Origin of the sequence: Dyella sp. AtDHG13, assembly GCF_003201105.1 — a bacterium.
GTDB classification, from domain to species: Bacteria; Pseudomonadota; Gammaproteobacteria; order Xanthomonadales; family Rhodanobacteraceae; genus Dyella; species Dyella jiangningensis_B.
The window spans coordinates 57,041-159,023 of the sequence record NZ_QICJ01000013.1 but is presented as its reverse complement, the minus strand read 5'-3'; the positions used below and the strand labels follow the sequence as shown (position 1 = coordinate 159,023).

124 protein-coding genes and 2 tRNA genes (1 of these 126 only partly in view) are annotated in these 101,983 nt (G+C 65.1%); 70 read left to right on the top strand and 56 right to left on the bottom strand.

The window, feature by feature from the left end; genetic code table 11:
- Positions 1-157 precede the first annotated feature (157 nt).
- The 19 genes from BDW41_RS23430 to BDW41_RS19545 all read right to left on the bottom strand — a co-directional run bounded on the left by BDW41_RS23430 (position 158) and on the right by BDW41_RS19545 (position 7,096).
- Positions 158-448, bottom strand: coding sequence for a hypothetical protein (locus tag BDW41_RS23430; RefSeq protein ID WP_074551107.1), 291 nt, complete (start codon positions 446-448; stop codon positions 158-160).
- A gap of 12 nt (positions 449-460) precedes the next feature.
- A tRNA-Gly gene (locus BDW41_RS19615) sits at positions 461-535 on the bottom strand.
- A gap of 49 nt (positions 536-584) precedes the next feature.
- Positions 585-1,052 (bottom strand): GIY-YIG nuclease family protein, encoded by a 468-nt coding sequence (locus BDW41_RS23230; protein WP_146217388.1) that lies wholly within the window; start codon positions 1,050-1,052, stop codon positions 585-587.
- Between the two features lie 30 nt (positions 1,053-1,082).
- A complete protein-coding gene (locus BDW41_RS19610; protein WP_146217387.1) occupies positions 1,083-1,733 on the bottom strand; it encodes a hypothetical protein in 651 nt (216 codons plus the stop codon).
- Positions 1,734-1,752: 19 nt separating this feature from the next.
- Positions 1,753-1,947 (bottom strand): hypothetical protein, encoded by a 195-nt coding sequence (locus BDW41_RS19605; protein ID WP_074551111.1) that lies wholly within the window; start codon positions 1,945-1,947, stop codon positions 1,753-1,755.
- Positions 1,944-2,258: a hypothetical protein gene (locus BDW41_RS19600; protein ID WP_074551112.1), complete on the bottom strand. Its 315-nt coding sequence runs from the start codon at positions 2,256-2,258 to the stop codon at positions 1,944-1,946. Before BDW41_RS19600 ends, BDW41_RS19605 begins: the two co-directional genes overlap by 4 nt.
- Positions 2,255-2,527: a Ref family recombination enhancement nuclease gene (locus tag BDW41_RS19595; protein WP_255412984.1), complete on the bottom strand. Its 273-nt coding sequence runs from the start codon at positions 2,525-2,527 to the stop codon at positions 2,255-2,257. The genes BDW41_RS19600 and BDW41_RS19595 overlap by 4 nt, the downstream gene beginning before the upstream one ends.
- A complete protein-coding gene (locus tag BDW41_RS19590; protein ID WP_074551116.1) occupies positions 2,524-2,778 on the bottom strand; it encodes a DUF6378 domain-containing protein in 255 nt (84 codons plus the stop codon). The genes BDW41_RS19595 and BDW41_RS19590 overlap by 4 nt, the downstream gene beginning before the upstream one ends.
- Entirely contained in the window at positions 2,775-3,221 is a 447-nt protein-coding gene (locus BDW41_RS19585; RefSeq protein ID WP_074551117.1) for a hypothetical protein, read from the bottom strand. The genes BDW41_RS19590 and BDW41_RS19585 overlap by 4 nt, the downstream gene beginning before the upstream one ends.
- Positions 3,218-3,580 (bottom strand): hypothetical protein, encoded by a 363-nt coding sequence (locus BDW41_RS19580; protein ID WP_074551120.1) that lies wholly within the window; start codon positions 3,578-3,580, stop codon positions 3,218-3,220. The genes BDW41_RS19585 and BDW41_RS19580 overlap by 4 nt, the downstream gene beginning before the upstream one ends.
- Positions 3,577-3,774 (bottom strand): hypothetical protein, encoded by a 198-nt coding sequence (locus BDW41_RS19575; RefSeq protein WP_074551121.1) that lies wholly within the window; start codon positions 3,772-3,774, stop codon positions 3,577-3,579. The genes BDW41_RS19580 and BDW41_RS19575 overlap by 4 nt, the downstream gene beginning before the upstream one ends.
- Entirely contained in the window at positions 3,771-3,992 is a 222-nt protein-coding gene (locus BDW41_RS19570) for a hypothetical protein (protein WP_074551123.1), read from the bottom strand. The genes BDW41_RS19575 and BDW41_RS19570 overlap by 4 nt, the downstream gene beginning before the upstream one ends.
- Positions 3,989-4,189 (bottom strand): hypothetical protein, encoded by a 201-nt coding sequence (locus BDW41_RS23225; protein ID WP_146217386.1) that lies wholly within the window; start codon positions 4,187-4,189, stop codon positions 3,989-3,991. The genes BDW41_RS19570 and BDW41_RS23225 overlap by 4 nt, the downstream gene beginning before the upstream one ends.
- Positions 4,186-4,707, bottom strand: a complete 522-nt coding sequence (locus BDW41_RS19565) for a hypothetical protein (protein WP_074551125.1) — start codon at positions 4,705-4,707, stop codon at positions 4,186-4,188. Before BDW41_RS19565 ends, BDW41_RS23225 begins: the two co-directional genes overlap by 4 nt.
- Positions 4,628-5,470, bottom strand: coding sequence for a hypothetical protein (locus tag BDW41_RS23220; RefSeq protein WP_146217385.1), 843 nt, complete (start codon positions 5,468-5,470; stop codon positions 4,628-4,630). The genes BDW41_RS19565 and BDW41_RS23220 overlap by 80 nt, the downstream gene beginning before the upstream one ends.
- Positions 5,467-5,973, bottom strand: a complete 507-nt coding sequence (locus tag BDW41_RS19560; RefSeq protein ID WP_146217384.1) for an HNH endonuclease signature motif containing protein — start codon at positions 5,971-5,973, stop codon at positions 5,467-5,469. Before BDW41_RS19560 ends, BDW41_RS23220 begins: the two co-directional genes overlap by 4 nt.
- 101 nt (positions 5,974-6,074) lie before the next feature.
- A complete protein-coding gene (locus tag BDW41_RS19555) occupies positions 6,075-6,437 on the bottom strand; it encodes a hypothetical protein (protein WP_074551127.1) in 363 nt (120 codons plus the stop codon).
- Positions 6,434-6,595, bottom strand: coding sequence for a hypothetical protein (locus tag BDW41_RS23425; RefSeq protein WP_158537015.1), 162 nt, complete (start codon positions 6,593-6,595; stop codon positions 6,434-6,436). Before BDW41_RS23425 ends, BDW41_RS19555 begins: the two co-directional genes overlap by 4 nt.
- A gap of 315 nt (positions 6,596-6,910) precedes the next feature.
- Positions 6,911-7,096: a hypothetical protein gene (locus tag BDW41_RS19545; protein WP_074551130.1), complete on the bottom strand. Its 186-nt coding sequence runs from the start codon at positions 7,094-7,096 to the stop codon at positions 6,911-6,913.
- A gap of 122 nt (positions 7,097-7,218) precedes the next feature.
- On the opposite strand from BDW41_RS19545, the gene BDW41_RS19540 reads away from it, so the two are divergent.
- Together BDW41_RS19540 and BDW41_RS19530 are read left to right on the top strand one after the other, a co-directional pair.
- Complete coding sequence (locus BDW41_RS19540) at positions 7,219-7,740, top strand: hypothetical protein (protein ID WP_074551132.1); 522 nt, start codon at positions 7,219-7,221, stop codon at positions 7,738-7,740.
- Positions 7,741-8,062: 322 nt separating this feature from the next.
- The gene (locus BDW41_RS19530; protein ID WP_074551135.1) at positions 8,063-8,794 is read left to right on the top strand and encodes a S24 family peptidase; all 732 of its coding nucleotides are present in this window, start codon (positions 8,063-8,065) and stop codon (positions 8,792-8,794) included.
- Positions 8,795-8,823: 29 nt separating this feature from the next.
- Here the strand turns inward: BDW41_RS19530 and BDW41_RS19525 are convergent, their stop codons facing one another.
- Positions 8,824-9,618 carry a hypothetical protein gene (locus BDW41_RS19525; protein WP_074551137.1) on the bottom strand — a complete coding sequence of 265 codons (795 nt, stop codon included), beginning with the start codon at positions 9,616-9,618 and terminating at the stop codon, positions 8,824-8,826.
- Positions 9,581-9,799: a hypothetical protein gene (locus BDW41_RS23215; protein WP_146217383.1), complete on the bottom strand. Its 219-nt coding sequence runs from the start codon at positions 9,797-9,799 to the stop codon at positions 9,581-9,583. Before BDW41_RS23215 ends, BDW41_RS19525 begins: the two co-directional genes overlap by 38 nt.
- 227 nt (positions 9,800-10,026) lie before the next feature.
- Between BDW41_RS23215 and BDW41_RS19520 the strand changes: the two genes are divergently transcribed.
- The 21 genes from BDW41_RS19520 (at position 10,027) to BDW41_RS19430 (ending at position 19,842) form a co-directional block, all read left to right on the top strand.
- Positions 10,027-10,368 (top strand): hypothetical protein, encoded by a 342-nt coding sequence (locus BDW41_RS19520; RefSeq protein ID WP_074551139.1) that lies wholly within the window; start codon positions 10,027-10,029, stop codon positions 10,366-10,368.
- Entirely contained in the window at positions 10,365-10,613 is a 249-nt protein-coding gene (locus BDW41_RS19515; RefSeq protein WP_074551141.1) for a hypothetical protein, read from the top strand. Before BDW41_RS19520 ends, BDW41_RS19515 begins: the two co-directional genes overlap by 4 nt.
- Positions 10,610-10,801, top strand: coding sequence for a hypothetical protein (locus tag BDW41_RS19510; protein ID WP_074551143.1), 192 nt, complete (start codon positions 10,610-10,612; stop codon positions 10,799-10,801). The genes BDW41_RS19515 and BDW41_RS19510 overlap by 4 nt, the downstream gene beginning before the upstream one ends.
- Positions 10,798-11,007 (top strand): hypothetical protein, encoded by a 210-nt coding sequence (locus tag BDW41_RS19505; RefSeq protein WP_074551144.1) that lies wholly within the window; start codon positions 10,798-10,800, stop codon positions 11,005-11,007. The genes BDW41_RS19510 and BDW41_RS19505 overlap by 4 nt, the downstream gene beginning before the upstream one ends.
- Positions 11,004-11,231, top strand: coding sequence for a hypothetical protein (locus BDW41_RS19500; RefSeq protein ID WP_074551145.1), 228 nt, complete (start codon positions 11,004-11,006; stop codon positions 11,229-11,231). The genes BDW41_RS19505 and BDW41_RS19500 overlap by 4 nt, the downstream gene beginning before the upstream one ends.
- Entirely contained in the window at positions 11,228-11,425 is a 198-nt protein-coding gene (locus tag BDW41_RS19495) for a hypothetical protein (protein WP_074551146.1), read from the top strand. The genes BDW41_RS19500 and BDW41_RS19495 overlap by 4 nt, the downstream gene beginning before the upstream one ends.
- The gene (locus BDW41_RS19490; protein ID WP_233496938.1) at positions 11,422-12,354 is read left to right on the top strand and encodes a hypothetical protein; all 933 of its coding nucleotides are present in this window, start codon (positions 11,422-11,424) and stop codon (positions 12,352-12,354) included. The genes BDW41_RS19495 and BDW41_RS19490 overlap by 4 nt, the downstream gene beginning before the upstream one ends.
- On the top strand, positions 12,351-12,623 hold the full coding sequence (locus tag BDW41_RS19485) for a hypothetical protein (RefSeq protein ID WP_074551150.1): 273 nt from the start codon (positions 12,351-12,353) through the stop codon (positions 12,621-12,623). The genes BDW41_RS19490 and BDW41_RS19485 overlap by 4 nt, the downstream gene beginning before the upstream one ends.
- A gap of 396 nt (positions 12,624-13,019) precedes the next feature.
- Entirely contained in the window at positions 13,020-13,766 is a 747-nt protein-coding gene (locus BDW41_RS19480; RefSeq protein WP_074551151.1) for an ERF family protein, read from the top strand.
- Positions 13,763-14,533 (top strand): lambda exonuclease family protein, encoded by a 771-nt coding sequence (locus BDW41_RS19475; protein ID WP_074551153.1) that lies wholly within the window; start codon positions 13,763-13,765, stop codon positions 14,531-14,533. The genes BDW41_RS19480 and BDW41_RS19475 overlap by 4 nt, the downstream gene beginning before the upstream one ends.
- On the top strand, positions 14,530-14,727 hold the full coding sequence (locus tag BDW41_RS23210; RefSeq protein ID WP_074551154.1) for a hypothetical protein: 198 nt from the start codon (positions 14,530-14,532) through the stop codon (positions 14,725-14,727). The genes BDW41_RS19475 and BDW41_RS23210 overlap by 4 nt, the downstream gene beginning before the upstream one ends.
- A gap of 9 nt (positions 14,728-14,736) precedes the next feature.
- Positions 14,737-15,324 carry a hypothetical protein gene (locus tag BDW41_RS19470; RefSeq protein ID WP_074551156.1) on the top strand — a complete coding sequence of 196 codons (588 nt, stop codon included), beginning with the start codon at positions 14,737-14,739 and terminating at the stop codon, positions 15,322-15,324.
- A 241-nt stretch (positions 15,325-15,565) separates the two neighbouring features.
- Complete coding sequence (locus BDW41_RS23205; RefSeq protein ID WP_146217382.1) at positions 15,566-15,955, top strand: hypothetical protein; 390 nt, start codon at positions 15,566-15,568, stop codon at positions 15,953-15,955.
- Positions 15,952-16,233, top strand: a complete 282-nt coding sequence (locus BDW41_RS23200) for a hypothetical protein (protein ID WP_146217381.1) — start codon at positions 15,952-15,954, stop codon at positions 16,231-16,233. The genes BDW41_RS23205 and BDW41_RS23200 overlap by 4 nt, the downstream gene beginning before the upstream one ends.
- Before the next feature lie 86 nt (positions 16,234-16,319).
- Positions 16,320-16,820, top strand: a complete 501-nt coding sequence (locus BDW41_RS19460) for a DUF1643 domain-containing protein (RefSeq protein WP_074551157.1) — start codon at positions 16,320-16,322, stop codon at positions 16,818-16,820.
- A gap of 30 nt (positions 16,821-16,850) precedes the next feature.
- Complete coding sequence (locus tag BDW41_RS19455) at positions 16,851-17,219, top strand: HNH endonuclease signature motif containing protein (protein ID WP_074551159.1); 369 nt, start codon at positions 16,851-16,853, stop codon at positions 17,217-17,219.
- A gap of 65 nt (positions 17,220-17,284) precedes the next feature.
- Entirely contained in the window at positions 17,285-17,518 is a 234-nt protein-coding gene (locus BDW41_RS19450) for a hypothetical protein (protein WP_074551161.1), read from the top strand.
- The gene (locus BDW41_RS19445; protein ID WP_074551162.1) at positions 17,511-18,701 is read left to right on the top strand and encodes a site-specific DNA-methyltransferase; all 1,191 of its coding nucleotides are present in this window, start codon (positions 17,511-17,513) and stop codon (positions 18,699-18,701) included. Before BDW41_RS19450 ends, BDW41_RS19445 begins: the two co-directional genes overlap by 8 nt.
- 39 nt (positions 18,702-18,740) lie before the next feature.
- The gene (locus BDW41_RS19440) at positions 18,741-19,148 is read left to right on the top strand and encodes a hypothetical protein (protein WP_074551163.1); all 408 of its coding nucleotides are present in this window, start codon (positions 18,741-18,743) and stop codon (positions 19,146-19,148) included.
- A complete protein-coding gene (locus tag BDW41_RS19435; protein ID WP_074551165.1) occupies positions 19,145-19,594 on the top strand; it encodes a hypothetical protein in 450 nt (149 codons plus the stop codon). The genes BDW41_RS19440 and BDW41_RS19435 overlap by 4 nt, the downstream gene beginning before the upstream one ends.
- On the top strand, positions 19,591-19,842 hold the full coding sequence (locus BDW41_RS19430; protein ID WP_074551166.1) for a hypothetical protein: 252 nt from the start codon (positions 19,591-19,593) through the stop codon (positions 19,840-19,842). The genes BDW41_RS19435 and BDW41_RS19430 overlap by 4 nt, the downstream gene beginning before the upstream one ends.
- Here the strand turns inward: BDW41_RS19430 and BDW41_RS19425 are convergent.
- Positions 19,834-20,805, bottom strand: coding sequence for a site-specific integrase (locus tag BDW41_RS19425; RefSeq protein WP_074551168.1), 972 nt, complete (start codon positions 20,803-20,805; stop codon positions 19,834-19,836). The two genes, BDW41_RS19430 and BDW41_RS19425, sit on opposite strands and share 9 nt — an antisense overlap.
- Before the next feature lie 154 nt (positions 20,806-20,959).
- A tRNA-Arg gene (locus BDW41_RS19420) sits at positions 20,960-21,036 on the bottom strand.
- A 116-nt stretch (positions 21,037-21,152) separates the two neighbouring features.
- Here BDW41_RS19420 and BDW41_RS19415 point away from each other — a divergent pair.
- The 7 genes from BDW41_RS19415 to BDW41_RS19385 all read left to right on the top strand — a co-directional run bounded on the left by BDW41_RS19415 (position 21,153) and on the right by BDW41_RS19385 (position 27,837).
- Positions 21,153-22,688, top strand: a complete 1,536-nt coding sequence (locus BDW41_RS19415) for an aldehyde dehydrogenase family protein (RefSeq protein WP_074551170.1) — start codon at positions 21,153-21,155, stop codon at positions 22,686-22,688.
- 82 nt (positions 22,689-22,770) lie between these two features.
- Positions 22,771-23,136, top strand: coding sequence for a hypothetical protein (locus BDW41_RS19410; protein WP_074551171.1), 366 nt, complete (start codon positions 22,771-22,773; stop codon positions 23,134-23,136).
- Positions 23,133-23,906: an SDR family oxidoreductase gene (locus BDW41_RS19405; RefSeq protein WP_074551173.1), complete on the top strand. Its 774-nt coding sequence runs from the start codon at positions 23,133-23,135 to the stop codon at positions 23,904-23,906. The genes BDW41_RS19410 and BDW41_RS19405 overlap by 4 nt, the downstream gene beginning before the upstream one ends.
- A gap of 4 nt (positions 23,907-23,910) precedes the next feature.
- Entirely contained in the window at positions 23,911-24,678 is a 768-nt protein-coding gene (locus tag BDW41_RS19400; RefSeq protein WP_074551175.1) for a class I SAM-dependent methyltransferase, read from the top strand.
- A 2-nt stretch (positions 24,679-24,680) separates the two neighbouring features.
- Entirely contained in the window at positions 24,681-25,718 is a 1,038-nt protein-coding gene (locus BDW41_RS19395) for a quinone-dependent dihydroorotate dehydrogenase (RefSeq protein WP_074551177.1), read from the top strand.
- Between the two features lie 10 nt (positions 25,719-25,728).
- Positions 25,729-26,748 (top strand): UDP-N-acetylmuramate dehydrogenase, encoded by a 1,020-nt coding sequence (murB, locus tag BDW41_RS19390; RefSeq protein WP_074551369.1) that lies wholly within the window; start codon positions 25,729-25,731, stop codon positions 26,746-26,748.
- A 117-nt stretch (positions 26,749-26,865) separates the two neighbouring features.
- Positions 26,866-27,837: a glycoside hydrolase family 43 protein gene (locus BDW41_RS19385; RefSeq protein ID WP_074551179.1), complete on the top strand. Its 972-nt coding sequence runs from the start codon at positions 26,866-26,868 to the stop codon at positions 27,835-27,837.
- Positions 27,838-27,844: 7 nt separating this feature from the next.
- Here the strand turns inward: BDW41_RS19385 and BDW41_RS19380 are convergent, their stop codons facing one another.
- Positions 27,845-29,095, bottom strand: coding sequence for an MFS transporter (locus tag BDW41_RS19380; protein WP_074551180.1), 1,251 nt, complete (start codon positions 29,093-29,095; stop codon positions 27,845-27,847).
- 127 nt (positions 29,096-29,222) lie between these two features.
- Here BDW41_RS19380 and BDW41_RS19375 point away from each other — a divergent pair, with 127 nt between their 5' ends.
- Both BDW41_RS19375 and ppk1 read left to right on the top strand, forming a co-directional pair.
- A complete protein-coding gene (locus BDW41_RS19375; RefSeq protein WP_074551182.1) occupies positions 29,223-30,011 on the top strand; it encodes a helix-turn-helix transcriptional regulator in 789 nt (262 codons plus the stop codon).
- A 197-nt stretch (positions 30,012-30,208) separates the two neighbouring features.
- Complete coding sequence (gene ppk1, locus BDW41_RS19370; RefSeq protein ID WP_074551183.1) at positions 30,209-32,386, top strand: polyphosphate kinase 1; 2,178 nt, start codon at positions 30,209-30,211, stop codon at positions 32,384-32,386.
- A gap of 49 nt (positions 32,387-32,435) precedes the next feature.
- Here ppk1 and BDW41_RS19365 read toward each other — a convergent pair whose 3' ends face one another.
- On the bottom strand, positions 32,436-32,993 hold the full coding sequence (locus BDW41_RS19365) for an NAD(P)H-dependent oxidoreductase (protein ID WP_074551185.1): 558 nt from the start codon (positions 32,991-32,993) through the stop codon (positions 32,436-32,438).
- Between the two features lie 395 nt (positions 32,994-33,388).
- Between BDW41_RS19365 and BDW41_RS19360 the strand changes: the two genes are divergently transcribed.
- A complete protein-coding gene (locus BDW41_RS19360; protein ID WP_074551187.1) occupies positions 33,389-33,823 on the top strand; it encodes a VOC family protein in 435 nt (144 codons plus the stop codon).
- Positions 33,824-33,835: 12 nt separating this feature from the next.
- Here the strand turns inward: BDW41_RS19360 and BDW41_RS19355 are convergent, their stop codons facing one another.
- A complete protein-coding gene (locus tag BDW41_RS19355; RefSeq protein ID WP_233496937.1) occupies positions 33,836-34,786 on the bottom strand; it encodes an AraC family transcriptional regulator in 951 nt (316 codons plus the stop codon).
- Positions 34,787-35,207: 421 nt separating this feature from the next.
- On the opposite strand from BDW41_RS19355, the gene BDW41_RS19350 reads away from it, so the two are divergent.
- From BDW41_RS19350 to BDW41_RS19335, 4 genes are all read left to right on the top strand, one after another.
- Positions 35,208-37,130, top strand: coding sequence for a CocE/NonD family hydrolase (locus tag BDW41_RS19350; RefSeq protein WP_074551189.1), 1,923 nt, complete (start codon positions 35,208-35,210; stop codon positions 37,128-37,130).
- 115 nt (positions 37,131-37,245) lie between these two features.
- On the top strand, positions 37,246-38,127 hold the full coding sequence (gene rlmJ / locus BDW41_RS19345) for a 23S rRNA (adenine(2030)-N(6))-methyltransferase RlmJ (protein WP_074551191.1): 882 nt from the start codon (positions 37,246-37,248) through the stop codon (positions 38,125-38,127).
- A gap of 83 nt (positions 38,128-38,210) precedes the next feature.
- Positions 38,211-38,729 carry a Slp family lipoprotein gene (locus BDW41_RS19340; protein WP_074551192.1) on the top strand — a complete coding sequence of 173 codons (519 nt, stop codon included), beginning with the start codon at positions 38,211-38,213 and terminating at the stop codon, positions 38,727-38,729.
- Positions 38,730-38,790: 61 nt separating this feature from the next.
- Entirely contained in the window at positions 38,791-39,699 is a 909-nt protein-coding gene (locus BDW41_RS19335) for a cation diffusion facilitator family transporter (RefSeq protein WP_074551194.1), read from the top strand.
- Positions 39,700-39,717: 18 nt separating this feature from the next.
- On the opposite strand, the gene BDW41_RS19330 is transcribed toward BDW41_RS19335, so the two are convergent.
- Together BDW41_RS19330 and BDW41_RS19325 are read right to left on the bottom strand one after the other, a co-directional pair.
- Positions 39,718-40,113, bottom strand: coding sequence for a VOC family protein (locus BDW41_RS19330; RefSeq protein WP_074551196.1), 396 nt, complete (start codon positions 40,111-40,113; stop codon positions 39,718-39,720).
- Positions 40,110-40,502 (bottom strand): MmcQ/YjbR family DNA-binding protein, encoded by a 393-nt coding sequence (locus BDW41_RS19325; protein WP_074551198.1) that lies wholly within the window; start codon positions 40,500-40,502, stop codon positions 40,110-40,112. Before BDW41_RS19325 ends, BDW41_RS19330 begins: the two co-directional genes overlap by 4 nt.
- Positions 40,503-40,683: 181 nt before the next feature.
- Between BDW41_RS19325 and BDW41_RS19320 the strand changes: the two genes are divergently transcribed.
- The 4 genes from BDW41_RS19320 to BDW41_RS19305 all read left to right on the top strand — a co-directional run bounded on the left by BDW41_RS19320 (position 40,684) and on the right by BDW41_RS19305 (position 46,859).
- Positions 40,684-41,295, top strand: a complete 612-nt coding sequence (locus BDW41_RS19320; RefSeq protein WP_074551200.1) for a GNAT family N-acetyltransferase — start codon at positions 40,684-40,686, stop codon at positions 41,293-41,295.
- 116 nt (positions 41,296-41,411) lie between these two features.
- Positions 41,412-44,867, top strand: coding sequence for a transcription-repair coupling factor (mfd, locus tag BDW41_RS19315; RefSeq protein WP_074551201.1), 3,456 nt, complete (start codon positions 41,412-41,414; stop codon positions 44,865-44,867).
- A 390-nt stretch (positions 44,868-45,257) separates the two neighbouring features.
- Positions 45,258-45,692 carry a VOC family protein gene (locus BDW41_RS19310; protein WP_233496936.1) on the top strand — a complete coding sequence of 145 codons (435 nt, stop codon included), beginning with the start codon at positions 45,258-45,260 and terminating at the stop codon, positions 45,690-45,692.
- 12 nt (positions 45,693-45,704) lie between these two features.
- Positions 45,705-46,859: a calcium:proton antiporter gene (locus BDW41_RS19305; protein ID WP_083337751.1), complete on the top strand. Its 1,155-nt coding sequence runs from the start codon at positions 45,705-45,707 to the stop codon at positions 46,857-46,859.
- Positions 46,860-46,906: 47 nt separating this feature from the next.
- Here BDW41_RS19305 and egtD read toward each other — a convergent pair whose 3' ends face one another.
- From egtD to BDW41_RS19280, 5 genes are all read right to left on the bottom strand, one after another.
- Positions 46,907-47,896, bottom strand: a complete 990-nt coding sequence (gene egtD, locus BDW41_RS19300) for an L-histidine N(alpha)-methyltransferase (protein WP_074551203.1) — start codon at positions 47,894-47,896, stop codon at positions 46,907-46,909.
- Positions 47,893-49,143, bottom strand: a complete 1,251-nt coding sequence (gene egtB / locus BDW41_RS19295; RefSeq protein ID WP_074551205.1) for an ergothioneine biosynthesis protein EgtB — start codon at positions 49,141-49,143, stop codon at positions 47,893-47,895. The genes egtD and egtB overlap by 4 nt, the downstream gene beginning before the upstream one ends.
- Positions 49,144-49,389: 246 nt before the next feature.
- Positions 49,390-49,719, bottom strand: a complete 330-nt coding sequence (locus BDW41_RS19290; protein ID WP_074551207.1) for a hypothetical protein — start codon at positions 49,717-49,719, stop codon at positions 49,390-49,392.
- A gap of 127 nt (positions 49,720-49,846) precedes the next feature.
- Positions 49,847-52,054, bottom strand: a complete 2,208-nt coding sequence (gene rlmKL, locus BDW41_RS19285; protein ID WP_074551209.1) for a bifunctional 23S rRNA (guanine(2069)-N(7))-methyltransferase RlmK/23S rRNA (guanine(2445)-N(2))-methyltransferase RlmL — start codon at positions 52,052-52,054, stop codon at positions 49,847-49,849.
- Complete coding sequence (locus BDW41_RS19280) at positions 52,051-52,572, bottom strand: alpha/beta hydrolase (RefSeq protein WP_074551211.1); 522 nt, start codon at positions 52,570-52,572, stop codon at positions 52,051-52,053. The genes rlmKL and BDW41_RS19280 overlap by 4 nt, the downstream gene beginning before the upstream one ends.
- A gap of 81 nt (positions 52,573-52,653) precedes the next feature.
- Between BDW41_RS19280 and BDW41_RS19275 the strand changes: the two genes are divergently transcribed.
- The 4 genes from BDW41_RS19275 (at position 52,654) to BDW41_RS19260 (ending at position 55,614) form a co-directional block, all read left to right on the top strand.
- Complete coding sequence (locus tag BDW41_RS19275; protein ID WP_074551212.1) at positions 52,654-53,220, top strand: N-acetylmuramoyl-L-alanine amidase; 567 nt, start codon at positions 52,654-52,656, stop codon at positions 53,218-53,220.
- A 58-nt stretch (positions 53,221-53,278) separates the two neighbouring features.
- Positions 53,279-54,142, top strand: coding sequence for an acyl-CoA thioesterase II (gene tesB / locus BDW41_RS19270; RefSeq protein ID WP_074551214.1), 864 nt, complete (start codon positions 53,279-53,281; stop codon positions 54,140-54,142).
- A 90-nt stretch (positions 54,143-54,232) separates the two neighbouring features.
- Positions 54,233-54,625: a DUF2007 domain-containing protein gene (locus tag BDW41_RS19265; RefSeq protein WP_074551216.1), complete on the top strand. Its 393-nt coding sequence runs from the start codon at positions 54,233-54,235 to the stop codon at positions 54,623-54,625.
- Between the two features lie 278 nt (positions 54,626-54,903).
- Positions 54,904-55,614 carry an arginyltransferase gene (locus tag BDW41_RS19260; RefSeq protein WP_074551218.1) on the top strand — a complete coding sequence of 237 codons (711 nt, stop codon included), beginning with the start codon at positions 54,904-54,906 and terminating at the stop codon, positions 55,612-55,614.
- Between the two features lie 73 nt (positions 55,615-55,687).
- Here the strand turns inward: BDW41_RS19260 and BDW41_RS19255 are convergent, their stop codons facing one another.
- Positions 55,688-57,211, bottom strand: coding sequence for an FMN-binding glutamate synthase family protein (locus BDW41_RS19255; RefSeq protein WP_074551220.1), 1,524 nt, complete (start codon positions 57,209-57,211; stop codon positions 55,688-55,690).
- Between the two features lie 108 nt (positions 57,212-57,319).
- Positions 57,320-58,501, bottom strand: a complete 1,182-nt coding sequence (purT, locus tag BDW41_RS19250) for a formate-dependent phosphoribosylglycinamide formyltransferase (protein ID WP_074551222.1) — start codon at positions 58,499-58,501, stop codon at positions 57,320-57,322.
- Between the two features lie 142 nt (positions 58,502-58,643).
- Between purT and BDW41_RS19245 the strand changes: the two genes are divergently transcribed.
- The 5 genes from BDW41_RS19245 (at position 58,644) to BDW41_RS19225 (ending at position 62,096) form a co-directional block, all read left to right on the top strand.
- Entirely contained in the window at positions 58,644-60,140 is a 1,497-nt protein-coding gene (locus BDW41_RS19245) for a transglutaminase-like domain-containing protein (protein WP_074551224.1), read from the top strand.
- Between the two features lie 58 nt (positions 60,141-60,198).
- Positions 60,199-61,068, top strand: a complete 870-nt coding sequence (locus BDW41_RS19240) for an SPFH domain-containing protein (protein ID WP_074551226.1) — start codon at positions 60,199-60,201, stop codon at positions 61,066-61,068.
- Positions 61,058-61,249 (top strand): Arc family DNA-binding protein, encoded by a 192-nt coding sequence (locus BDW41_RS19235; RefSeq protein ID WP_074551228.1) that lies wholly within the window; start codon positions 61,058-61,060, stop codon positions 61,247-61,249. Before BDW41_RS19240 ends, BDW41_RS19235 begins: the two co-directional genes overlap by 11 nt.
- Positions 61,250-61,350: 101 nt before the next feature.
- Positions 61,351-61,554 (top strand): hypothetical protein, encoded by a 204-nt coding sequence (locus BDW41_RS19230; RefSeq protein ID WP_074551230.1) that lies wholly within the window; start codon positions 61,351-61,353, stop codon positions 61,552-61,554.
- Between the two features lie 77 nt (positions 61,555-61,631).
- Positions 61,632-62,096 carry a DUF1203 domain-containing protein gene (locus BDW41_RS19225; RefSeq protein ID WP_074551232.1) on the top strand — a complete coding sequence of 155 codons (465 nt, stop codon included), beginning with the start codon at positions 61,632-61,634 and terminating at the stop codon, positions 62,094-62,096.
- 6 nt (positions 62,097-62,102) lie between these two features.
- Here BDW41_RS19225 and BDW41_RS19220 read toward each other — a convergent pair whose 3' ends face one another.
- Positions 62,103-62,489, bottom strand: a complete 387-nt coding sequence (locus BDW41_RS19220; protein WP_074551234.1) for a DUF423 domain-containing protein — start codon at positions 62,487-62,489, stop codon at positions 62,103-62,105.
- A gap of 81 nt (positions 62,490-62,570) precedes the next feature.
- Between BDW41_RS19220 and BDW41_RS19215 the strand changes: the two genes are divergently transcribed.
- Both BDW41_RS19215 and BDW41_RS19210 read left to right on the top strand, forming a co-directional pair.
- Positions 62,571-63,188, top strand: coding sequence for an SCO family protein (locus BDW41_RS19215; protein ID WP_074551236.1), 618 nt, complete (start codon positions 62,571-62,573; stop codon positions 63,186-63,188).
- Positions 63,185-63,646, top strand: coding sequence for a copper chaperone PCu(A)C (locus tag BDW41_RS19210; RefSeq protein WP_074551238.1), 462 nt, complete (start codon positions 63,185-63,187; stop codon positions 63,644-63,646). Before BDW41_RS19215 ends, BDW41_RS19210 begins: the two co-directional genes overlap by 4 nt.
- A gap of 18 nt (positions 63,647-63,664) precedes the next feature.
- Here the strand turns inward: BDW41_RS19210 and BDW41_RS19205 are convergent, their stop codons facing one another.
- The 7 genes from BDW41_RS19205 to BDW41_RS19175 all read right to left on the bottom strand — a co-directional run bounded on the left by BDW41_RS19205 (position 63,665) and on the right by BDW41_RS19175 (position 71,927).
- Positions 63,665-64,528, bottom strand: coding sequence for a cytochrome c oxidase assembly protein (locus BDW41_RS19205; RefSeq protein ID WP_074551240.1), 864 nt, complete (start codon positions 64,526-64,528; stop codon positions 63,665-63,667).
- Between the two features lie 99 nt (positions 64,529-64,627).
- Entirely contained in the window at positions 64,628-66,526 is a 1,899-nt protein-coding gene (locus BDW41_RS19200) for a Gldg family protein (RefSeq protein WP_074551242.1), read from the bottom strand.
- Positions 66,523-67,257 carry an ABC transporter permease subunit gene (locus BDW41_RS19195; protein WP_074551244.1) on the bottom strand — a complete coding sequence of 245 codons (735 nt, stop codon included), beginning with the start codon at positions 67,255-67,257 and terminating at the stop codon, positions 66,523-66,525. The genes BDW41_RS19200 and BDW41_RS19195 overlap by 4 nt, the downstream gene beginning before the upstream one ends.
- Complete coding sequence (locus BDW41_RS19190; protein ID WP_074551245.1) at positions 67,254-68,186, bottom strand: ABC transporter ATP-binding protein; 933 nt, start codon at positions 68,184-68,186, stop codon at positions 67,254-67,256. Before BDW41_RS19190 ends, BDW41_RS19195 begins: the two co-directional genes overlap by 4 nt.
- Before the next feature lie 170 nt (positions 68,187-68,356).
- Positions 68,357-69,712, bottom strand: a complete 1,356-nt coding sequence (locus BDW41_RS19185; protein WP_074551247.1) for a polyketide cyclase — start codon at positions 69,710-69,712, stop codon at positions 68,357-68,359.
- Positions 69,713-69,949: 237 nt separating this feature from the next.
- Positions 69,950-70,591: a response regulator transcription factor gene (locus tag BDW41_RS19180; protein ID WP_019464490.1), complete on the bottom strand. Its 642-nt coding sequence runs from the start codon at positions 70,589-70,591 to the stop codon at positions 69,950-69,952.
- A gap of 106 nt (positions 70,592-70,697) precedes the next feature.
- Complete coding sequence (locus BDW41_RS19175; protein WP_074551249.1) at positions 70,698-71,927, bottom strand: sensor histidine kinase; 1,230 nt, start codon at positions 71,925-71,927, stop codon at positions 70,698-70,700.
- A gap of 210 nt (positions 71,928-72,137) precedes the next feature.
- Between BDW41_RS19175 and BDW41_RS19170 the strand changes: the two genes are divergently transcribed.
- From BDW41_RS19170 to BDW41_RS19130, 9 genes are all read left to right on the top strand, one after another.
- A complete protein-coding gene (locus BDW41_RS19170; RefSeq protein WP_074551251.1) occupies positions 72,138-72,758 on the top strand; it encodes a GNAT family N-acetyltransferase in 621 nt (206 codons plus the stop codon).
- Entirely contained in the window at positions 72,755-73,540 is a 786-nt protein-coding gene (minC, locus tag BDW41_RS19165; RefSeq protein WP_074551253.1) for a septum site-determining protein MinC, read from the top strand. Before BDW41_RS19170 ends, minC begins: the two co-directional genes overlap by 4 nt.
- A gap of 42 nt (positions 73,541-73,582) precedes the next feature.
- Entirely contained in the window at positions 73,583-74,398 is an 816-nt protein-coding gene (gene minD / locus BDW41_RS19160) for a septum site-determining protein MinD (RefSeq protein WP_074551255.1), read from the top strand.
- Positions 74,399-74,403: 5 nt separating this feature from the next.
- Complete coding sequence (gene minE, locus BDW41_RS19155; RefSeq protein WP_074551257.1) at positions 74,404-74,673, top strand: cell division topological specificity factor MinE; 270 nt, start codon at positions 74,404-74,406, stop codon at positions 74,671-74,673.
- A gap of 72 nt (positions 74,674-74,745) precedes the next feature.
- Complete coding sequence (locus BDW41_RS19150) at positions 74,746-75,252, top strand: hypothetical protein (protein ID WP_074551258.1); 507 nt, start codon at positions 74,746-74,748, stop codon at positions 75,250-75,252.
- 170 nt (positions 75,253-75,422) lie between these two features.
- Positions 75,423-76,790, top strand: a complete 1,368-nt coding sequence (locus BDW41_RS19145; protein WP_343125771.1) for a nodulation protein NfeD — start codon at positions 75,423-75,425, stop codon at positions 76,788-76,790.
- A gap of 24 nt (positions 76,791-76,814) precedes the next feature.
- Positions 76,815-77,567, top strand: a complete 753-nt coding sequence (locus BDW41_RS19140; RefSeq protein ID WP_074551261.1) for a slipin family protein — start codon at positions 76,815-76,817, stop codon at positions 77,565-77,567.
- A 97-nt stretch (positions 77,568-77,664) separates the two neighbouring features.
- Positions 77,665-78,924 (top strand): TIGR03862 family flavoprotein, encoded by a 1,260-nt coding sequence (locus BDW41_RS19135; RefSeq protein ID WP_074551263.1) that lies wholly within the window; start codon positions 77,665-77,667, stop codon positions 78,922-78,924.
- A 96-nt stretch (positions 78,925-79,020) separates the two neighbouring features.
- Positions 79,021-80,052 (top strand): HDOD domain-containing protein, encoded by a 1,032-nt coding sequence (locus BDW41_RS19130; protein WP_233496935.1) that lies wholly within the window; start codon positions 79,021-79,023, stop codon positions 80,050-80,052.
- A 9-nt stretch (positions 80,053-80,061) separates the two neighbouring features.
- On the opposite strand, the gene BDW41_RS19125 is transcribed toward BDW41_RS19130, so the two are convergent.
- From BDW41_RS19125 to BDW41_RS19115, 3 genes are all read right to left on the bottom strand, one after another.
- Entirely contained in the window at positions 80,062-81,060 is a 999-nt protein-coding gene (locus tag BDW41_RS19125; RefSeq protein WP_074551265.1) for an LLM class flavin-dependent oxidoreductase, read from the bottom strand.
- 138 nt (positions 81,061-81,198) lie between these two features.
- Positions 81,199-82,374: a YncE family protein gene (locus BDW41_RS19120; protein WP_074551267.1), complete on the bottom strand. Its 1,176-nt coding sequence runs from the start codon at positions 82,372-82,374 to the stop codon at positions 81,199-81,201.
- A gap of 39 nt (positions 82,375-82,413) precedes the next feature.
- Positions 82,414-83,226, bottom strand: a complete 813-nt coding sequence (locus BDW41_RS19115) for a creatininase family protein (protein WP_074551269.1) — start codon at positions 83,224-83,226, stop codon at positions 82,414-82,416.
- Positions 83,227-83,438: 212 nt separating this feature from the next.
- On the opposite strand from BDW41_RS19115, the gene BDW41_RS19110 reads away from it, so the two are divergent.
- Positions 83,439-84,521, top strand: a complete 1,083-nt coding sequence (locus tag BDW41_RS19110; RefSeq protein WP_074551271.1) for a linear amide C-N hydrolase — start codon at positions 83,439-83,441, stop codon at positions 84,519-84,521.
- A gap of 24 nt (positions 84,522-84,545) precedes the next feature.
- On the opposite strand, the gene BDW41_RS19105 is transcribed toward BDW41_RS19110, so the two are convergent.
- The 3 genes from BDW41_RS19105 to BDW41_RS19095 form a co-directional block, all read right to left on the bottom strand.
- Positions 84,546-84,755: an oxidoreductase-like domain-containing protein gene (locus BDW41_RS19105; protein WP_074551273.1), complete on the bottom strand. Its 210-nt coding sequence runs from the start codon at positions 84,753-84,755 to the stop codon at positions 84,546-84,548.
- A gap of 21 nt (positions 84,756-84,776) precedes the next feature.
- A complete protein-coding gene (locus BDW41_RS19100) occupies positions 84,777-85,544 on the bottom strand; it encodes a class I SAM-dependent methyltransferase (RefSeq protein ID WP_074551275.1) in 768 nt (255 codons plus the stop codon).
- 88 nt (positions 85,545-85,632) lie between these two features.
- The gene (locus tag BDW41_RS19095) at positions 85,633-87,030 is read right to left on the bottom strand and encodes a M20/M25/M40 family metallo-hydrolase (protein WP_074551375.1); all 1,398 of its coding nucleotides are present in this window, start codon (positions 87,028-87,030) and stop codon (positions 85,633-85,635) included.
- 292 nt (positions 87,031-87,322) lie between these two features.
- Here BDW41_RS19095 and BDW41_RS19090 point away from each other — a divergent pair, with 292 nt between their 5' ends.
- Both BDW41_RS19090 and BDW41_RS19085 read left to right on the top strand, forming a co-directional pair.
- Entirely contained in the window at positions 87,323-87,676 is a 354-nt protein-coding gene (locus tag BDW41_RS19090; protein WP_074551277.1) for a hypothetical protein, read from the top strand.
- 37 nt (positions 87,677-87,713) lie between these two features.
- A complete protein-coding gene (locus BDW41_RS19085) occupies positions 87,714-88,277 on the top strand; it encodes a Spy/CpxP family protein refolding chaperone (protein WP_083337752.1) in 564 nt (187 codons plus the stop codon).
- Between the two features lie 52 nt (positions 88,278-88,329).
- Here the strand turns inward: BDW41_RS19085 and BDW41_RS19080 are convergent, their stop codons facing one another.
- Positions 88,330-88,983 (bottom strand): 2'-5' RNA ligase family protein, encoded by a 654-nt coding sequence (locus tag BDW41_RS19080; protein ID WP_074551280.1) that lies wholly within the window; start codon positions 88,981-88,983, stop codon positions 88,330-88,332.
- A 112-nt stretch (positions 88,984-89,095) separates the two neighbouring features.
- Between BDW41_RS19080 and BDW41_RS19075 the strand changes: the two genes are divergently transcribed.
- Together BDW41_RS19075 and BDW41_RS19070 are read left to right on the top strand one after the other, a co-directional pair.
- Positions 89,096-89,551: a hypothetical protein gene (locus BDW41_RS19075; protein ID WP_074551282.1), complete on the top strand. Its 456-nt coding sequence runs from the start codon at positions 89,096-89,098 to the stop codon at positions 89,549-89,551.
- A gap of 67 nt (positions 89,552-89,618) precedes the next feature.
- Positions 89,619-89,939 carry a GIY-YIG nuclease family protein gene (locus tag BDW41_RS19070; RefSeq protein ID WP_074551378.1) on the top strand — a complete coding sequence of 107 codons (321 nt, stop codon included), beginning with the start codon at positions 89,619-89,621 and terminating at the stop codon, positions 89,937-89,939.
- A 16-nt stretch (positions 89,940-89,955) separates the two neighbouring features.
- On the opposite strand, the gene BDW41_RS19065 is transcribed toward BDW41_RS19070, so the two are convergent.
- Both BDW41_RS19065 and BDW41_RS19060 read right to left on the bottom strand, forming a co-directional pair.
- Positions 89,956-92,265 carry a transferrin receptor-like dimerization domain-containing protein gene (locus tag BDW41_RS19065; RefSeq protein ID WP_074551284.1) on the bottom strand — a complete coding sequence of 770 codons (2,310 nt, stop codon included), beginning with the start codon at positions 92,263-92,265 and terminating at the stop codon, positions 89,956-89,958.
- Between the two features lie 156 nt (positions 92,266-92,421).
- The gene (locus BDW41_RS19060; protein WP_074551286.1) at positions 92,422-93,864 is read right to left on the bottom strand and encodes an alkaline phosphatase family protein; all 1,443 of its coding nucleotides are present in this window, start codon (positions 93,862-93,864) and stop codon (positions 92,422-92,424) included.
- 204 nt (positions 93,865-94,068) lie between these two features.
- Between BDW41_RS19060 and BDW41_RS19055 the strand changes: the two genes are divergently transcribed.
- Positions 94,069-94,689 (top strand): hypothetical protein, encoded by a 621-nt coding sequence (locus tag BDW41_RS19055; RefSeq protein ID WP_074551288.1) that lies wholly within the window; start codon positions 94,069-94,071, stop codon positions 94,687-94,689.
- 205 nt (positions 94,690-94,894) lie between these two features.
- Here the strand turns inward: BDW41_RS19055 and BDW41_RS19050 are convergent, their stop codons facing one another.
- Entirely contained in the window at positions 94,895-95,347 is a 453-nt protein-coding gene (locus BDW41_RS19050; RefSeq protein ID WP_074551289.1) for a GyrI-like domain-containing protein, read from the bottom strand.
- Between the two features lie 220 nt (positions 95,348-95,567).
- On the opposite strand from BDW41_RS19050, the gene BDW41_RS19045 reads away from it, so the two are divergent.
- Positions 95,568-96,278 (top strand): DUF899 family protein, encoded by a 711-nt coding sequence (locus BDW41_RS19045; protein WP_074551291.1) that lies wholly within the window; start codon positions 95,568-95,570, stop codon positions 96,276-96,278.
- Between the two features lie 246 nt (positions 96,279-96,524).
- Here BDW41_RS19045 and BDW41_RS19040 read toward each other — a convergent pair whose 3' ends face one another.
- The 3 genes from BDW41_RS19040 to BDW41_RS19030 all read right to left on the bottom strand — a co-directional run bounded on the left by BDW41_RS19040 (position 96,525) and on the right by BDW41_RS19030 (position 99,621).
- Entirely contained in the window at positions 96,525-98,300 is a 1,776-nt protein-coding gene (locus BDW41_RS19040; protein ID WP_074551293.1) for a GGDEF domain-containing protein, read from the bottom strand.
- A 9-nt stretch (positions 98,301-98,309) separates the two neighbouring features.
- Positions 98,310-98,612 carry a hypothetical protein gene (locus BDW41_RS19035; protein ID WP_074551295.1) on the bottom strand — a complete coding sequence of 101 codons (303 nt, stop codon included), beginning with the start codon at positions 98,610-98,612 and terminating at the stop codon, positions 98,310-98,312.
- Between the two features lie 172 nt (positions 98,613-98,784).
- Positions 98,785-99,621 carry an SAM-dependent methyltransferase gene (locus tag BDW41_RS19030; RefSeq protein WP_074551297.1) on the bottom strand — a complete coding sequence of 279 codons (837 nt, stop codon included), beginning with the start codon at positions 99,619-99,621 and terminating at the stop codon, positions 98,785-98,787.
- Between the two features lie 376 nt (positions 99,622-99,997).
- Here BDW41_RS19030 and BDW41_RS19025 point away from each other — a divergent pair, with 376 nt between their 5' ends.
- Positions 99,998-100,612: a peroxiredoxin gene (locus tag BDW41_RS19025; RefSeq protein WP_074551298.1), complete on the top strand. Its 615-nt coding sequence runs from the start codon at positions 99,998-100,000 to the stop codon at positions 100,610-100,612.
- 416 nt (positions 100,613-101,028) lie between these two features.
- On the top strand, positions 101,029-101,983 hold the 5' portion of the coding sequence (locus BDW41_RS19020) for a DUF1254 domain-containing protein (protein ID WP_074551300.1). 539 nt of this gene lie beyond the right edge of the window; 955 of the gene's 1,494 nt are visible here — the first part of the coding sequence; the start codon lies at positions 101,029-101,031; its stop codon lies beyond the right edge, outside the window.

Genomic DNA, 101,983 nt, shown 5'->3' with positions numbered 1-101,983 from the left:
CGCGCGCTCGCGGACCTCAGGGGAAAACTTCGTAGACTTGTTCATGGCTCCATTCTCTCAAGAGTTGGAGCCTCCTCAGAACCCGGGGCGATTCAGGAAGCAGATGCGCCATCGTTGCTTCGATGACGCTGCAGCCCGTCTGTATTGCTGTCATGGGTTACTGAGCCGGCTGCTCGGCGGCCGGTGCCGGCGCAGGTTCCAGGGAGGCAGTCTCGGCATTCAGCTGCTCGATCAGTGCCTGGATATCGGCGTTCGCCTGGACCACGTTCGGGTCATCGCCCTGGGCGGCGGCCAGCTTGGCAGAAATGGCCTGCAGTTCGTTGGCGACAGCGGTCTTCAGCGCCGCGACGTTGGCGACGAGATCTTCGGATGCGGACATGGTGACTTGCTCCAGATGGGCGAGTTGGTCCAGCACCGGCCTGTGAAACCAGCGGAGGAACCAGTTCATGGAAATTCCAGATGGAGCGCCCCGCCAGATTCGAACTGGCATCTTCGACCTTGGAAGGGTCGTGCCTTGCCGTTAGACCAGGGGCGCGGAAACGAAAAAGCCCAGCCTCTTGGCCGGGCTTTCTTCAGTGGTGGCTCTACCAGCCAGGATGTTGCCGAACCTTCTTTCGTAGGCCACGGCTAGCCTCAGCGGCAGCAAAAATATGCGCTGGATTAACTTCCATGATCTTAGGCGACCTGACATGCAGGCGGATCGTGGCAGCAATCTCCTTGAAAAACTTTGAGCGCTGCTCTTTGTCACCCCAGAAAATGCGTATCCACTCCCCCTGCGACTGCATTCCAGCATATTGCTGCAAAAGTGCCTGCTCTAAAGAGCGTGCCGACTTCTGATTGGGGGCCTGAACAAGAGTCAAGCGAACCAATGGAATAGGACATCCAGTTTTTATGGTTGCTGCGCGCTCTAGCGGATTCTTGCTCTGACCAAATTTGACATACCCAACTTGGCCGGATGCTTCAGGGTCATGAACAATAAAGAGATAGACATAGGATTTGCATGCCAGCATGCCTGTGTTATCAAACATGCCAGCGCTAGTCACGATGCCCATAGTAGGAATTTAATCGCTTTCTTGATGGGTCTAACACCCACCAATTGCGGCGATGAACTGGCGGTGCGCGCGAAGTAGGCTCTGACTGCACAGCTCTGCGGTCCATTCGTATACGCGTTGCCAGTCGTCGTGGAAGCTCTTCCACTCGATGCCGCATGCTTCCGCCCTCGCACGGCTGCTAACCGCCTGGTGGCCGCTGCCCAAGCAGGACGGGCAGACCTTCACCGGAGCATCGGAGGCGAAAACGATCGTGCGCCCATGGCAGTTCTGGCAGATGCCGGCACCCTTCATTTCCCTGAGCACGGCACGAGTGACCTTTTGGTAGCCAGGCGCGGCAAAGGGAATCTCAGTCTTGACGTGCACCATCCGCGGCCACCGGTTGGCATGGGCTGAGGCATAGATGCCGCGAGCCTTGTCGCCCCGCTCGGCTACCGCCAAGACCGCGGTCAGCATGGCATCCTCACGACGCTGCCATTCCTGCCGCTGGGCGTCGGCCATCACTTCGAAGAGATGATCCTCCGTGAGTTTGGCGCCATCCGGCCACCACACCTGGCAGAGCATCTCGCGTCCAATGCCATCCTCGACCATGCCAAGGGCGGCAGCAATGTCCTGGGGGGTGAGCTCGGGAATGCCGCCCGAGTCCACGTCGAAGCGGACATTCTTCGGGTTCAGTCGAGCCATCAACTTGCCTACGTGCATCTCACTTCTCCCCGTTGTTCTGTGCCAAAGCCATGCGTAGCTTCTTTTTGCGGCGACGCAGCTCGCTTTCGATCCGATCGGCCATGCCTTGGGCGAAGGAGGCCAGCTTCCACATCTTCTTGGACTCGTGGCGCAGCTCGTCGTCGGACATGGTCCGGATGACGATGCGGGCGGCCTGTTTCTCTTGCGGGGTCATGCCGCGCTCCGCCAGTTCTGCACCAGCGCGGTGGCCTCATCGACGCCGGTGACGGTCCAGATCTTCCCGCCGCGCCAGTCGCGAGCGAATGCGGTCTGGTTGGCGTTGAGGCCGCGCCGGCCGTAGGCGGTTTCGGGGTTTTTGACCTCCACGAGCTGGGTGATTCGACCGTTCGGGCATGACAACCCGATGGCCAAGTCCGGCATTCCCGGAATCCCCGTCGCATGCATCTCGATCACGCTGCATCCGAGCGCCTGAAAGCGGGCCACGATGGCGTCATGGTTGGCGTCCTTCTTGGAGTGGCGGGTCATGCCGCACCTATCGCCAACAGGCGCATCGTGTCGGCAAGCAACGACAACTCATCGGCCTTGATGATCTTGAGCATGGAGCGATCACCGTGGATGCCTTTGGGTCCTGTGTGACATGACGGGCAAAGCGGAATCACTAGCCAGTTGCTGGCCCTCTGCCCCATGCCCATGGTTTCGCGGATGTGGTGCACCTGGACGCCATAGCAGCCACAGCATGCGCATGGCAGCCTGGCAACGCGGTCCATGTGGCGTTTCTCGGCTGCAGTGCTCAAAGCCTTTCCTCGACGAGCCGTGCATATCCCTGTATGTCATGCCAGTTATCCGCATAGTTTGGGTCACCGTTCAGGATGCGAGCGATCTTGTCTGCAATGACAGTAAGCGCCTGCTTCTGGTGAGGAGACAACCGATTCCATCCTTCGGGAGGGCGCATTACATCCTGAAGGTCCTGCGCAATCAGTGCGTGGTCGCGGAAGTCTCCATAGCGATTGCCACGCTCATTCAAGGTCTCATTCAAATTGCTCACGCTGCCATCCTCCCCTCGCGCCAGAACGGATCCGGGTCCGGAACATCAATCCCTGCCTCGGCGCCGACCATCTGCACAATGGTGTAGAACTCGGCGAATGCGGCGGTGGATATGACGTCCCGCTCGCCTCGCTCGTTCGTCGTCGTGGTCCGGTACGGACGGGTGACCACCTGCCCCATGACCTCGCGTTCGACGGTCCCGAAGTACCGTTTGCAGAACGCCTCGTGTAGTTCGTCCTTCGTGAACCCCGTGGCCCGATTCAGGGCCTCATAGGCCACGCCGAAAAGTGCGTGGTTCTGCGGGTCGCTCCGCTGCTTGCGGGCCTCCTTGATCTCCACGCTCCAGGACTTTCCCGGCGGCAGGCGATCGACAAAGGCGTGAATGTTGGCAAGCACCTGCGGGCGCTCGCGCCCATTGGCGTTCAGGACGTAGGTCTGACTCACTCGGCCTCCTCCGCTTCCTCGCGCAGCGTGTCGATGGCGTGCTGCGGCACGACGTAACCCAAGCCGCGCAGGTATTCGAGCCGGTCCGCGCATTCGCCTGGACTCGACTCGTTGAACGATTCGCCGGCGTGGGGAAGATCGATGTCTACCCTGTCGGCGACATCCACCATCGCGCTGACTTTACGCATACGCGCCACGCAAGCCTCGGCGTTCTCCGCGCTCCACGGGAGTGGGTCGGGCAGTGGCTCCTTGAATACGACGCGGTTGGCGGCGACATGGATCTCCCAGCCACCAAGGCACGACTCGTACACGTACACATCGCACAAGAAGTCGTTACTGCTGAATCGGCAATAGCTCACGCCAACCTCCAAACCGGAACCTTGTTGCGTGGAATGGACTTGCGCAGCATCCCTTGGGCGGCCATGGACCGCAGCGCGGGCAGCACCGAGTGATGCTCCGTGTTGATCTTCAGGGCAAGCGCAGCCGAAGTACTCGGGCCTTCACCAAGCGCATCGACGATCTTGCGGCGCAAGTAGGTGTTGGGGATGGTCATCGCCAGCCTCCCACCGACCGCCACATGCAGTACATGAAGGCGACGAAGATGCCAGCGCCGATGAGGCAGAAGAGGATGTTGCCGGCACGGTACGGGCCGACGAAGTACCGGTTGTCGTATCGGCGCACTACTTTGTCCTCGCAACGTGCGCAGCGAAATTCGTAGTACATCACCTCGTCCTCAGTAAGGCGGCAATGGCAGTGGTGGCAGCGGGTCATGCGGCTTTCCTCGTTAGCTCCACGGACTTCACGTTCCGATAGGAATCGAGGTAGCGATAGGCAGATGCCTTCGATACACCAAAGGCCGACATCACCTCTCGGAAGTTCGGCCAATGTCCTAATCCATCAGCCCAAAGAAGGAAGCGCATGCCGAACTCGAGGTTCGTCCCATATCCAGGTTTGAGTCCACGCTTCATGCCGCATCTCCCTTCGACTTATCGAATGGAATCACTGGACCATGTAGATCACGCATCTCCTGACGGCAGTCATCGCACACCGGCTGTTCACGCGTTCCTTTCTCACAACACCGCGGGAAGTCCACAGATGCCAACGGAGGAGTCTTCTTGGGCTTCGTAGCGGTGAAGTCGACATGAAACAGCTTGCCAATCTTCTCGAGTTCACCCTTGGCGACCTTCTCGGCCTCGTCGCTGGTGAGACGCCGGCTGACGTCAACCACTTCGGGTAACCTTGCAGGTGGCAAGGCATCGATCAGGTCACGTGGGACGGGCCACGTACGCTGCCGGCCAGCAAGCGTGATGAACGCCGCACGGAAGCGCCACGCGTCACGCTGCTTGTCGAACTGGCGACCATGCGTGATGGTCTCCAGCCAGGTCGCCACTGTGCCCGGGATGACTTCAGCCGCCGGCTGACGCTCCAAGCCGAGCGTGAGGAGCTTCTGAAAGCCGGTCAGCAGTTCGTGTTTGATCCAGTCCATCTTTCATGCCCTGTAGTGCGAGGATTGCGCCCATGGTCTTGCTCTGCGTTTGGCCAGGGCCGGCGCGGGCCGATGGGATGACAACCGGAGCCGCTTCCTTGGCGTGATTCGTCCGTGCTGCCTTCACGGCGTACTTGAACAGGCCAGCGCCTGAGACTTCGTCCTTGTGGGCGTTCACCGCGTCGGCGAACTCCTTGGGCGTCACGCCCTCATCCAGCGCAGCCAGGAAATCCGGATTGCTTTGGTTGATCGAGACGCAGCCGGCTTCACGCATCGCCTTGGCACATTCGCCAGCGCGGGTCGCGTGCGTTTCTCTCTCTCCCTGGATGGGGGATGAGGGATGGGGGAAAGAGGAATCAGCCGGGCTCGTTCCATGCTCAGCATCGCCTTGGCACTGCCTTGGTTGTGCCCGTGCACTGCCTAGGTTGTGCTCCGTACCGTTTGGGGCAGGAATGACGCTCTCCGCCTCTCGGACATGAGGGTTCTGGTGCTTCGCAAAGTTGACTATGGCGATATAGCGCTCGGCACCAACGTAATAGCGCTCGATGAAGCCGCGATCACTCAGCTGGCCCAGTAGACGCTCGATGTCGCAGTCGTCATAGGGGAGAATTTCCGCCTTGAGACGGCGCGGGCGATCTTCTAGGCGCCCTTCCCTGTCGGCCTCGCACCACAGCCCTTCGAACAGCAGGCGCGCGAGCGGGTCGCACTCGGCCAGCGTCTCGTTCTTGAAGAAGCCAGGCTTGAGGTTGCGGGATCGGCTCACGTCGCGTCGCCCCGCTTTGACTTCACATATGCCAGTGCCGCATGGAAGATGCCGTATGCATCGGCCCTACTCACAACCTCCATATCGAGAAGGTCATAGATGTTGCTTGAATAGTTTGCGAACATACGCTCGGCCAGAATTCCTGCGTAGTAAGCAAAGTGATCCGGATCCGCGCTCGGCAGTTCTTGGCCCGCGTATCCAGCAATTAGGGACGCGACGGTTGACCGTGACCGTGGGCTGTCCATGGGAAGAAACGAGCAGACGACACTGAGCTCATCATCCGATGCATGATGTTCCGCGTGACATGCCTCACAAAGAACTGCCAACTGCTCGACCTCGTACTCCCACGGCTCACGGCCCTTGAAGTACTGCTTGTGATGGACGTGCAGCGTGGATTCGCTGTCATAGCAGACCTGGCACGCAAACTCCGCGCTCTGTAGCGCCTCCAGTCTCTTCTTCTGCCAGCGCGGATCCTTCAATTTTTCCCAGTAAGTCTTAGCCATGTGCATCCCCGTAATGCCCGATGAGGACACAACGGCAGAGCGGCTCGGGAGACCGCCTTTTCGCCCCGTCGGACTAGCCGTGTGTTGTTCAAACTGTAGTGTCACGCAGCCACCTTCATCCCCGGATCAACAGGCCACCACGTCAGTGCCAGCTTGCCGGTGACCGAACAGGGCCTCTGTTGTCCCTTGGCGATGGCGCCGGCCGTGACTGCCTCAGGCAAGCGGCGTGCGAGCACAAACCTGCAGATGCCGGTCTTGTCCGACAGCTCTTGGCTGGTCTTTCCAGGGAAAGCGCGCACCGCGGCAATGGTCTGCGCGATCTGCTGACCGCGGCGACCACTAGCAGTCAGCTCGGCGGCAGCGCGATGGCTCGACTCCGGATCGGAGCTGCGTGCGATGGGCGTATCGACCAAGCGCAGCGATTGATCGCGATCCCAGAACGTTTCCTGGCGGATGGTGGTCATGCTGCCTCCGACTGTTCCGGCTCCAGGCCATTGCGCTGACGCCATGTCCGCGTATTGACCCGAATGAGGGCCGCCATGTCTTCGTCCACGATGAATTCCAGCGCGTCGTTGCGCTGCTGGTGTTCGTCCTGGATACGGAAGTCGATGACGGTGTGCATTGGTGTTCTCGTGCTCGTGGTGAGCAGATCGTCGAATGTGGGAAGTGCGTTGCGTGTTCGAAACGAGTGCGTTTGAGGGCCCCGTTTTGCGGCCCGGTTACTTGGGCCTCTTGAGTCCCTTCATGGGAACCACTACCCCGGCCGTGCTCGGAAGCACGTACCGGGTCTCTACTGCTTGCGACACGGCCATAGCCGCGTATTCATCTACCGTCACCCCTGCTTCTCGTGCTGCCGCTTCCAGCTCTCTTCGCTGGTCATCGGTCAACGCCACGGTGATGTCAGGCATAGCCCCTCCTCAGGGTCGGAAGGGCCACTTCAGGCGGCGTCGGCAATCTCGTTACGCTGTTCCAGCAATGCGATGCCCTGCATGAGCAGTTCACGCGCAAACACGGCAGGCTGACGCTTGTTCAGTCGTGCCATCGCTTCGATCACGGCGTACTCGTCGTCATTCAGACGGACCTTGATCGGGTTATCACGGATGTGTCGCGGGTCGGCGTACATCGTTCATTCCTTGGAGAGTCACTTGGCAGTGGGTATGAGTGGAGCGGTGTTACTGGATGGCGGATTCCTCCCGCTGGTAGGCTGGCTGTGCGAGCAGACCAACCACCAACAGGAGGGAATCCATGAACGTGTCGTTATTCGGGTCCATAGGCGCAACGCTCAAGACCGCGCAAGATGCGATCAATGTCGCTCTCGAGAGTCGAGATCTCATCAAGAACGCCGCAGTCGTCCAGCAATTGAGTGCGGCACAACATGGCGTCCTCTCGCTTACTGCGCAGCTCTTCGAGCTTCAAAACAAGTACCTCGAAACCGCACAGGAGTTGGCCGATCTCAAAAAGTCGCTTGTTCAGCGCAACAGCTATGCGCTTTTCGAGATATCCAAGGGCATCTTCGTGTACAGACTGAAGGTCGCGGGAGACACTGCAGGGACCGAAGATCCAGGCTCGGCGGAGCCGGAGCACTACATCTGTCAGCCCTGCATGGACACCAAGGGCGTTCGAGCGGTCTTGTTGCGCTCTGCGAATGCCTTTGGCTTCTACAGCCTCAACTGCCCCATCTGCGATCGGAAGTTCGCCACCGACGAGAAGACCCCGCGGATCAATCTCCCGCCCGCACCCCACGATCCCTTTGGTCGACTGAGGTGACATCACGCCGCCCTTTTCTTGCTGGGCTCGCCGAAGACGTCGGGGCGGAGGTCGTAGCGGGTCACCTGACCGGCCGTGGCCTTCTCGATCAGAAGGCAATGCCTGGCAGATACAGGGCGACGTCCGGCGCACCATTGCCATATCAGAGGCTGCGTCTTACTAACGGCCCTAGCCAAGGCAGCCTTGCTGCCAAGAATTTTGACTGCGCGCTGGATCTGTTCGACCTGGTGGCTCTGTTTTGTGTCCATGGCAAAAGACTAGCTGCGCTAGCGCTAGCAGTCAATAGCCATGCTTGCCAAGGCTATTGTTAGCATTGCTTTATATGGACAAGTACGCTCAACACTTCGCTGAAAGGCTTCTGGCGTCGAGAGTAAAGGCCGCCGAGATCGGCCGTGCGCTCGAAATCAACGCGGCCAATGTCTATCACTGGAAGACTGGCCTGCGCCCGATCCCAGCGGACAAGGCCGCAGTGGTCGCTGAACTCGTAGGAACATCCCCTGAGTTAATCAGTGAAGACTTCGCCAATATTGCTGCCTCATCCACCAGTCCTACTGGTCAACGACGCGTCGTGATCCCTGCCTATGAGATTGAGGCCGTGGAGGATGACGAGGGCTTTGACCCAGAAACGGAGGTTTGGGTGGATGGGTTCGACGTTGAGGTCAGCGGGGGTAATGGACACCCTATTCCTGAATACGTGCCGACGAAGTACCGACAGCGCTATACCCTTAAATGGCTGCAGAAGACTGGTGCCAAGGCCAAAGACCTGATGATCATGCGCGTCCGCGGCGAAAGCATGGAGCGGACGGTATTCGATGGCGACAAGGTCGTGGTCGATCGCAGCAACACCAAGATCGTATCCAATCATGTCTACGTCATCATTTCTGGTGGTGAGGCCCGCGTGAAGCGCCTATTCCGCGCTGCTGATGGACGTATTCGCATCGTGTCGGACAACCAGGACAAGGTCACCTATCCCGATGAGTTTATCGACCACAACTCATCAGACTTCCTGGTCATCGGACGCGTGATTGATAAGAGCGGGCCTGGAGGGCTCTAAGAAAAAGCCCCGCATAAGCGGGGCTTTTCTTAGGGCTGTCCACAAGGCCTAAAAATGGCGAGCGGCGTTATTCCGTAGGAGTCGAACGGCCTACCCAAGAGCGTGCGCATGCCATTGATAACTGAACTCATGTCGGAAAGAAGATTTCCAGTGGTCTCTTCGCTGGCAGGCTCACTGTCTGGTAGCGCATCGAGAATTCCGATGACTTGCCATGTGCCCTGAATACGCGTGCCGTGCTTGAGGCCAATAAAGTGAGAGTTGAATGTCGGGTCAGCACCGTTGAGCATTCCCCAGTAACCTGCATCTGCCGTGCGAACAAAGATTTGCGTTGTCGGTGGAAGTTCCTTAAGAACGTTTCCCGCAACGCTTACTTCGTGCTTGACCGTGCCCTTCTTATGGGAGGGCGCCTTATCCACTAGGTTCTTTGTGAAGGTGTCCCACAATCGCTTGATAAGGTCGATATCCCGTATCTCAACGATACCTTCGAGTTGGACGATATGACCAAGCGTCAGGTCTGCCGCTTCCTTTTTGATTCGCCCAGCCGACTGAAGAATGCTTAGCGCGTTTAGCGGCAGTGAGTAGCTGGCGTCGAACTGGCGCTCAGCACTTTCCGTTGCTGCATCAGAGATAGTTCCGCCAACCGTGGCCACGGAGGGTATACCTCCCTTGAGCTCGCCCTGGTTAGACATGCTAGAGCCGACGATGCGCTTGGATTGAACGATGACTCCATCGTCATCCAATTGCGCTACAAACAACGCCAATCGTTGTCGATCGACGTACAAGAAATCAAAGATGGAATCGTCCTGTTCCTTGGCGTGAGCCACGTTTCATCTCCCCTCGGATGCGCTCAATTTCTTCGTTCTGCTTTTTCTCGTGCTGAACGAGGCTGTCCGCAAAACGGCCAACTGCTCGAAGCAACGAAGCTTCGGCCGCAGGAAGCGACTTCGAGACGACCTCGGTGATCTCCTCGATCTCTCCGCGCATCTTTTTTAGCCTCTCGTTCATGGCACTAGGATCGCACAAGGTGAGAAGAAAATAATCAATGCACCTTACATTTCACTCATCTGGCGTTATCGGCAGGTCCAAGAATAGCTTTAGGAACTGCGACGGCCCTGTGAAATATAAACGCAAACTGAATGTATCGCTAGCCACGCTACCACTGCTATTGTACTGGATAGCTAGCGTTGCTAGTCTTTCTCCATCGGGCCACTTCAGGCCCTGTGGAGTGAGCGATGAACGCCCTTCCCTGCTACGCCGAACGAGCCGCCCGCGAGTACCAGCGGGTGCAGGACCAGGCAGAAAACCGCGCCGCCGCCGAGCTTGATGCTCTGGAGGAGATGCGTGGAAACCGCACCGAGGTCTCGGAATATATCCAGGCTCCGCGCACCGCGGAGAACCTTGATGCACTGGTCGCCCTGTTTCTCGGTCATGGTCTTCCGCTGCGTGACAAGACCCGTAGCGATGACGCCCTGCGTGATCGCTACGAACACCTTCATGAGTCGATGACGGCTGAGTTCGACGCTTGGGCTCGCAAGTCTGGCCGCTTGGCTCGCTGGATGGAGGTGGTCTTGTGAATACACAGACTGCCCTGTTTACCTACGACGCGGCCAAGCTTGGCGCCGTAACTGCTGGCATCAACGCTCTGTATGGCGGCCTTGGCGCTTCCATCGCACTGATCTTCCGCTCGGAAGAACCATGTGGCTTGAGCGCTTCCTTCCATGGATCGACGGATGAGATCCGTCACTTCGCAGCGGAATTGATCCGTCATGCGGACGCCGCAGACGCCGCCATCACCAAAGCCACCGGAGAACGGGCATGAGCGCTCTTCAAGATTACGCCAAGGCCATGGTGCGAAGCGACATCAACCGGTGCATCGACATCGAGATTGAGCATCAACTCTACGGATATCCGCCGGAGTTGGTCTCCGTTGGCCTAGAGGCCATCCAGAATGGTCTGGATGCGGAAGAAGCGATTGCTACGTACACGAATCGTGGGGCCGAATCATGAGCTACATCTACCCTTCTGATCTATTTGACGTCCGCGTAAAGGTCCGCAAGTACGGACGTGACGCCAATGCCTCCCGCGAGCTGATCGCCAGCGCCGAGCGAATCGCCGTGCAGACGATGTGCAAGGGGATTTCGCAGAACCAGGCGCTGACCAATGCGCGGGCGCATCTGTGGAGCCATACGTCGCATGGTGGGAGGGCGGCATGAGCAATCCGTACACCAACGAGAATGGCGGTCCAGCATTCCCCATCAGCATCCCCGGTTGCGGTGATAACGGTGCCGGTGGAATGACCCTTCGGGATTACTTTGCGGCGAAGGCGCTGCAGGGAATCTGCGCCCACAACGATACGTGGGGCATCGCCAAGGACGAGCAAATCGCAGCCGTTGCCTATGCGCTTGCCGACGCCTTGCTCAAGGCGCGCGAATCATGAGCTGCCACCACCTCTCCGAACTCTCCGAATCGCAGATCGACGCGATGCGAAGCGAGTTGCTGAAGCGTCAGCGCTTGTTCCTCACCGAATTCGATCTGAACCAGTTGCCTGCCACCACGCCGGACCTGCACCCGGTTAACGCAACCCCTGGCGCCGTGGTGGCAGGCGCCTCTTACATGGAGAAGAACAAGTGACTACGAAGAAGGCCAAGAAGACCGAAGTAAAAGCGAAGGATCAGCCTGTGGTCACGACCTACAAGGGGTTCGACTCGAACCTTGCCTGCCGCGGTTTCCAGTATGAGGTGGGAAAGGAATACAAGCATGATGGCCCGGTCAAGGCTTGCAACAGCGGGTTTCACGCCTGTGAGTATCCGCTGCATGTTCTGCGCTATTACCGAGGCAATTCTCGGTTCGCCATCGTTGAACAGAGCGGCGAGCTTTCACGTCACGACGATGATTCGAAGATCGCCAGTTCCAAGATTAAGGTCAAGGCAGAGATCAATCTCGCCGGACTTATCAAGGCGGCCATCGAGTACACGACGAGTCGGGCCAAGGTGGTTCCTGGATGCACCACCGACGAGAAGAATGGATCGGTTGCGGCATCGGGCAACTACGGCGCTGCCACGGCATCGGGCGACTCCGGCGCTGCCACGGCATCGGGCGACTACGGCGCTGCCACGGCATCGGGCAACTACGGCGCTGCCACGGCATCGGGCGACTCCGGCGCTGCCATGGCATCGGGCTACTCCGGCGCTGCCACGGCATCGGGCAACTCCGGCGCTGCCACGGCATCGGGCTACTCCGGCGCTGCCATGGCATCGGGCTACTCCGGCGCTGCCACGGCATCGGGCGACTACGGCGCTGCCACGGCATCGGGCGACTCCGGCGCTGCCATGGCATCGGGCTACTCCGGCGCTGCCATGGCATCGGGCTACTACGGCGCTGCCACGGCATCGGGCCGAAACGGAAAGGCTCGCGGCAAGGAAGGTTGTGCTCTGTTCCTGGTCGAACGTGATTACGAGTACGCCATCGTTGCAGTGTGGGCTGGCATCGCTGGGCGTGATGGCATCAAACCTGACACCTGGTACACGCTGAAGAACGGTGTGCCGAAGGAGGTTGCATGAATGCCCCACTCGTCACCCCGGCAACGATCCGTGGCCGAGCTGCGCTGGACGAAGTGCGTGCCCTGTTCGATCAGCTGTATCTGATCGACTCGGATATTGCGCATCTGGACGACAACCTTGTGCCGGATGACGGTGTGACCGAGTACCGACTCACTGAGTCGGAGGTCCGTCACATCCTCCAGAACCGCCGCGACGCCGTGCTGAACAAGCTCGAAAACAAGGGCATCCGCATCGCGCCCGATCCGCAGCCCATCGAACAGGCTGCCTGATTTCACCGGCGGCAGGCGCTTGCTGGGCAGCAAGGGCGAATTGAACAGGCCGGCCTGCCGCCACCTAACACCCCAGAGCGTCGTCGTTGGCAATTTGGGTTATCGCGGTACGAAGCAACTGAAAGGCAGTTCGGACGCCGGTTCGATTCCGGCCAGCTCCACCACCTACGGGGCTGAATTGGTTTCGACGGACTGAAGATCGGAAGTGGACCGCGCGAGAGGCGACCGACGTAATCGGCGCAAAACCTATAGACGCGAATGACAACGTCTACGACCAGGCCATCGCAGCCTGATCCGAAGTTCCGGAGCCCTTCGTCACCGAATGCTCCTGACAGCCGGGAAAGACCGGCACCTCATTCCAACACCCAGCGCACGGGTTAGTGCGCGGAGATTCTGATGAACGCAGTAGTCAAGGTTGACCAGTTGCCCCAGGCGCAGCCGGATACAACGACGCTTCTCGCCGTTATCTCGCGCGCCGCCGCTGATCCGAACACGGACGTGGACAAGATGGAACGCCTGATGGCGATGTATGAGCGCATTGAAGCGAAGAAGGCTGAGGCCGAGTTCTCTGCCGACATGGCGCAGATGCAGGCGGAACTTCCCAGTGTTACCGAGCGTGGAGATGCCAATGGGCGCTACCGCTTTGCGTTGTGGGAGGACATCAATGCCGCGATCAAGCCGATCCTGACGAAATACGGGTTCGCCCTGTCATTTCGCACTGACTTCTCCAATGGGATCGGCGTCACTGGCGTGCTGTCTCATCGCAGCGGCCACAAGGTGGACACGCAGATCATTCTTCCGGCGGACAAGTCGGGCAACAAGCCGGATGTCCAGGCTGTCGCCTCCAGCGTAAGCTATGGCAAGCGATACACCGCAAGTGCCCTTCTCAATCTGACCAGCCACGGCGAGGACGATGACGCGTTTCGAGCTAGCGCGCCTTTCGACAATAGCCAGGAATGGATCGAAAAGGCCAACAACTGCCAGTCGGCCGAAGAGCTTCAAGATCTCTGGAAGTCAGGCGGACAAGCTTTGCGTGAAGCTGGCAACAATGCCGGGTATGCGCGACTGAAGTCGGCTGTTACTGCGCGTCTTGACTACATCCGCAGCGCTCCCACTCAGGTAGATGAGGAGCAACAGGCATGAGGATCATTCAGTGCGTGCAGGGTTCAGCTGAGTGGAAACAGGCCCGTAGCGGATGTATCACGGCCAGCATGTTCGCCACGGCGCGCAGCCGCGTAGGTTGTCTCACGGATCAACAGCAAGCGTTCGTCGATGCGGTGAACGGCGGAGTCCATGAAAAGGACGCAGCCAAGCAGGCTGGCTATAAGTCTGTGCCGCGTTCGTCGATCATCACGCGTGCCCTTGCCGGCCTGCCCTGTGGTGAATGGTCTGAGGCCTCCAAGGACTACGCCTTCCGTCTGGCAGTCGAACGCATCAGCGGCGAGCCTCTGGATGAAGGCTTCGAGACATGGGCCATGCGCCGCGGCCACGAGCTGGAAGCCGACGCTCGCATGGAACACGAGATGCAGACGGGGCACATCGTCCAGGAGGCCGGCTTCATCACGACTGATGACGGCTTCTTCGGTGCCAGTGCTGACGGCCTGATCGGTGAGGACGGTGGAGCTGAATACAAATGCTTTGTCGATCCCTCGCGCCTGCGCCAGTTCCACATCGACAACGACGCCAGTGACATCTTCGACCAGGCGCAAGGCTGCATGTGGCTCACCGGTCGCAAGTGGTGGCATATCGGCCTGTACTGCCCTGCCCTGAAGCCTGCCGGAAAACAGCTCTGGCTTCGCGAGTTCGCCCGCGATGACAACTACATCAACGCGCTGGAGCAGGATCTTTGGGAGTTCAAGCTCCTGGTGGACGAGTACGAGGGCGCGCTGATGACGAGGAAAGCCGCATGAAGCGCACACCAGACATGTTCGACGCCACCGTCTACGACAACACCTCGACCGATCAGCGCGAGGTGTGGATCAACGGGAAGTGCACCAGATACTGCCGCCGCAATGCCATCTCTCCCCATGCTGTTTGGGCTGAGATGCGGCCGTCATGGGGCTCGTTCCCTGATCTTCCTACAAACACGCGCGAAGCTGCCTAAGGACTAGCCATGACCACCGAACACGTCAGCGTGCCGCGCGAGTTGATCGATGAACTTGTAAAGAAGTGGAAGCGGGAGTGCATGGGCTTCCTCGATCTGCCCGCTGGCATTCCAGTACCCAAGCGGCTTTACCTGTGGAACCGCGTGGCCGATCTTGAAGCCATCCTCTCCCGCGCCACGCCGAGCGATGAATGCAAATCGTGCGAAAAGGACGGTGTGTACGACACAGCGGGTAACGGACCATATGACTGCTACGCCTGCGGAAAGAAAGCCGAGCCGAGCACGCCTCGCGTGGTAACGGATGCGGATGTGGAGCGTGCTTGCTCCGTTTATTTCGGTAAAGACTTTTGGCCGGATGATGTAGAAGAAACAGACTTAGTTCGCGCAAGTGTCCGAGAAATGTTGGAAGACTTCGCCACCTCCCTGCCGCACGCGGCGATGCCGGATGGGTGGCGTCAAGCCATGGAGCGAGCGTTGCCTTTTCTTGATGATGAGGCAAGCAAGTACGAGGACGATGGAAATAATGAGCCGCTAGACGTGGCAGACACCATCCGGGAATTGCTCGCCGCAGCGCCGCAAGCGGGGGCAAGGGGATGAGACTTACCGAACTTGATCCGCATTGGGTTGCCGACAGCAAAGGCGTTCGCGTTGGCCTGTCTTTCGATTGCCCGCATTGCAGAACACAACGCCTTGCTGTTCCTTTCCATGAATGCTTTGGATGGATTCAGAAGCCGTGGAATATGTCCGGCGACAGCTTCGATAACCTCTCACTGTCCCCGTCAATCGATGCAAGCGCATCAGGCCATTGGCACGGCTTCATCACGAACGGAGAAGTGACATGACCACGCGCGAACAGAGGCTGCGGGATGACGAGGGATTCCCAGCGTTCCCCGTTGATCCCAAAGCACACGAATGCAGTGATGCCGAATACATGGCGCTTCGTGGCATGTCGCTGCGCGATTACTTCGCGGCACATGCCCCCGATCCACAAGCTTGGTTCTCCCCTGACATGCCACCAAAACCAACGTCTGACTGGGTCAGTGACGACGGACTTACCCATTACTTCACTTGGCAAGATGCACAGCGCGAATGCGGAGATTGTTACTACGACGCCAACAGAGATGCCATTGCTCAATGGGAGGCGGAGTATTCAAAGCAATGGTGCGTGCAGTGGCCCTATGCATGGGCTGACGCCATGCTCAAAGCACGCAAGGAGCCTGGACAATGACGACGATTAGCAAACTGATCGATGCCTATTGGGATTGCGCCTATCGTGAAGGTGTGGAAGGTCGAACGCATGACACGCCAAACGGCGATGCTCAGCGCATACGCTCACAGATAGACGCCCATCTCTCCTGGGAGGCGAGGGTGCCGGATGCCCTGCCGGTTCCGTGCTGTGATCCGCCAATGATGGATGACGATGACTGGCGTCGTGATGGATATGTAGAGGGCTGGAACGCCTGCCGCCAAGCCATGCTCAGCCAGCGCGGGAAGGCTGAGTCGTGAAACTAGCGCCTCAAAACCAGGGCAGTTTTTCCCTCGAAAGCAATTCTAAGGAAAGCAACCGCCCGGTTGCGCCACGGACAATTGCCATGAACTCCCCCGCCATCCGTACGGACGCCATCATTTCCGACTGTGGTCGCTACCGTTACATCCTGTACCGCCAATGGGACGCCAGCTGTGATTCCCTAGTCTTCTGCATGCTCAACCCGAGCACTGCTGATGCCAGCCAGGATGATCCCACCATCCGCCGCTGTATCGGCTTCGCTAAGGCCAATGGATACGGCGGCATTGTCGTCGTGAACCTGTTCGCCTTCCGCGCTACCGATCCGAAGAAGATCCCATTGGAACTCGTTGTTGCCATGGGACCGAACAACGTGATGCATATGAGGGAAGCCGCAAAGGGGCGCGATGTAGTGGCTGCCTGGGGCGCCAACCCACTAGCCAGCGTGACTCGGCCAGCGCTGCAGTTATTGCACGCGTATGCCAACCGCGTGCTGTGCCTTGGATGCACGAAGGCCGGCGCGCCGCGCCACCCGCTATACGTCGCCGGCGAACAACCGCTGATTCCTTACGAGGCGCCCAATGCCTAACCCCGCACAGCGTCAGGGAGGCGGCATAGCATGATCGAACGCATGACCGACTATGTAGCGCAGAACTACATCCCGGTGCCCGAATGCGGATGCTGGCTTTGGCTAGGTGCTCGCGACCCTGATGGCTATGGGAAGTTGGGCATCCATGGTCGAAACATGATTCGTGCCCATCGGCTCTTCTATGCCTTCCACAAAGGACCGATCCCTGTGGGCATGCAGGTCTGCCACAAGTGCGATACGCCTCTCTGCGTGAATCCGGATCACCTATTCCTCGGGTCCAACACTGACAACGCAGTGGACCGCGAGCGCAAGAATCGTGGCAGGTTCAAGAACCATCCACCAAAAAATGGGCGCCGTGGAAGGCACAAGCGATACATAGACGAGGCCCAGAATGCGTGAACTCCCCATCCTGATGAATGGCCCCATGTTCGAACGGCATGCGGCGTCGCGCAAGGAGGACGGCAATGCGTAGCCCGAAGCCCTGGGAAATCGGTGAGGGCGGCGTCGGCGCCGACTGCCCGCACAAGAAGTTCCGGACCCTCAAGAATCGCCAGAAGTCATGGAGCTGCACCTGCGGTACGTGCGCCATCTGCGGCTTTACCCTGCACTCGGCGGTCCATATGCACGCCGCTGGCGGTAAACCCGGCGATGCACCCTACGACCACCGTTTCGAACCAAAGGAGCGGCGCAATGGGTGATGCCGTGACCATCCACGTCGGCGACTGCCGCGAGGTGCTGCGGGCCTTTCAGGCCGACAGCATCGACGCGATCGTGACCGATCCGCCCTACGGCCTTGGCTTCATGGGCAAGGACTGGGACCACGGCGTGCCAGGTGTCGAGTTCTGGAAGGAGTTCCTCCGGGTCGCCAAGCCCGGAGCGCACCTAGTCGCTTTCGGCGGTAGCCGCACCTATCACCGCATGGCCTGCGCTATCGAGGACGCTGGCTGGGAGGTGCGCGACTGCATCATGTGGATCTACGGAAGTGGCTTTCCCAAGTCCCACAATGGCCCTTGGGGCGGAACAGCACTCAAGCCAGCGCATGAACCCATCGTCGTCGCCCGGAAGCCGTTGATCGGTACTGTCGAGGCCAACCATGCCCGCTTCGGCACGGGCGCGCTGAACATCGATGATTGCCGTGTTGGATGGCCAGACGGCATCGCCCCTGAAGTTGGCACTCCCGGCTGGGGTGGGCCCGCGAAGAAATCAACGGCGGTGCCTGGACAGGATGGCGACACCGTCGAGCGCCTGCCGCCCAACCCGGATGGCCGATGGCCTGCCAATGTCATCCACGATGGCAGCGTTGAGGTCGTGGGGGCGTTCCCGCTGGCGCCAGGACAACTCGCCAATGCCAGCACAAATGCGGCCCAGCGCAAGACTCAGAACGCCTATGGAGCGATGCGGCGCGGACGCGTTGGAGAAGCGAGTGCCGATAGCGAGAATTCTGGCCCTGTCGGTTTCAAGATGAAGCCGGGCAAGCGGCGCCTGGACAGTGGTAGCGCCGCCCGCTTCTTCTACTGCGCCAAGGCCACCCGGAAGGACCGCAATGATGGGTATGACGGGCTGCCCAAGCGCCAATCCGGCATGGTGTCGAATACCAGCGGCCAGCACATCACCCGCCGGGATGGCGGCGCGCCAGCGCCAGCGGCAAACAACCACCCCACGGTGAAGCCCACCGAACTGATGCGCTACCTGTGCCGTCTTGTCGGGCCGGCCAAGGGCATCGTGCTTGACCCATTCATGGGCAGCGGCAGCACCGGCCGCGGTGCCCTTCTCGAGGGCTTCGACTTCATTGGCATCGAGCAGGACGCGGACTATGCCGCGATCGCCCGTACCCGTATCGGCGCCGTGCAGCTGCGCCTGCCGCTAGGAGCATGCGCATGACCATCGAGTTCCGACGCATTGAGCAGGAGGTATCACCCCATGGCTAAGCTCGAACCTTGCCCCAAGTGCGGCGTCGACTTCGTTCACATCAATAGCTCCCGCGATCTTGGCGTAAGCGAGGTCAGGTGCGGCGACTGCGGCTATGCGGTCCAACGGCCGATACCCGAGGAGGAGATCGAGGAACTGTGGAACGCCCTTGATCGGTCGGCAATGCCAGTCATTGAGGAGGAAGAGGAAAGCAAAGGGCCATTCCCTTCGCTCGAATCACATCCTTACGAGTACAGGCTCCGCTACTCCCCTACAGACACTGACATCTGGGCGCCATTCAAGGCAGCCGAGCTGGATCGCTTGCTCGCGGATCCACATTTTCAGGTGCGCCGCCGATCTCACGAGTTCGACATGAAGGACCTTGCAAAACGCATTGAGCAGGAGAGGAAGGCAGCATGAGCCTCCCGTACGAGAACGCCACCAGCGGCAACAACGCCATCAACGACATCCAGAAGATGCTGCGCGGGTTCGGCTGCACGAAGTTCGCCACAGGTGAGGACTACGAGACTGGCGAGCTGTTCGTCCAGTTCGAGCACCGCGGCCGGCAGGTCCAGCTGAAGGCCAGCGCCAAGGGCTATGCCGCGGCGTGGCTGCGGGAGCATCCGTATGGCCCCAGGACGAGTGGCAGTCGCGTCGAGCACGAGGCGCGCGCCCTGAAGATCGGCAGCGTCGCCGTCTACTCGATCCTGCGCGACTGGGTGAAGGGACAGGTCACGGCGATCGAGATCGGCATGCTCACCTTCGAGGCTGCCTTCCTTGCCCACCTGGTGCTGCCCAGCGGCATGTCCGTCATTGAACACATCACCCGGCAGAACCTTCTGCCGGCACCGGAGCGCGCGCCATGAGCGAGAAAGAGAAACCGGACACCACCTACGCGCTCATCGCGGCTTTGGTCTATGGCGACCGCTGGCTCTGCGCAGATGCGTGCGCGCTGTACCTGGGAATGGTCACGCCGAAGGGCGAACCGAACCGCCGTGGCTTCCTCGAGCGCGTGGCCTGCCGACCGGACTTTCCGAAGCCCAACCCGATCACGCGGTCGTGGAAGAAGTCCGAGGTGGACGAGTGGGCCATGAATCAGCGGCGCTCAGCCTAGCTTGAGTGCCAATTCGGATGCCGTGGACCGGTAGTAGATGAGCAGGCTGTTGATGTCCCGGTGACCAATGACGCGCGCGAGCTCGAGCACGTCGAACTTCTTGGACAGCCGGAATATGGCCTCGGCGCGCGTGTCGTGGAAATGCACCTCTCGATGAGGGGTGCTGTCGCGGGCCTTGCGGAACAGGACATCGCGTACCTGGTCCGATAGGCCGAACACTGGTCCTTCGCCCTTGGGTAGGGCCTCCAGGATCTCCTTCGCGCGGGGCGACAGCGGCACGTCTCGCGCCTCCCCGTTCTTCGTCTTCGGCAGCGTCACGTAGCGCGACGACAGGAAGACGCAATCCCAGGTCAGTGCGCAGATCTCGCCTGATCGCATAGCGGTCTCCAGGGCGAACAGAAAGGCCAAGCCCACTCGATGGGTCGGCGTGTCCGCCTGAAGCTTCCCGCGCTGCCCCAGTGCCATCGTGAGGGCCCGCTCTTCGGTAGGCGTGATGCGTCGCGCCCTGCCCTTGGGCTTCTTCGGCGGGGTCACCTCGGCCATGGGGTTGTCCCGCATCCAGCGCAGCTCCCGACGGGCATGCTTCAAGATGGCCTGCAGCAGGTTCATTTCGCGCGCCGTGGTCGCCGGCTTGACCTGGCGGTTGCGCTCGTCGCGCCACTCGATGAAGTCATTGGGTCCAAGGCTGGCCAGCTTGCGGCGCGCGAGCGGCGACTCCAGAAAGACCTTCAGGCGTGTCAGCTCCCAGCGGGCGCCCCCGCGGTGCGTCGCAACATTGCGCTCGTAGTCCTTCATGGCGTCGGCGAAGGTCTTGTCGGGGAGTTTCTTGCCGCCCAGCTCGGCTTCGCGGGTCAACGCCCAGGCCGACGCCTCCTGCTTGGTCCGGAAAGAGGCGGAGTCACGCTGCCCTTTCACGTAGACCTGCACGCGCCACTTGGTGCCCGATTTCTGGATGCTCGCCATGGGGAGAGCATATGGGGAAATTTTGGGGAGTTCATCCGGGCGGATGGGGGAATTGACGGGCAGAGGCGTAGATACGAAAACGCCCGCAGACCTTGGGGCGCGGGCGTTTCGGGGTGTTTACGGGCAGATGGCCGAATCGCCCGGAATACTGGATTGGTGCCCCCGATACGATTCGAACGTACGACCTTCCCCTTAGGAGGGGGACGCTCTATCCAACTGAGCTACGGGGGCAACGGGGGTGAATTCTGGCATGGAACGATGACCGGCGCGAACCCGGGTTCGGGCCCCCTGCTAGAATGGCCGTTTTCATCCCGGCGCAATCCCCGCGCCACGGTCTGGAGCGAAGCATGTCCCACGAAATCCTCACCGCCCTCGGTCTTGGCAGCACGCAATCGGGCACCTATCTGGGCAATGGCGAGTGGTCGAAGACCACGGATGCCGGCACGCTGAACCCGGTCAACCCGGCGACCGGCGACGTGATTGCCTCGGTGCACGCATCGAGCGCGGCGGACTACGAAGTGATCGTCAAGCGCGCGCAGGAAGCGTTCAAGGTGTGGCGCACCACGCCGGCCCCGCGCCGCGGCGAGGCGATCCGCCTGTGCGGCGAAGCGCTGCGCAAGCACAAGGATGCGCTGGGTTCGCTGGTCGCCCTGGAAATGGGCAAGATCAAGCCCGAAGGCGATGGCGAAGTGCAGGAGATGATCGACATCGCCGACTTCGCGGTGGGCCAGAGCCGCATGCTCTACGGCTACACCATGCATTCGGAGCGCCCCGGCCACCGCATGTACGAGCAGTACCAGCCGCTGGGCCTGGTGGGCATCATCAGCGCGTTCAACTTCCCCGTGGCGGTGTGGGCGTGGAATGCGTTCCTCGCTGGCATCTGCGGCGACATCTGCATCTGGAAGCCCTCGCCCAAGACCCCGCTGTCGGCCATCGCCACGATGAAGATCTGCAACGAGGCACTTAAAGAAGGCGGCTTCCCGGACATCTTCTTCCTGTTCAACGATGCGGGCGTGGAGCTGTCGCAGCATTTCGTGGACGACCACCGCATCCCGCTGATCAGTTTCACCGGTTCCACCAAGGTGGGCCGCCACGTGGGCGAGCGCGTCGCCAAGCGCATGGGCCGTTCGCTGCTGGAACTGGGCGGCAACAACGCCATCATCCTGGACGAAAGCGCGGACCTTAAGCTCGCCATCCCGGCCATCGTGTTCGGCGCCGTCGGCACCGCCGGCCAGCGCTGCACCACCACGCGCCGCCTGTTCGTGCATGAGTCCATCATTGCCGACGTGACCGACAAGCTGGTCACCGCGTACAAGCAGGTGGAAGGCAAGATCGGCGACCCGACGCTGGCCACCACGCTGATGGGTCCGCTCAACAGCAAGGAAGCCGTACAGGCTTACCTGGCCGCCGTCGAGAAGGCCAAGGCCACCGGCGGCAAGGTGCTCACCGGCGGCGCCGCGCTCACCGACCGCAAGGGCAACTTCGTGCTGCCGACCATCGTCACCGGCGTGAAGAACAGCGACGAAGTGGTGCAGACGGAAACCTTCGCGCCTATCCTCTACGTCATGCCGTTCAAGACGCTGGACGAAGCCATCGAACTGCAAAACGCCGTGCCGCAGGGCCTGTCCTCGGCCATCTTCACGCAGAACCTGAAGTCGGCCGAGCAGTATCTGTCGGCGGCCGGTTCCGATTGCGGCATCGCCAACGTCAACATCGGCACGTCCGGTGCGGAAATCGGCGGCGCGTTCGGCGGCGAGAAGGAAACCGGCGGTGGCCGCGAGTCGGGCTCGGATGCATGGAAGGTCTACATGCGCCGCCAGACCAACACCATCAACTACTCGAACGCGTTGCCGCTGGCGCAGGGCATCAAGTTCGATCTGTAATTGGCAAGAACCGCGCACCCCGTCCGCCCGGGGTGCGCGTGCCAGCCGGCAGCAAGCGATTCCATCGACGACAGGAGTTGTGATGATGACCAGTTCTGGAACGGTTCGCGCAGTGCCTCCGTACAACACAGCGGCGATCTGCAGCCTGCTCTTTGCCGTTCTCGCCTGGACGGTGCTGCCGATGGCGGGCATGTGGCTCGCCCGGATAAGCCTGATGAGCCTGTTCGTGCTGCCACTGATCGGCGTTTCCATGACGTTGAGGTGTGCGCGAAGCGCGCTCAGGACCATTCACGAATCCGGTGGCGCCTGGCGCGGCGAAGGATTGGCAAAAACCGCACAGAAGCTGGCTTACGCGCAAATCATTCTTTTTGCGCTACTGCTGCTGTTCTCCCCGCTCATCACCAGACCCGTGCTGGTGCATCACGTTTCCGTTTCGGTACCTCAATGACCTCACCGCCCCTGCCCGCTTTCGATTTTCACGGCTACCGGATCGTCGTGGCGGGTGGCAGCAAGGGGATTGGTCGAAGCATCGCCCTGGCCTTTGCCGAAGCCGGCGCGTCGGTGTCCGTGTGCGCACGCGGCCAGACCGCACTGGATGAAGTACGCCACGCCATGGCTGCGTTCGACGGCACGGTGCACACGCGCAGCTGCGATCTCGCCGACGGCGCGTCCATCGAGAGCTACATCCACGAAGCCGCCGACGTGCTCGGCGGTATCGACGTGCTGGTGAACAACGCCAGCGGCTATGGTTTCAGCGACGACGACGAGGGCTGGACCGCAGGCTTCAACATCGACCTGATGGCCGCCGTGCGCGCCTCGCGCCATGCCTTGCCCTGGCTGCGGAAGTCCTCGCATGGCTGCATCCTGCATACCTCGTCCATCGCCGCCTTTCATCCCGGCGTGCGTGGCCCCGCCTATGCGGCGGTGAAGGCCGCATTGAACCAGTACACCACTTCGCAGGCGCTGGCCTTGGCGGAACATCGCATCCGCGTGAATGCGATTGCGCCCGGCTCCATCGAGTTTCCGGACGGCCTGTGGGATCGCCGCAAGACGGAAGCACCCGAGCTCTACCAGCGCACGCTGGCGAAGATTCCCTTCGGCCGCTTCGGCAAGCCTGAGGAAATAGCGCACGCCGCCCTGTTCCTCGCCTCGCCGTTCGCCCGCTGGATCACCGGCCAGACGCTGTGCGTCGACGGCGGCCAATTGCTCACGGGGTAATGCCATGACCGATCTCAGGTCCACCGAGCGTTTCAGCGACCGCGTTGCCGAGTACGTGCGTTATCGGCCCGACTACCCCGTCGCCATGCTCACCTGGCTGCAGGACAACTTCGGCATCACGCCGGCATGGCAGGTGGCGGACATCGGCGCGGGCACCGGCATCTCCAGCAAGCTGTTGCTCGATGGCGGCTACCGGGTGATCGCCGTGGAACCCAATGCGCCCATGCGCGAAGCCGCCGAAAACTGGCTGGGCGATGAGCCGCGCTTCACCGCAGTCGACGGCCGCGCCACGGCCACTGGCCTGGACGATGCGAGCGTGGACCTGATCACCGTGGCGCAGGCTTTCCATTGGTTTGACAAGGACGCAGCGCGCGAGGAATTCCGGCGCATCCTGAGTGCCAGGGGCCTTGCCGCGATCATCTGGAATTCCCGCCGCCTGGTGAGCACGCCTTTTCTCGAAGGCTATGAAGCGCTGCTCAAGCAGTACGGCACGGATTACACCAGCGTGGCCGAGCGCTACGACGACGAGCCCGCCATGCGTGCCTGGTTCGGCAATGGCTACCTCGCCATGGGCCGCTTCGACCACGGCCAGCTGCTGGACTACGACGGGCTGGCGGGGCGGCTGCTGTCCTCCTCGTACGCGCCGCGCGAAGGCCACCCGCAACATCAACCCATGATGCGCGCGCTGCGCGAGCTGTTCGACCGCTGCGCGGTGAGCGGGCGCATCAGCTTCGACTACGACACCGTCATCTACGTGGGCAAGATCAACTGACTATGTACAACCTCATCCGCCCACTGCTGTTCGCGCTCGACGCGGAAGCCGCGCACCGCGCCACGCTTTATGGCCTGGACGTCGCCTATCGCAGCAACTTCATCCACATGGTGGCCAAGCCGCCAGTGGAGCTGCCGACTACGGCGTTCGGCATCCGTTTTCCCAATCCGGTCGGCCTGGCCGCCGGCCTGGACAAGAACGCCGACCACCTGGACGCGCTCGGCGCGCTCGGCTTCGGCTTCGTGGAGGTGGGCACCACCACGCCGCGCCCGCAGCCGGGCAACGACAAGCCGCGCATGTTCCGCCTGCCGAAGCATGAGGCGGTGATCAACCGCCTGGGTTTCAACAATGACGGCGTGGATGCGCTGGTGCGCAACGTGAGCAAATCCAGCTATCGCGGCGTGCTCGGCATCAACATCGGCAAGAACAAGGACACGCCCAACGAGAAGGCGGTGGACGACTACCTGTTCTGCCTGGAACGCGTCTACGCGCTCGCCAGCTACATCACGGTGAACATCTCCTCGCCCAACACGCAGGGCCTGCGCGACCTGCAGGAAGAAGCCACGCTGCGCCGCTTCATCGAGACGCTGCGCGAAGCGCAGGAGCGCCTGGGTTCGCAGAGCGGCACGCGCAAGCCGATGCTGCTGAAGATCGCGCCGGACCTGGGCGAAGCCGAACTCGACGCCATTGCCGAAGTGCTGCTGGCCGCCAAGGTGGATGGCGTGATCTGCACCAACACGACCATTGATCATTCTGCGGTGGCGGACGATCCGCTCGGCAACGAAACCGGCGGACTCTCCGGCAAGCCGCTGTTCGCGCGCTCCACCGCCGTGCTGCGCGGCATGCGCAAGCGCGTGGGCAATCAGCTGGACATCATCGGCGTGGGCGGCATCCTGGACGGCAGCGATGCCGCGGAGAAGATCGATGCCGGCGCCTCGCTGGTGCAGATCTACTCGGGCATGGTGTATCGCGGTCCGGCGCTGATCGCCGAGTGCGTGGACGAAATCCGCCGCCAGCGGGAGGATACCCATGCCGGCTGAGCGCATCGACATGGGTGGCTACACGCTGATCGAAAACGCACCGCTCGCCACGCGCAACACGCTGCGCGTCGATGCGCGCGCACGCCTGCTCGCCGAGATCACCGACGCCTCGAAACTCACCGAACTGCTCGACTTCCCCGCCGTGCGCAGCGGCAAGCTGCTGGTGCTGGGCGAAGGCAGCAACATGCTGTTCACCGGCAACTTCGACGGCACCGTGCTGGCCATGGCTACGCGCGGCGTGCAGGTGGAACAGGACGGCGAAGTCGCACGCATTGCCGTGGCGGCCGGTGAGCGCTGGGACGATTTCGTACGCTGGACGCTGGGCCAGGGCTTCGCGGGACTGGAGAACCTGATCCTGATCCCCGGCACCGTGGGCGCCGCACCCATCCAGAACATCGGCGCGTACGGCACGGAAGTGGCCGAGTTCATCGAAAGCGTGGAAGCGTGGGATACGCAGGAACGCCGCGTTGCCGTGCTCGATCGCGCGGCCTGCCGGTTCGCCTATCGCGACTCCGTGTTCAAGCACGAGTCGGGGCGTTACATCGTCACCGCCGTGCGCTTCGCCCTGCCCCGCTCGCGCGAGCTGCGCCTGGATTACGCCGGCATTCGCGAAGAGCTTGCTCGCATGGGCATCGCCAAGCCGGCGCCGTTCCACGTGGCGGAAGCCGTGGTGCACCTGCGCACCAAGAAACTGCCGGACCCGGCCGTGATCGGCAACGCCGGCAGCTTCTTCAAGAATCCCATCGTCGATGCCGCGCTGGGCGAAGCGCTCAAGCGCGAGCACCCGGAACTGGTCTCGTGGGTGAGCAGCGACGGACGCTGGAAGCTCTCCGCGGCATGGCTGATCGAAACCAGCGGCTTCAAGGGCATGCGCGAGGGCGACGCCGGCATTTCCAACCGCCATTCGCTGGTGCTGGTGAACCACGGCCGCGCCACCGGCGGCGAGCTGTGGGCGTTCGCGCAGAAGGTGATCGACGGCGTGCATGCGAAGTTCGGCGTGCGCCTGGAGCCGGAGCCGGTGGTCGTCTGACGCTGGCGTGAAGGCGGTCGCTTTTTGGATCGCCGTCGTTTGGCGCTTATCTCCCCCGGCAAATGTCGGGATGCGCTAGCCTCGCGGGCCGACGCCACAGACTCGGGAGCCCATCGCATGCGCCAGTGCAGGATGCTGATCCACGCCGCCTTCGCCGCCGGTCTTTTGCTGACCGGAGTCGCACACGCATCCAACCCGGTATTTCCCGGCTGGTATGCCGACCCGGAAGCGGCCATCTTCCAGCACCAGTACTGGATCTATCCCACCACGTCGCTGCGCTACAGCGAGCAGACGAGCTTCGATGCATTCTCGTCCGATGATCTGGTGCATTGGACCAAGCACGCGGGCGTGCTGCGCATGGCCGACGTGCCGTGGGCGAAGAAGGCCATGTGGGCGCCCGCGATGACGGAGAAGGACGGCAAGTACTACTTCTTCTTCGCCGCCAACGACATCCAGAACGACAAGCAACTCGGCGGCATCGGCGTGGCGGTGGCCGACCATCCGGAAGGACCGTACAAGGATCTGCTCGGCCATCCGTTGGTCGATGCGTTCCACAACGGCGCGCAGCCGATCGATCCGTTCGTGTTCCATGATGGCGACGGCAGCTGGTATCTGATCTACGGCGGCTGGAAACACGCCAACGTGGTGAAGCTCAAGCCGGATTTCAGCGGCGTGGAGCCCACGGCGGACGGCAAGACCTGGCACGAGATCACGCCATCGCCGGAATACGTGGAAGGCCCGCTGATGTTCAAGCGCAACGGCAAGTACTACTTCATGTGGTCCGAGGGCGGCTGGACGGGCCCGGATTATTCCGTGGCCTACGCCATCGGCGACTCGCCACTGGGGCCGTTCAAGCGCATCGGGAAGATCCTGCAGCAGGACCCGACCATCGGCACCGGCGCCGGGCACCACTCGGTCTTCCACGTGGCGCGCGATGACAGCTGGTTCATCGTCTACCACCGCCACCCACTGGGCGACACCGATGGCAACCATCGCGAGGTGTGCATCGATCGCATGGAGTTCGATGCCGACGGCAAGATCCTGCCGGTGAAGATGACCCGCGAGGGCGTGCCACCGCACGCCCTCTGAGATCAGGTCAGGCGTTCTTGCGTTCCAGGTTGGGCAGGAACGCCGTGATGATGCCGATCAGCGGCAGGTAGGCGCACAGGCCGTACACGTATTCGATGCCGCGCGCATCGGCGATGTGGCCCAGCACGGCCGCTCCGATGCCGCCCATCCCGAAGGCGAAGCCGAAGAACAGGCCCGACACGGTGCCCACGCGCCCCGGAATCAGCTCCTGCGCGTAGACCAGGATGGCCGAGAACGCCGAGGCAAGGATCAGGCCGATGATCACCGTGAGCACGCCCGTCCAGAACAGGCTCGCATGCGGCAGGATCAGCGTGAACGGCGCCACGCCCAGGATCGACGCCCAGATCACCCACTTGCGGCCGATGCGATCGCCCACCGGGCCGCCAATCAGCGAACCGGCCGCCACCGCGAACAGGAACACGAACAGGTGCGCCTGCGCGTTCTGCACGGACACGCCGAACTTGTGCATCAGGAAGAACGTGTAATAGCTGCTGATGCTCGCGAGATAGAAATACTTGGAGAAGATCAGCAGGCCCAGGATCAGCAGCGACCACACCACCTGTCCCTGCGTGAGCACGACGTGCGACGCGCCGCGCGCCTTGGGCTTGCCGCGCACGGCGTGGTGGTCGCGATACCAGCGGCTCACCTGCAGCAGCACCACGATGGCCAGCAGGGCCGCCAGCGCGAACCACGCCACGCTGCGCTGGCCGTGCGGCACGATGATCCACGCGGCCAGCAACGGACCGAGCGAGGCGCCCGCATTGCCGCCCACCTGGAACAGCGATTGCGCCAGGCCATGGCGCCCGCCCGAAGCCATGCGCGCCACGCGGGAGGATTCCGGATGGAACACCGACGAGCCTGTACCCACCAGCGCCGCCGCCACCAGCAGCACGGCGAAGTTCGGCGCCGTGGCGAGCAGCAGCAGGCCGCACAGCGTGAAACCCATGCCGATGGGCAGGGAATACGGCATCGGCTTCCTGTCGGTGATCAGCCCCACCGCCGGCTGCAGCAGCGAGGCAGTGATCTGATAGGTCAGCGTGATCGTGCCGATCTGCGCGAAGCTGAGATCGAAACCGCTCTTGAGGATCGGATAGATCGCCAGGATCAACGACTGGATCATGTCGTTGAGCAGGTGCGAGAAGCTGATCGCGCCCAGGATGCGGAACTCGGTGGCGTGATCCGCCGGCTTGGCGGCCGTGGCGGCAGGTACGACGGGAGGCGCGGAGGCCGACGGCATGTCTTCGACGCGGGTTTGCATGATGACTCGACAGGGGTGGTCTGCGGCAAGACGACGCGGTTGCGCCGCCGGGGAGCCCACCTTAAAGTGGCTGGCGCCGGCCCGCATGCATCGCCGGGTCAATTTCTGTCGAAAATGGGCCAAAGCCGTGCGCAACGTCCGCGCCGAAGCGTATGACCAGACACCTCGCGACGTGATCGCGACGGGCAACGAATACGTCACGCACCAGGTGCTGCCGCCGCATTCGCACCGGCGCGGCCAGTTGCTCTATGCCTCCACCGGCGTGCTCACCACCATCACCAGCGAAGGCAGCTGGGTGGTGCCGCCGCGGCGTGCGCTGTGGATTCCCCCGGGCGTGATGCACGAAGTGCACATGACCGGCCCCGTCGCCACGCGCAGCGCCTACGTGACGCCCGAGGCCACGCTCGCGGCAGGATTGGCCACGCATTGCCAGGTCATCGCCGTCTCTCCCCTGCTGCACGAGCTGCTGATGGAAGCGGTGGACTTGCCCGCCGAATACGCGCTGGACGGGCGCGACGGACGCCTCATGGCCCTGCTGGTGGACGAAATCCGCCGCATGCCGGTCCTGCCGCTCAGCGCACCGCTGCCGCACGAAAAGCGCCTTGCCATGCTGTGCCGCCAGCTGCTGGAGCAGCCTTCGCAGGAAGTGAAGATCGACGACATGGCGCGCCAGGCCGGCATGAGCCGCCGCCATTTCACGCGCACGTTCCGCGAGGAAACCGGCATGAGCTTCACCGCGTGGCGGCAGCAGGCCTGCCTGCTGTCGGCGCTGACGCGGCTGGCCAACGGCGAGGCCATCACGCAGGTGGCGGTGGACCTGGGCTATGGCAACCCCAGCGCCTTCACCGCCGCATTCCGGCGCGTGCTCGGCATGGCGCCCAGCCGTTATCTGGCGTCGCCCGCGGCCGGGAAATAAACCGCGCACCGCCTCACGACCCGGTGACATGCGTGCATGCATTGTCATGGTTGCGTCAGCTGCCATGTGCACCATGTCCGACGTGCGACAGTGCGATATTCGTACTGCGCTGCCATGGCCCGGTCGTTATCGGAGCCGTACTATGTTTCTTTGCGGACTGCGCGCCCTGTCGCGCCCGCCTGCCCAACGGTGAACCGATGAGTACCGATGTCGTCCGTAACAGCGCCGAGCGTGACGCCGTCGCCGCCGACCCCGCGCGTTCCGCGCCCGCCGATGCCCCCGCCCCCGCGCCGGACCTCAACGACCCCGCGCTCTACATCAACCGCGAGCTGTCGCAGCTGCAGTTCAACATCCGCGTGCTCGAACAGGCGCTGGACGAAAGCAAGCCCATCCTGGAACGCCTCAAGTTCCTGCTGATCTTTTCCAGCAACCTGGACGAGTTCTTCGAGATCCGCGTGGCGGGCCTCAAGAGCCAGATCGCGTTCGACCATGAAATCGTGGGCTCCGACGGCGTGGCGCCGCGCAAGGCGCTCGCCGAGATCAGCGAGATCACGCACAAGCAGATCGAACGCCAGTACGCCATCCTCAACGACAAGATCCTGCCGGAGCTGGCGCGTCACGGCATTCGCATCGTGCGGCGCAACGAGTGGTCGAACAAGCAGAAGATGTGGGTGCGGCGCTACTTCCGCCATGAGGTAGCGCCCCTGGTGACGCCGATCGGCCTGGACCCGACGCATCCATTCCCGCTGCTGGTCAACAAGAGCCTCAACTTCATCGTGCAGCTGGAAGGCACGGATGCGTTCGGCCGCGACTCCGGCCTGGCCGTGGTGCCCGCGCCGCGCGTGCTGCCGCGCCTGATCCGCCTGCCGGACGACGTGTGCGAGGGCGGCGAGAACTTCGTGCTGCTCTCCTCCATCATCCATGCGCACACCGAGGAACTCTTCCCCGGCATGTCCGTGCGCGGCTGCTATCAGTTCCGCCTGACGCGCAACGCCGACCTCACCATCGACCCGGAAGACGTCGAAGACCTGGCGCGCGCGCTGCGCGGCGAGCTGTATTCGCGTCGCTTCGGCGACGCCGTGCGCCTGGAGGTGGCCGACAACTGTCCGCAGGAACTCACCGACTACCTGCTGCGCCAGTTTGGCCTGACCGCCGCCGAGATGTACGAAGTGAACGGGCCTGTGAATCTCGCCCGCCTGTTCGGCCTGATCAGCAAGACCAGCCGCCCGGAACTGCAGTACCCGCCGTTCACGCCGTCCATTCCCAAGGCGCTCAAGAAGGCCGAGGACCTGTTCCAGGTCATCGGACGGCAGGACGTGCTGCTGCTGCATCCGTACGAATCGTTCGCGCCGGTGGTGGACCTGCTGCACCAGGCCGCGAAAGACCCGAACGTGCTGGCGATCAAGCAGACGCTCTACCGCAGCGGCGCCAATTCCGAGATCGTCGACGCGCTGGTGGATGCGGCACGCGCCGGCAAGGAAGTCACCGTCGTCATCGAGCTGCGCGCGCGTTTCGACGAGGAATCCAACCTCTCGCTGGCCTCGCGCCTGCAGCAGGCCGGCGCCATGGTGATCTACGGCGTGGTGGGCGTGAAGACGCACGCCAAGCTCATGCTCATCCAGCGCCGCGAAGGCGAGGAACTGGTGCGCTACGCGCACCTGGGCACCGGCAACTACCACACCGGCAACGCGCGCCTGTACACCGACTACAGCCTGCTCACCTCCGACCAGGCGCTGTGTGAGGACGTGCACAAGCTGTTCAGCCAGCTCACCGGCATGGGCAAGCTGCTGCAGATGAAGAAGCTGCTGCATGCGCCGTTCACCCTGAAGAAGACCCTGCTGGAACTGATCGCACGCGAGACCGCGCACGCGGCGGCCGGCAAGCCCGCGCAGATCATCATCAAGGTCAATGCCGTCACCGACGCCAAGATGATCCGCGCGCTGTACAAGGCCAGCATGGCGGGCGTGAAGGTGGACCTGATCGTGCGCGGCATGTGCTGCCTGCGTCCCGGCGTGCCGGGCGTGTCGCACAACATCCGCGTGCGCTCCATCGTCGGGCGCTTCCTGGAACACAGCCGCGTGTACTGGTTCCACAACAACGGCGACGAACAGTTCTATCTCGCCAGCGCCGACCTGATGGAACGCAACCTGGACCGCCGCGTGGAAACCGGCTTCCCGGTGGAAGGCAAGAAGCTGCAGGGCCGCTTGAAGAAGGAACTGGAGCTGTACCTTTCCGACAACTCCAGCGCGTGGCTGCTGCACGCCGACGGCCGTTATACCCGCACCAAGCCCAACGCCGCGCAAGCGCCGCGCAACGTGCAGGTGCAATTGCTTGAGAAGCTCTGCGGTTCCGGCGCGACGGCCGCCGAAGCCTGAGCCCTGCATCCCCGAGGGGCGCATCGCGCGCTCCCCGGGAAGGCGCCGCTCAGCGTTGTAGGTGCAGTTTCACCCAGGCCACGTAGCGATCCACGAAGCCCTGCAGGAACTTCTGCGTGCCTTCGTTGCCGATCTGGCCATCAGCGCTGAACAGGCCTTCCTTGTTCTGGATGAACACCTCCGGCTGCGGCAGCACGGCCACGTCCAGATAGGACAGCACATTGCGCAAGTGCTGCTGGGCGAGCGCGGTGCCGGTGGCGCCCACGGACACGCCGACCACGCCGCCCGGCTTGCCCGCGAAGGAGTTGGTGCCCCACGGGCGCGAGGCGATGTCGATGGCGTTCTTCAGCACGCCGGGGATGGAGCGATTGTATTCCGGCGTGACGAACAGCAGCGCGTCCGCGGCGGCGACCTCATCCTTGAGCCGTTGGCATTCGGCCGGGTAAGCGCCATCGAAATCCTGGTCATACAGCGGCAGGTTGTCGATGCGCACGTGGTCGAAACTGAAATCCGCCGGGGCCAACCGCTCCACCGCACGGGCCAGGTGGCGGTTGAAGGAATCCTTGCGCAGGCTGCCCACCAGAACGGCTACGCGAATCTTGCTCATGCTTTTGCTCCCCAGACGGATGAATGAAATGGAATGGCAAAGCATGGCACCTCGGACGGTGAACCTCTCGTGATCCCTTGGAGCCTGTTGACGATCTCCCTCAAGGCGGCCTGTTTTTTCCTCACCGTCATTTCCGCGAAAGCGGGAGGTGCTTTTCAACAGCCAAAGGGCTGGTCATCCAGTGCCTTTATGCTTCAGTCGCAACGGGAAAAGACGCTGGATTCCCGCTTTCGCGGGAATGACGGTGAGGGGAGCGTGGAGCGGACGCACGTTGGTGGACTTTGCATCGATCATCGGCGAGCCCCGCCTGAGCCCCGCCGCCCACTCGGAAAATCCACAAGACAACCTCGCGCGATTGGCTAGGCTGGACCCATCCAACCGAAGGAGCACAGCCCATGAACGCCCCACGCAGTTCCGGAAGCACTGTCATCCCCTGCATGCGCTACCGCGACGCGCACGCCGCCATCGCGTGGCTGTGCAAGGCTTTCGGCTTCAGCAAGCAGGCGGTGTATGACGACGACGGGGGCGGGGTCGCGCATGCGCAGCTCGTCCATGGCAGCGGCATGGTGATGCTGGGCTCGGTCAGGGACAACGAGTTCGGCAAGCGCATCCTCCAGCCCGACCAGACCGACCTGCACGAGACGCAGTGCCCCTATGTCGTCGTCCAAGACTGCAAGGCGCACTACGAGCGGGCCAAGGCCGCCGGCGCGGTGATCGTGGACGACTACGCCGAGAAGGATTACGGCGGCGCGGGCTACAGCTGCCGCGATCCGGAAGGCCATCTGTGGTCGTTCGGCAGCTACGACCCGTGGGCCGAACATGGCGGTTGAATGCGCGATGCGTCAGCCCGGCGCGATGGGCAGGTAGACATCCGCACGCAATGCCGCCTCCGGCACGTCCTCGGGATCATCGAGGAAGTGCCGGAACGGCGCCTCGTCCCGCAGCACGTAGCCACTGTCGGGAAGCCAGGCGGCGACCAGGCGATCCGTCTGCGCACCGAGATGATCGTAAGAGCCGACGTGACGCCAGCGAGCCCACAGTCCGCCGCCCAGCTGGAGCGGAAAGGTGTAACCGTCGGTCGCCACGTCGCCGCCATGGAAGGCGATCGCGCAATCGAACGCGCCACGATCGTAGCTGGCATCCGGGCCGCCATCGTGCGCTACACCGTAGATGCCCGCCATGCGTTCCAGCAGCGCGTGGCCGGCCGCCCATTCGAATAGACGTCCATACGCCTTGTCCAGGTCGCGATAGTCGCCGTCGTAACGGGTGGCGACCACGCGAAACGGCTCCACCGAAACCACTTCCACCCGCATGGCCACGGCACCGGCGTCGCCGGCAACGGCAGGCGAACGCAGCCGCTGCATGGCCTCCTGCAGGCGCTCGTGTTGTCCGCGCCACTCGCTGGGCGACGCGTCGAAAGCCTGGCGGAACGCCCTGGCGAAGGCCTGCGGCGTCTCGTAGCCCACGGCCAGGGCCGTCTCGGTGACCCGTTCCGAAGGCTCCGCCAGCAATTGCAGCGCGCGCAGCAGGCGCAGGCGCGCCACCGTCTGGCCCACGGTTTCGCCGGACAGCGCCCGGTAGATGCGATGGAAATGAAACGGCGACAGATGGGCCACGGCAGCGAGCCGTGCCAGTTCCGGCAGCTCTCCGCCCTGCTCCACCGCGCCCTGCAGCGCGGCGACCACGCGGTCGATGCGTTGCAGGTAGTCCTGTCGCGTATTGGCTTTCATGGCGATGCTTCCCGGCAAGGTGAAGGCCAGTGTGGCGAGCGCGATCCACGGCAGCGTTCCCATTCTTGCGCAATCGCGATGGCGTGGCGCCTTCGTATAGGCAGGAAGTCATGGTGGGAGGACGATGACAGCTCGCTTACAGTCCTTAGAGCCTGTTTACGATCTCCGCGTGGCCCGCGCCGGGAGCTGTTTGCACGCAGGACAAGGAAGAGCGAGGTCGTGTACGTCCGTACACGACCGAGTGATGACGCCGGCCTGCGGGCAAACAGACCCGGCCCGGAGGGTTGTTCTTGAGTGGCCGCCCAACGGCACCGCGCGGCTTGACCTGCCCACCAGGCAGGCGCTGCGCCACGCAGCGCCGCCGGGCAGCCACTCAAGAACAACGCGGGCTACGCGGAGATCGTAAACAGGCTCTTACGGGACCACCCTTTCGCATCGCTCACCGGACCGCCTGACGCACGGCGACCGTCCGCCTGGAGGAATCATGCCTATCCGCCGTACCCTGCTTGCCGTCGCCACGCTTGTCGCCTTCACCGGCGCCTTCGCCCAGACCGCGCCGCTCACGCCCGATATTTCACCGAAGGCCTTCGTGGCCGACACGGCCGGCTACGACTACGTGAAGCGCGAGGTGATGATCCCGATGCGCGACGGCGTGAAGCTGCACACAGTGATCGTCATCCCCAAGAACGCGCACAACGCGCCCATCCTGCTCACCCGCACGCCCTACGACGCCAGCGGCCGTGCCGAACGGTTCACCTCGCCGCACATGGACGCCACGCTGCCGCAGGGCGACGAGGTGTTCGTGCACGGCGGCTACATCCGCGTGTTCCAGGACGTGCGTGGCAAGTACGGCTCCGAGGGCGAGTACGTGATGACGCGGCCGCTGCGCGGACCGCTCAACTCCAGCGAGGTGGACCACTCCACCGATGCCTACGACACCATCGACTGGCTGGTGAAGAATCTCCCCGAATCGAACGGCCGCGTGGGCATGCTCGGTTCCTCGTACGAAGGCTTCACCGTGGTGATGGCGCTGGTGCATCCGCATCCCGCGCTGAAGGTGGCTGCGCCGGAAAGCCCGATGATCGACGGCTGGATGGGCGACGACTGGTTTCACTACGGCGCCTTCCGCCAGACCAACTTCGACTACATCTACGGCCAGACGGCCGAAAAGAGCGGCCGCAAGGGCGGCGTTCCGCGCGTGGGCTACGACGACTACAGCAACTTCCTCCAGGCCGGTTCCGCCGGCGACTATGCCCGCGCGCACGGCTTCGAGCAGCTGGCGTTCTGGCGCAAGATCGACGAACACCCGTCCTACGATGCGTTCTGGCAGAACCAGGCGCTGGACAAGGTGATGGCGCAGCAGCCGCTGACCGTGCCTACCATGTGGCTGCAGGGCCTGTGGGACCAGGAGGACATGTGGGGCGCCATCCACAGCTACGAGGCGACGGAGCCCAAGGACAAGGGCAACGACAAGAACTTCCTCGTGATGGGGCCGTGGCGGCATAGTCAGGTGAACTACGACGGGCATTCGCTGGGGCCGCTGCAGTGGGACGGCGATACCGCGCTGCAATTCCGCCGCGATGTGCTCAAGCCCTTCTTCGACCAATACCTGGTGGCCGGCGCGCCCAAGGCGAACACGCCGCCGGTGCTGATCTACAACACCGGCGAAAACCACTGGGACCGCTACAAGTCGTGGCCGCTCAGTTGCGACAAGGGCTGCGCCAGCAAGCCCAAGGCGCTGTACCTGGGCGCCAACGGTTCGCTGTCGTTCAACGCGCCGGCCGCCGATGCCGCCAAGTACGACGAGTACGTGTCCGATCCGGCCAAACCGGTGCCGTACCAGCCGCGCCCGGTGCACTTCGCCGACCACGACGCGTGGACGCGCTGGCTGGTCAACGACCAGCGTTTCGTGGATGGACGTCCGGACGTGCTCACCTACGTGAGCGAGCCGCTCACCGCGCCCGTGCATATCGGCGGCGCGCCGCAGGTGAACCTGTACGCCTCCACCAGCGGCACCGACAGCGACTGGGTGGTGAAGCTGATCGACGTGTATCCGGACACGGTGCCTTCCAACCCGGAGATGGGCGGCTACGAACTGGCGGTGTCGCTGGACATCTTCCGCGGCCGCTACCGCACCAGCTTCGAACACGCGCAGGCGCTCACGCCGGACCAGCCGCTGCTCTACAGCTTCGGCCTGCCCACCGCCAACCACGTGTTCCAGCCGGGCCACCGCATCATGGTGCAGGTGCAGTCCAGCCTGTTCCCGCTGTACGACCGCAACCCGCAGACCTTCGTGCCGAATATCTTCGAGGCGAAGCCTTCGGATTATCAGAAGGCCACGCAGCGGGTCTGGCATACGCCGGGCACGGCCAGTTCGATCAGCTTGCCGGTGGTGCCGAACGGCTGAGGGTCGGCCGCCCCACCCTTTCCTTGAGGGTGGGGCATGGCCGGTGTCCGGGGGAAACGGAGAGGCCGCGCGCATCCCTCGCCTATAATGGCCCACCGCCCGGCGCCTTCATCCCATGAACTACCGTCACGCCTATCACGCCGGCAACTTCGCCGATGTCCTCAAGCACACCGTGCTGCTCGCCCTGGTCGAAGCCCTGCAGGCGAAGCCCACGCCGTTCGCCTACGTCGATACGCATGCCGGCAGCGGCTGCTATGCGCTGGACAGCGCCGAGGCGGGCAAGACGGGCGAATACAAGGACGGCATCGCACGCCTGCTGTTCCCCGACCTGCATGCGGGCAACGGCAAGGCGCCGCCGCTGCCGCCGCTGCTGCGGCGTTGGCTCGACGGCATCCTGCGGCTGCCCGGCAACGAGCATGGCCTGAAGCTCTATCCTGGCTCGCCGCTGCAGGTGGCCCATGCCATGCGCGAAAGCGACAGCGCCCAGCTGTGCGAACTGCATCCGGAGGAAGCCACGCGCCTGCGCGAGCTGTTCCACCACGACCATCGCGTGCACGTGCACCAGCGGGACGGCTACGAAGCGCTGAAGGCCCTGCTGCCGCCGAAGGAGAAGCGCGGCCTCGTGCTGATCGACCCGCCCTACGAAGCGCAGGACGCCGAATACCGGGTGATGGAGAAGGCGCTGAAGATGGCCCTGCAGCGCTGGCCCACGGGCGTCTACGCCGTGTGGTATCCGATCAAGCTGCGCAGCCAGGTGCAGCCCTTCCATCGCTGGCTGCAGCACTGCGGCGTGCGCCGGGTGCTGCGCGCCGAGCTGCTGGTGCATCCGGACGACTCGCCGCTGCGCCTCAACGGTTCGGGCATGGTGATCCTCAACGCGCCGTGGAAACTCGATGAGGCACTGCGCGACGCCCTGCGCGCCATGGCGCCCCTCCTGTCGCAGGAACACCCCGCGCACTGGCGGCTCGACTGGCTGGTGGAAGAAAGCGCGGGCTGAACACGCGGGCTGGTTTCCACACGCTATATACCTTCCGCCGCGCGAGCCCGTTAAGCTCGGACCATCGCCCGGGAAAACCTGCCATGAACCAGCACGTCACACGCACCTTCCTGCGCAGCGCCATCGCCACCAGTCTGCTGGCACTGGCGGCCTGCGCGCCCGCGCCGATCTACAAGGCCTCGCCCACCACCGTGGTGACCGCGCCGAACATCGTGGCGCAGTCGCCAGGGCAATTCACCAATGCGGACGTGATCTGGGGAGGCCAGGTGGTGGAGGTGCGCAACCTCTCCGACCACAGCGAAATGGAAATCGTGGCCTACCCGCTCGACAGCTCGCAGCGCCCCAAGCTGGCCAACAACGGCGGCTGGGGACGTTTCATCGCGGTGATGCCGGGCTATGTGGAGTCGTTCGACTATCCCGCCGGTTCACTGATCACCCTGGCCGGCCGCATCACCGGCACGCGCGACGGCAAGGTGGGCGAAGCCGGCTACGTGTTCCCGATGGTCAGCGTGGCCCAGTCGCACCGCTGGACGCCCGACGAGATGAACGCGGGCAAGTCCAACGTGAGCTTTGGCGTGGGTGTGGGCGGCGTCATACGCTGAGTCGGGGATGGCCGGCTAGACTTCCCGCCGGAGCCTGTCTACGTCATCCAAGGGAAGGTACATGTCGGGTCACGCCAATTCACTGAGGGCCATCCTGCTGGCCCTCGGCGCCAATTTCGCCATTTTCCTGAGCAAGCTCGTCGCCGCGCTGATCACCGGCTCGGGCGCCATGCTGGCCGAGGCCGTGCATTCGCTGGCCGATTGCGGCAACCAATGCCTGCTGCTGCTCGGCATGCGACAGGCCGATCGCCCGCCTTCCGACGAATACCCGCTGGGCTGGGGCCGCGCGCTGTATTTCTGGTCGTTCCTTGTCGCCATGCTGCTCTTCAGCGTGGGCGGCATGTTTTCCATCTACGAAGGCATCCACAAGCTCAGCCATCCGGAGCCGCTGAAGTGGCCATGGCTGGCCATCGGCGTGCTCGGCTTCGGCGTGGTGGCCGAGTCGATCTCCATGCACGGCTGCCTGAAGGAAGTGGACAAGGCACGCGAGGGCCGCAGCCTGTGGCGCTGGTTCCACGAAACGCGTTCCAGCGAGCTGCTGGTGATCTTCGGTGAAGACCTGGCCGCCCTGTTCGGCCTTGCCGTGGCCCTGGTCGCCGTGCTCGCCACCATGATCACCGGCAACCTGCTCTACGACGCCGTGGGCACCATCATCATCGGCGCGCTGCTGGTAGTGGTCGCGGTAGCCGTGGCCAGCGAGGTGAAGGATCTCTTAATCGGCCAGGGCGTGGAGCCCAGGCGCCGGGAGGAATTGATCGCCTTCATCAACGCCCGCCCGGAAGTGGACGTGGTGCTGAACGTGATCACCCTGCAGATGGGCCCCGACGTGATGGTGGCGGTGAAGGCGCGCATGTCGCCCGCACCCGACCAGACGGCGCTGGTGCAGGCGATCAACAGCGTGGAGCGCGCCATGAAGGCGCAGTTCCCCGATATCCGCTGGAGCTTCTTCGAGCCGGACATCGCCGACTGATCAACCTCACGGGAAGGATCAGTGGCCCTTGAGCTGCAGCAGGTCCCACTTGTTGCCATACAGGTCCTGGAACACCACCACGGTGCCATAGGCTTCTTCGCGCGGGGTTTCGCAGAAGGTGGCGCCGGCGGCTTCCATGCGGTGGTAATCGCGCCAGAAATCGTCGGTGTGCAGCAGCAGGAACACGCGGCCTCCCGTCTGGTCGCCCACGCGAGCCTGTTGCTCCGACGTGGTCGCCTTGGCGAGCAGCACGCGCGTCTCGGCCGAACCCGGCGGTGCGACCACCACCCAGCGCTTGCCGCCGCCCATGTCGGTGTCTTCGACCAGCGTGAACTCGAGCACGCGGGTGTACCAGTCGATGGCTTCGTCGTAGTCGGCCACGATGAGGGCGATGCTGCCGATGTATTGCTTCACTTGCGCTTTTCCTCAGGGTGCGGCGGCCATTCGCCGAGCTGCGCCTGCAGCTTCTTGGTGAGCTTGGCGCGGACTAGCCCGTAAGCCGTGCGGATGTGTTCCGACAGCTCCTGGGTGGTGAAGCGCTGCGGCTCCACCACCTGGACCCAGCGGGCACGGGCGAGATAGGGGGCCGCGATGATACCCGGCTGGTCGCTGAGTTCGAGGAAGCGCTCGTCCTCGACCTTCAAGGCGATCCGCCCGCCGTCCACCGGCATCACGACGAACATCTTGCCGCCCACGCTGAACACCAGCTCGGCACCCCACTTGATGTCCCTGGTGACGCCAGGCCAGTGCCCGCAAAGCGCTTCGACCTGCTTCGGGGTGATGCCTTTGGACGCAGCTGCCATGGATTTCACTCTCCTTCAACGCCGGCGGGTGCCTGCTGACGCATTCTGCCTGCTGCCGGCACGCCGTCCCCTTGGTCGGCCCGGCATGGATCGGCGCGATGCGACATAGCGCCGCAAAAAAGCCATGGCTGCAAGGCCTTTTGTTCATGTTGCAGTGCACACAATACGGTAAAGTACGGACATGAGCCCCGCCATCGACTACTCAAGCAACCGCCGCGCCCTGGTCCCGGTGCGCAGCAACGAGCGCTTCGCGCGTCCGCGCCTGGTGGAAGTACCCAAGACGCCCAAGGGCGAACGGGTGCAGGCGCATGATGGCCGCGAGCTTTACCTGCGCAGCATCGAGCCCGGCGACGTGCCGGCGCTGAAGCGGCAGTTCGCGCGCCTGTCCCCGGAGGACATCCGCCGCCGCTTCCTGCACTCCATGTCTGAGCTGCCCGATTCCATGGCGCAGCGCCTGACCCATATCGACCCGGCCGTGGAAACCGCCTTCGTGCTGATGGACGAAACGGTCAAGCCGGCGGAAATGCGTGGCGTGGGCCGCATCTTCGTGGACGAGGCGGCCAACAGCGCCGAATTCTCCGTGCTGGTCGAGCGCGACTGGAGCTGCCAGGGCCTGGGCGCCCTGCTCATGCAGCGGCTGGTCGACGATTGCCGCCGCCGCGGCCTGGGCGAGATCTGGGGCTACGTGCTGCTGGAAAACCGCCCCATGCTCCACCTGTGCAAGGAACTGGGCTTCGTGCGCCGCCTGTCGCCGGACGAGCCGGGCACCACGCTGATCTCGCTGCTGCTCTGACGCACATTTTCATCCGAACGCCTTGCCCACCTCCCCGGCCCGTCCGGGGCGGTCGCGTTACACTTGCCCGCTTTCCCGGCGCGGCATGAGGCCTCGCCACCGATCGTTGGGTCCGCATGGCAAAGCCGATTCCCCACCCGTCCCTGCCCACCACGCCCAAGCAGCGCCGCTTCTGGACGTCGCCGCACGGCTCCTCGCGCGCCCTGCTGGTCGCCGAGGCCGCCCGCACGCATCCGGGCCTGCTGGTCGCCGTTACCCGCGACACGCAGCGCGCGAGCGCGCTGGAAGACGAACTGCGCGTGTTCGCCGGCAACCTGCCGGTGCTGCACTTCCCTGACTGGGAAACGCTGCCCTACGACGTGTTCAGCCCCCACCCGGACATTGTCTCGCAGCGCATCGCCACCCTGTATGAGTTGCCCAACGTGCAGCGCGGCGTGCTGGTGGTGCCCATCGCCACCCTGATGCAGCGCATCGCCCCGCGCAGCCACATCACTGGCGCAGGGCTGGTGGTGAAGAAGAAGCAGAAGCTCGACCTCGCCGCCGAGCAGCGCCGGCTGGAAGCCGCCGGCTACCGCAACGTGCCGCAGGTGGGCGAGCCCGGCGATTTCGCCGTGCGCGGCGCGCTGATCGACATCTTCCCGATGGGCGCCGCCGAACCGTACCGCATCGAGCTGTTCGACGACGAAGTGGAATCCATCCGCAGCTTCGATCCGGAAACGCAGCGCTCGCAGCAGCAGGTGGAATACATCGAACTGCTGCCGGCGCGCGAATTCCCGCTCACCGAGAACGCCGCCAAGGATTTCCGCACGCGCCTGCGCGAGCGCTTCCCCATCGACGTGCGGCGCTGCCCGCTCTACCAGGACATGAAGGAAGGCGTGACGCCGGGCGGCATCGAGTATTACCTGCCGCTGTTCTTCGAGCAGACCGCCACGCTGTTCGACTACCTGGCGGACAGCGCCGTGTTCCTGCTCGGCGAAGGCGCGCTGGAATCGGCCGACCAGTTCTGGGCGCAGACCGGCGAGCGCTACGACCAGCGTGCACACGACATCGAACGCCCCGTGCTGCCGCCAGCGGAGCTGTACCTGCCGCCCGAACTGCTGCGTGAACAGCTCAACAAGCGCCTGCGCGTGGAAGTGGTGGAAAGCAGCCACGAGCACGCCCTGCCCAGCGGCACCCAACCGGCGCCGGAGCTGCCGCTCAACCGCAAGGGCGAAGAGCCCGGCACGTCGCTGCGCCACTTCCTGTCGAACTATCCGGGGCGCGTGCTGATCACCGCCGATTCGGCCGGCCGCCGCGAGGCGCTGATCGAACAGCTCGCCAGCGCTGGCCTGAAGCCCGATGCCATAGACGGCTGGCAGGCCTTCCTGGCCGGCAGCGACACGCTGCGGCTCGCCATCACCATCGCCGGCCTGGAACAGGGCTTCGCCCTCACCGAGCCCGCGCTCACCGTGCTCACCGAACGCGAACTGTTCGGCGAGCGCGTGCGTACGGACCGCAAGCGCCGCCGCGGCGCGGCGCGCGATCCGGAAAGCATCATCCGCGACCTCACCGAACTGACCATCGGTGCGCCCATCGTCCACGTCGATCACGGCGTGGGCCGCTACCAGGGCCTGGTGTCGATGGAACTGGGCGGCATGGAAGGCGAGTTCCTCACCATCGAGTACGCCAAAGGCGACAAGCTCTACGTGCCCGTGGCGCAACTCGGCCTGGTCAGCCGCTACACCGGCACCGCACCCGAACTGGCGCCACTGCATTCGCTGGGTGGCGACGCGTGGGAACGCGCGCGCCGCAAGGCCGCCGAGAAAGTCCGCGACGTCGCCGCCGAACTGCTCGCCATCTACGCGCAGCGCGAAGCACGCGGCGGCGAGGCCATGCCGATCGACCGCCAGATGGTGGAGGAATTCGGCGCCACCTTCCCGTTCGAGGAAACGCCCGACCAGGAACAGGCCATCGATTCAGTGCTCAAGGATCTTGCCGCCCCGCGCGCCATGGATCGCGTGATCTGCGGCGACGTGGGCTTCGGCAAGACCGAGGTGGCCCTGCGCGCCGCGTTCGCCGCCGCCACGGCGGGCCGCCAGGTGGCCGTGCTGGTGCCCACCACTCTGCTCGCGCAGCAGCACTACCGCAACTTCGCCGACCGTTTCGCCGACTGGCCGGTGCGCGTGGACGTGCTCTCGCGCTTCAAGTCCACCAAGGAAGTGAACGAGGCGCTCAAGCGCCTGTCCGAGGGACAGATCGACGTGATCGTGGGCACGCACAAGCTGCTCGCGCCGGAGATCAAGTTCAAGAACCTTGGCCTGGTCATCGTCGACGAGGAACAGCGCTTCGGCGTGCGCCAGAAGGAACAGCTGAAGAAACTGCGCGCCGAGGTGGACCTGCTCACCATGACGGCCACACCCATCCCGCGCACGCTGAACATGGCGATGAGCGGCCTGCGCGATCTCTCGCTGATCGCCACGCCGCCCGCGCATCGCATGGCGGTGCGCACCTTCATCGCGCAGTGGGAACCGGCGCTGATCCGCGAAGCCTTCCAGCGCGAATTGCAACGCGGCGGCCAGGTGTATTTCCTGCACAACGAAGTGGACACCATCGAGCGCGCCGCGCGCGAAGTGGAAGAACTCATTCCGGAAGCGCGCATCGGCATCGCCCACGGCCAGATGGCCGAGCGCGACCTGGAACGCGTGATGGCGGATTTCCATCGCCAGCGCTTCAACGTGCTGGTGTGCACCACCATCATCGAAACCGGCATCGACATCCCCACCGCCAACACCATCATCATCAACCGCGCCGACCGCTTCGGCCTCGCCCAGCTGCACCAGCTGCGCGGCCGCGTGGGCCGTTCGCACCATCGCGCATATGCCTACCTGGTGGTGCCCGATCGCAAGGCCATGACAGCCGATGCGGAGAAGCGCCTGGAAGCCATCGCCTCGCTGGAAGAACTGGGCGCCGGCTTCACCCTCGCCACGCACGACCTGGAAATACGCGGCGCTGGCGAGTTGCTGGGCGACGAACAATCCGGGCAGATCCAGGAAATCGGCTTCGGCCTCTACACCGAACTGCTGGAGCGCGCCGTGCGTGCGCTGAAGTCCGGCAAGGTGCCGGACTTCGATCTCAGCAGCGAGCACGAGACGGAAGTCGAACTGCACCTGCCCGCCTTGATCCCTGACGACTACCTGCCAGACGTCCATACGCGCCTGACGCTGTACAAGCGCATCGCCAGCGCGCGCAACGAGGACCACCTGCGCGACCTGCAGGTGGAAATGATCGACCGCTTCGGCCTGCTGCCCGACGCCGCCAAGCAACTCTTCGCCATCGCCCAACTCAAGCTGATGGCCACACCGCTCGGCATCCGCAAGCTCGACTTCGGCGCCAACGGCGGCCGCATCACCTTCCGCGACAAGCCCGAAGTCGATCCGATGGCGATCATCCGCCTGATCCAAAGCCAGCCGCGCGTGTACAAGCTGGATGGGCAGGACAAGCTCAAGGTGAACCTGGAACTGCCCGGCGCAACGGAGCGGATTCGGGCGGCGCAGGAGGTGTTGGTGCAGTTGGGGGCGCGGCGGCCGGGGTGATGGGAGCGTTGTTGGATGGCGCTGGGTCGTTCTGGCCTTGCGGCTTCGTGCTTTAGCCGTCATCCCGGCGCAGGCCGGGATCCAGTGACTTTGCGTTAGGTTGTCGCGCGGCGACGCCCGAAGAAGCAAATCACCCGTGCGCGACAACCGATCATTACCGAAACTGGATCCCGGCCTGCGCCGGGATGACGGTTCTTTTGAAGTGGTGAGGCAAGAATGCCACCTCATGTGCCCCTCACCCCAACCCTCTCCTCGCAGGGGAGAAGGAGCAAAGGGCTCGCTTGGTAGTAAAGCGCGCGCTGACGTCAATCGACATAACCAACGCCCCCCTCCCACAAACTCACCCACCAACCACACCCCATGGTGCATCGTCCGCGGCAACCATCGTCCATGCCGCGCGCCGCCATGATCACCAACCGCTCCATGCCTCCGGGCATCATCATCCCCGAACTCGCCTACCCCGACGTTCTCGAAGCCGCCGCCTGGCTGTGTCGCGCGCTCGGATTCCGCGAGCGCCTGCGCATCGCCGATCATCGCGTGCAGCTCATCTACGAAGGCGCCTCCATCGTGGTCACCGAACTGCCGAACGGCCAGGCTGTCGACCACGCTCACGCGGTCATGGTGCACGTCGCCGATGTCGACCGTCATCACGCGCAAGCCAGCGCGGCCGGCGCGCGTGTGCTCCATCCGCCAACCGATTACCCTTATGGCGAACGACAGTATTCCCTGGAGGACATCGGCGGCCATCGCTGGAAGTTCTCGCAGACCATCGCCGATGCCGATCCCGCGCAATGGGGCGGCACGCTGATGACAGAGTCACCCTGAGCCGGAGCACCCATGACCCTCGACTCACCTCGCCCCGAAGGGCAGCCGATGTTCAATCCCAAGATGCTGATACGGCCGGCGGTCGCCTGGGCGACGGTCGCCCTGTTCCTGGTCTTCGGCTCGGACTGGATGCAGCACCTGAGCCGCCACGAGATCGGCTTGTCATTATTTGCGTGGTTGTTCTTCGTGATCGTGTGGGGTTCGTTCGGCGTGGTGCACGAAGCCGAGGAGCTCGCCAGCCTGCTCGGCGAACCGGTGGGCACGCTGGTACTCACGCTTTCGATCGTGCTGATCGAAGTGGTGCTGATTTCCGCCGTGATGCTGGGCGCGGGCGATACCGCCACGCTGGCTCGCGACACCATGTTCGCCGTGCTCATGATCGTGTTGAACGGCGTGGTGGGGCTTGGACTGTTGATCGGTGGTATCCGTCATCACGAGCAGGCCTACAATCTGCACGGCGCGTCGGCCTTCCTCGCGGTGATCATTCCGCTCGCCACCATCGCGCTGGTGCTGCCCAACTTCACCACGTCGACCAGCGACGGCACGCTGACCTCGGTGCAGGCGATCGCGTTCTCCATCCTCACCATCGGCCTGTACGGCCTGTTCCTGTGGCTGCAGACGGGTCGCCACAAGGGTTACTTTGTCGCGCCACGATCCGATACCGATGCGAACGTGCCGGAGGATCCGCCGCCGCCGCCGCGCCGTCCGCGCAAGGGCGAGATGGCGTTTCATCTGGTCTTGCTGCTCGTCAACATCCTGCCGATCGTGATCCTGTCCAAGAGCCTGGCCAAGGTGCTCGACTACGGCATCGCGGCGACCGGCGCGCCGCATGCGCTGGGCGGCATCATCATCGCCATGCTGGTGTTCACGCCCGAAGGCATCTCGGCGCTGATCGCCATCCGCCGCGACCAGCTCACGCGCGCCATCAACCTGTGCCTGGGCGGCGCCGCTTCCACCGTGGGACTTACCGTGCCGGCCGTGCTGGCCATTGGCTTGTTCACGGGCAAGCCGGTGGTGCTTGGCCTGCCTTCGGCGAGCATCGTGCTGCTTACCTCCACCCTGGTGCTGAGCACGCTGACGTTCTCGGGATGGCGCACCACCATGCTGGAAGGCGCGGTGCACCTGTCGCTGTTCGTGGTGTTCCTGGTGCTGGTGTTCAGCCCCTAGCGACCAGCCGCGCTGGGTGCGCTCCCCATGGAGCGCACCCCGTGGATTCAGGCCGCCCGCGCGCCTGCGCGCACGAGGTAGTACACGGCGAACATGCCGCCGGCGGGATCGGTCCAGCCCTGGGCCACGGCGAGGCCCGCCTTGCCGGCGAGCGCGGCGAAATCCTCGGGCGAGTACTTGCAGCTGTATTCCACCTGCATGGCCTCTTCCGCGGCGAAATTCACCTGCTGCTTGCCGACGCGCACTTTCTGGTCGCGCGTGCTGACCAGGAAGGTTTCGATGCGTCCCGCCATGGCGTTGTAGTGCGCACGATGGCGGAAGCTGGAGAGATCGAAATCGCTGCCGATCTCGCGGTTCAGGCGCACCAGCATGTTGAGCGTGAACTCGGCGGTGACGCCCGCCTTGTCGTTGTAGGCGGCCTCGATGATGGCGGTGTCCTTCTTGAGGTCGGCGCCGATCAGGATGCCGCCGTTGTCGCCCATCTCGTTGCGCATCTTGCGCAACAGGTCGGCGGCATCGCGGGCTTCGAAATTGCCGATGGTGGACCCGGGGAAATAGATCACCGTGCGGCGCGGCGCCCGCGGCGGAATGGGCAGGCGCAGCGGCCGCGTGAAGTCGGCATGCAAAGGCTGCACTGGCACGGCCGGGAAGCGCTCGTTCAATGCCTGCGTGCTGTTGCGCAGCGGCTCGTGGGAAATCTCCACCGGCACGTACGACACCGGTGCGTGCAGATGCTCGAGCAGCATGCGCGTCTTGATGGCGTTGCCGCTGCCGTACTCCACCAGGCGCACGTCTTCGCCCAGCACATCGGCGATGTCGCCAGCGTGGGCGTCCATCAGCGCGATCTCCGCACGCGTCAGGTAATACTCCGGCTGCTCGCAGATGTCCTCGAACAGTTGCGAGCCGCGCTCGTCGTAGAACAGCCACGACGGCAGACGCTTGGGCCGCGCGCGCAGCCCGCGCTGCACGATGCCGAGCAGATCGTCGACAGGCGGGCGGCGGTCGTCGTCGCGGATATCGAAAGCTTGCACACTCATCGGTCCTGCCCCAGGCGGATCCCCATGAACTGCCAGCGCGCATGGGGAGGAAAGAAATTCCGGTAGGTGGCGCGCACGTGCTCGCGTGGCGTCGCGCAGGAACCACCGCGCAACACCCACTGCCCGCACATGAACTTGCCGTTGTATTCACCCAGTGCGCCGGCCAACGGCCGGAACCCGGGATAGCTGACGTAGGGCGATGCGGTCCATTCCCATACGTCGCCGAACATCTGCAGCATGCCCTCGCCGGCCGTCGCGGCCTGCGGATGGAAATGCATCGCGTCGAGCAGGTTGCCCTGTACCGGCAACGCCGCCGCGGCGCTCTCCCATTCCGCCTCGGTGGGCAACCGCGCACCCGCCCAGCGGGCGAAGGCGTCGGCCTCGAAATAGCTGACGTGACTGACGGGCGCATCCGGATCGATCGGCTGCACGCCGGCCAGCGTGAACTCGCTGGCGAGGTCTTCCTGCCAGTAGAACGGTCGCTGCCATTGCTCACGGCGCACGGTGTCCCAGCCTTCCGACAACCACAGCGACGGTTCGTCGTACCCGCCGTCGCGGATGAACTCGGCGAACTCGGCGTTGGTCACCAAGCGGTTGGCCAGCGCATGCGGCTGCAACAGCGCGCGATGGCGCGGCGACTCGTTGTCGAAGGCGAAACCGTCACCGGTGTGCCCCATCTCGACGATGCCTTCGCGCCCGGCGATGAAGGTCATCGGCACCGATGCTTCCGCCGAGGACGCATGCGGTGCGGTATAGGCAGGCAACAGCGGATTGCAGAAGAACGCGTGCTTGATGTCGGTCAGCAGCAGCTCCTGATGCTGCTGCTCGTGTTCGAGGCCGAGCTCGATCACACCCGCCGTCGCCGCATCGACGCCGCGCGACAGCCATTCGCACACGGCCTCGTCCACCTTCTCGCGATAGTCCCGCACCTGCGCAACGCTGGGGCGCGAGAGCAGCCCGCGGCGCGGGCGCGCGTGCATCGGGCCCACGGCCTGATAGTAGGAATTGAACAGGACGTTCCATTCCGGATGCGGCGACCGGTAGCCAGCATCGCGCTCCAGCACGAAGCGCTCGAAGAACCAGGTGGTGTGTGCAAGATGCCATTTCGCCGGGCTGGCGTCCGGCATGGATTGCACCATCATGTCTTCCGGCGTCAGCGAAGCGCACAGGGCCATGCTGCGGGAGCGGATCCTCCGGAATCGCAGCGTCAGCGCCTCGGCTTGCACGGCCGATTGGGCCAACGTCATCGCCGCCTCCGGGGTGCGCCTGTGCGGCCGACGGTGCCGGTCCCTTCGTGATGTCTCATACCGCGAACAGTGCGCCCAAACATGCGCGCACCTTGCCGGACGAGGTGTTCAAAACGTGTGATGCGAAGATGGCGAATGGCTGACAGCGGTCAGCTTGCCTTCTGTTGCGGCGCATCGTGGAACGCGCGAAAAACAAAGCCCGGCACGAGGCCGGGCTTTGTCGCATCTGCACCAACTACCGCGGGCTTAGTGACCGTAATAACGGTAACCGCCGCGATAGTAGTAGCCGCCGCGGTGGTAGTAGCCCGGGTGGCCGCCCACCACGACCGTGGCCGCCGGATACACCACCGGGGCCGGCGCGTAGACGACCGGGGCCGGGGCGTAATACACCGGCGGCGGAGGCGGTGCGTACACCACCGGGGCCGGCGCGGCGTAATAACCGCCGTAAACCGGCAGACCCACGCCGATATTCAAGCTGACGTGGCCTGCGAAGGCCGGTGCGACGGCTGCGCAGCCGATCAGCAGGGCAGACGCCAGGGCAACGCGCTTGACGATGGAGGTCTTGGTCTTGTTCATGAGGTTGTCTCCCAAGGGAGGCTTGATTCCGATAGAGAAATGGCACCTTGCTCTCTATCGCTCTTTGCCGGGGTCCATGCTCGGACTTTCGCGCTGAATCCGGACTGAGTAGAAAGCGTGAAGATGCTTAACGCCTGCCCTGGTTCCTGACGTGGTTCACACTGCCACCCCAAGGGGAATCCCCGCTCGCTTCCTGCGGGTGCAGGCGCAGCAGCCAGCAGCCGTGGATGTCCGCCCGGCGGGTGAAATCGAAGGGGATGCTGGGGGCGCTCCAGTCCTCGATCACGAACCGCTCCGCCAGTGCCTCATGGTTCAGCTTGAAGCGCCGGAAGTTGTTCGAGAAGACGATGACGCCATCGCGGTTGAGACGGTCCGCGCAGGCCAGCAGCAGCGGGACATGGTCGCGCTGGACGTCGAAATCCTCCGCCCGCTTGGAGTTGGAGAAGGTCGGCGGGTCGACGTAGATCAGCCCGTAACGCTCCCGCTCCTGGCGCAGGAAAGCCATGGCGTCGGCCTGCATCAGACGGTGCTTGCCGCCGGTGAATCCGTTGAGGGCGAGATTGCGGGAGGCCCAGTCCAGATACGTGGCCGACAGGTCCACGCTGGTGGTGTCGCGCGCCCCGCCCGCCGCGGCGTAGACGCTGGCCGTGGCGGTATAGGCGAACAGGTTGAGGAAGCGGCGCCCGGAAGCCAGCTCGCGCACCTTGGCGCGCACCAGGCGGTGGTCGATGAACAGGCCCGTATCCAGGTAATCGGTCAGGTTGACCAGGAAACGCAGGCCGCCCTCGGCGACCTCCACGAACTCGCCGCGCTGGTCGAACTGGCCGTACTTGGAGCCGCCCTTGCCGCGCTCGCGCGTCTTCAGCGCGATGCGCTCGCGCGGCACGCCCAGCACTTCGCCGGCCACGCGCACGATCTCGCGCAGGCGCTGGCGGGCCGTTTCCACCGGAATCTCGGCCGGCGCGCGGTACTCCTGGACGTGCAGCCAAGCCTCGTCGTTCTCGCCGGCATAGACGTCGACCGCCGCCGCGTACTCCGGCAGGTCCTGGTCGTAGGCGCGCCAGCAATGGATGCCTTCGCGCTGCAGGCGCTTGCGCAGATGGCGCAGGTTCTTCTCCAGGCGATTGCGCAGCATCTGCGCGCCTTCGGAGAGCGGTTTCACTTCGCGAGGCGTCTCGCTGCGCGCGTGAAGCTCGAAGATCAGCAGCACGGTTTCCAGCGCGCCGTTATAGAGGGCGTACTTCTTCTCCGCACGCAGCGGAATCGCGTGGCCCAGTTCGGCATCGCCCGCCAGCACGGCGGCGCGCCAGCCGGCGAAGCGTTCGCGCAGGGTCTCGCCAATGGCGCGATACAGCCTGGGCATCTCGCCGCGGTCGCCCAGGCGCTCGCCATACGGAGGATTGGTGATGACCAGGCCGCGGACATAGCCCGGCGGCGGCGACACGTGGGTGGCGTCATGCTTGTCCAGCGTGAGGAAGCCGGCCACGCCGGCCTCCTGCGCGTTGCGCTTGGCGGTCTGCACCATGCGCGGATCGGCATCGCTGCCGAAGAAGCAGGCCCGCAGTGCGCGTAGGCCGATGTCGGCGCGCTGGCGCGCCTCTTCCAGCAGGCCGCGCCACAGCGCGATGTCGTGCTGCGCCCAGCCGAGAAAGCCGTAGTACTCGCGGTGCAGGCCGGGGGCGACGTCCGCCGCCATCCACGCGCCTTCGATCAGCAGCGTGCCCGAGCCGCACATGGGATCGAGCAGCGCGCCGCCTTCGGCGTAGATCTCCGGCCAGCGCGCGCGCAGCAGCATGGCGGCGGCCAGGTTCTCCTTCAGCGGCGCCTCGCCCTGCAGCTCGCGCCAGCCGCGGCGGTGCAGCGGCGCGCCGGCGAGGTCGATGGACAGCGTGGCACGGTCGCGGCGCAGGCGCAGGTTGATGCGCACGTCCGGCTCGTCCGTATCCACGTCCGGGCGCGAGCCGTCGCGCTGGCGGAACTGGTCGACCATGGCGTCCTTCACGCGCTGGGCGATGAACTGGCTGTGGGTCAGCTTGCTCTGCGCCGAGTTGGCATCCACCGCCAGCGTGGCGTGCGGCCCCAGGTGCTTCGACCAGTCGATGGATTGCACGCCGCCGTAAAGCGCATCGTCGGTCGCGGCATCAAACTCGGCCAGCGGCAGCAGCACGCGGCTGGCCAGGCGTGACCACAGGCAGGCGCGGTAGGCGGTTTCCAGCGTGCCGGAGAAATGCACGCCGGCCAGCGCCTCGCGCACGTCGTCGGCGCCCAGCAGCACCAGCTCGTCGCGCAGCAGGTATTCCAGCCCCTTCGGGCAGGTCGCGAAGAACGCGCTCATGCCGCCAGCCCGGCGAGGAACAGGCCGAACTGTTCGACGATGCGGTCGACGCTGTCGCTCAGGCGGTGATCATCGTCCACCACCATCAGCGGCAGGCGACGGCGACCGGCGAAGTCGATGATGCCTTCGGGCATGCACACGTCATCGCGCCAGCCGTGGTACAGCAGGGTCGGCACGCCCTCGGCCAGGTTGAAGGCCTGTCGGTAACCGGGAATCTCGCTGGGCGTGGCCAGCAGGAACAGCCCCGCCACAGGACGCTGCAGCGAAGCCAGCCCCGACACGAACGCGCCCATGCTGGAGCCGACCAGCACCGGCGGGACATCCACGCTGTCGATGGCGGAGAGCAGCCGCTGGATGCGCGGGTCGATCGCGCCGGCGAAGCCCAGCTGGTCATCGGTGCGGTAGTCCGGGCGCTGGGTTTTCCAGCCCAGCGACTCGGCGAAGGTGGCCAGGATGCTGACCTTGGTAGCGTCTGGACCGGAGTCCGAGCCATGCGAAAGAATGATCTGGCCGCGCATCGCGGTCTCCGAAACAACGTCTGTATGGCCGCGCATCGTAACAGGCGACGTCCCGAGGCATCGGCGGATAGACTGCCCAGCATGTCCCTCAACATCTTCGACCAGCCCCTGCCCTACGTTTCCCTGCTGCCCGAGCGCCCCGCCAGCGCGGTGGAGATGGTGGTGATCCACTGCACCGAGCTGCCCGACCTGGCCACCGCGCGCGAGTACGGCGAGCGGGTGCTTTATGACAGCGGCGCGGGCGCCAGCGGGCATTTCTATATCGACCGCGACGGCAGCATCCACCAGTACGTGCCCGGCAACCGGGTGGCCAACCACGTGCGTGGTCACAATCCCCACACCATCGGCATCGAGCTGGTGAACCTGGGTCGCTACCCCGACTGGTGGGATTCCCGCCGCCAGACCATGACCGAGCCCTATACCCCGGCCCAGATCGCCGCCCTGCACGCCTTGCTGGCCCAGCTGAAGCGGGATTACCCCCGCCTGCAGCTGATCGCCGGCCATGAGGACCTGGACACCGCGCGGCTGCCCGCCACCGATGACGCCACGCTGGACGTGCCGCGCAAGCTCGATCCGGGCCCGCTGTTCCCCTGGGCCGAGGTGCTGGAGGAAAGCGGGCTGGAACGGATGCTGCCGCCCAGGCACTGAAGCCCAGGCGGGCCGCCAGCTATAATCGCCGGCTCTTACCTGCGCCGAGCTTTTTTCCATGACGGAAACCAACGTCCGCGAACTCGTCGACCTGCTCGAGCTCGAGCGCCTCGAGGACAATCTTTTCCGCGGCCAGAGCCGGGACATCGGCACGCATTTCGTGTTCGGCGGACAGGTGCTGGGGCAGGCGCTGTCGGCCGCCCAGCGCACGGTGGACCCGGAACGCCAGGCCCACTCGCTGCACGCCTACTTCCTGCGCGCGGGCGACATCAACGCGCCCATCGTCTACAGCGTGGAGCGCACGCGCGACGGCGGCACGTTCTCCTCGCGCCGCGTGGTGGCGATCCAACACGGCCAGCCGATCCTCAACGGCTCCATTTCGTTCCAGGTGCCGGAAACCGGCTTCGAGCATCAGTCCTCGATGCCCGAGGTGCCCATGCCCGAGGACATCGCACCGATGCAGCCCATGGCGCCGGAACAGCTGGCGAAACTGCCGGAGAAACTCCAGCGCTGGCTGGGCGTGGACGCGCCCTTCGAATTCCGCCATGTGTGGCCGCAGGACAAGCTGCACCCGGTGAAGCGCCCGCCGATCCAGCACATTTGGTTCCGCCTCACCGCACCGGTGGGCGATTCGCCGGAGCTGCATCGCTCGCTGCTGGCCTACGCCTCCGACTTCAACCTGATCGGCACGGCCACCCTGCCGCACGGCATCTCGTACTACACGCACAACGTGCAGATGGCGAGCCTGGACCACGCGCTGTGGTTCCACCGTCCGTTCCGCACCGACGAATGGCTGCTGTATTCCTTCGACAGCCCCACCGCGCAGGGTGCGCGCGGCCTGGCGCGCGGCCAGATCTTCACCCGCGACGGCCGCCTGGTGGCTTCGACCGCCCAGGAAGGCCTGATCCGCCTGCGCGGCTGAGCCGCCCGGCCAGCGTAGTAACATGACGGTCGGCCGCCCCCACGGCCCGCCGGCCGTCCCATTCGCCCGGCGTGAACCCAAGGTTTCTCCATGCGTCAGCTCTACACCTCGCCCCGCCAGGAAAACATCGACCGCGTCGCCGCGCTGCTGGCCGAGCAGGGCATCGAGTGCACCATCGAGAACCGCTCCAACTACCGGCGCCCCAGCTACCAGCGCTTCAGCTACTCGCAGCGCAACGAGAACCGGAACAACTGGGCCCAGGTCTGGGTGACCCGCGCGGACGACTACACGCGCGCCCGCGCCCTGCTCAAGGAGCTGGGCATCGAGCCGGTGGTCCGCCATGGCGAGGAACTGGCCATGGCCCGCAACCCCACGCCGGAAATGAGGCGCCAGAGCGTCGCCACCCGGATGCGCCGCATCGTCATGCTGGCCGTGGCGGGGGCCTTCGTAATCCTGATGCTGCGGTATATGGGCGTCATCTAAGAGCGAAAACCTCGCGCAAGCGCTTATACCCCTCACCGTCATTCCGGCAAAAGCGGGAGGCGCTCTTCAACAGCCGCTAGGCTGGTCATCCAGTGCCTTTTAGCCCTCTCGCAGAACGTAAAGTCGCTGGATTCCGGCTTTCGCCGGAATGACGGTGAGGGAATTCGGCGCTTATACGAGATTTTGAACAGGCGCCAAGCCCGGCGGGCAACCGCCAGGAGCGCTTATCACATTTCAGCTAGTGACACAGTGAGCCAAACCGGACATAGAATCAGGCCATGCGCTCTGATCGTGTCCGCCTCTTCCAGACCCTGCCGCACGCCTGCGGCTATTTTGCCGAGCGCACGGCACAGAACCTCGTGATCGATCCGGCCGCGCCGCAGTTGGACCAGCTGTACGGCCCGGCGCTGGAGCGCGGCTTCCGACGCGCGGGCGGGCACCTCTACTACCCCTATTGCACCAACTGCCGGGCGTGCACGCCGTGCCGCATCGATGTGGAGCGCTTCACGCCGGACCGCAGCCAGCGCCGCTGCCTGAAACGCAACGAAGACCTGCGCGTCATCGAGTCGATGGCCGGCTACAACACGGAGCGCCACGCGCTCTATGAGCGCTACCTGCGCCAACGCCACCCCGGCGGCGGCATGGACGAGGCCGACGCCAGCGACTTCCGCCGCTTCCTGACCGCGCCGTGGAGCCCCACGATGTTCCTGGAGTTCCGCCAGGGCTCGCGCCTGCTCGGCGTCGCGGTCACCGACGTGTGCCAGCAGGGTCTTTCGGCCGTCTACACCTTCTACGACCCCGACGAAACGGCGCGCAGCCTGGGCACCTTCGCCATCCTGCAGCAGGTCGCGCTCGCCAAGCGCCGCGGACTGCCGTGGATCTACCTGGGCTTCTGGATCGCGGGACACCCGAAAATGGATTACAAGCGCAAGTTCCGCCCGCTGCAGATACGCACCAGCGAAGGCTGGGCGGAGATGGCGGATCCCTGAGGCACGCAGGGCCGCACGCGCCCCTGTCGACACCACATAGCAAAGAGCCGGCGTATCGCCGGCTCTCGATCGATCAATCCTGCAGCGCCTGTTCCCTGGGCACGACGGGATACGGATACAGCTTCACCAGCGGCACGGAGATGCCGTCATCGCCTACCACGCGGCAATGCTCGCGATTGAGCTGGCGCGGTTCGTCGACGCCGCAGCTGTGCGCGATGATGCCGACCTCGTGCATCACATTGGTGGCGTAATTGGCCACGCGCTCGCTCTTGTCCGCCACCACCAGGCCACGCTGCAGCTTGGGATTCTGCGTGGTGATGCCGGTGGGGCACGTATTGCGGTTGCATTGCAGCGACTGGATGCAGCCCAGCGCCAGCATGAAGCCGCGTGCGGAGTTGACGAAGTCCGCGCCCATCGACAGCGCCCACGCCACGTCATAAGCGGTGATGCACTTGCCCGAGCAGATCACCTTGATGCGGTCGCGCAGGCCCTTCACCACCAGCAGGTCCACCAGCGCGGGCAAGGCCTCGTGCAGCGGCAGGCCCACGCCTTCCATCAGCGTTTGTGGTGCGGCGCCGGTGCCGCCTTCCGAACCGTCGACGATGATGAAGTCCGGCGCGCTTTCGATGCCGCGCTTTTTCACTTCCTCGCACAGGTCGACGATCCAGTCGACGCCGCCGAACACCGCCTTGAAACCCACCGGCTTGCCGGTGAGTTCGCGGATGTGATGGATGGCGTCCATCAGCTCCTGCACGTTGCCGATATCCAGGTGGCGGTTGGGGCTCTGCGAATCCTCGCCCACGGGAATGCCGCGGATCTCGGCAATTTCCGGCGTCACCTTCGCCGCCGGCAGCAGACCGCCCATGCCGGGCTTGGCGCCCTGCCCCAGCTTGATGCTGACCATCTTCACCTGCGGATGCGCGCAGATCGCCAACAGCTTGTTGTCGTCGAGCTTGCCGTCGGGCGTGCGCACGCCGTACTTGGCGGTGCCGATCTCGAAGATGATGTCGCAGCCGCCTTCCAGGTGATACGGCGCCAGGCCGCCTTCACCCGTATCCATCCAGATGCCGGCCTTCTTGGCGCCGTGCGACAGGGCGCGCACCGCCGGTGCCGACAGCGCGCCGAAACTCATCGCCGAGATATTGAAGAACGCCGCGTGCTGGTACGGTTCGCGCGAGTACGGCCCCAGCGTGACCGGCAACGGCTTGACGTGCCGGTCGCCCAGCGCGGGAAACGGCGCGTTGACAAAGAACGGCACGCCCTCGCCGCGCAGGTCGCGCGTGGAACCAAAGGAATTGGTGTTATCCACGTTCTTGGCCGCGCGATACACCCACGTGCGCTGCGCGCGATTGAACGGCAGCTCCTCGCGGTCACTGGAATACAGGTACTGGCGGAAGAATTCGCCCAGGTGCAGGAACCAGTAGCGGAAGTGGCCGATGACCGGGAAGTTGCGCAGCACCGAGTTGCTGGTCTGGTTGCGGTCCACCAGCCAGACCACGCCGATGACCACCACCAGCAGCGCCAGTAGCAGCAAAAACAGGGCGGCGAACGTCTCGACGACAACGACCAGCCAATGCGCGAATCCCGACGGTTCCATCCTTACCTCCAGTGGTGATCTGTTGCGACAGGCGCGTTCAATCCGTTCGCCAGCGGCGATGCGCCGGATTCGTGCCATCCTCGCGCCAACGGGGCGAGGAAGCCAACCTCAAAGTTCGATGCGCAAGGCCTTCGCCGCGCGGATGGCCTTGGCCTTGGCCGCTTCCACGCTTTCATCGCGCGCCAGGGTGACGGCCATGCGGCGGCGGCCTTTCACGGTCGGTTTGCCGAAGATGCGCAGCTGCGTGTCCGATTCCTTCAGAGCATCGGCCACGCCGTGGTAGCGCGGCGCCGCGCCCTCGCCTTCCACCAGCACCGCGCACGACGCGGACGGACCCAGCTGGCGAATCGCCGGAATCGGCAGGCCAAGGATGGCGCGCGCATGCAGCGCGAACTCCGAAAGGTCTTGCGACACCAGGGTCACTAGGCCCGTATCGTGCGGACGCGGGCTCACTTCCGAGAAGATCACGCTGTCGCCCTTGACGAAGAACTCCACGCCAAACACGCCCCAGCCGCCCAGTGCGCCGGTGATGGCCTCCGCCTGTCGCTGCGCCTCTGCCAGGGCGACCGGGCTCATGGGCTGCGGCTGCCAGGATTCGCGATAGTCGCCGTCTTCCTGGCGATGGCCGATGGGCGCGCAGAAGCTGACGCCCTCCTTGTGGCGCACGGTAAGCAGGGTAATCTCGTAGTCGAAGTCGACAAAGCCTTCGACGATCACGCGCCCCTTGCCCGCGCGCCCGCCGGATTGCGCGTAGTCCCAGGCGTGCTGCAGTTCACCCTCCTCGCGCACCACGCTCTGTCCCTTGCCGGAGGAACTCATCACCGGCTTGATGACGAACGGCAGGCCGATGGACGCCACGGCATCGCGGTAGTCTGCCTCGGTGTCGCAGAAGCGGTAGCGCGAGGTGGGCAGTTTCAGTTCTTCCGCGGCGAGGCGTCGGATGCCCTCGCGGTCCATGGTGAGCCATGCCGCGCGCGCGGTGGGAATGACGCGCAGGCCTGCCTGCTCCAGCTCGACCAGCGTCGGCGTGTGGATGGCCTCGATCTCCGGCACCACGAGATCCGGTTTTTCCTGTTCGATGACGGCGCGCAGCGTGGCTCCGTCCAGCATGTCGATGACGTGGCTGCGATGCGCCACCTGCATGGCCGGCGCATCGGCGTAGCGATCAACCGCGATCACCTCCACCGCATAGCGCTGCAGCTCGATCGCCACTTCCTTGCCCAGCTCCCCCGAACCCAGCAGCAGCACGCGCAGCGCATGATCGGAATAAGGCGTGCCAAACGGCTTCATCGGTGTCTCCCCGGAGGTGGCAAAGCGCCATTGTAAGCGGCCATCGGTACAGCGCGTCATGCCGTCATCACGCAGATTCCATTGACGAACCACGTGGACCGGCGTTGACTGCAGGTGTCACCGTCCCCACGGAGCGACCCCCATGCGCAAGTGGCCCGCCGTGCTGGCGATGGCTCTCGCGTTGAGCCCCTCTCCCGCTGTGTTTGCGCGGGCGCAGGAGGGCGCGCCTGCGGTGCAAACCACGTGGATGACCGTGCTGCTGGGCGGCCGCCGGATCGGCCACCTGCGCATCGACAGGGCCCGCGACGGCAACGTGGTGACGACCACGCAAGACCTGCAGATCGTGCTGGAACGCAGCGGCAGGATCACACCCATGGCGGTGCTGACCCGCAGCGTGGAAACCCTGGACGGCCAGCCGCTCGGCTTCTACGCGAAAAGCACACTGTCGGCCGCCGACAGCATCATCGACGGGCGGCGCCAGCCCGACGGCAACTACAGCGTGACCGCCACCGTGGCCGGGCTCCGTAGCGAGCACACCTTGTCATGGCCCACCGGCGCCCTGCTCAGCGACGGCCAGCGGCAAGCCATGGCGAACGCCGCCCGCCACGCCGGGCACTATCGGCTGAATCTGTTCGACCCCGCCAGCCAGGATGTGGCCGCCGTGGACATCGAAGTGCTCGGCGACGAACGCGTGGCGCTACCCGACGGGCCGGAACAGCTCAACCACCAGCGCGAGGAACTGCAAACCGCCCGCGGCGTGCAGCGCATGGATCTGTGGGTCGATGCGCAGGGCGAAACCCGCAAGGGCACGCTGCAGATGCTGGGCCACGAACTGGACATGCTGGCCTGCAGCCAAGCCTGTGCCATGGCGCCGGTGCAGGACATCGACATGCTGCGCGCGGCGATGATCGACTCGCCGGAGGCGGTGTCCCGCTCGATGCGCAACGGCGCCCTGCGCTATGTCATCCACGCCAGCGACGACAGCGCCCGGCCCGTCGTCGCCACCGACGAGCAGCGGGTGTACGCGCTCGGGCATGGCGACTGGCTGGTCGAGGTGGGTCCGGCGCTCGCGGGCGGCCAACCGGCGCCGACCGCGCAGGACATGGAGGCCAACCCCTGGCTGCAGTCCAACGCGCCCGAACTGCGCGCGCTGGCAGCCAGGGCGGCAGGCACCGGCGACGACCTGCGGAAGATGGAGCGGCTGCGCCTGTTCACCAGCGGCTACCTCAATGGACATCGCGGCAACGAAGGCTACGCATCCGCGCTCGAAGTGCTGCACACCCGCCAAGGCGACTGCAAGGGATACGCCGTGCTGCTGGCAGCGCTGGCGCGCGCGCAGGGGATTCCGGCGCGGGTGGTCACCGGCATGGTCTATGTCGACAGCTATGCCGGCAGTTCCCGCGTGTTCGTGCCGCATGCCTGGGTCGAGGCCTGGGTGGATGGCCGTTGGCAAAGCTTCGACGCCGCGCTCGGCCACTTCGACAGCGCGCATATCGCGCTGGATACCGGCGACGGCGACCCCTGGCACTTCGCCAACCTGTCCAACCTCTTCGGCCAGATGCGCATCGCCCAGGTCGCGCCGGCGCAGGAACTGGCCCCTTCCGTGCTGCGTGGCGCCGTGGCTGCCCGGGATTGGTGACCCCTTGAAGTTAGATATCAAATTGATATCTAATCTTTGCACCCAGGGAGGACCCACCATGAACGAACAGCAAGGCTTTTCGGCCGCCGGCATTCCGACCGCCGCACTCGTCATCTTTCTCGCCCTGCTTGGCCTGGCCTGCGAGGGCTACGCCCTGCTCACCCAACACCCCTCGCTGGTGGCGCTGGGCGTCGCCATTCACGTGCTCACCGCGTTCATGGCCAAGGGCTTCTTCCAGGTGGCGCCCAACGAAGGCCAAGTGCTGCAGCTGTTCGGCAAGTACCACGGCACCGTGCGCGAGGAAGGCCTACGCTGGACCAACCCGTTCTGCACCCGCCGCCGCGTGTCGCTGCGCGTGCGCAACTTCGAAAGCGGCAAGCTCAAGGTCAACGACAGCGACGGCAACCCCATCGAGATCGCCGCCGTGGTGGTCTGGCAGGTCATCGACACCGCCGAAGCCGTGTTCTGCGTGGACGACTACGAAAACTTCGTCACCATCCAGAGCGAATCGGCGCTGCGCCAGATGGCGCAGAACTACCCCTACGACGCGCACGACGATGGCAAGCCCGCCCTGCGCAGCCACGGTGAAGTAATCAACAACCACCTGCGCGACGAAATCCAGGCGCGACTGGACAAGGCCGGCGTACGCGTGGTCGAGGCGCGCATCAGCCATCTCGCCTACGCGCAGGAAATTGCCCAGGCCATGCTGCAGCGCCAGCAGGCCAACGCCATCGTCGCCGCCCGCGAGCGCATCGTCGAAGGCGCGGTGGGCATGGTCGCCATGGCGCTCGACCGGCTCAAGTCGCAAGGCGTCGTGGAACTGGACGAGGAACGCCGGGCCGCCATGGTCAGCAACCTGCTGGTGGTGCTGTGCGGCGATCGCGCCACGCAACCGGTGGTGAATACCGGCACGCTCTATGGCGGCTGAAAAAAAGGCGTATCCCTTACGCATCAGCGCTGCGGTACTTGAAGCCATGCAGCGCTGGGCCGACGACGATCTGCGCAGCGTGAACGCGCAGATCGAATTCGTCCTGCGCGAGGCGCTGCGCAAGCAAGGGCGTCTGAAACGCGGCACGTCCGAACCCGTGCAGGACGACGAGCCGGATTAAGCGTGTGTCGCGCGCCGAGCATTCATGCCGATTCGACACGACCTGCACGACACCGGCGCTAGCGTGATTTCTCCGCGACTCGTCCGCTCCGGAGAACCACCATGGACAAGAACCCCGAGTATCAGCCGCTCCCCGAAGGTCCCGTCCTCTGCGATACCTGCCAGCGCGCAGGCGAGAGAGTCGAGATGGAAGCCCACAAGACGCTGCCGGCCGAGGCGCGCAAATGGGCCGAGGAACGGAACACGGAACTGCGCAGCTATCGCTGCCCCGAATGCGAATCCGTCCAGGTGTTCCGCGTGGACTGAACAAAGGCGCAAGATCCGGATGGTTGCCGTTCTGGACTCGCGGGAAGCTGGGCCATCGAACCCACGGAGCTTCCGCCATGCACTTCCGTATCTCCGGCCTTCCCGCCGAACCGTTTGCCGAACTGTTCACATTGTCCGACCAGGCGCTTGCCGAACGGCGCGCCGTGCGCGTGACCGCCGACGATGCCCACGGCTATCCCTGCCGCATCAGCCTGACCGATGCCGAGCTGGGGCAATCGCTGATCCTGCTCAACTACGAACACCAGCCGGCGGATTCGCCGTTCCGCTCCACCCACGCCATCTACATCCGCGAGGGCGAAGAGCAATACGACCGCATCGACGAAGTGCCCGACCAGTTGCGTCGTCGCCTGCTGTCCGTGCGCGGCTTCGACGAACGAGGCATGTTGCGCGACGCGGACGTGGTCCAGGGTACGGCGCTGGAACCGCTGATCGACCGCCTGTTCGCGGACGACAGCGTCGCTTATCTGCATATCCACATGGCGCGGCCGGGCTGCTATGCAGCGCGGGTGGATCGGGCCTGAGTCCCCTCAGGATCCGTCGTGGCTGGCGCGCCCCGCCAGCCCGATGCCCAGCGCGATCCAGCCGACGATGAAGGTGACGCCGCCCACCGGCGTGATCGCGCCGAACCAGCGCGGCGCGCCAAGGGCCAGCGCATAAAGGCTGCCTGAAAAAACCACGATGCCGATGACGTAGGCGATCACGGCAACGCTCGCGGCACGTCCCTTGGTCTCCACCACGGTCAAGGCAAGCGCAAGCGCATGCCAGAAGTGGTAACTCACGGCCGTGTGCCAGAGTTCGATACCGCGTGCATCGAGCACGCCGCGCAGGGCGTGCGCTCCGAAAGCGCCGAACGCGACCGCGCTGGCGCCGGTCAGGCCGACCAGCAGGCCGGTGGCGAAGGCAGGTTGTCGCATGGGCGTGGGTCCTCGTGTGGCAGGGCTCCGACCGGGCAGCCAGTGTCGTATGCTGATGCGATGATTCCCATCGATTCTCGCATGAAGCTTTGTCGCAGCCGCCGCTGGCTGATGCTCTTGATGCTGACGCTGGGCGTGCTGCTGCTCGCCGGTTGCCATCGCGACGATGGCATCGAGTGGAGGCTCACCAATGTGTCCGACCACATGCCCGACCTGGATTTCCAGCTGGTCGACGACCACGGCAAGCGCGTCGGCGCGCAGGACTATCGCGGCAAGGTCGTGCTGCTGTATTTCGGCTACACGCACTGCCCGGACGTCTGCCCGCTGACCCTGGCCCAGCTCCACGTGGTGATGCAGCGGCTGGGGCCGCTGGCCGACGGCGCACGCATCCTGTTCGTCAGCGTGGACCCGGCGCGCGACACGCCCGAGGTCATGCATGCCTACGTCAATGCCTTCGATCCGCGCGCGGTGGGACTGTCGGGCCCGGCGCGCGACATCGAGGCGCTGAGCAAGCGCTACCGTTCCGCCTTCACCCGCGAGCCCGATCGCGCCGACGGGCAATACGAGGTCAGCCACAGCTCGGCCATCTACGTGTTCGACGGCAAGGGCAAGGCGCGCCTGCTCGCCACGCCGAGCAACTCGCAGGACGACATGGTCCACGACCTGCACCTGCTGCTGAGCCTGGGAAGCCCATCATGAACTTTCGCGTTACCCGCACCCTGCCCCTGCTTGCCGCCGGCCTGCTGGCCGCCTTCGCCGCGCACGCGACGGAAGCCGAACACATCCGCGCAAGCCAGGCCTGGATACGCGTGCTGCCGGGCGATCTTCCGGCCGGCGCCTACGTCACGCTGGAAAACACCGGCGACCAGCCCGCCCTTTTGCGTGGCGCGCGCAGCGCGCGTTACGGCAGCGCCATGCTGCACAAGAGCAGCGCGGAAGGCGGCGTCAGCCGCATGGCGATGGTCGACGAACTGCCAGTGCCTGCGCATGGCAAGGCGGAACTGTCACCGGGCGGCTACCACCTGATGCTGATGCAGGCCACGGCGCCGGTGAATGTCGGCGACAAGGTCAAGGTCACGCTTACTTTCAGCGATGGCAGCACGCTGGACGCCGATTTTGTCGCGCGTCCCGCCAACGCCACCAGCGCGAGCGACTGACGCCGACGTTTTACTCGTTCACTGCTGCACGGTCGCCGGGGAGCGACGCGCCGGCCACGGCTTGCGGCGGATGCGTCCGCTGCGCGAGAGGCGCAGCCATTGGCGCATGGCCAGCAGTCCGCCGGCGGATTCGATCAGCGCCGCCGGCACCCACATGATCACGCCGCCCACCAGCTGCGCCGTCAGCACGTTGAAGGTGAACGCGCGGCCGCAGATTTCGAAGATGGGATACAGGTCCTGCTTGGAGAACGTCACGATGGCGCCGGCCAGGATCTGCGGCGTCATGGTGATGCCCGGCGACAGCACGCGCAGGCCAGGCGTCATGCGGCCCGGCGGACGCGGGCGATGGTCGAGCACCAGCCACCAGTAGGTGAACCCGCTCGCCAGCATCGACCAGTTCATGAAGCGGTAGACACGCCAGTCCAGCATCGCCAGCGTCTGCATGGACGGCACCAGCCACATCAGGATGAAGGCCACGAACACCACCGTGGCCACCGCCGGGTTGCACCACACCGCGCTCGCCGCTCGCCACGGCCACGAACGCCGCACCGGCCGCAACAGGCGCAGGCGCCAGCGGAACGGCAGCCCCTTGTGCAGCACCGTGCCCGGATACGAAGCGATGATCAGCAGCGGCGCCAGATGGTGCAGCACGATCTGCTGGATGCGATGCATGAAGAACTCATGCTCGAAGAAATAATCCAGGTACGTGTGCAGGGACACGTAGATCATCGCCATGCCGACCCAGAACGACAGGCGTCGGCCCGCGCTCACGTGCAGGCGACGGCAGCCGCGGACATAGAGCACGCCGAAGGCGACGAAGGACAGCAGGAAAACCCAGGAGAACTCCCAGGGCACGATCCACTTGAGCACGCTTGCCATCATCGAACAGACCTGCCCCCGGTCAGCGGCGAACGCCCATCATACGCCGCGCGGACGTGCCCAAGGCACGTGCCTGCGACACATCACCGCCCGCGCAAAAACTCACGCACGCCGCCGGCGATTGCGCCGCGAACGACGCCATCCATAGAGCAGGCCCACCAGGGTGACCAGGGCCGGCACCAGCACGATGTTGATGAACTTCAGGCGCAGGCCCAGCGCGTCGATGTCGGCGTTGAACTGGTGCTGCACATCGCGCAGCTCCTTGTTGACCTCCAGCTGGCGCTGCAGGAACTGCTCGATTTCCGCGCGCTGTTCCGGCGTGGTGGAATCGCCCCGCCCGCTGGCCTTGGCCGGCTGCAGTTCGCTCAGGCGCGTGCGCGTCACGGTCAGCTCGCGCTGCAGCTCCTGCATCTTGGCCAGGAACTTCTGGTCGGCCGCGCCGCGCAAGGCCAGCACGCGCGTGAACGGCCTCTGCGAACTCACGCGGCCATGGATCGACAATAGCGCGGACGAGCCGCTCAGGTTGTCCGCGATATTGGTGACCAGATCGCCGTTGTTGGCGATCGCGCTCAGCTGCGGCTGGCCCAGCAGGCTCTGCGCGTAGGACACCCACAGGCGGTCGCTCAGCAGATCGGTGTCCGCAACCAGGATCACCTCGGCATTGCCGTCCGCGCTCGCCCGATATCCCTTGTCACCCGCATGCTCGGGGAAGGCGCTGGCGAAGGGCCCGCGCACACGCGCGGCAATGACGTAATGGGTGTTGTCCGGCTTGTAGCTCTCCAGCAAGGCCGCCGGGTTGTTGATCGATTCGCGCACGCGCTGGCTGGGCACCACCTCGGCGTCGGTGGTCGACTGCAGCAGCGGCGTGAGGCGCGAGAGCGTGCCCGGCGCCAAGTCGAAATAGCCCACGCTGGACACGTTGATGCGCTGCAGGCTGGCGGTGATCACGTCGTCGTGATTGAGCTCCTGCTGCCCCAGGCCCAGCATGGCCGGGTGATTGCTGGAACTGTTGTCCGCCAGCTCGATGCGCAAGGCGCGCGAGCGGTCGAGCACGACTTTCTGTGGGTCGTACAGCACGCCCCAGGCGTTGAACAGCCGCGACAGGTTGGAGTTGTGATCGTCGGTGACGCCGTTGCTGTCGACGAACGGCGTGTTGTCCATCTCGGCCACGGGGTCCACGAAAACCACCAGGTGCCCGCCGTTGAGCACGTACTGGTCGATGGCGTACAGCGCATCCGCCGGCAGGTGCTTGGGATGGATCACCAGCAGCGCCTTGATGTCGCTGTCGATGTGCTTGAGCCTGGACGGATCGAGCGTGCGGACGTCGAACTGCTGCCCCAGCTGGCGCATGACTGTCCAGGGCTCTTCGCCGATCACCGGATTGCCCTGCACCGGCAGGCTGCTGATCAGGCCGATGTGCGGCTTCGACGGCTGGTCCAGCTCGTAGAGCAGCTTGGCGATGTCGTATTCGAGAAAGGTTTCGCGCGAGGGGTCGAACAGCGGAATCGCCTGCACCCGCTTGGGCAGGTGGCTGGTCTCGCCGCCGTCGGCATCGCCGGGCAGCGTGCTGCCTACCAGGCCGAAGAACACGCGCTCGCCATTGGTGCCGCCATTGATCGGCGACAAGCCATAGCCCTCGGCGCTGGCCTCGTCGTCGGAATACGGTACGGGATCGACGATCTGCAGTCGCAGCCGCCCATGCGCGCGCGCCACCATCTCCTGCAGCATCTCGGCCACGCGCTGTTCGTAGCTGCGCCACTGCGGCATGTCGCGGGTGGCGTGGCTAGAGAAATACAGCGTCAAGCGCAGCGGCGCGTGCAGCCCTTCCACGATATGGACCGTGCCGGGCGTGAGCGTGTAGAGCTTGTCCGAGGTCAGGTCCACCCGCCCCATGCGCCAGCGGCTGCTGGTGAGCACGAACACGACGAACAACCCGGCCAGCGCGGCGAGCGCGGCCAGCAACACGGCACGGCGGCTGAAATGGATGCGCTTCATGCTCATGGCGTCCGCTTCAGGTCGAGCGTGAGCACGCCGGCAATCAGCCACGCGGCCATGGTGGCCAGGAAGTACAGCAGGTCACGCAGGTCCAGCACGCCGCGGGAAATCGCCTCGAAGTGGCGCACCATGCTCAGGTGCGCCAGCGCGTTCACCAGCTTGCGCGGCAAGGCGCCCTGGAAGAACTCCATGACCTGCGGCTGTCCCACCAGGATCAGCAGGAAACACACCACCAGGGTGAGCACGAACGCCACCACCTGGCTTTGCGTCACCGCCGAAAGGCAGGCGCCAATGGCCAGGAACGCGCCCGCCATCAGCCAGCTGCCGATGTAGCCGGCGAGGATCACGCCGTTGTCCGGCGAGCCGAGATAGTTCACGGTGATCCAGATCGGAAAGGTCAGCACCAGCGCCAGCCCGATGAAGATCCATGCGGCGAAGAACTTGCCCAGCATCGCCTGCGTCAGCGTCAGCGGCAGGCTCAGCAACAGCTCCAGCGTGCCGCCCTTGGCCTCCTCCGCCCACATGCGCATGGATACCGCGGGCACCAGCACGAGGTAGAGCCACGGATGCATCACGAAGAACGGCTGCAGATCGGCCTGGTTCCGCTCGTAGAAATCGCCCGCGTAGAACGTGAGGATGCCCGACAGCACCAGGAAGATCACCAGGAACACGTACGCCACGGGCGTCACGAAGTAGCTGCGCAACTCGCGGCGCGTCACCGCTGCGATCGGGCTCATTCCCTGTTCTCCGCGCCGGTGGTGATCTGGCGGAACACTTCGTCGAGCCGACCGCGTTCCAGCTGGATCTCCGACACCTCCAGCCCTTGCTGGCGCAGCAGGGTTTCGACCGGCTCCAGGATGCGTTCGCCCGGACGCGGGAACACCGTGATGCGGCCATCCATCGGATCGACCTCGATCGAGGCCACCTGCGGCAGCCGCCCCAGCATCTCCTGCGATACGCCGCTGCCCGGCGCGCTGAACGACACCGCGCCGTGATAGCGCGAGCGCGATTCGAGTTCCGCCGGCGTCGCGTCCACCATCAGGCGGCCGTTGGCGATGATCACCACGCGATTGCACAGCGCGTGCACTTCTTCCAGCAGATGCGTGGAGATGAGGATGGTGCGATCGCGCGCCATCTGGTCGATGAGTTGCCGCACGGTGTGCTTCTGGTTCGGATCGAGGCCGTCGGTGGGTTCGTCCAGCATCAACACCTGCGGGTTGTGCACGATGGCCTGCGCCAGGCCCACGCGGCGCTTGAGGCCCTTGGACAAGGTGTCGATGCACTGGTCGAGCACGCCTTCCAGCTGCAGCCCGCCCACCACACGCTCGAAGCGCCGCGCGCCTTCGTCGCGCTGCAGCCCGCGCATGCGGATGATGAAGGTAAGGAACTCGCGCACGGTCAGCTCGCCGTAGCTGGGCGCGCCTTCGGGCAGATAGCCCAGCGCGCGCTTCGCCTTCAGCGGTTCCTTGCGCACGTCGTAGCCGCACACGCGCGCGGTGCCGGAGCTGGGCGCGAGGAAACCGGCGATCATGCGCATGGCGGTGGTCTTGCCGGCGCCATTGGGGCCCAGAAGGCCGAGCACCTGTCCCGGTTCGGCGCGGAAGCTCAGCGAGTCCACGGCCGTGAGGGCGCCATAGCGGCGGGTGAGCTGTTCGGTTTCGATCATGTCCTGTGGAGTCGGTGGCGTGCATGTGCTGCGCGCGACGTGCGGGCGAAGCCAGCAAGGTCGACCCGCACTGTAACCGAAAAGTTCGCCGGAACCGGGCGATCCAGGGCCCGCAAATGAAAAGGCCCTTCGCGAGGAAGGGCCTTTCCGATGCATGTCGCCGGGGCGACTTACTTGCCGGTGCTGGCGGCGCTGGCCGGAGCGGCGGCGGTGCCCGAGGAGGCCGGAGCCTGCTCGCTGCCATCGTCCAGCGTCGGCGGCTTGATGCCGGCAGCCTGTTCCGGGGTCTGGTCCGGAGCCCAGCTCAGCGGCAGGTACACGTCGTACTCGGCGTACTGCTTCACTTCGTCGCCCTGCTTCACTTCCGGCTTGGCTTCGATGTCGTAGAAGCGGTTCACCACTTCGTCGAACTTGTAGCCGTGGGTCTGGGCGTAGGCCTTCATCAGGTCGCGGGTCTGCGGCACGCCGGCGGCGGTGCCGTTCCACACGGCCTTGAGGGCCGGGCCACCGAAGGCGAGGAAGGCACGCACGTCGTTGTCGACGATCAGGCGGCCGAAGCGGTCATGGCCGCCCGGAGCGTTGTCGCCACCGGCGTTGGCATTGGCGGCGTCGCCGCTGGTGCTGGCGGAAGCCGGCGCATTCAGGTCGGGCGACTTGGCGGCGGCCAGTTCCACGCTCTGGCCGGCGACGGTCAGGCTGGTGGCGCTGATCGGCATGGCCACGTCGAAGGTGTAGGTCTGGTCGCCGTAGTTGGTGGTGTAGATGATGCGCGGACCGGTGGTGCTCACGCCCAGCTTCTTGGCGGCTGCCTGGATCTGGCCGATGGCCTTGTTGGTGGCGTCATCGAGGGCCTCGAGGCCGCCCTTGCGCTCGATCGAGGTGGAGACCACCAGCACCGGGGTCGGCTGGGTCTGCTCGATGTACGGGATCAGCTTGGTGTAGTCGACGTTCTGCACGCCGGCCAGCACGTTCTGCAGGTTGTTCAGGGTGGCCTGGACGAACACGTCCGGGTCGCCATGGATGTAGAGGTTGGAATAGCGGTTGATCAGGTTCCAGCCGTAGTCGACGTCATACGACCAGGTCACCTTGGTGAGCTGGCCGCGGCTGCCGTTGCGTTCCAGGTCGATGGTGAAGTGCTTGTCGTTGCCGCGCCAGTCGTTGTCGACGTTCCACACGATGGTGGCCTTCTTGGCGGTCGAGTCGACCTTGTCGAAGCTCGGATCGGCCGAGGCGATGGTGAACTTGCCATTGCCGACCTTGCCGTCGTCGCTGGCCCAGCTGATCTCGGCGCCCGGACCATAGGCCTTGCCGGAGAAGTCGAACTTGATGTTGCGGTCGGCATCGCGCTGCTCGGAATACTCCGGGAAGCGGCGGTAGTTGCTCAGCACGTCATAGACCTGACGCATGTCCTTGCCGATGACCAACGATCGTTCGATATGACCGTTGCCGGGCATCACCACGCCCACCACCACTGCCGCGACCGCGACAATGATCAGGGCAACAATAAATTCAAGAACACGCATCATTCCGGGATTCTCCGCACGTCTCTCTGTATACGGCACAAGGGCAGTCGCCGGAGACCGGCCCGCCACGGGAGATTCCCGAAGAATCACTGCATGAACGGGGGTCGGCCAGCGCCGAAGCCACCGATACTACTTGCTCGCGCGCCCGAACGCTATCCAGCCGTAAAGACTGCCCGACGGGGGCCTTCCAGACGCCCGCGAATGGCGCCACGCAAGGCCCCGCGGGGCAAAGCCCGTCGGTCAGACGATGCCCAGCTCCAGCGCCTTCAGCACGGCGCGCGTGCGGTCGCGCACGCCCAGCTTGGAGAGGATGTTGGAAACGTGGTTCTTCACCGTTCCCTCCGCCACTTTCAAGGAGTTGGCGATCTCCTTGTTGCTATAGCCGCCGGACAGCAGGCGCAGGATCTCGGTCTCGCGCTCGGTCAGGGGGTCGGGCTGCTCCAGGCTGGTGAACTGGTTCTGCATGCGGCCCACGCCGGCCAGCAGGCGCTGCGTGACCATGGGGGCGACCAGCGAACCACCGGCGGCGACGGTGCGGACGGCTTCCACCAGCTGCTCCAGCGAGACGTCCTTGAGCAGGTAGCCGCGGGCGCCGGCCTTGAGGCCCTGCAGCACCAGCTGGTCGTCGTCGAAGGTGGTGAGAATGATGGTGGGCGGCAATTCGTTGCGGGCGGACAGCGCCTGCAGCACTTCCAGGCCGCTCATGTTGGGCATGCGCAGGTCCAGCAGCACCACGTCGGGCTTCACCCGCGGAATGTCCTGCACGGCCTGGGCGCCATCGGCGCACTCGGCCACCACGCGGATGTCCTCCGCCAGGTCCAACAGTGAACGGACGCCCTGGCGAACCAGGTTCTGGTCGTCAACGAGACAGACGGAAATCATCGCGAATCCTCGAAACGTGAGTGGCCAACGTGCGATGCCCGCGGCCAACGGGGAAGAACGATGCGGCAATCCAAGCCACACATGTTTACACGACCCTCCAACAAGCCTACAGCATGCCCAGCGCCGGAGGTTCGAACCGGGACGGCGTATGCGCAAGCTCCGGAACCTCGCCCAGCGGCAGCCGCACGTTGAGCGCGAAACCCTGCTCCATGGCTGAATCCACCGTCACGCTGCCCTCGAACTCGGCCAGGCGCTCGCGCATGCCCGACAGGCCGTTGCCCGGCCGGAAATTCGCCGCCCCGCGCCCATCGTCGCGGGCGTACAGCTCCAGCAGGTTGGCGTTGACGTAATCGAAGCGCAGCCACAGATTGCGCGCGCCGGCATGGCGCGCGGTATTGGTGATGATCTCCTGCGCGCAGCGCAACAGCACCTGGGCGCGGCGCGGGTCTTCCACGCTGAAGCGCGGCGGCGTCTGCATGTGCACGCTCAGGCCCGGCACACCTTCGGTCAGGCTGCGCAGGGCGAGCGTCAGGTCGATGGCATCGTCCTGGCGCAGCTCGCTCACTACTTCGCGCACGTCCGACAGCAGGTGCTTGGCGGTGACCTGGGCCTTCTGCACGTGCTCGGCCGCCTGCGCGTTGACCAGGTGGCTGGCCACTTCCAGGTTCAGGCTCAGCGCCGTCAGGTGATGGCCGACCAGGTCGTGCAGGTCGCGGGCGATGCGCATGCGCTCGGCGATGCGGGTGGACTCGGCCAGCAGCGCGCGCGTGGCGCGCAGCTCGGAATTGAGCCGGCGCTGCGCCTCGCGCTCCTCCGCCTGCAGGCTGGCGATCATGGAGGTGAAGAACACCAGGGCCGAAATGCCCAGGTACATGCAGACCTGCAGGATCGCCGTCACCGTGGTCCAGCCCTTGTAGCTGGCGATGATGGGGATGAGCATCAGGTTCTGCGCCAGCATCCAGGCCAGCCCCGCCCCCACCGGCAGCTGCCACGGCAGCACCACGGCGATGACCAGCATCAGCATGGCCGACAGGCCGCTCTGGCTGAACCAGCCCATGGCGATGGCCGACCCGGTGAGCACCACCAGGCCGATCATCCGGCTGAGCGGCGGCAGGCCGGCCTGCCGGTTGAGCGTGGAACGGCGCGTCAGCAGCACGTAGGTGACGCCAAACATCAGATAGGAAAAGATCCAGCCGGAGATGTCCGGATCGCTCCACCAGGAGTTGACCTGGGCAAGGCTCCAGCTGCCGGGCAGCAACGGCAGGGCCACGCACAGGTACGTCGTCAGACCGGCGTACCGGAGCAGCCGGATGTGATTAATGTTTGACCAGGACATGTGCGCATCATTAGCTACCCGCAGGCGTGGTGCAATGCGTGAGAAGTCACTATCCCGCCCCTGCCGAAAGGCACGACGGCTGGCGCTTTACAAAGGTTTTACATGGTGCGCCGTGATATGTCCGAGTGCTTGACGCATGTCATAATGCGCCGTCACCGCGGGGCCGATCCAACGGTCTTGTCACTCGAACCACACAAAGCGGAGCAACGAATGGCCCTTGCCATCCGCGACGTGCGCGAGCACGACCTGGATGCCGTACTGGCGCTCAACAACGCCGCCGGCCGCACCATCCTCGCCCTGGACGCGGCACAGCTGCGCTACTTCTACGAACACGCGGACTATTTCCGCGTGGCCGAGATCGATGGCCACCTGGCCGGGTTCCTCATCGCCCTGCGCGAAGGGCGCGACTACGACAGCCCGAACTACCACTGGTTCTCCGAGCACTACCCGCAGTTCGCCTACATCGACCGCATCGTCATCGCCAACGCCTACCGTCGCCACGGCCTGGGTCGCATCTTCTATTGCGACGTCACCAGCTTTGCCGAAGTGCGCGTGCCGCTGTTGACCTGCGAAGTGTTCCTGGAGCCGCGCGACGACGTGGTGGTGCTGTTCCACGGCACCTACGGCTTCCAGGAAGTGGGCCAGCAGCGCATGGGCACGGAAGGTCCGCAGGTGAGCCTGCTCGCCAAGGACCTGCCGAGTTATGCTTTCGTGCGCGAAACCTACCTGGACCACGACGGCCTGCCCGATGTGCCGTGGCTGGCCGAACGCCAGCGACCCGTCCACCCCGATACCCCCCAGCGCCGCCTTGCGGGAGAGCGGCGCCCGTGAATGCAAGAATGGATACACAAGACGCCTGTGACCTGCGCTTCGGCCAGGTCGGCATAGCCAACGTGCGCATCAAGCGCGTCGACGCCGCCGCCCTCTGCGAAGAGCTGGAGCGCCGCGTCCGCACCGCTCCCCAGTTGTTCGCCCGCGCCGCCGTGGTGCTGGACCTGAGCCACCTGCTGAACCTGCCCGACGACGGCACGGTCGACGCCCTGCTCGAAGCGGTGCGCAGCGCCGGCATGCTACCGGTCGGTCTGGCCTACGGCACCAGCGAAGTCGATGCGCTGTCGCAGCGCATGGGCCTGCCGCTGATCGCCAAGTTCCGCGCCGCGTACGAACCCGCCGACGGCGGCAGCATCGCGCCGCCGGCAGCGACCGCCGCGCCGTCGCCCGCACCGGAGCCCGCGCGTCGCGCCGAACCCGCACGCAACGAACCGGCGCCGGCCGCGCCCCCCGGCCTGGGTGCGCAGCATGTCGACGGCACCGTGCGCTCGGGCCAGCAGGTGTATGCGCGCGACCGCGATCTGGTCGTCACCGGCACCATCGCCAACGCGGCCGAGGTGATCGCCGACGGCAGCATCCACGTCTACGGCAGCCTGCGCGGCCGCGCGATGGCCGGCGCACAGGGCGATGAGAAAGCGCGCATATACATTTCCAACTTCCACGCGGAACTGGTGGCCATCGCCGGCCACTACCGCGTGTTCGAACAAATTCCAAAGGACCTGGAAGGCCAGTCTGTGCGATGCTGGCTCGAAGGGGAAAAACTGCTGATCGCCAAGCTGTGACGATCGCCATTACTACAACAAAGCATTACGCGGAGATGAGCCTTGACTGCTGAGATTATCGTTGTCACCTCGGGCAAGGGTGGCGTGGGCAAGACCACGACCAGCGCCTCGCTTGCCACGGGCCTTGCCATGGCCGGCAAGAAAGTCGCGGTGATCGATTTCGACGTCGGCCTGCGCAACCTCGACCTGATCATGGGCTGCGAGCGGCGCGTGGTGTACGACTTCGTCAACGTCGTGCACGGCGAAGCCACGCTCAAGCAGGCGCTGATCAAGGACAAGCGCTACGAGAACCTCTACGTGCTGGCCGCCAGCCAGACGCGCGACAAGGACGCCCTCACCCAGGAAGGCGTCGAGAAGGTGCTCGAGGAACTGGGCAAGGAAGGCTTCGACTACGTGGTCTGCGATTCGCCGGCCGGCATCGAAAAGGGCGCCCACCTGGCGATGTACTTCGCCGACCACGCGGTGGTGGTGGTGAACCCGGAAGTGTCCTCCGTGCGCGACTCGGACCGCATCCTGGGCCTGCTCTCCAGCAAGACCCGCCGCGCCGAGCGTGGCGACGGCGCCATCAAGCAGCACCTGCTGCTGACCCGCTACAACCCGGCCCGCGTGGCCGTGGGCGAGATGCTGAGCGTGAAGGACGTCGAGGAGATCCTCGGCATCAACGTCGTCGGCGTCATCCCCGAATCCGAAAACGTGCTGGCCGCATCCAATGCGGGCGTGCCGGTGATCCTGGACGACAACTCGCACGCCGGGCAGGCCTATAGCGACACCGTGGCCCGCATCCTCGGCGAGGAACGCGCCATGCGCTTCCTCGACGCGCCCAAGAAGGGCTTCTTCCAGCGCGTATTCGGAGGCTGATCGCGATGGGTATTCTTGATTTCCTGAAGCGCAAGCCGGAACCCACCGCTGCCGTCGCCAAGGAGCGTCTTCGCATCATCGTGGCCCAGGAGCGCTCCACCCGCGGCGCGCCTGACTACCTGCCGTTGCTGCGCAACGAGTTGCTCGAAGTGATCAAGAAATACGTCCACGTCGACCTCGAAGCCATCAACATCAACGTCGAGCGCGACAGCGGACACGAAATCCTCGAGCTTTCGGTAGCGCTGCCCGAACACGCCGAAGCCAAGCCCGGCTGATGTCGTGGCGCGACGCCGTCGCGCCACGTTGCCTTGCCGTCGCCGCCGTGAACCGGCGGCGACTTTCATCCCATGTCCGATCCTTCCTCCCCCAACGAAGCAAGCGTGATGCGCCTGGCCGACACCGGCTTCCAGGCGCCGACGACTTTGCTCGCCCGCTACGGACTCGCGCTGGAACGCGTGGAGCCGGGCGTCGCCATTCCCGGCAGTTTCTGGGGCGATGAGGAAGCCGGCATCATCGGCACCACGGTCTATGCGCGCGACGACACGCCCGTGCATTCGCTGCTGCACGAAGCCGGGCACCTGATCGTGCTGCCGCCCGAGCGGCGCAGCTTCGTGCACACCGACGCCACCGACTCCATCGACGAGGAAGACGCCACCTGCTACCTGCAGATCGTCCTCGCCGATGAACTGCCCGGCGTCGGCCGCACGCGCCTGATGACGGACATGGATGCCTGGGGCTACACCTTCCGCCTCGGCTCCGCACAGGCATGGTTCGAGCAGGACGCCGGCAATGCACGGCAGTGGTTGATCGAGCATGGCTTGCTGGATCGGGAAGGACGGCCGGTTTTCAGCTGAGGGCAACGCCCCAGCGGTATCGAAACAGCAAAAGAAACCTCACCGTCACCCCTGCGAAGGCAGGGGTCCAGTGACTTTGCCCTCCTGCAAACAACACTCGCCATTCCACCTCACGCCAACAAAACATCCCCTGGCGCAATGTGATGCCGCCCCTTCCGAGGAGGCATGGCGTGACGCGAAGGCTCGTGACATGGATCAGCGCGCTGTTGGCGATGACGCTGGCCGCGACCGTGGCGACCGGCGACACGGCCGGTGTCGCCAAACCTTCCGCCGGTTTCGTGGCGCGCATCGACCTGTCGGGGCCGATCGGCCCGGCGGCCGCGGAATACGTTGACGACAGCCTGCAGCGAGCCACGCGCGATGGCGCCAGCGCGGTCGTACTGCAACTCGACACGCCGGGCGGCCTGTCCGATTCGATGCGGCAGATCATCGCCGCCATTCTCGCCGCCAAGCTGCCGGTGATTGGCTACGTCGCACCCGCTGGCGCGCGTGCTGCCTCGGCGGGCACGTACATCCTCTACGCCTGCCCGGTGGCAGCGATGGCGCCCGCCACGCACATCGGTGCGGCGACGCCGGTGCCGCTGGGCGGCAACAGTCCGCTGCCATCGGTCGCGCCGCCTGTCGCTTCCGGCAGCACATCGCCGCCGGCATCCGACGCCGAGTCGAGCAAGGTACTCAACGACGCCATCGCCTCGATCCGCTCGCTCGCCCAGCTCAACGGGCGCAATGCGGATTGGGCGGTCAAGGCGGTGCAAGGCGCGGAAACGCTGACCGCCGACGAAGCGGTGGAAAAGCACGTCGCCGACCTGATCGCGCCCGACATTCCCACCCTGCTCGCCCGCCTCGAAGGACGCCGCGTACATGTCGCCGGCGAAGAGATCGTGCTGCATCTCGCCAGGCTTCCCTTGCGCGATTACGCGCCGAACTGGCGCACGCACCTGCTGGGCCTGGTGACCCATCCCACCATCGCCTATCTGCTGCTGCTCGCGGGCATGTACGGGCTGGTGCTGGAAGCCTTTCATCCCGGCGTGTTCTTGCCCGGCGTGACGGGCGCCATCTGCCTGCTGGTCGGGCTCTACGCCTTGCAGTTGCTGCCCGTGAACTACGCCGGCCTGGCGCTGATGCTGCTGGGCATGGCACTGGTGCTGGCGGAGGCCGTGATGCCTTCGGTCGGTGCCATCGGCATCGGCGGCGTCATCGCCTTCGTGATCGGCTCGATCATGCTGTTCAACCACGGCGTGCCGGGATACGGCGTGAATCTCGGCGTCATCGCGGGCATGGCAACCGGCGCCGTTGTGTTGCTGGTGCTGCTGTTGCGGTTGATCACGCGCTCGCGCCGCGCGCGCACGTTCAACGGCGATGCGCAGATGCTGCTGGCCACGGGCGAGCTCACACAGTCCATCGATGCGGGCGGCGAAGGCTGGGCGCGCATCGGCGGCGAGCAATGGCGCGTGCATTGCGAAACCAGCCTGCCGGCCGGAACGCGCGTGCGCGTGGTGGCGCGCGAGGGACTGCTGTTGCGCGTCACGCGCGCCTGAACCTTTACCGCAGAGGAGATGCTCATGTTCGGTTTCGTCGGCGTCATCGTGATCTGGGCCATCGCGCTGGTGTTCCTCGCCATCAAGGTGCTGCCCGAATACCAGCGCGGCGTGGTGCTTACGCTGGGACGCTACACCGGCACCAAGGGGCCGGGGCTGTTCATGCTGATCCCTGTCGTGCAACGCATGATGCGCGTGGACCTGCGCGTGACGGTGATGGACGTGCCGCCGCAGGATGTGATCTCGCGCGACAACGTCTCCGTGCGCGTGAACGCCGTGGTGTATTTCCGCGTGGTGGAACCGGACAAGGCCATGCTGCAGGTCGCCGACTTTTTCCAGGCCACCAGCCAGCTCGCGCAGACGCGCCTGCGCTCGGTGCTGGGCCAGCACGAGCTGGACGACATCCTTTCACAGCGCGACTCGATCAATCACAGCCTGCAGCAGATCCTCGACGAAGCCACTGACCCGTGGGGCATCAAGGTCAGCAATGTCGAGATCAAGGACGTGGACCTCAACGAAACCATGGTGCGCGCCATCGCACGACAGGCCGAGGCCGAACGCGAACGCCGCGCCAAGGTGATCCACGCCGATGGCGAACTGCAAGCCGCGGAAAAGCTGCGCGACGCCGCCGCCCTGCTGGCACAGCAGCCACAGGCGCTGCAACTGCGCTACATGCAGACGGCGGCGGACATGGCCAGCGGCGGCAAGGCTTCGACGGTGTTCTTCCCCCTGCCGCTGGATCTGCTGAAGCCGCTGATCGACAAGCTGGGCAGTTAGGCAACCGTGTTGACGCTCTTGATCGTCATTCCGGCCTACGCCGGAATGACGGTCTAAGGCCTTGTACAATGAGCGGCCGTTCGCCACTCGCGCAGCCATGTCCAGCACGCCCACCCATGTCAGCCTCGCCGTCATCGGCGGCGGCCCTGCCGGCCTTATGGCCGCGGAGACCGCGCGTGCTGCGGGCGTGTCGGTGGACGTGTTCGACGCGAAGGGGTCGGTAGGCCGCAAGTTCCTTATTGCCGGCAAGGGCGGGATGAACCTGACGCATGGCGAACCCAAGCCGGATTTCATCCAGCGCTACGGTGCGCGCTCGCGCGAAATCGGCGAATGGCTAGGCGATTTCGATGCCGACGACCTGCGCGCATGGGCGCGCGGCTTGGGCGTGGACACCTTCGTCGGTAGCTCGGGCCGCGTGTTTCCCAGCGACCTGAAGGCGGCCCCGTTGCTGCGCGGCTGGGTTCGGCGGTTGCGCGAGGACGGCGTGCACTTCCACGTGCATCATCGCTGGCTGGGCTGGACCGATGACGGCGCGCTGCGCTTCGCCACGCCCGACAGCGAACGGCAGGTCCGCGCCGATGCAGTGGTACTGGCGATGGGCGGCGGCAGCTGGCCGGAGCTTGGCTCCGATGGCCAGTGGCAGGCTCCGCTTGCAGCGCGCGGCGTGGATGTCGCGCCGCTGGTGGCTTCCAACTGCGGCTTCGATATCGGCTGGAGCGAACACCTGGCGACGCGTTTTGCCGGCGCGCCGCTCAAGCCCGTGGTGATCCATCTGCGCGACAAGGATGGCAACGAACACGCGCGCCAGGGCGAATGCGTCATCACCGCCACCGGCATCGAGGGCAGCCTGATCTATGCCTTTTCCCCGATGCTGCGCGACGCCATCGCCGCGCATGGCGCCACCACCATCACCCTGGACCTGTCGCCCGACCGCACGCTCGAACGCCTGCATGCCGACCTCGCCAAGCCGCGCGGCAGCCGCTCCATGAGCGAACACCTGCGGCGACAGACTGGCCTGAGCGGCGTCAAGGCCGCGCTGCTCCACGAAGTGCTCGACCGAGAACAGTTCCATGATGCCGGCACGCTCGCCCGCACCATCAAGCAGCTGCCGTTGCGCCTGCTGCGCCCTCGCCCCATCGAGGAAGCGATCAGCAGCGGCGGCGGCGTGCGGCTGGAAGCGCTTTCTCCCCAGCTGATGATCAGCGCCCTGCCAGGCGTGTTCTGCGCCGGCGAAATGCTCGACTGGGAAGCGCCCACCGGCGGCTACCTGCTCACGGCCTGCTTCGCCAGCGGACAGCGCGCGGGGCGCGGCGCGGCTGCGTGGATCAAGCAAACCCCGGTTCCCGCCGATAACTGAGCATCGCGTCGCACCGCAGCAAAGCCGCATTACATTTTTCCTGGCGGCGGCCGATACACAGCGGAGCGGGTGCCACACGAGGGAGCTGGCAACACGATGATGGGGAACTGGTGGCGAGTTTTCGGACGTGAGCGCGCGGCGGAACCGACGGCGGCACGGCCGGCTGCGCCCGATCCGGAACTAGCTGTCGAGACGCTGTCGCCCCACCCCACCGTGCCCTGCGACGAGATCGCCGAACGCTTCTTCCGCTTCATACTCAACCTGCCCGTCGACGCTGGCGAGCACGCCAACAAGCTGCGCGAGCAGGCCATCCTGCAGCGGCTGCGCGAGCAGTGCGAAAGCGGCCGCTTCGACATCCGCAGCCTGCCGCGCATGCCCACCGTGCTGCCGCAGCTGATGCGCGCCATGAAGAGCGACAAGCTCAGCGGCGCGCAGCTGGCGGACCTGATCAAGCGCGATCCCGTGCTGGTGGGCGAAGTCATGCGCGTCACCGGCAGCGTCACCTACCGCACTGCGCATCCCATCGGCAGCCTCCAGCATGCCGTGGTGCTGCTGGGCCAGATCGGCCTGCGCCACGTGGTGACGTCGTACGTGATGAAACCCATCCTGCTGGCCAGCGCGGGCAGCCACGGCCAGATCGTCGGGCAGCGCCTGTGGGACCACGCCGAACGCTGCGCCCATGCCGCGGTGTATCTCAGCAAGGGCCAGTGCGACGCGTTCGAGGCCTACCTGCTGGCGCTGGTCGGCTACAGCGGCCTGGGCGCGGTGGCGCGCCTGCTCGACAAGGAACTGCAGAACGCCGAACTGCCCGCCAGCTCGTCCGCCTTCATCGACGACTGCGTGCAGCTGGCCGCGCAACTCACCGTGCAGGCGGGACAGCACTGGGAACTGCCGCCGCCCGTGCAGGAGGCGCTGCAGGAACACGCGCAACACGGCAGTGCCGCCCTCGCGCTGCCGATGAGTCGCGTGCTGCATGTCGCACAGCGGCTGGCGATGTACCAGCTGCTATCGGAACAAGGCCTGCTGGACCGTGACTCCGGCTACGGCGACGACCCCATCGCCACCTTCCCGCCGCAGCTGCTGGCGCGTTGCCAGCAGGACTTGCGGCAGAGCTTCGACGCACCGTAAGCGCAGCGTTCAGTGCGCGGCAGACAGGCGCTCGCGCGCCTCGGCCACCAGCGCGAACGAACGGCAACGCGCCTCGTGGTCGAACACGTTAGCGGTCACCATCAACTCATCGGGACGATGACGCGCGATGAAGGCTTCGATGCCCTCCTTCACCGTGTCGGGACTGCCGATCACCGCGCAGGCGAGCGCACGCTCCACGCCAAATTTCTCGGTAGGCGTCCAATAGCTTTCGATATCGTCGATCGGCGGCGGAATCAGGCCGGGACGCCCACGGCGCAGGTTGATGAAGCTCTGCTGCTGCGTGGTGAACAGGCGCTTCGCTTCGGCATCGCTCTCGGCCGCGACGATGTTCACGCCCAGCATCGCGTACGGCGACTGCAGCCTCGCGGAAGGACGGAAGTCGCGGCGATACAGCGCCAGCGCCTCGTCCATCGCATCCGGCGCGAAGTGCGAGGCGAAGGCGAACGGCAGGCCCATGGCCGCGGCGAGCCGTGCGCTGAACAGGCTGGAGCCCAGCAGCCACACCGGCACTTCGATGCCCGCACCCGGCACGGCGCGCACGGGCTGTTCCGGCGTGGCGGGTTCGAAATAGGCGAGCAGCTCGGCCACGTCCTGCGGGAAGGCCTCGGCGCTGTCGAAATAGCGCCGCAGCGCGCGCGCCGTGGGCTGGTCGGTGCCGGGCGCGCGGCCCAGCCCCAGATCGATGCGTCCCGGATACAGCGACGCCAGCGTGCCGAACTGCTCGGCCACCTGCAGCGGCGCATGGTTGGGCAGCATGATGCCGCCCGCGCCCACGCGGATGGTCGACGTGCCGCCGGCTACGTGGCCGATCAGCACGGCGGTCGCGGCGCTGGCGATGCCCGGCATGTTGTGGTGCTCGGCCAGCCAGTAACGCGTATAGCCCAGCTGCTCGGCGCGGCGCGCCAGGTCCAGCGTGTTGGCGAACGCCTGCGTGGTGTTGCTGCCTTCGGTGACGGGCGCCAGATCGAGTACGGAAAACGGAATCATGGGGCTTCCTCGACGGGGAAGCTTCACACGTGGGGGCTGGCCGGGAAAATGCCAGCCCTGGCCGTGACCCTGCGCATCCGCCCCAAAAAAAACGGCGGCCCGTGAGGCCGCCGTTTCGTTCGCTGCGCCAGCTTTCGCTCAGCGCATGATGCCGGTATGGCCCAGCGAGTAGCGGCCCGGCTGCGGCCATACGGCGAGGCCGTGCGGCTCCTGGCCGACCTTGATGCTGCGCACCTGGCCGGTGGTGGTGTCGAAGGCGTAGACCACGTCGTCGAAGCGGCCGGAGAGCCACAGCGTCTTGCCGTCCGCGCTCACGTTGCCCATGTCCGGGCTGCCGCCGCCGGGGATCGGCCAGTTGGCCACGACCTTCTGCGAGGCGAAGTCCACCACCGACACGCTGCCCTTGCCGCCGCGTGGGCCGTGCACCTTGTTGGAGCCGCGGTTGGCGACGTAGAGCTTGGTGCCGTCGCGGCTGGGGTACAGGCCGTGCGTGCCCACGCCGGTCTTGATGAAGCCGACCTGCTTGAAGCTGTAGGGATCGATCAGGTACAGGCCGTCGGCCATCATGTCGGCGACGTAGAAGGTCTTGCCATCGGGAGAGGAGCGGATGTCCTGCGGCATGCCCTTCTTGGACAGGTCCAGATAGCCGACCACCTTGCGGTTGACCATGTCGATCTTCACCAGCTTGCCGGTGAACTCGCAGGTGAAGATGGCGAAGCTGCCGTCGATGGAGAACTCGGCGTGGTTGATGCCCTTGCACTCCGGCGCCTGCAGGCTGGCGTGCAGCGCCTGCGTGTGCGCGTCGCGGAAGTCCAGGCGCGCGAAGGCCTCGGCCACCACGATGGATTCCTTGCCGTCCGGCGTGAAGTACATGTTGTACGGGTCATCCACCGGCACCGCCGCGCCCGGCTTGCCGGTGCGCGGGTCGATCGGCGTGAGGCTGCCGGTCTTCTTGCGCTCGGCGTTGTTGGTCACCCACAGGGTGCGCAGGTCCCACGACGGCACCACGTGCTGCGGGCCCTCGCCCACCTTGAACTTGTCCACGACCTTGTACGTCTTCGGATCGATCACGTAGACGTCGTTGGAACGCAGGTTCGGCACGTAGATGCGTTCCAGGTCGTTCTTCACCGCCGGGCTCAGGTGACCGGCGGCGGCCTCGCTGTACATGTCGGCGGGATTCACCACCGGCGGCATGCCGGGCACGGTGTTCACGGCCGAAGCCGCCAGGGCGGTGCCGCCCAGGCACGCCGCGGCCAGCGCGAGCGGTGCGAGTCGGAACAGACGGGAGGAACGCAGGGATTTAGCGATGGCCATGGGTCACAACTTGGTTGAGTGATACAGGGGGAGGTTCATTCAGCGCGCCTGCGTGTCGCGACGCAAGGCGTTGGCGGTATTTACCACAATAGCATCCACGCCCAGCTGACCGAGGTCAGCGGAGGAGCGGCGCGGGTCGCCGCCGTAGACGCCATCGGCCGTGCCCAGCCTGGGGCCGTGCTGCAGGCGATCCAGCCGCACCATCTGCGGGGCCACGGCCAGTTGCAGCGAAGTGTCGGCCAGGCCCGCATGGGTGCCGATTTCGTCGTCCTTGATGCCGTGCTGGCGCAGGATCTGGTTGAAGCCCTCGGACGAGGTGGCGTAGTACTCCGGCGGCACGATGGCGCGGGCCTTGCCGCCCCACGCCTTGTTCAGCCGGGCCGCTACGCGTTCCAGGTCTTTCTGGTAACCGCCGTGGTCGCCCAGGAAGACGACATTGCGGAACCCGTGCACCGCGAAGCTCTGCGCCGCCGATTCCAGCATCTGCTCGAACACCGCGTCGGGCACGGTGATGGTGCCCGGAAAACGCATGTGCGAACTGGGCGGCGCGGTGTTGCCCTCCGGCACGTAGGCCACCACCGGCGCGACCAGGGCATTGCCCAGGCGCTCAGCGATCTTCTGCGACAGGTAGGCCGCGCGCGCGTTGTGCTTGCCCACGGCGATGCCGGGGCCGCTCTGCTCGGTGCCGCCGATGGGAATGATGATGGTGGTCTTGCCGGCCTGGACCTGGTCGCGGATCTCGGTCCAGGTGAGGTCTTCGAGCTGCACCGTGCGCGGCGTCTGGGCGAAGGCGGCGTGGGCGCCGAGCAGCAAGGCGCCGCACAGCAGGGCTCGCAACGACGGATAAGGCATTGGATCGTCCTGAAAAACCAGGCGCCAAGTGTAAGGCCCATGCCGCGGCGGCGCACCCCGTACAGGCCGGGCCCACCGGCCCGCAAAGATCACTCCCAAAGCGGCACAAACACCCTTTCCACAAGGGTTTGGGCGATACACGGGCCTTTCATGCGCGCCGTGCTCTGTTCCCTATCCGCGCGCCTTGCCCCGCCACTGCCCTGGAGCTGCCCATGCGCCGCCACATGCTCGCCCTTGCCGCCGCCCTCGCCGCTTCGCTGGCGACGCTTTCCTCGCACGCCTGCACGCGCACGCTCTACGTGGGCCAGGACGATACCGTGATCACCGGTCGCAACATGGACTGGTCGGAAGACATGGGCTCCAACATGTGGGTGTTTCCCGCGGGTATTCGCCACGACGGCAACGCGGGCCCAAAATCACCTCGTTGGACATCGCGCTACGGCAGCGTGATCGTCGCCGGCTACGACATCGGCAGCGTCGATGGTATCAACGAGAAGGGCCTGGTGATGAACGCGCTGTACCTGGCCGAGACCGACTACGGCAAGCCCGACCCGAAGCGGCCGCATATGGCCATCAGCCTGTGGGGCCAATATGTACTCGACAACTTCGCCAACGTGGGCGACGCTGTAAAGGCGTTGGCGAAGGAGCCGTTCCAGGTCATCGCCCCGCCGCTGCCGAACGGAAAGCCGCTCACCATTCACCTGTCGCTGTCCGATGCCACGGGTGATTCGGCCATCCTCGAATACATCGACGGCAAGTTGGTGATCCATCACGGCCATCAGTACAAGGTGATGACCAACTCGCCGATCTACGACAAGCAGCTGGCGCTGTACGAGTACTGGGAAAGCATTGGCGGCCTGAAATTTCTTCCGGGCACGAACCGCGCCGCCGACCGCTTCGCGCGCGCGTCCTTCCTGCTCGATGCCGTGCCGAAAAAACTCGACCCGAACTACATCAAGGGCGTGCCCAACGAAAACTATCAGTACCAGGCCGTGGCCGAAGTGCTGAGCGTGCAGCGCTCCGTGAGCGTGCCCCTGGGCATTTCCACGCCGGACCAGCCGAATCTTTCATCGACCATCTGGCACACCGTGGCCGACCAGAAGAACCTCACCTACTACTTCGACTCCGCCACCACGCCGAACACCTTCTGGGTCGATCTGCACAAGCTGGACCTGAAGCCCGGCGCGCCGGTGAAGAAGCTCACCATGGCCGGAGGCAAGGTCTTTGCAGGCGAGGTGTCGGCGCAATTCGTGGAGACGCCGTCGTTCAAGTTCATGCCGGCGCCGGCACCCTAGCTGAGACGCGCGTCCAGCCCGTCATCAGGGCGATTCGCCCGGGTGCCGTTCCTTCCATGCCGCGAGTTCCTCGCGGTAGCGCCCCATGGCTTCGTCATAGAGATCGAAGATGCACGGCACGCAACCCTGGCCGCAGCAGTCTTCGTCATCCGGGCGTTGCGGTGGCGTGGGCGGTGGATCGCTGGAGGGCGCGGCTGCGCCCTCCGCCTTGGTGTTTTGCTGTGACTCGGTCAAACGGGGTGTACCACTCGAAGATCAGCCGGGCTTGCGGAAACGATAGACGAACTGGTCGGTATGACCGCGGATCGACTTGTCGAATACCTTGATGTTGTGCGGGTCCTTCGGATTGCGCAGTACGTCGCTCTCGCCGTCGAAGACAAAACCGACCGACTCCACCTGCTTCTTCACGATGGCCGGATCGATGCGGTGCAGCGTATCGGTGTCGCGCATGCCCGAGCCTGCCTCGGCCACGTGATCGATCACCACGAACAGGCCGCCGGGCTTAAGCGCATCGAACACCTGCTTGTCGAACACCACGGGGTCCACGTTGCCCATGAACTTGTCCGGGTAGTCGTGGTAGTTCTGCGACGTGAAGACCAGGTCAACCTTCTCCGGCGTCTTGAACTCCTTGGACGGCACCATCAGCACGCCGACGTTGGCGTAATGCGGGTTGGCCACCAGCGCCTTGGAGGCCTGCACGTCGGACACGGCCTCCTTGCCGTATTCGTTCGGCCATACCGCGTACACGCGGCCCTTGGCCCCCACGATGCCGCTGAACACGCGGGTGAAATAGCCGCTGCCCGGGATCAGGTCCACCACGGACTGGCCGGGCTTCACCTCCGCGAAGGTCATGATGTCGGCGATCTTGCGACGCTCGTCGTTGGCCGTGTCGTCCTTGCGGGCGGGGTCGTTGACGGCGGCGGTGACGTAGGAAGGAACATCCGTCGGCGCCGGCGACGCGGCCAGCGCAGCGGTGACAGGGAAAGCAAGAGCTACCAGCACGGCAAGGGCGGTGGGACGCATATCGAACTCCGTCTCTGATGTGGGGGCGCCATTCTGCGCCCCCAGAGCATAAACCGCCGCGTGCATTTCGGCACGGTCGCGCGTCGCGTTATTTGGCCGTACCCGGCCCCGCCAGCGTGGTCAGCAGCACATGCCAGTAGGCAACGTCGTCATAGAACGACTTCACCGGCACCCGCTCGTTGAGGCCGTGCGCGAACGAGTCGCTGTTCTTCATGAACATGCCGTTGACGCCATAGGTGGGTATGCCCGCCGCGCGGAAATAGATGCCGTCGGTGGCCCCCGACTCCTGCACCGGCGTGACCGCCACGCCCGGGCGGATGGAATGCACCGCCTTGGTCACGGCCGCGACGATGTCAGGCCGCAGCGGCGATGCGTCGCTCGATATGGCATGGCCGATCAGCGTCACTTCCACCTTGGGGCCGACGAGATCCTGCAGGGTCTTTCGCACCGTCTCGATGGCCACGCCCGGAAACACGCGGCAGTTGATGTTGGCGGTCGCCGATTGCGGCAACGCATTGTCCGCATGGCCGCCACGCAACATGGTGGCCACGCAGGTGGTGCGCGTCTTGCCCACTTCCGAAGGCTCGGCGGCGAGCACGGCCGCGGCGGCGGCATCGTGCGGGTCCTTGGCGAAGTCGCGCATCGCCTGCCCCAGCTTGCCCTGCGTGGTGGCGCCCAGCGCCTTGAAAGACGCGATGGTGGTGTCGTTCCACATCACCGGGAACGCGTAGCCCTGCACTTTCTTCAGCGCATCGGCCAGCTCGTAGATGGCATTGTCGGCGCGCGGTAGCGAACTGTGACCGCCGGGATTGCGCGTGGTCAGCTCGAAATCCGCATAGGCTTTCTCGGCCGTCTGCAGGCCGAACACGAGCGGCTTGCCGTCCTCGCCCAGCTCACCGCCGCCGGCATCCGTGTTGAGCGCGAACTCCGCATCCACCAGGTCGCGATGGTTCTTGACCAGATCGTCCATGGTGTCCTGCGAGGTTTCCTCGTCGCCGGTATAGACGATGATCAGGTCGCGCGTGGGCACGAAGCCGGCCTTCTTCAGCTGGATGAAATTGGCCGCCAGCACGGTCACGCCGCTCTTGATGTCCTCCGTGCCGCGACCGTAGAAATAGCCGTTCTCCTCGATCAGCTTGAACGGATCGCGCTGCCAGTCTTCCGGCTTGGCCGTCACCACGTCCATGTGCGCCATCAGCGCGATGGGCTTGCCGCCCGTGCCATTGCCGCGATAGCGCACCACCATCGCCGCGGTCTCACCGTGCGGAATGATATGGATGTCCGAATCCGCAAAGCCCGCGGCGCGGAACTGGCCGGCGAGGTACTTCGCCATCACCGGCACCTGGCCCTGCCCGATCTCCGTCTTGAAGGCGATCAAATGGCTGAAGATGTCACGCGCCTGCGCCTGGTTGGCGTCCAGGCCAGCAGCCATGGCGGGAAACGCGAGCGAGCAGGTCAGCAGGGAAGCGAGCAAGGGTTTCAGCATGGGCGTCTCGGCAGCGTTGGAAGGAGCGCCGAGTATGTCGCGTCGGCGGCCGCACGGCATCATGTACGTTCGCCAGGTGACCCAATGTATCGCCTCATGGCCAGCGCCGCATCGGGACGCCTCCAAAGGCGGGCACTCTTCGCGGACACGCTTCCATCACGCCATCACCACATAGGCAAACGGCCGCCAAAGCCGCATGAAACTGCGGCGCGGTGTTGTGCCGGCGTGCACGTGGCGCGACCTACGCTTTCCACCGTGCGACACCGTTGTTGTCACACCGGAGGGAATGCCGATGAAACGCCACTCGCCCATTGCACTACGCCACAAGCTCGCCGCGGCCGCGATCGCCGCGGCGTGGGCAACACTGCCCCTGCCCGCGCTGGCCCAGCATCACCACGGTCCGCCGCCCCCGCAGCACTATGACCGTCACTACGACGACCATCGCTACGACCACGGCCACTACGAGTATCACGACGATCACCACAGCGACACGGGCGCCATCGTCGCCGGTGCGTTGCTCGGCGTCGCGGCCGGCGTGGCCATCTCCAATGCGAACACGCCGCAGCCGCCGCCCACCGTGGTCTACAGCTCACCGCCGCCCCCGCCGCCGCCCGGCGTCGTCTATTACGACAACGACGGCTACTGAGCCGTTACGGATCCGCTCTGCCTAGGGAACACCGACCATGAAAACCATGCTTCGCAACCTGACCATGCCGGCGCTGTTTTCCTTTGCCCTGGCCGCCGCACCCGCCATGGCGCAGCAAGGCATGCCCACCACCGCGCCCGCCGCGCAGAAGCCGCCCACCGCCACGCCCGCATCCACCCAGGATCATGGGCAAAAGCACGCCGATGCGGTGGAACGGCGCATCGCCGACCTGCACGCCCAGCTGAAGATCACCGACGCGCAAGCCAAGCCCTGGGATGCGTTTGCGCAGACCATGCGCGACAACGCGCGCAAGGCGGACGAAGCGTTCCGCGAGCGCGCGCAGAAGCTGCCGACAATGAACGCGTCGGAAGCGATGAAGTCGTATGCCGACCTCACGCAGACGCATGCGGACAACATGAAGAAGCTCGCCTCGGCCTTTGACGATCTGTACTCCGCCATGACGCCGGAGCAGAAGCAGATCGCCGACGCGATGTACCGCAACCCGGGCGGTCCCAAGGGCAGCGGCCCGCACAAGGGAGGCAAAGGCGCCAAGGGTGGCAAGAGCGCGCCGGCCGGCGCGTCGTCCTCCGCCAGCGGTTGATCGCCAAACACAGCGTGTCGACGCGGCGCGACGTTCGCGCCGCGTCCGCATTTCATGCACTCGCCGTGATCGTCGCCGGCCCCAGCGTCACAGTGTGGACCGTCTCCAGCGGCCCCAGCTGATCGCGCGTGTCGTAGGTGACGTAATGCAGCTCCCGCACCGCGAGCATCGGCGGCGGCGCGGCGAGCGTGGACAGCCGCTGCCGCACCACCTCCGCGCCGACGCGCCGGCGATACAGACCCAGCGTGATATGCGGCACATACGGTGACTGCCTGATCTCGCGGCTCGCCTCGCCCAGCGCGCGTCGCCACTCTGTCAGCCGCCCTTGCGGATCGCCCACGGGAACGAAGGCCGCGCTAGCGAAACTGTCGGGCCGCGCCAGCGGAAGGCTGCAAGCTGCTCCCGCACAGTCATCCAGCAGCGCGATCTGCCGCGCCAACCGCTGCGGCGGGAAATCGTCGTCCTCGCGATCCTCGCCATGGAAACCGCAGACGAACACGGTGAGATGCGGCTGCCTTCGCGGGCTGGGATGGATCAGATCGGCAAGCTGCTCGCGCGCCGCGTCGAGGTAATCGAGCAAGGCCGCGTCCTGCACCGGCACCACCCACACGCCGTAACGCCCGCGTCCGCGATGCCACTCGGGGACATCGCGCAACTCGGCCACCAGCGTTTCGGCGGGTCCCGCCACGGGATCGGAAAAGAGCATGCCCAGATGGTAGCGATTCGCACACCCGCCCGCCGCCCGCCTGCGGAAAGTCATGTCGCGGCCCGGCCAGCTTGCCGCTACAGTGACGCCGCCAGACGCCTTGGAGAATGCCATGTTCCGCCCGCGTCACTCCCCGCTCGCCGCCATCCTCTGGGGTGGTTTCGTCGCCGGCACGCTGGACATCGGCGCCGCCTCGCTGATCAGCGGCTACAACCCGCTGGTCATCCTCCGCTATGTCGCCAGCGGGCTGCTGGGCAGGGGCGCGCTGGCCGGTGGCCTCCCCGAAGCGGCGCTGGGCCTGGTGCTGCAATGGGCCATGTCGCTGCTGATCGCCGCGATCTTCGTGCTCATCGTCGGCCGGCGCGTTGCTGCGACGCGGCAGTGGCCGGTCTGGGGCGTGGCCTACGGCGTGGTGGTATTCGTCGTGATGAACTACGTGGTCGTTCCGCTTTCCGCGCTGCACGCCACGCCGCACTTCAGCACCTTCAACTTCATCGCCAACCTGGCGGCCATGCTGCTGTTCGGCTGGATCATCGCCCTCTTCGCGCGCAACAAGCTGGCCCACTAACGGATCACCCTGCGGAAGCGAAGCCAGATCAGGCACACTGGCGACGATGGAACGCACCGCCCCGACCATGCCCGATCCGACCACCGCCACAGCCGCAGGCACCTGGTGCCTCTACCTGATCGAATGCCGCGACGGCTCGTACTACGCGGGCATCACCAATGACCTGGAAGCGCGCTACCTGGCCCATGTGAACGGCAAGGGCGCCCGTTACACGCGCTCGCATCCGCCGCTGCGCCTGCTGGGTTCACGCAGCTATGCAGATCGCGCGGCGGCGTCACGCGCCGAGTGGGAAATCAAGCAGCTGCCCAAGCACCGCAAGCTCGGCTACCTGCATGCCGTCGCGGACATCGCCGCGCCGGCAACCGACACTCCGGCCGAGCTGGAATGACGGTTGCCGCTCACGATCAGGACGACTTCTTCAGCAGCGCCGTGATCTTGTCCAGCTGTTCGCGGTAGCCGTCCAGCGTTTTCGCCGTCACCTGCGCGAACTGGTTGGCTTCGTCCCAACGGCGAGCCTCGATGGCTTCGCGCACGCCCGGCACGGTTTTCACGCCGTAGCCGGTGAGCATGCCCGGCGCGTAGATCATGTGCTGGAACCACGGGCGTTCCGGCAGGCCCGCCTTGCTCGTGAGCGACTGTTCCATCTGCCCCATCAGCGCATTCACCTGCTGACGCTGCTCGGCCGATAGCGTGAGGCCGGCCGCGGCGCGCTTGCCGTAGGCGTCCTCGAAGGCCTGCGCGCTCTTCTTGAGCTTCTTCGCCGCGTCGTCGAGCGGGGCGAGCTTGATGTCGGGCACGTCGGAGTCGCGCTCCGGCGGCAGGATCGGCCGCGTCGGATCGGACACCAGCGCATACGCGTGCTTGTCGAGCAGCTGATGCTGCTGCTCGGTGTCCTTGCGCGTGTCCTCCACCAGCTTGTGCAACTGCTCCACGTAGCGATCCAGCGTGTCGCTGAAATCGCCGAAGCGCATCGGCAGCACGCTGGCGTCGGCGGTGCGCAGCACGATGTGGCCGGCGACTTTTGACAGCGCCACGCCGTACTGGAAATCCGGATCGCCGAAGCGCACGTAGTGGTCGAACGAGTCGTAGGCGGAGTGGTAGATGCCGCCGTTGTCGTCCTCGCCGCTGAAGCCCAGGTCCAGCGAGGCGATGCCCAGGTGTTCGAGGAAGGCGCTGTAGTCGGAGCCCGAACCCAGCGCCGCGATCGGCACGTCGCCACCGGTCGCGGCGAGCTTGGCGAACTCCTTGGCCTCGGGCTTGGCGTCCTTGGCGCTGCCGCTGACCATGACGTGCGCGCGCATGCGATCGAGCACGCTGGCCTTGGTTTCCGGGTCGATGACGCCGCTGGCCACCTGATTCACCAGACGCTGATAGGAATGGCTGCCGCCCGCTTCCAGGAAGCCGCGCCCGTTGGTATCGGAGTTGAGATAGAGCACCGCCTTCTGCTTCAACTCGTCCGCGTGGGTTTCCGCCCATTCGGTGGAGCCGAGCAGGCCCGTTTCCTCGCCGTCCCAGCTGGCGTAGACCAGGGTGCGCTGCGGCTTCCAGCCCTGCTTGTAGAGCGTGCCGATGGCTTTGGCCTCCGCCAGCAGCGCGACGTTGCCGGCCAGCGGATCCCATGCGCCGAACACCCAGCCGTCGTGATGGTTGCCGCGCACGATCCAGCGGTCGGGTTCGGTGGAACCCTTGATCGTGGCGATCACGTCGTACACCGGCTTCTGGCCCCAATCGGACAACACGGTCAGGTGCACGGGCGCGCTGCTCGGACCGATGTGGTACGTGAGCGGCAGCGAACCGCGCCAGTGATCCGGCGCCACCGGCCCGGTGAGCGATTTGAGCAGCGGCGTGGCATCCGCGTAGGAAATGGGCAGCACGGGAATCTTGAGGACGGTTTTGGCGTCCTTCAGCGCCAATCGCTTGGCGCCGGGCGTGGAGCCGACGCCGGGCGTGAGCGGATCGCCGGGATACTGCTGCATGTCGGCCACCGAACCGCGCTGCACGCCGTCCTCCGGACGCCAGCCGCCCTGCGGATAGGTGTCGCCCTCGGCATAGCCGTCATCGTGCGGATCGGAGTAGATCAGGCAGCCCACGGCGCCATGCTGCTGCGCCAGCTTGGGCTTGAGGCCGCGCCAGCCGCCGCCGTAGCGGGCGATCACGATCTTGCCGCGCACATCGATGCCGCGGCGGGCCAGATCCTTGTAGTCGTCCGGCATGCCGTAATTGACGTAGACCAGCGGCGCGCTCACGTCGCCATCGCCGCCGTAGACGTTGTACGGCGGCAGCACGCCGTCCTTGATGCCGGACGTCGCATCGCCGGCCACGGCGGGTTCGTGCAGCTTCGCGGTGTACGGGTGCGGACCCTTCAGTTCGAGCGCCACTTTCTTGGGCGTGGGATAGAGCACGTTGAAGGTTTCGATATGGGCGTCCCAGCCCCACTCCTTGAACTTGGCCAGCATGAATTCCGCGTTGGCCTTGTCGTGCGACGAGCCGACCTGGTTGGGCTCGGAGGACATCTGCTTGAGCCATGCGCGCTGGTCCGCCGGATCGAGCAAGGCATCGAAGCGTTGCTCCAGGCTCTGCTGCGCGGCGGCGCCCTCGGCGGTGAAGCCGAGCATGCCATCGCCGGCCTTGGCCGGATCGTCCGCGGCCAGTGCGCTGCCCATGGAAGCCAGCAGGCAAGCCGCCAGCAGCGGCCGTATCGTCAAACGGATCATGCGTTGTCTCTCCCCACCTTTTTGGCACGAATAGTGGCCGCCACGCACTCCCTACACGGCGACGTTCAATGCTGTCGCGACACTTATACCCCCTGCCCCGCGGCCGGCGCCTAGGACAAAGGTCATGCTTGGGAGGGATGCTCCGCGCTGTCGCCACTATGACGAAGATCGCGACGCCTTCCACGCGGCGAGCCGCTCGTCGATGTAGCGGTCCGCATCGGCCTCGGTCTTGAGCGCCGGCATGGCGTGCTGGGTGTTGCCGTTCGCATCGGGCACGGGCAATCGCGACACCAGTTCCGCGTAGACCGCCTGGAGATGGGAGATCTCGCCCGCCGCCGGATTCTTTCCCTTGGACGTCGGCGCCGTCACGCCGGCGAGCGGATCGTCGGTGCGCGGCGTCGTCAAGCTGAGCACGGCACCGACATCCGGTGCGGCGGCATCGCGCGCGGTCAGCGCCGGCACGCCCCAGCGCTGTTCGATCGTGCGCAGGATGGAGGTGTGATCCAGCGGCATGCCCTGCGCCGGTACGCGGAACACCGTGCCGGCGGGGATCAACGGCGAGATCAGCAGCGTCGGCACGCGCGGCCCGAAGCGCTTGAAATCGAAACCGTACTCGCCCGCCGTGGCATCGGGCGGCACGGCGTTGGTCGGTGGCGGCACGTGGTCGTAGCAGCCGCCGTGCTCGTCGTAGGTCACGATCAGCAGCGTCTGATTCCACAGCGGTCCATTGCGCAGCGCGGTGTACACGTCGTGGATCAGCTGCTCGCCCAGCGCCACATCGTAGTTGGGATGCTGGCTGTTGCCGCTGGAACCCCAGCTGGGTTCGAGGAAGCTGTAGTTGGCCAGCGTGCCGTTGGCGGCGGCCGTCTGGAAGTCCGAAAACTTGCCAAAGTTGGCGTCCGGCGCGTTCACCAGATCGGCATACGTCATGCGCGTGAGCGGTTCGGCGTTGTAGCCATAAATGGCCCACGACACGCCCTTTTGCGTAAGGGACGCATAGATGGTGGGCGCGGTGAACGACTTGGTGGCGTCGTCCATGTGGCCCTGCGAGGTGGCGGCCTGGGTGAACGCGCGGTTCGGCAGGGTTTCGGTGGGCGCGGAGCCGAACCAGTGGTCGCACACCGCAAAGCCGCGCGCCAGCGCCGACAGCACGGGCAAGGTCTGCGGCGTATGCATGGCCATGATATCGGCGGCCACGGTGCCCGGCAGGATGGAACGCTTCTGCTGCGCCTCCCACGTGAGCGTGGAGGCGAAGTTGGCGACGAAGCCCTGGTTGGTCGCCACCGGCGGCACGGGTGCCTTGGTGTTGCCGAACAGCTGCGCATTGGTGGCGCTGTAGCCCTCGCCGGGGTCCGCGCCGGGCATGTAGTAGGTGCTGGTGGTTCCCGGCTCGATGGCGAACACCGTGACGGCGGCCCCGCCGCCCGCGCCCGGATTGCTTTCCTTGCCGGTCAGTCCCTCGAAAGGCTGGCCCGTGGGCGACACATTGCCCGAGTCCGCATAGAGAAAGCCCAGCATGTGGTCGAAGGAGCGGTTCTCCAGCATCAGCACCACGACGTGGTTGATGGCCGACAGTGCGTTCGCGGTCTTGGGGGTCATGTCGCCGCCTTGAGGCTCGTGCGAGGGGATGCGGCCATTGGGCCGCCCGGCATGTCTGCATTCCATCACCGGTGCGTGTCGTACACGTGACCTGGCGCACATCGCGGTGTTCAGGATGGAACGGACTGAAGTTTCTCCGTTCCACGCCGATAAACCCCTCGTCCCCGGCAACGGGGCACCCTCTCCCTTCATGGCGGGACACGTATGCTGCAAACGGCGCCGAACATCGCCTATCTCAAGGCCGCATGGGCCGCATTCGCGGGCATCAGCGGCGCCAACGCACGGCAAAGCTACGAAGCGGCGGGCCTGAGCTTCACGCGCATCAACCATTCCACCCTGGTGCGCAAGAACGATATTCAGGTTTCCACCATGCCCATCCACTACACGCGGCACGAGCTGCGCGTGGGCTTTCTGGGCCGCATCGAGAACGAGGTGCGCAAGGCGGTGGCCGAGATGGAAGCGGTGTTCCACCGCGACCTGTGCCTGCCGGACGGCCACCAGTTGGTGATCGAGCTGGACGAATGCCTGCGCATGCTGCGCCGCCGCGGCCATCGCTCGCTGTCCATGCTGATCCTGCCTGATGGCGCCACCACGCCCGAGGTCTGCGTGCGCGTGGAAATGCGCGTGTTCCTCGATTCACCGCGCGCCTGCGTGTTCGCCCACGCGGCGGATGCCACCACGCGTGGTTTTGTCGATCTGCTGGAAGAGGCGCCCAAGCGGGCACGGGTGCCGCGTGCGTCGAATTACGGCGAATTGGCGGCGCAGATGAGTGCGACGTTGAACGAGGCGTTCGCGGCTTTTCCGCGGGTGCGGATGGCGGCGTGAAGTCTCGGGCTGGCTGAAGACCTTCAACTCTCGTCACGTCATTCCGGCGCAGGCCGGAATCCAGTGGCCTCGCGGCACGGTCTTCGCGGAAGAGCCCAATGCTTTGACTTCACGCGACAGCCGACCGTTTCCGTCACTGGATTCCGGCCTGCGCCGGAATGACGAGCGGGGGGAATGAGGGTCCATTGAGCGCGCGTGCAGCCTCTTATTCCACCGGAATATAAAGATCCGTCTCCGACGCCGGATCATCCGGCGCGATAAAGCGCTCGTCATAGCGCTCGAACTCCACGCCTGGCCGCGCGCGCAAACCCAGCTTGGGCAGCAGGCGCGTGTGGATGGTCTGGAAGGTTTCGCCGATGCCGCTCACCGCGCCCCGATGCGTGAACACGCCGTACTTCTGCGCCGGCACCGTGAACTTCACCATGCCCTCGGGCACCGCCGCATCGTCCGCCACCGGCAAGCCGGCCACGTAGCGCAGCATGCCGTCCGGCATCGCGGTGCACACGCCATAGGCCACGCCGGTTTCCGCCAGCGGCTGCACTTCGTGCCCGCGGGGCTGGAAGCGCTCCCACAGCGGGCCGATGCCGGCGGGGCTGCGGGCGACGTACTCCAGTCCGACAACCGTGAAGGCGGGCAGCGATACGATCCGGTGATCCATGGCGGCGTCCTGGGGCGGCATTGAGCGAGCCCCAAGCCTAAGCCAGCGGGCGGATATGACAACAGGGTGAAAAGGGCCACTTGCACGCCGCGCGGCTTTCCGGCCCGGCGGTGTCGATACGGCCGCCCTTCGTTCGTCGTGAGGATAGACGCGCCCTTCGCCCTGCCGGGCCGAGGATGCGCCTGCCCCTCCTTCCGTCTGCCGCGCCCGAGGTCATGTCATGTCCCAAGCCCCCAACCTGGTTCCCGCCGCCGAGCTGGTGAAGCGCAACGGCGTCACCTTTGCTGGCGAAAGCGCCGACTACCGCCGCGCCCGCAACGCCCTGCTCGCCGAGGAAATCGAACTGCGCCGCCATATCGAGCGCGTGGCCGAACAACGCCGCGCCCTGCCGCCCGGCCCCGAGGTGAACGGCGACTACCGCTTCATGGGCGAACACGGTCCCATCGATTTCGCCGGCCTGTTCGGCGACAAGCAGACCCTGGTTACCTACAGCTACATGTTCGGCCCGCAACGCGAACGCCCCTGCCCCATGTGTACGTCGCTGCTGAGCGCATGGAACGGCGAGGCGCGCGACATCCAGCAACGCGTCGCACTGGCGGCGATCGCACGCTCGCCCATCGAACGGCTGCTCGCCTTCAAGCAATCGCGCGGCTGGAAGGATCTGCCGCTGTATTCGGACGTGAACGGCCATTTCAGCCGCGACTACGGCGCCATCGACGACAAGGGCAACGATGAGCCGGCCTTCTGCGTCTTCACCCGGCGCGACGGCCATATCCGCCTGTTCTGGGCCGGCGAGATGGGCATGGCCACCGCCGACCCCGGCCAGGACCCGCGCGGCGCACCTGACCTCATGCCGATCTGGACCATCCTGGACTGCGTGCCCGAGGGACGCGGCACGGATTGGTATCCGAAGCTGGATTACGGTAGCTGAGCGCGGAAGCGGCGGGTCGCGACGGGGCGCTTGTGTGCGTCGAAGCCTGTCACGATCCCGTGAGGCTCATTCCCCTCACCGTCATTCCGGCGCAGGCCGGAATCCAGTGACGGTCGTGTGCGGTTATCGCGTAACGTCAAAGCCGTGGGCTCTTCAGCGAAAACCGTGTCCCGAGGCCACTGGATTCCGGCCTGCGCCGGAATGACGGTGAGGGAGCCAATCGCACACGCGAGATGTTGAAGGCGCTCAGGCCCTGATCATCCCCGGCATCTGATTGTCCGCGATCACACGGTTGCGTCCGGTGCGTTTGGCGCGATAGAGCGCGGCATCCGCCTCCCGGCGCAGCAGCTGCAGCTCGTAGCCGGAGCTGTCGGTGGAGGCCAGGCCGATGCTGGCGGAGAACGTGACCAGGCGGCCGTCGCCGTCCACGGGCGTGGCCTCGATGGCCTTGCGGATGCGGTCGGCGATGGCCACGCCCTGCTCGCGCGTGCAGTCGGGCAGCAGAATGCCGAACTCCTCGCCGCCCAGCCGGCCGAACAGGTCGGTGGGGCGCAGCTGGCGCTGGCACAGCGTCACGGTGTGCTTGAGCACCACGTCGCCCACGGCGTGGCCATGCGTGTCGTTGATCAGCTTGAAGTGATCCAGGTCGATGGAGATCAGGCACGCGGCGCCGGATTTCCGCTCCGTCGCATGCAGCATGCGCTCGGCCTCGCTCACGAAATGCTGGTGATTGAAGATGCCGGTCAGGCTGTCGCGATAGGACAGCATCTTGAAGCGCAGCTGCGAGCGCTTGATGCGGAACAGCCAGAACACGATGGACGCCATCAGCACCAGCAGCAGCGCGATGTAGAGCCGGCTGGTCTCCACCGCCTTGGTGTCCAGCGCCTGCTGCAGCTTAAGGATGTTGTTCTGCTTGCTCAGCCCTTCGGCCTCCAGCCGCTGCGCGAGCAGATGCTGCTGCACGGTGGCATAGGCCAGCGCCCTGGCGCTGATGTCGTTGAGATAGCCCTTGTCCTGCGCGACGAAGCGCTCGTAATAGGACAGCGAGGCGACGGCGTTGCCGCGCTTCTTTTCTACCTTGTAGAGCACTTCGTAGGCGTTCCTCACCCACTCGCTGACTTCGTCCTGCCCGCTCATGGAGAGCACGGTCAGCGCGGCCTTGCGTGCATTGGCGTCGTCGCCCAGCTTTTCGTAGGCCTGCGCCAACTGCACCTGCGCGGCGCGCATGTGGGAGTAGTAGCGGTTGGCATTGATGCTGGGCAGCATGCGCTGGATCAGCTCCAGCGCCTTGGCGGGCTGATCCTCGCTGAGATAGAGATCGCCTTTGATCAGCAGCACCGTATCGGCGAACACGGGTTGTCCGGCCTCCACGCAGGCGTCGACGGCCTCGCGCAGTTTCTGGCTGGACGAGGTGAGCTTGCCGCTGTTGTTGAGCGCGGCCACTTCCACCGACAGCGGGTTGCACAGGCTTTCGCCGGGCGGCAGCGCGTCTTCCATCATGCGCGCGTACTTGATGGCCAGCTCGTTCTGGCCCGCGAACATCATCAGCTGCGACAGGTTGGACAGCACGATGAAGCGCGCCAGGTTGTCGCTGACCTTGGGCAGGTCCGAGGCCAGCTGGTTGGCCAGCCCGAAGGCGTCTTCGTAGCGGCTGCTCAGGCCGTAGTTGTGCATGAGCAAGGCGGTGGCCTTGGCCTCCAGCGTCACGTCGCCGGAGTGATCCATGACGTCGCGCAGCATGGTGTTGGCGCGGCCGGTGTCGCCCTCGAACGCGGCCTGCCAGGCATCGAGGTAACGCAGGTACCACTGCTCTTCCGGCTTGAGCCGCGACGCTTCATCGTGGATCTGCGCCAGCATGCGCACAAAGCGCGGGTGATCGGTGGTGCGCACCCGCTCGGTCTGCTGGAGAAACGCGGCGGGATCGGCAATGCCCTCGACGGCGTAGGCCGTGCCCAGCCACACGCAAAAGCCCAGGCTCGCCGCAGCGAGCCAGGACCAGTACGTGTGCCAGGGCCGTGGCATGCCTGCGGCCTAGCCCTTGCGCGGAGACGCGTCGGGCTCTTCGGGCGTGTCCGGCGTCTCGTCTTCGCCGGGCACGGGCGTCGGCGTGGGCAGCGGCACCTTTTCCGGATAGGTCTGCGAACTCTGGCTGCCGCAGACCACGCGGGTGCCGAATTCCTGCGCGAGCCATGCGCTGTCGCCGGAGGCCACGGCGGCCTTCAATGCATCGGAAGCCTCTGCCGTATCGAGCATGTCGCCCAGGGCGTCGGCCGTGGCATGACGCAACGAGGCGTCCTGCCCGATGGCTTCAAGCAGCTCCATCGTATCTGTCATAAATGATCCCCCTCGTTCTACTGTGATGATCCTGCACTGTTTGCGTCAAGCACCCGACGTGCCAGGCCGGCACATCGTCGATGAAACACGATGACAGGCGTCATCGGTGTCCACTCGTCACGCCATTGCGCCAGCGGCCCTCTCTTCCGCGACGCACAGCGACTCTACGGCGTCAGGCCGGCACGCCGGCCTCTTCCAACGCGTCCAGCTCGGCCAGTCGCGCCTGCACGGCGCGATTGGGCGTCAACGTCCTGGCCGGGGGCAACACCACGGTTTCCTCGGCAGGCAATTCGATATGCGGCAGCTCGCGCAGCGCCACGCGGCGAACGCGCGGTTGCTGGATGGGCAAGGTGGCCGCGCGGTAGACGATCACTTCGTGGTCCAGCGGGTAATCCTGGCTCAGCAGATCCACCAGCACCTGGCGATAGGCCGGGCCGGTGGTGAAGCGTGCCAGCGAGCGGTCGCCCACGTGCCCGACCTGCCACAGCACCACGTATCCGGCGGTGTCGAGGCGGCGCTCGAACAGCAGCAGCTGGCTGGCTTCGAAGTGCTGGCAGCCGAAACGGCCGGGATCGATGCCCAGATCCGCATAGAGGCAATCCTCGGCGGAGATGCCTGGCTCCATGTGCGCGGCATAGCCTTCGGCGCGCGCCGTCTCGATGACCTTGTGCGGCGACCACGCAAAGATGCCGGGGTGTCCGTAGAACACGCCGCACACGCGCTTGCCCGCGCGCAGCTCCGTCATCATCACCTCGACCCATTCGCGGTAGGTGGTCTGGCGCGACTTTCCTTCGCGGTAATAGGACTGCAGGCTGCGCACGTCCGGATGCATGCGTTGCAGCCATGCCTCCACGATGCCGTCGGACAGACCGGCGAACACCACGTCCGACTGGACGATGTGGCTGCGCGCCAGCGGCGTGAGATGGGACCCGAGCGTCATGCCCAGGCCGACACAGGCCAGGCTGCCGCGGAGGACGTCTGTCGATGCCGGAGTCGAAGGATTTTCCATCCCGCGATCTTAGGGCAATTTCTGACGCCTGAGCACGCCCAAGCGGCCTATGGCAAAGGATCGCCCCGCGCTGTCCGACGCCTATGAAAATCTGGAAAAAAAGCGCTGGATCGATACAGGCGTAAACCTTTCCAGCCCCTGTTGCAAAGCATGGTAGCGCTCACGGCCTGGTGAGAATTGCGCCGAAAGTGGGCTCTGGCGGCACTCACGTTGGGTGAGGCGCCCTGGACGGCTCCGCCTTCGGGATAACCGACCGCCGCTCGACAGTCGCCGGCGCTCCACTGTCACGCCATCGGCCACAAGCGATAGATTGTTCCATCCGCCCTGCCCGCACCCCGCCACGTCCACCTTCCCTACGCATCACAAGGACACCACGATGAAAAAGCACCTGCTCCGTTCGCTCGCCGCCCTCGCACTGGCGGGCGGCGCCACGCTCGCCATGCCGGCGTTCGCCGCCATCAGCCCGGGCACCGCCGCGCCCGCCTTCACCACCCAGGCCAGCCATGACGGCAAGAGCTTCACCCTCTCGCTGGCGGACGCGCTGAAGAAAGGCCCGGTGATCGTCTACTTCTTCCCCTCCGCCTATACCGGCGGCTGCGATATCGAGGCGCACGCCTTCGCCACCGAGGCGGCGAAATTCGCCGCGGCGGGCGCCACCATCATCGGCGTCTCGGCCGACAGCATCGACCGGCTCAACACCTTCTCGGCCGATCCCAGCTACTGCGCCGGCAAGTTCCCGGTGGCATCCGACCCGCAAGGCAAGATCGCCGCCCAGTACGACGTGAAGATGTCCGCTGCCGAGCCCGATGCGAAGGACGTGCGCGGCCAGGCCATCGAGCACGGTTTCATCTCGCGCGTCACCTTCGTCATCGGCAAGGACGGCAAGATCGCGGCGGTGTTCTCTTCCGAAGCCGACCACCTGCATCCGCAGGAACACGTGAGCAAGTCGCTCGCGGTGGTGCAGCAGCTGCAGGCGGGCAAGGCGCCCTGAGTCTGCAAGGCAGGCGAACGCCGGCGCCATCGCGAAGGCGTTCGCCCTGCCACGTGCATCGGGCCAGCAGATCGTCGGCGCGGCCCATCGCTGGGCGCCGAGAATCAGAGCTTTCCCGTTCGACGAGACGCGCCCGAAAGAAAGGGACGCCTGGGTCGCCGTGCATCCCAACATCATCAAGTGCGCTCCGCGCCGACACATGACGTTCCAGAGCCCCTCGCGTTAGGGGGGCTAGCGCACTTTGCATTCCCGAGCGCCGCGCGCGGCTTCATCATCGGCCACGCCGGATCGCCGCGTTACCGCATGCAGAGAGAGGCATGGAGCTGCCGTCCAGGCAGTAAAAATACGGTGTCGCAGCACAGATGCCATCGGCACACTGATCCGGACATTTCAATCATCCGAAGCAGAGGTGCGTCATGCTCAAAAGATCGTTCCTGCCATCCATGCTCGCAAGCCTGCTTGCGGCGGCTGCACCGGCCATGGTCATGGCGCAGGATTCCGGCAGCCACTACGAAAAGCTGGCCAACATTCCGTACGTCGAGGCACAGATTTCCAAGGAGGACACGCAGACCCTGATGGACGAGCTGCAGTTCCAGCGCGCCGTCCAGCTTTACCTGTGGGCGCTGCCGTCCATCAACATGTACGGCATGAAGGAAGGCGCCGAGAAATACTATGGCAAGGGCTACAACGTCCTGACCATCTTCAAGGAACGACTCAACGCCAAGACGCTGATCACCACGCCCAATTCGGACGTCATCTACGCGCTGGGCTTCCTCGACCTGAAGGAAGACGGCCCGCTGGTCATCGAGGCCCCGCAGGGCCTGCAGGGCATTCTGGATGACTACCGCCAGCGGCCCATCTGTTCCGAGGGCGAGATCGAAGGCAAGGTCTGGTGCGGCGACGTGGGCCTGGTCGGTCCGGACAAGGGCAAGGGCGCCAGGTACCTGATCCTGCCGCCGGACTACAAGGGCGACGTTCCGCAGGGCTACCTGGTGTATCGCTCGCGCACTTACGGCGTGTTCGTGTTCTGGCGCGGCTTCTTCAAGGATCCCAAGCAGCTCGAAGCCCCGGTGAAGGTCATGGAGCAGACGCGCATCTATCCGCTCGGCAAGAAGGATTCGGCCAAGCCGATGCAATTCCCGGACGGCTCGAAGATCGCGGCCAACCTGCTCTATCCCACGGATGGCGAGGCATTCGCCATGTATGACCGCTTCATCCAGCACGAATACGTTGACCCGGCGGATTTCCAGTTCCGCGGCATGGCGGCCGAACTGGGCATCATCAAAGGCAAGCCGTTCCAGCCCGACGAGAAAATGAAGAAGATGCTGGATCTCGCCGCCAAGACCGCGCATCGCATGGGCTACGCGCTGA

Coding starts and splice junctions, on each gene's coding strand:
- BDW41_RS23430 (WP_074551107.1), bottom strand. CDS start 448: ATGAACTGGTTCCTCCGCTGGTTTCACAGGCCGGTGCTGGACCAACTC.
- BDW41_RS23230 (WP_146217388.1), bottom strand. CDS start 1,052: ATGGGCATCGTGACTAGCGCTGGCATGTTTGATAACACAGGCATGCTG.
- BDW41_RS19610 (WP_146217387.1), bottom strand. CDS start 1,733: ATGGCTCGACTGAACCCGAAGAATGTCCGCTTCGACGTGGACTCGGGC.
- BDW41_RS19605 (WP_074551111.1), bottom strand. CDS start 1,947: ATGACCCCGCAAGAGAAACAGGCCGCCCGCATCGTCATCCGGACCATG.
- BDW41_RS19600 (WP_074551112.1), bottom strand. CDS start 2,258: ATGACCCGCCACTCCAAGAAGGACGCCAACCATGACGCCATCGTGGCC.
- BDW41_RS19575 (WP_074551121.1), bottom strand. CDS start 3,774: ATGACCATCCCCAACACCTACTTGCGCCGCAAGATCGTCGATGCGCTT.
- BDW41_RS19570 (WP_074551123.1), bottom strand. CDS start 3,992: ATGACCCGCTGCCACCACTGCCATTGCCGCCTTACTGAGGACGAGGTG.
- BDW41_RS23225 (WP_146217386.1), bottom strand. CDS start 4,189: ATGAAGCGTGGACTCAAACCTGGATATGGGACGAACCTCGAGTTCGGC.
- BDW41_RS19565 (WP_074551125.1), bottom strand. CDS start 4,707: ATGGACTGGATCAAACACGAACTGCTGACCGGCTTTCAGAAGCTCCTC.
- BDW41_RS19560 (WP_146217384.1), bottom strand. CDS start 5,973: ATGGCTAAGACTTACTGGGAAAAATTGAAGGATCCGCGCTGGCAGAAG.
- BDW41_RS19555 (WP_074551127.1), bottom strand. CDS start 6,437: ATGACCACCATCCGCCAGGAAACGTTCTGGGATCGCGATCAATCGCTG.
- BDW41_RS23425 (WP_158537015.1), bottom strand. CDS start 6,595: ATGCACACCGTCATCGACTTCCGTATCCAGGACGAACACCAGCAGCGC.
- BDW41_RS19545 (WP_074551130.1), bottom strand. CDS start 7,096: ATGTACGCCGACCCGCGACACATCCGTGATAACCCGATCAAGGTCCGT.
- BDW41_RS19540 (WP_074551132.1), top strand. CDS start 7,219: ATGAACGTGTCGTTATTCGGGTCCATAGGCGCAACGCTCAAGACCGCG.
- BDW41_RS19530 (WP_074551135.1), top strand. CDS start 8,063: ATGGACAAGTACGCTCAACACTTCGCTGAAAGGCTTCTGGCGTCGAGA.
- BDW41_RS23215 (WP_146217383.1), bottom strand. CDS start 9,799: ATGAACGAGAGGCTAAAAAAGATGCGCGGAGAGATCGAGGAGATCACC.
- BDW41_RS19520 (WP_074551139.1), top strand. CDS start 10,027: ATGAACGCCCTTCCCTGCTACGCCGAACGAGCCGCCCGCGAGTACCAG.
- BDW41_RS19510 (WP_074551143.1), top strand. CDS start 10,610: ATGAGCGCTCTTCAAGATTACGCCAAGGCCATGGTGCGAAGCGACATC.
- BDW41_RS19505 (WP_074551144.1), top strand. CDS start 10,798: ATGAGCTACATCTACCCTTCTGATCTATTTGACGTCCGCGTAAAGGTC.
- BDW41_RS19500 (WP_074551145.1), top strand. CDS start 11,004: ATGAGCAATCCGTACACCAACGAGAATGGCGGTCCAGCATTCCCCATC.
- BDW41_RS19495 (WP_074551146.1), top strand. CDS start 11,228: ATGAGCTGCCACCACCTCTCCGAACTCTCCGAATCGCAGATCGACGCG.
- BDW41_RS19485 (WP_074551150.1), top strand. CDS start 12,351: ATGAATGCCCCACTCGTCACCCCGGCAACGATCCGTGGCCGAGCTGCG.
- BDW41_RS19480 (WP_074551151.1), top strand. CDS start 13,020: ATGAACGCAGTAGTCAAGGTTGACCAGTTGCCCCAGGCGCAGCCGGAT.
- BDW41_RS19475 (WP_074551153.1), top strand. CDS start 13,763: ATGAGGATCATTCAGTGCGTGCAGGGTTCAGCTGAGTGGAAACAGGCC.
- BDW41_RS23210 (WP_074551154.1), top strand. CDS start 14,530: ATGAAGCGCACACCAGACATGTTCGACGCCACCGTCTACGACAACACC.
- BDW41_RS19470 (WP_074551156.1), top strand. CDS start 14,737: ATGACCACCGAACACGTCAGCGTGCCGCGCGAGTTGATCGATGAACTT.
- BDW41_RS23205 (WP_146217382.1), top strand. CDS start 15,566: ATGACCACGCGCGAACAGAGGCTGCGGGATGACGAGGGATTCCCAGCG.
- BDW41_RS23200 (WP_146217381.1), top strand. CDS start 15,952: ATGACGACGATTAGCAAACTGATCGATGCCTATTGGGATTGCGCCTAT.
- BDW41_RS19460 (WP_074551157.1), top strand. CDS start 16,320: ATGAACTCCCCCGCCATCCGTACGGACGCCATCATTTCCGACTGTGGT.
- BDW41_RS19455 (WP_074551159.1), top strand. CDS start 16,851: ATGATCGAACGCATGACCGACTATGTAGCGCAGAACTACATCCCGGTG.
- BDW41_RS19450 (WP_074551161.1), top strand. CDS start 17,285: ATGCGTAGCCCGAAGCCCTGGGAAATCGGTGAGGGCGGCGTCGGCGCC.
- BDW41_RS19445 (WP_074551162.1), top strand. CDS start 17,511: ATGGGTGATGCCGTGACCATCCACGTCGGCGACTGCCGCGAGGTGCTG.
- BDW41_RS19440 (WP_074551163.1), top strand. CDS start 18,741: ATGGCTAAGCTCGAACCTTGCCCCAAGTGCGGCGTCGACTTCGTTCAC.
- BDW41_RS19435 (WP_074551165.1), top strand. CDS start 19,145: ATGAGCCTCCCGTACGAGAACGCCACCAGCGGCAACAACGCCATCAAC.
- BDW41_RS19430 (WP_074551166.1), top strand. CDS start 19,591: ATGAGCGAGAAAGAGAAACCGGACACCACCTACGCGCTCATCGCGGCT.
- BDW41_RS19425 (WP_074551168.1), bottom strand. CDS start 20,805: ATGGCGAGCATCCAGAAATCGGGCACCAAGTGGCGCGTGCAGGTCTAC.
- BDW41_RS19415 (WP_074551170.1), top strand. CDS start 21,153: ATGTCCCACGAAATCCTCACCGCCCTCGGTCTTGGCAGCACGCAATCG.
- BDW41_RS19410 (WP_074551171.1), top strand. CDS start 22,771: ATGATGACCAGTTCTGGAACGGTTCGCGCAGTGCCTCCGTACAACACA.
- BDW41_RS19405 (WP_074551173.1), top strand. CDS start 23,133: ATGACCTCACCGCCCCTGCCCGCTTTCGATTTTCACGGCTACCGGATC.
- BDW41_RS19400 (WP_074551175.1), top strand. CDS start 23,911: ATGACCGATCTCAGGTCCACCGAGCGTTTCAGCGACCGCGTTGCCGAG.
- BDW41_RS19395 (WP_074551177.1), top strand. CDS start 24,681: ATGTACAACCTCATCCGCCCACTGCTGTTCGCGCTCGACGCGGAAGCC.
- murB (WP_074551369.1), top strand. CDS start 25,729: ATGGGTGGCTACACGCTGATCGAAAACGCACCGCTCGCCACGCGCAAC.
- BDW41_RS19385 (WP_074551179.1), top strand. CDS start 26,866: ATGCGCCAGTGCAGGATGCTGATCCACGCCGCCTTCGCCGCCGGTCTT.
- BDW41_RS19380 (WP_074551180.1), bottom strand. CDS start 29,095: ATGCAAACCCGCGTCGAAGACATGCCGTCGGCCTCCGCGCCTCCCGTC.
- ppk1 (WP_074551183.1), top strand. CDS start 30,209: ATGAGTACCGATGTCGTCCGTAACAGCGCCGAGCGTGACGCCGTCGCC.
- BDW41_RS19365 (WP_074551185.1), bottom strand. CDS start 32,993: ATGAGCAAGATTCGCGTAGCCGTTCTGGTGGGCAGCCTGCGCAAGGAT.
- BDW41_RS19360 (WP_074551187.1), top strand. CDS start 33,389: ATGAACGCCCCACGCAGTTCCGGAAGCACTGTCATCCCCTGCATGCGC.
- BDW41_RS19355 (WP_233496937.1), bottom strand. CDS start 34,786: ATGGGAACGCTGCCGTGGATCGCGCTCGCCACACTGGCCTTCACCTTG.
- BDW41_RS19350 (WP_074551189.1), top strand. CDS start 35,208: ATGCCTATCCGCCGTACCCTGCTTGCCGTCGCCACGCTTGTCGCCTTC.
- rlmJ (WP_074551191.1), top strand. CDS start 37,246: ATGAACTACCGTCACGCCTATCACGCCGGCAACTTCGCCGATGTCCTC.
- BDW41_RS19340 (WP_074551192.1), top strand. CDS start 38,211: ATGAACCAGCACGTCACACGCACCTTCCTGCGCAGCGCCATCGCCACC.
- BDW41_RS19335 (WP_074551194.1), top strand. CDS start 38,791: ATGTCGGGTCACGCCAATTCACTGAGGGCCATCCTGCTGGCCCTCGGC.
- BDW41_RS19325 (WP_074551198.1), bottom strand. CDS start 40,502: ATGGCAGCTGCGTCCAAAGGCATCACCCCGAAGCAGGTCGAAGCGCTT.
- BDW41_RS19320 (WP_074551200.1), top strand. CDS start 40,684: ATGAGCCCCGCCATCGACTACTCAAGCAACCGCCGCGCCCTGGTCCCG.
- mfd (WP_074551201.1), top strand. CDS start 41,412: ATGGCAAAGCCGATTCCCCACCCGTCCCTGCCCACCACGCCCAAGCAG.
- BDW41_RS19310 (WP_233496936.1), top strand. CDS start 45,258: ATGCCGCGCGCCGCCATGATCACCAACCGCTCCATGCCTCCGGGCATC.
- BDW41_RS19305 (WP_083337751.1), top strand. CDS start 45,705: ATGACCCTCGACTCACCTCGCCCCGAAGGGCAGCCGATGTTCAATCCC.
- egtD (WP_074551203.1), bottom strand. CDS start 47,896: ATGAGTGTGCAAGCTTTCGATATCCGCGACGACGACCGCCGCCCGCCT.
- egtB (WP_074551205.1), bottom strand. CDS start 49,143: ATGACGTTGGCCCAATCGGCCGTGCAAGCCGAGGCGCTGACGCTGCGA.
- BDW41_RS19290 (WP_074551207.1), bottom strand. CDS start 49,719: ATGAACAAGACCAAGACCTCCATCGTCAAGCGCGTTGCCCTGGCGTCT.
- rlmKL (WP_074551209.1), bottom strand. CDS start 52,054: ATGAGCGCGTTCTTCGCGACCTGCCCGAAGGGGCTGGAATACCTGCTG.
- BDW41_RS19280 (WP_074551211.1), bottom strand. CDS start 52,572: ATGCGCGGCCAGATCATTCTTTCGCATGGCTCGGACTCCGGTCCAGAC.
- BDW41_RS19275 (WP_074551212.1), top strand. CDS start 52,654: ATGTCCCTCAACATCTTCGACCAGCCCCTGCCCTACGTTTCCCTGCTG.
- tesB (WP_074551214.1), top strand. CDS start 53,279: ATGACGGAAACCAACGTCCGCGAACTCGTCGACCTGCTCGAGCTCGAG.
- BDW41_RS19265 (WP_074551216.1), top strand. CDS start 54,233: ATGCGTCAGCTCTACACCTCGCCCCGCCAGGAAAACATCGACCGCGTC.
- BDW41_RS19260 (WP_074551218.1), top strand. CDS start 54,904: ATGCGCTCTGATCGTGTCCGCCTCTTCCAGACCCTGCCGCACGCCTGC.
- BDW41_RS19255 (WP_074551220.1), bottom strand. CDS start 57,211: ATGGAACCGTCGGGATTCGCGCATTGGCTGGTCGTTGTCGTCGAGACG.
- purT (WP_074551222.1), bottom strand. CDS start 58,501: ATGAAGCCGTTTGGCACGCCTTATTCCGATCATGCGCTGCGCGTGCTG.
- BDW41_RS19245 (WP_074551224.1), top strand. CDS start 58,644: ATGCGCAAGTGGCCCGCCGTGCTGGCGATGGCTCTCGCGTTGAGCCCC.
- BDW41_RS19240 (WP_074551226.1), top strand. CDS start 60,199: ATGAACGAACAGCAAGGCTTTTCGGCCGCCGGCATTCCGACCGCCGCA.
- BDW41_RS19235 (WP_074551228.1), top strand. CDS start 61,058: ATGGCGGCTGAAAAAAAGGCGTATCCCTTACGCATCAGCGCTGCGGTA.
- BDW41_RS19230 (WP_074551230.1), top strand. CDS start 61,351: ATGGACAAGAACCCCGAGTATCAGCCGCTCCCCGAAGGTCCCGTCCTC.
- BDW41_RS19225 (WP_074551232.1), top strand. CDS start 61,632: ATGCACTTCCGTATCTCCGGCCTTCCCGCCGAACCGTTTGCCGAACTG.
- BDW41_RS19220 (WP_074551234.1), bottom strand. CDS start 62,489: ATGCGACAACCTGCCTTCGCCACCGGCCTGCTGGTCGGCCTGACCGGC.
- BDW41_RS19215 (WP_074551236.1), top strand. CDS start 62,571: ATGAAGCTTTGTCGCAGCCGCCGCTGGCTGATGCTCTTGATGCTGACG.
- BDW41_RS19210 (WP_074551238.1), top strand. CDS start 63,185: ATGAACTTTCGCGTTACCCGCACCCTGCCCCTGCTTGCCGCCGGCCTG.
- BDW41_RS19205 (WP_074551240.1), bottom strand. CDS start 64,528: ATGATGGCAAGCGTGCTCAAGTGGATCGTGCCCTGGGAGTTCTCCTGG.
- BDW41_RS19200 (WP_074551242.1), bottom strand. CDS start 66,526: ATGAGCATGAAGCGCATCCATTTCAGCCGCCGTGCCGTGTTGCTGGCC.
- BDW41_RS19195 (WP_074551244.1), bottom strand. CDS start 67,257: ATGAGCCCGATCGCAGCGGTGACGCGCCGCGAGTTGCGCAGCTACTTC.
- BDW41_RS19190 (WP_074551245.1), bottom strand. CDS start 68,186: ATGATCGAAACCGAACAGCTCACCCGCCGCTATGGCGCCCTCACGGCC.
- BDW41_RS19185 (WP_074551247.1), bottom strand. CDS start 69,712: ATGATGCGTGTTCTTGAATTTATTGTTGCCCTGATCATTGTCGCGGTC.
- BDW41_RS19180 (WP_019464490.1), bottom strand. CDS start 70,591: ATGATTTCCGTCTGTCTCGTTGACGACCAGAACCTGGTTCGCCAGGGC.
- BDW41_RS19175 (WP_074551249.1), bottom strand. CDS start 71,927: ATGTCCTGGTCAAACATTAATCACATCCGGCTGCTCCGGTACGCCGGT.
- BDW41_RS19170 (WP_074551251.1), top strand. CDS start 72,138: ATGGCCCTTGCCATCCGCGACGTGCGCGAGCACGACCTGGATGCCGTA.
- minE (WP_074551257.1), top strand. CDS start 74,404: ATGGGTATTCTTGATTTCCTGAAGCGCAAGCCGGAACCCACCGCTGCC.
- BDW41_RS19150 (WP_074551258.1), top strand. CDS start 74,746: ATGTCCGATCCTTCCTCCCCCAACGAAGCAAGCGTGATGCGCCTGGCC.
- BDW41_RS19140 (WP_074551261.1), top strand. CDS start 76,815: ATGTTCGGTTTCGTCGGCGTCATCGTGATCTGGGCCATCGCGCTGGTG.
- BDW41_RS19135 (WP_074551263.1), top strand. CDS start 77,665: ATGTCCAGCACGCCCACCCATGTCAGCCTCGCCGTCATCGGCGGCGGC.
- BDW41_RS19130 (WP_233496935.1), top strand. CDS start 79,021: ATGATGGGGAACTGGTGGCGAGTTTTCGGACGTGAGCGCGCGGCGGAA.
- BDW41_RS19125 (WP_074551265.1), bottom strand. CDS start 81,060: ATGATTCCGTTTTCCGTACTCGATCTGGCGCCCGTCACCGAAGGCAGC.
- BDW41_RS19120 (WP_074551267.1), bottom strand. CDS start 82,374: ATGGCCATCGCTAAATCCCTGCGTTCCTCCCGTCTGTTCCGACTCGCA.
- BDW41_RS19115 (WP_074551269.1), bottom strand. CDS start 83,226: ATGCCTTATCCGTCGTTGCGAGCCCTGCTGTGCGGCGCCTTGCTGCTC.
- BDW41_RS19110 (WP_074551271.1), top strand. CDS start 83,439: ATGCGCCGCCACATGCTCGCCCTTGCCGCCGCCCTCGCCGCTTCGCTG.
- BDW41_RS19100 (WP_074551275.1), bottom strand. CDS start 85,544: ATGCGTCCCACCGCCCTTGCCGTGCTGGTAGCTCTTGCTTTCCCTGTC.
- BDW41_RS19095 (WP_074551375.1), bottom strand. CDS start 87,030: ATGCTGAAACCCTTGCTCGCTTCCCTGCTGACCTGCTCGCTCGCGTTT.
- BDW41_RS19090 (WP_074551277.1), top strand. CDS start 87,323: ATGAAACGCCACTCGCCCATTGCACTACGCCACAAGCTCGCCGCGGCC.
- BDW41_RS19085 (WP_083337752.1), top strand. CDS start 87,714: ATGAAAACCATGCTTCGCAACCTGACCATGCCGGCGCTGTTTTCCTTT.
- BDW41_RS19080 (WP_074551280.1), bottom strand. CDS start 88,983: ATGCTCTTTTCCGATCCCGTGGCGGGACCCGCCGAAACGCTGGTGGCC.
- BDW41_RS19075 (WP_074551282.1), top strand. CDS start 89,096: ATGTTCCGCCCGCGTCACTCCCCGCTCGCCGCCATCCTCTGGGGTGGT.
- BDW41_RS19070 (WP_074551378.1), top strand. CDS start 89,619: ATGCCCGATCCGACCACCGCCACAGCCGCAGGCACCTGGTGCCTCTAC.
- BDW41_RS19065 (WP_074551284.1), bottom strand. CDS start 92,265: ATGATCCGTTTGACGATACGGCCGCTGCTGGCGGCTTGCCTGCTGGCT.
- BDW41_RS19060 (WP_074551286.1), bottom strand. CDS start 93,864: ATGACCCCCAAGACCGCGAACGCACTGTCGGCCATCAACCACGTCGTG.
- BDW41_RS19055 (WP_074551288.1), top strand. CDS start 94,069: ATGCTGCAAACGGCGCCGAACATCGCCTATCTCAAGGCCGCATGGGCC.
- BDW41_RS19050 (WP_074551289.1), bottom strand. CDS start 95,347: ATGGATCACCGGATCGTATCGCTGCCCGCCTTCACGGTTGTCGGACTG.
- BDW41_RS19045 (WP_074551291.1), top strand. CDS start 95,568: ATGTCCCAAGCCCCCAACCTGGTTCCCGCCGCCGAGCTGGTGAAGCGC.
- BDW41_RS19040 (WP_074551293.1), bottom strand. CDS start 98,300: ATGCCACGGCCCTGGCACACGTACTGGTCCTGGCTCGCTGCGGCGAGC.
- BDW41_RS19035 (WP_074551295.1), bottom strand. CDS start 98,612: ATGACAGATACGATGGAGCTGCTTGAAGCCATCGGGCAGGACGCCTCG.
- BDW41_RS19030 (WP_074551297.1), bottom strand. CDS start 99,621: ATGGAAAATCCTTCGACTCCGGCATCGACAGACGTCCTCCGCGGCAGC.
- BDW41_RS19025 (WP_074551298.1), top strand. CDS start 99,998: ATGAAAAAGCACCTGCTCCGTTCGCTCGCCGCCCTCGCACTGGCGGGC.